Origin of the sequence: Micromonospora sp. CA-246542, from assembly GCF_050942905.1 — a bacterium.
Taxonomy (GTDB): Bacteria; Actinomycetota; Actinomycetes; order Mycobacteriales; family Micromonosporaceae; genus Micromonospora.
The window spans coordinates 6323282-6435470 of sequence record NZ_CP192040.1; the positions used below are offsets into that span (position 1 = coordinate 6323282).

General features: G+C 72.0%; 103 protein-coding genes, 4 tRNA genes and 4 pseudogenes (1 of these 111 only partly in view). 39 read left to right on the forward strand and 72 right to left on the reverse strand.

Annotated elements, in window-relative coordinates; genetic code table 11:
- Positions 1 to 26 precede the first annotated feature (26 nt).
- The 12 genes from rplA to ACQP0N_RS29405 all read right to left on the reverse strand — a co-directional run bounded on the left by rplA (position 27) and on the right by ACQP0N_RS29405 (position 7405).
- Positions 27 to 743: a 50S ribosomal protein L1 gene (rplA, locus tag ACQP0N_RS29350; protein WP_355053306.1), complete on the reverse strand. Its 717-nt coding sequence runs from the start codon at positions 741 to 743 to the stop codon at positions 27 to 29.
- Positions 744 to 821: 78 nt separating this feature from the next.
- The gene (gene rplK, locus ACQP0N_RS29355) at positions 822 to 1253 is read right to left on the reverse strand and encodes a 50S ribosomal protein L11 (RefSeq protein ID WP_355053307.1); all 432 of its coding nucleotides are present in this window, start codon (positions 1251 to 1253) and stop codon (positions 822 to 824) included.
- Positions 1254 to 1442: 189 nt separating this feature from the next.
- The gene (gene nusG, locus ACQP0N_RS29360) at positions 1443 to 2165 is read right to left on the reverse strand and encodes a transcription termination/antitermination protein NusG (RefSeq protein WP_355053308.1); all 723 of its coding nucleotides are present in this window, start codon (positions 2163 to 2165) and stop codon (positions 1443 to 1445) included.
- A gap of 39 nt (positions 2166 to 2204) precedes the next feature.
- A complete protein-coding gene (gene secE / locus ACQP0N_RS29365; protein ID WP_355053309.1) occupies positions 2205 to 2597 on the reverse strand; it encodes a preprotein translocase subunit SecE in 393 nt (130 codons plus the stop codon).
- Between the two features lie 213 nt (positions 2598 to 2810).
- Positions 2811 to 2883, reverse strand: a tRNA-Trp gene (locus ACQP0N_RS29370).
- Positions 2884 to 3124: 241 nt separating this feature from the next.
- Entirely contained in the window at positions 3125 to 3517 is a 393-nt protein-coding gene (locus ACQP0N_RS29375) for a MaoC family dehydratase (protein WP_433115592.1), read from the reverse strand.
- Position 3518: 1 nt separating this feature from the next.
- Positions 3519 to 3965, reverse strand: a complete 447-nt coding sequence (locus ACQP0N_RS29380; protein ID WP_396804623.1) for an FAS1-like dehydratase domain-containing protein — start codon at positions 3963 to 3965, stop codon at positions 3519 to 3521.
- Between the two features lie 124 nt (positions 3966 to 4089).
- On the reverse strand, positions 4090 to 4257 hold the full coding sequence (gene rpmG / locus ACQP0N_RS29385) for a 50S ribosomal protein L33 (RefSeq protein ID WP_341717669.1): 168 nt from the start codon (positions 4255 to 4257) through the stop codon (positions 4090 to 4092).
- A gap of 132 nt (positions 4258 to 4389) precedes the next feature.
- Positions 4390 to 4462, reverse strand: a tRNA-Met gene (locus ACQP0N_RS29390).
- 24 nt (positions 4463 to 4486) lie between these two features.
- Positions 4487 to 4559, reverse strand: a tRNA-Thr gene (locus tag ACQP0N_RS29395).
- A 92-nt stretch (positions 4560 to 4651) separates the two neighbouring features.
- A complete protein-coding gene (locus ACQP0N_RS29400; protein WP_355053312.1) occupies positions 4652 to 7177 on the reverse strand; it encodes a putative bifunctional diguanylate cyclase/phosphodiesterase in 2526 nt (841 codons plus the stop codon).
- Positions 7178 to 7234: 57 nt separating this feature from the next.
- Entirely contained in the window at positions 7235 to 7405 is a 171-nt protein-coding gene (locus ACQP0N_RS29405; RefSeq protein ID WP_355053313.1) for a hypothetical protein, read from the reverse strand.
- Between the two features lie 538 nt (positions 7406 to 7943).
- Between ACQP0N_RS29405 and ACQP0N_RS29410 the strand changes: the two genes are divergently transcribed.
- Complete coding sequence (locus ACQP0N_RS29410; RefSeq protein WP_433115595.1) at positions 7944 to 8447, forward strand: hypothetical protein; 504 nt, start codon at positions 7944 to 7946, stop codon at positions 8445 to 8447.
- A 4-nt stretch (positions 8448 to 8451) separates the two neighbouring features.
- Here the strand turns inward: ACQP0N_RS29410 and ACQP0N_RS29415 are convergent, their stop codons facing one another.
- Both ACQP0N_RS29415 and ACQP0N_RS29420 read right to left on the reverse strand, forming a co-directional pair.
- Positions 8452 to 8991: a GNAT family N-acetyltransferase gene (locus tag ACQP0N_RS29415; protein ID WP_433115597.1), complete on the reverse strand. Its 540-nt coding sequence runs from the start codon at positions 8989 to 8991 to the stop codon at positions 8452 to 8454.
- 466 nt (positions 8992 to 9457) lie between these two features.
- A tRNA-Tyr gene (locus ACQP0N_RS29420) sits at positions 9458 to 9541 on the reverse strand.
- Positions 9542 to 9689: 148 nt separating this feature from the next.
- Here ACQP0N_RS29420 and ACQP0N_RS29425 point away from each other — a divergent pair.
- Entirely contained in the window at positions 9690 to 10184 is a 495-nt protein-coding gene (locus ACQP0N_RS29425; RefSeq protein ID WP_355053333.1) for a YajQ family cyclic di-GMP-binding protein, read from the forward strand.
- A 10-nt stretch (positions 10185 to 10194) separates the two neighbouring features.
- Here ACQP0N_RS29425 and ACQP0N_RS29430 read toward each other — a convergent pair whose 3' ends face one another.
- From ACQP0N_RS29430 to ACQP0N_RS29440, 3 genes are all read right to left on the reverse strand, one after another.
- Positions 10195 to 10623, reverse strand: coding sequence for a hypothetical protein (locus tag ACQP0N_RS29430; protein WP_433115599.1), 429 nt, complete (start codon positions 10621 to 10623; stop codon positions 10195 to 10197).
- Positions 10624 to 10692: 69 nt separating this feature from the next.
- Positions 10693 to 11220 (reverse strand): dihydrofolate reductase family protein, encoded by a 528-nt coding sequence (locus ACQP0N_RS29435; protein WP_433115601.1) that lies wholly within the window; start codon positions 11218 to 11220, stop codon positions 10693 to 10695.
- Between the two features lie 67 nt (positions 11221 to 11287).
- Entirely contained in the window at positions 11288 to 12547 is a 1260-nt protein-coding gene (locus ACQP0N_RS29440) for an MFS transporter (protein ID WP_433115603.1), read from the reverse strand.
- Positions 12548 to 12738: 191 nt separating this feature from the next.
- Between ACQP0N_RS29440 and ACQP0N_RS29445 the strand changes: the two genes are divergently transcribed.
- Together ACQP0N_RS29445 and ACQP0N_RS29450 are read left to right on the forward strand one after the other, a co-directional pair.
- Complete coding sequence (locus ACQP0N_RS29445) at positions 12739 to 13581, forward strand: DUF6065 family protein (RefSeq protein WP_433115605.1); 843 nt, start codon at positions 12739 to 12741, stop codon at positions 13579 to 13581.
- The gene (locus tag ACQP0N_RS29450) at positions 13581 to 14774 is read left to right on the forward strand and encodes an MFS transporter (RefSeq protein WP_433115608.1); all 1194 of its coding nucleotides are present in this window, start codon (positions 13581 to 13583) and stop codon (positions 14772 to 14774) included. The genes ACQP0N_RS29445 and ACQP0N_RS29450 overlap by 1 nt, the downstream gene beginning before the upstream one ends.
- Positions 14775 to 14831: 57 nt before the next feature.
- Here ACQP0N_RS29450 and htpX read toward each other — a convergent pair whose 3' ends face one another.
- The 7 genes and pseudogenes from htpX to ACQP0N_RS29485 form a co-directional block, all read right to left on the reverse strand.
- Positions 14832 to 15707 (reverse strand): zinc metalloprotease HtpX, encoded by an 876-nt coding sequence (gene htpX, locus ACQP0N_RS29455; protein WP_433115610.1) that lies wholly within the window; start codon positions 15705 to 15707, stop codon positions 14832 to 14834.
- A 103-nt stretch (positions 15708 to 15810) separates the two neighbouring features.
- Positions 15811 to 17292: an NADH-quinone oxidoreductase subunit N gene (locus ACQP0N_RS29460; RefSeq protein ID WP_433115612.1), complete on the reverse strand. Its 1482-nt coding sequence runs from the start codon at positions 17290 to 17292 to the stop codon at positions 15811 to 15813.
- Positions 17293 to 17326: 34 nt separating this feature from the next.
- Positions 17327 to 18834 (reverse strand): annotated as a pseudogene (locus ACQP0N_RS29465) (complex I subunit 4 family protein).
- Complete coding sequence (locus ACQP0N_RS29470) at positions 18831 to 20765, reverse strand: NADH-quinone oxidoreductase subunit 5 family protein (RefSeq protein WP_433115614.1); 1935 nt, start codon at positions 20763 to 20765, stop codon at positions 18831 to 18833. The pseudogene ACQP0N_RS29465 and the gene ACQP0N_RS29470 overlap by 4 nt, the downstream one beginning before the upstream one ends.
- Positions 20762 to 21106, reverse strand: coding sequence for an NADH-quinone oxidoreductase subunit NuoK (gene nuoK / locus ACQP0N_RS29475; protein WP_433115616.1), 345 nt, complete (start codon positions 21104 to 21106; stop codon positions 20762 to 20764). Before nuoK ends, ACQP0N_RS29470 begins: the two co-directional genes overlap by 4 nt.
- Positions 21103 to 21660 carry an NADH-quinone oxidoreductase subunit J family protein gene (locus ACQP0N_RS29480; RefSeq protein ID WP_433115618.1) on the reverse strand — a complete coding sequence of 186 codons (558 nt, stop codon included), beginning with the start codon at positions 21658 to 21660 and terminating at the stop codon, positions 21103 to 21105. Before ACQP0N_RS29480 ends, nuoK begins: the two co-directional genes overlap by 4 nt.
- Before the next feature lie 25 nt (positions 21661 to 21685).
- Positions 21686 to 22294 carry a NuoI/complex I 23 kDa subunit family protein gene (locus tag ACQP0N_RS29485; protein ID WP_433115620.1) on the reverse strand — a complete coding sequence of 203 codons (609 nt, stop codon included), beginning with the start codon at positions 22292 to 22294 and terminating at the stop codon, positions 21686 to 21688.
- A gap of 118 nt (positions 22295 to 22412) precedes the next feature.
- Between ACQP0N_RS29485 and ACQP0N_RS29490 the strand changes: the two genes are divergently transcribed.
- Positions 22413 to 22622 (forward strand): hypothetical protein, encoded by a 210-nt coding sequence (locus ACQP0N_RS29490; protein ID WP_433115622.1) that lies wholly within the window; start codon positions 22413 to 22415, stop codon positions 22620 to 22622.
- Here ACQP0N_RS29490 and ACQP0N_RS29495 read toward each other — a convergent pair.
- Complete coding sequence (locus ACQP0N_RS29495; RefSeq protein WP_433115624.1) at positions 22603 to 23034, reverse strand: ester cyclase; 432 nt, start codon at positions 23032 to 23034, stop codon at positions 22603 to 22605. The two genes, ACQP0N_RS29490 and ACQP0N_RS29495, sit on opposite strands and share 20 nt — an antisense overlap.
- Before the next feature lie 129 nt (positions 23035 to 23163).
- Here ACQP0N_RS29495 and ACQP0N_RS29500 point away from each other — a divergent pair, with 129 nt between their 5' ends.
- Positions 23164 to 24180 carry a glutathione S-transferase family protein gene (locus ACQP0N_RS29500; RefSeq protein ID WP_433115626.1) on the forward strand — a complete coding sequence of 339 codons (1017 nt, stop codon included), beginning with the start codon at positions 23164 to 23166 and terminating at the stop codon, positions 24178 to 24180.
- 234 nt (positions 24181 to 24414) lie between these two features.
- On the opposite strand, the gene ACQP0N_RS29505 is transcribed toward ACQP0N_RS29500, so the two are convergent.
- Positions 24415 to 25377 (reverse strand): complex I subunit 1/NuoH family protein, encoded by a 963-nt coding sequence (locus ACQP0N_RS29505; protein ID WP_355053351.1) that lies wholly within the window; start codon positions 25375 to 25377, stop codon positions 24415 to 24417.
- Positions 25378 to 25546: 169 nt separating this feature from the next.
- Positions 25547 to 26170 (reverse strand): annotated as a pseudogene (locus tag ACQP0N_RS29510) (NADH-quinone oxidoreductase subunit C); the annotation flags it as partial.
- A 180-nt stretch (positions 26171 to 26350) separates the two neighbouring features.
- Between ACQP0N_RS29510 and ACQP0N_RS29515 the strand changes: the two are divergent.
- Complete coding sequence (locus tag ACQP0N_RS29515) at positions 26351 to 27397, forward strand: glucose 1-dehydrogenase (RefSeq protein WP_355053353.1); 1047 nt, start codon at positions 26351 to 26353, stop codon at positions 27395 to 27397.
- A 5-nt stretch (positions 27398 to 27402) separates the two neighbouring features.
- Here ACQP0N_RS29515 and ACQP0N_RS29520 read toward each other — a convergent pair whose 3' ends face one another.
- Positions 27403 to 28719: a DUF2252 domain-containing protein gene (locus ACQP0N_RS29520; RefSeq protein ID WP_433115629.1), complete on the reverse strand. Its 1317-nt coding sequence runs from the start codon at positions 28717 to 28719 to the stop codon at positions 27403 to 27405.
- Positions 28720 to 28911: 192 nt separating this feature from the next.
- On the opposite strand from ACQP0N_RS29520, the gene ACQP0N_RS29525 reads away from it, so the two are divergent.
- Complete coding sequence (locus ACQP0N_RS29525) at positions 28912 to 29850, forward strand: hypothetical protein (RefSeq protein ID WP_433115631.1); 939 nt, start codon at positions 28912 to 28914, stop codon at positions 29848 to 29850.
- 53 nt (positions 29851 to 29903) lie between these two features.
- Here ACQP0N_RS29525 and ACQP0N_RS29530 read toward each other — a convergent pair whose 3' ends face one another.
- Positions 29904 to 30485, reverse strand: a complete 582-nt coding sequence (locus ACQP0N_RS29530; RefSeq protein WP_393214076.1) for an NADH-quinone oxidoreductase subunit B — start codon at positions 30483 to 30485, stop codon at positions 29904 to 29906.
- 154 nt (positions 30486 to 30639) lie between these two features.
- Here ACQP0N_RS29530 and ACQP0N_RS29535 point away from each other — a divergent pair, with 154 nt between their 5' ends.
- Together ACQP0N_RS29535 and ACQP0N_RS29540 are read left to right on the forward strand one after the other, a co-directional pair.
- The gene (locus ACQP0N_RS29535; RefSeq protein ID WP_433115633.1) at positions 30640 to 31200 is read left to right on the forward strand and encodes a SigE family RNA polymerase sigma factor; all 561 of its coding nucleotides are present in this window, start codon (positions 30640 to 30642) and stop codon (positions 31198 to 31200) included.
- Positions 31193 to 32410: a hypothetical protein gene (locus tag ACQP0N_RS29540; RefSeq protein ID WP_433115635.1), complete on the forward strand. Its 1218-nt coding sequence runs from the start codon at positions 31193 to 31195 to the stop codon at positions 32408 to 32410. Before ACQP0N_RS29535 ends, ACQP0N_RS29540 begins: the two co-directional genes overlap by 8 nt.
- Positions 32411 to 32477: 67 nt before the next feature.
- On the opposite strand, the gene ACQP0N_RS29545 is transcribed toward ACQP0N_RS29540, so the two are convergent.
- Positions 32478 to 32690, reverse strand: coding sequence for a hypothetical protein (locus tag ACQP0N_RS29545; protein ID WP_355053357.1), 213 nt, complete (start codon positions 32688 to 32690; stop codon positions 32478 to 32480).
- A gap of 253 nt (positions 32691 to 32943) precedes the next feature.
- On the opposite strand from ACQP0N_RS29545, the gene ACQP0N_RS29550 reads away from it, so the two are divergent.
- A complete protein-coding gene (locus ACQP0N_RS29550) occupies positions 32944 to 33507 on the forward strand; it encodes a SigE family RNA polymerase sigma factor (RefSeq protein WP_433115637.1) in 564 nt (187 codons plus the stop codon).
- Positions 33500 to 34705, forward strand: coding sequence for a hypothetical protein (locus tag ACQP0N_RS29555; RefSeq protein ID WP_433115639.1), 1206 nt, complete (start codon positions 33500 to 33502; stop codon positions 34703 to 34705). The genes ACQP0N_RS29550 and ACQP0N_RS29555 overlap by 8 nt, the downstream gene beginning before the upstream one ends.
- A gap of 37 nt (positions 34706 to 34742) precedes the next feature.
- Here ACQP0N_RS29555 and ACQP0N_RS29560 read toward each other — a convergent pair.
- A pseudogene (locus ACQP0N_RS29560) lies at positions 34743 to 35065 on the reverse strand (hypothetical protein); the annotation flags it as partial.
- Between the two features lie 141 nt (positions 35066 to 35206).
- Here ACQP0N_RS29560 and ACQP0N_RS29565 point away from each other — a divergent pair.
- Together ACQP0N_RS29565 and ACQP0N_RS29570 are read left to right on the forward strand one after the other, a co-directional pair.
- On the forward strand, positions 35207 to 35773 hold the full coding sequence (locus ACQP0N_RS29565; protein WP_433115641.1) for a SigE family RNA polymerase sigma factor: 567 nt from the start codon (positions 35207 to 35209) through the stop codon (positions 35771 to 35773).
- On the forward strand, positions 35766 to 36959 hold the full coding sequence (locus tag ACQP0N_RS29570) for a hypothetical protein (protein WP_433115642.1): 1194 nt from the start codon (positions 35766 to 35768) through the stop codon (positions 36957 to 36959). The genes ACQP0N_RS29565 and ACQP0N_RS29570 overlap by 8 nt, the downstream gene beginning before the upstream one ends.
- 300 nt (positions 36960 to 37259) lie before the next feature.
- On the opposite strand, the gene ACQP0N_RS29575 is transcribed toward ACQP0N_RS29570, so the two are convergent.
- From ACQP0N_RS29575 to ACQP0N_RS29585, 3 genes are read right to left on the reverse strand one after another with little or no spacing between them, the layout of a single operon-like run.
- Entirely contained in the window at positions 37260 to 38765 is a 1506-nt protein-coding gene (locus ACQP0N_RS29575; RefSeq protein ID WP_433115644.1) for a pyridoxal phosphate-dependent decarboxylase family protein, read from the reverse strand.
- A gap of 27 nt (positions 38766 to 38792) precedes the next feature.
- Positions 38793 to 40187: an MFS transporter gene (locus ACQP0N_RS29580; RefSeq protein WP_433115646.1), complete on the reverse strand. Its 1395-nt coding sequence runs from the start codon at positions 40185 to 40187 to the stop codon at positions 38793 to 38795.
- A gap of 32 nt (positions 40188 to 40219) precedes the next feature.
- A complete protein-coding gene (locus ACQP0N_RS29585; protein ID WP_355053361.1) occupies positions 40220 to 40534 on the reverse strand; it encodes an MGMT family protein in 315 nt (104 codons plus the stop codon).
- 13 nt (positions 40535 to 40547) lie between these two features.
- On the opposite strand from ACQP0N_RS29585, the gene proB reads away from it, so the two are divergent.
- Together proB and ACQP0N_RS29595 are read left to right on the forward strand one after the other, a co-directional pair.
- Complete coding sequence (gene proB / locus ACQP0N_RS29590) at positions 40548 to 41705, forward strand: glutamate 5-kinase (RefSeq protein ID WP_433115648.1); 1158 nt, start codon at positions 40548 to 40550, stop codon at positions 41703 to 41705.
- Positions 41706 to 41769: 64 nt separating this feature from the next.
- The gene (locus ACQP0N_RS29595; RefSeq protein ID WP_433115650.1) at positions 41770 to 43011 is read left to right on the forward strand and encodes a glutamate-5-semialdehyde dehydrogenase; all 1242 of its coding nucleotides are present in this window, start codon (positions 41770 to 41772) and stop codon (positions 43009 to 43011) included.
- Between the two features lie 16 nt (positions 43012 to 43027).
- Here the strand turns inward: ACQP0N_RS29595 and ACQP0N_RS29600 are convergent, their stop codons facing one another.
- From ACQP0N_RS29600 to ACQP0N_RS29630, 7 genes and pseudogenes are all read right to left on the reverse strand, one after another.
- Positions 43028 to 43915 (reverse strand): prenyltransferase/squalene oxidase repeat-containing protein, encoded by an 888-nt coding sequence (locus ACQP0N_RS29600; protein WP_433121877.1) that lies wholly within the window; start codon positions 43913 to 43915, stop codon positions 43028 to 43030.
- A gap of 106 nt (positions 43916 to 44021) precedes the next feature.
- Positions 44022 to 45203 (reverse strand): adenylyltransferase/sulfurtransferase MoeZ, encoded by a 1182-nt coding sequence (gene moeZ, locus ACQP0N_RS29605; RefSeq protein ID WP_396832410.1) that lies wholly within the window; start codon positions 45201 to 45203, stop codon positions 44022 to 44024.
- Between the two features lie 108 nt (positions 45204 to 45311).
- Positions 45312 to 46139, reverse strand: a complete 828-nt coding sequence (locus tag ACQP0N_RS29610; protein ID WP_433115651.1) for a DUF3152 domain-containing protein — start codon at positions 46137 to 46139, stop codon at positions 45312 to 45314.
- Positions 46140 to 46204: 65 nt separating this feature from the next.
- Positions 46205 to 47044, reverse strand: coding sequence for a DUF3152 domain-containing protein (locus ACQP0N_RS29615; protein WP_433115653.1), 840 nt, complete (start codon positions 47042 to 47044; stop codon positions 46205 to 46207).
- Between the two features lie 5 nt (positions 47045 to 47049).
- Positions 47050 to 48024: an alpha/beta fold hydrolase gene (locus ACQP0N_RS29620; protein ID WP_433115655.1), complete on the reverse strand. Its 975-nt coding sequence runs from the start codon at positions 48022 to 48024 to the stop codon at positions 47050 to 47052.
- 94 nt (positions 48025 to 48118) lie between these two features.
- A pseudogene (locus ACQP0N_RS29625) lies at positions 48119 to 49786 on the reverse strand (hypothetical protein); the annotation flags it as partial.
- Positions 49787 to 50935: 1149 nt separating this feature from the next.
- Complete coding sequence (locus tag ACQP0N_RS29630) at positions 50936 to 51466, reverse strand: hypothetical protein (RefSeq protein ID WP_433115657.1); 531 nt, start codon at positions 51464 to 51466, stop codon at positions 50936 to 50938.
- Positions 51467 to 51613: 147 nt separating this feature from the next.
- Between ACQP0N_RS29630 and ACQP0N_RS29635 the strand changes: the two genes are divergently transcribed.
- Together ACQP0N_RS29635 and ACQP0N_RS29640 are read left to right on the forward strand one after the other, a co-directional pair.
- Positions 51614 to 52252: a TetR/AcrR family transcriptional regulator gene (locus ACQP0N_RS29635; RefSeq protein WP_396799799.1), complete on the forward strand. Its 639-nt coding sequence runs from the start codon at positions 51614 to 51616 to the stop codon at positions 52250 to 52252.
- Between the two features lie 61 nt (positions 52253 to 52313).
- On the forward strand, positions 52314 to 52541 hold the full coding sequence (locus tag ACQP0N_RS29640) for a DUF3107 domain-containing protein (RefSeq protein ID WP_179781071.1): 228 nt from the start codon (positions 52314 to 52316) through the stop codon (positions 52539 to 52541).
- Between the two features lie 81 nt (positions 52542 to 52622).
- Here ACQP0N_RS29640 and ACQP0N_RS29645 read toward each other — a convergent pair whose 3' ends face one another.
- Positions 52623 to 53264, reverse strand: a complete 642-nt coding sequence (locus ACQP0N_RS29645; protein ID WP_433115659.1) for a ferritin-like fold-containing protein — start codon at positions 53262 to 53264, stop codon at positions 52623 to 52625.
- Positions 53265 to 53529: 265 nt separating this feature from the next.
- On the opposite strand from ACQP0N_RS29645, the gene ACQP0N_RS29650 reads away from it, so the two are divergent.
- Entirely contained in the window at positions 53530 to 55215 is a 1686-nt protein-coding gene (locus ACQP0N_RS29650; RefSeq protein WP_433115661.1) for a DEAD/DEAH box helicase, read from the forward strand.
- 91 nt (positions 55216 to 55306) lie between these two features.
- Entirely contained in the window at positions 55307 to 56461 is a 1155-nt protein-coding gene (locus ACQP0N_RS29655) for a class I SAM-dependent methyltransferase (protein ID WP_433115663.1), read from the forward strand.
- Positions 56462 to 56499: 38 nt separating this feature from the next.
- On the opposite strand, the gene ACQP0N_RS29660 is transcribed toward ACQP0N_RS29655, so the two are convergent.
- Positions 56500 to 56940 (reverse strand): hypothetical protein, encoded by a 441-nt coding sequence (locus ACQP0N_RS29660; protein WP_433115664.1) that lies wholly within the window; start codon positions 56938 to 56940, stop codon positions 56500 to 56502.
- A gap of 236 nt (positions 56941 to 57176) precedes the next feature.
- Between ACQP0N_RS29660 and ACQP0N_RS29665 the strand changes: the two genes are divergently transcribed.
- On the forward strand, positions 57177 to 57593 hold the full coding sequence (locus ACQP0N_RS29665) for a helix-turn-helix domain-containing protein (protein WP_355053372.1): 417 nt from the start codon (positions 57177 to 57179) through the stop codon (positions 57591 to 57593).
- 136 nt (positions 57594 to 57729) lie between these two features.
- On the opposite strand, the gene ACQP0N_RS29670 is transcribed toward ACQP0N_RS29665, so the two are convergent.
- The 3 genes from ACQP0N_RS29670 to ACQP0N_RS29680 form a co-directional block, all read right to left on the reverse strand.
- Positions 57730 to 58893: a hypothetical protein gene (locus ACQP0N_RS29670; protein WP_433115666.1), complete on the reverse strand. Its 1164-nt coding sequence runs from the start codon at positions 58891 to 58893 to the stop codon at positions 57730 to 57732.
- A gap of 123 nt (positions 58894 to 59016) precedes the next feature.
- Positions 59017 to 61155 (reverse strand): DEAD/DEAH box helicase, encoded by a 2139-nt coding sequence (locus ACQP0N_RS29675; RefSeq protein ID WP_433115668.1) that lies wholly within the window; start codon positions 61153 to 61155, stop codon positions 59017 to 59019.
- 56 nt (positions 61156 to 61211) lie between these two features.
- Positions 61212 to 63020, reverse strand: coding sequence for a BTAD domain-containing putative transcriptional regulator (locus ACQP0N_RS29680; protein ID WP_433115670.1), 1809 nt, complete (start codon positions 63018 to 63020; stop codon positions 61212 to 61214).
- Positions 63021 to 63162: 142 nt separating this feature from the next.
- Between ACQP0N_RS29680 and ACQP0N_RS29685 the strand changes: the two genes are divergently transcribed.
- Positions 63163 to 63981 (forward strand): hypothetical protein, encoded by an 819-nt coding sequence (locus tag ACQP0N_RS29685; protein WP_433115672.1) that lies wholly within the window; start codon positions 63163 to 63165, stop codon positions 63979 to 63981.
- 132 nt (positions 63982 to 64113) lie between these two features.
- Here ACQP0N_RS29685 and ACQP0N_RS29690 read toward each other — a convergent pair whose 3' ends face one another.
- The 7 genes from ACQP0N_RS29690 to ACQP0N_RS29720 form a co-directional block, all read right to left on the reverse strand.
- Complete coding sequence (locus ACQP0N_RS29690) at positions 64114 to 64860, reverse strand: SDR family NAD(P)-dependent oxidoreductase (RefSeq protein ID WP_433115674.1); 747 nt, start codon at positions 64858 to 64860, stop codon at positions 64114 to 64116.
- Positions 64861 to 64987: 127 nt separating this feature from the next.
- The gene (locus ACQP0N_RS29695) at positions 64988 to 66100 is read right to left on the reverse strand and encodes a branched-chain amino acid ABC transporter permease (RefSeq protein WP_433115676.1); all 1113 of its coding nucleotides are present in this window, start codon (positions 66098 to 66100) and stop codon (positions 64988 to 64990) included.
- Entirely contained in the window at positions 66097 to 66987 is an 891-nt protein-coding gene (locus ACQP0N_RS29700) for a branched-chain amino acid ABC transporter permease (RefSeq protein WP_433115678.1), read from the reverse strand. Before ACQP0N_RS29700 ends, ACQP0N_RS29695 begins: the two co-directional genes overlap by 4 nt.
- On the reverse strand, positions 66987 to 67712 hold the full coding sequence (locus tag ACQP0N_RS29705) for an ABC transporter ATP-binding protein (RefSeq protein WP_433115680.1): 726 nt from the start codon (positions 67710 to 67712) through the stop codon (positions 66987 to 66989). Before ACQP0N_RS29705 ends, ACQP0N_RS29700 begins: the two co-directional genes overlap by 1 nt.
- Entirely contained in the window at positions 67712 to 68455 is a 744-nt protein-coding gene (locus ACQP0N_RS29710; RefSeq protein ID WP_433115682.1) for an ABC transporter ATP-binding protein, read from the reverse strand. The genes ACQP0N_RS29705 and ACQP0N_RS29710 overlap by 1 nt, the downstream gene beginning before the upstream one ends.
- Before the next feature lie 3 nt (positions 68456 to 68458).
- Positions 68459 to 69658, reverse strand: a complete 1200-nt coding sequence (locus ACQP0N_RS29715) for a substrate-binding domain-containing protein (RefSeq protein ID WP_421473300.1) — start codon at positions 69656 to 69658, stop codon at positions 68459 to 68461.
- Between the two features lie 209 nt (positions 69659 to 69867).
- Complete coding sequence (locus ACQP0N_RS29720) at positions 69868 to 70107, reverse strand: hypothetical protein (protein ID WP_433121878.1); 240 nt, start codon at positions 70105 to 70107, stop codon at positions 69868 to 69870.
- A 296-nt stretch (positions 70108 to 70403) separates the two neighbouring features.
- Here ACQP0N_RS29720 and ACQP0N_RS29725 point away from each other — a divergent pair, with 296 nt between their 5' ends.
- Positions 70404 to 70634 (forward strand): GntR family transcriptional regulator, encoded by a 231-nt coding sequence (locus tag ACQP0N_RS29725; RefSeq protein ID WP_139586398.1) that lies wholly within the window; start codon positions 70404 to 70406, stop codon positions 70632 to 70634.
- 613 nt (positions 70635 to 71247) lie between these two features.
- Here ACQP0N_RS29725 and ACQP0N_RS29730 read toward each other — a convergent pair.
- Entirely contained in the window at positions 71248 to 72360 is a 1113-nt protein-coding gene (locus ACQP0N_RS29730) for a glycerophosphodiester phosphodiesterase (protein ID WP_433115685.1), read from the reverse strand.
- 141 nt (positions 72361 to 72501) lie between these two features.
- Between ACQP0N_RS29730 and ACQP0N_RS29735 the strand changes: the two genes are divergently transcribed.
- Complete coding sequence (locus ACQP0N_RS29735) at positions 72502 to 73836, forward strand: TrkH family potassium uptake protein (protein ID WP_433115687.1); 1335 nt, start codon at positions 72502 to 72504, stop codon at positions 73834 to 73836.
- 16 nt (positions 73837 to 73852) lie between these two features.
- Positions 73853 to 74521: a potassium channel family protein gene (locus ACQP0N_RS29740; RefSeq protein ID WP_433115688.1), complete on the forward strand. Its 669-nt coding sequence runs from the start codon at positions 73853 to 73855 to the stop codon at positions 74519 to 74521.
- A 39-nt stretch (positions 74522 to 74560) separates the two neighbouring features.
- Here ACQP0N_RS29740 and ACQP0N_RS29745 read toward each other — a convergent pair whose 3' ends face one another.
- The 7 genes from ACQP0N_RS29745 to ACQP0N_RS29775 form a co-directional block, all read right to left on the reverse strand.
- Positions 74561 to 76204 carry a protein kinase domain-containing protein gene (locus tag ACQP0N_RS29745; protein ID WP_433115690.1) on the reverse strand — a complete coding sequence of 548 codons (1644 nt, stop codon included), beginning with the start codon at positions 76202 to 76204 and terminating at the stop codon, positions 74561 to 74563.
- A 71-nt stretch (positions 76205 to 76275) separates the two neighbouring features.
- Positions 76276 to 77829, reverse strand: coding sequence for a fused MFS/spermidine synthase (locus ACQP0N_RS29750; protein WP_433115692.1), 1554 nt, complete (start codon positions 77827 to 77829; stop codon positions 76276 to 76278).
- A 36-nt stretch (positions 77830 to 77865) separates the two neighbouring features.
- Positions 77866 to 78837, reverse strand: coding sequence for a coiled-coil domain-containing protein (locus tag ACQP0N_RS29755; RefSeq protein WP_396800288.1), 972 nt, complete (start codon positions 78835 to 78837; stop codon positions 77866 to 77868).
- Between the two features lie 246 nt (positions 78838 to 79083).
- Positions 79084 to 79893, reverse strand: coding sequence for an inositol monophosphatase family protein (locus tag ACQP0N_RS29760; RefSeq protein WP_433115694.1), 810 nt, complete (start codon positions 79891 to 79893; stop codon positions 79084 to 79086).
- On the reverse strand, positions 79886 to 80338 hold the full coding sequence (locus ACQP0N_RS29765) for a response regulator (RefSeq protein WP_088950306.1): 453 nt from the start codon (positions 80336 to 80338) through the stop codon (positions 79886 to 79888). Before ACQP0N_RS29765 ends, ACQP0N_RS29760 begins: the two co-directional genes overlap by 8 nt.
- Positions 80335 to 82059, reverse strand: a complete 1725-nt coding sequence (locus ACQP0N_RS29770; RefSeq protein ID WP_433121879.1) for a sensor histidine kinase — start codon at positions 82057 to 82059, stop codon at positions 80335 to 80337. Before ACQP0N_RS29770 ends, ACQP0N_RS29765 begins: the two co-directional genes overlap by 4 nt.
- A 5-nt stretch (positions 82060 to 82064) precedes the next feature.
- Positions 82065 to 83309, reverse strand: coding sequence for a PP2C family protein-serine/threonine phosphatase (locus ACQP0N_RS29775; RefSeq protein WP_357172283.1), 1245 nt, complete (start codon positions 83307 to 83309; stop codon positions 82065 to 82067).
- 252 nt (positions 83310 to 83561) lie between these two features.
- Here ACQP0N_RS29775 and ACQP0N_RS29780 point away from each other — a divergent pair, with 252 nt between their 5' ends.
- A complete protein-coding gene (locus ACQP0N_RS29780; protein ID WP_433115696.1) occupies positions 83562 to 85982 on the forward strand; it encodes a M28 family peptidase in 2421 nt (806 codons plus the stop codon).
- A gap of 69 nt (positions 85983 to 86051) precedes the next feature.
- Here ACQP0N_RS29780 and ACQP0N_RS29785 read toward each other — a convergent pair whose 3' ends face one another.
- Positions 86052 to 86543, reverse strand: a complete 492-nt coding sequence (locus ACQP0N_RS29785) for a hypothetical protein (RefSeq protein WP_355053513.1) — start codon at positions 86541 to 86543, stop codon at positions 86052 to 86054.
- A gap of 284 nt (positions 86544 to 86827) precedes the next feature.
- On the opposite strand from ACQP0N_RS29785, the gene ACQP0N_RS29790 reads away from it, so the two are divergent.
- Entirely contained in the window at positions 86828 to 88975 is a 2148-nt protein-coding gene (locus ACQP0N_RS29790) for a tetratricopeptide repeat protein (protein WP_433115698.1), read from the forward strand.
- A gap of 4 nt (positions 88976 to 88979) precedes the next feature.
- Here ACQP0N_RS29790 and ACQP0N_RS29795 read toward each other — a convergent pair whose 3' ends face one another.
- The gene (locus ACQP0N_RS29795; protein WP_433115700.1) at positions 88980 to 89921 is read right to left on the reverse strand and encodes a threonine/serine dehydratase; all 942 of its coding nucleotides are present in this window, start codon (positions 89919 to 89921) and stop codon (positions 88980 to 88982) included.
- Positions 89922 to 89937: 16 nt separating this feature from the next.
- Positions 89938 to 90705: a 2OG-Fe(II)-dependent halogenase WelO5 family protein gene (locus ACQP0N_RS29800; RefSeq protein ID WP_433115702.1), complete on the reverse strand. Its 768-nt coding sequence runs from the start codon at positions 90703 to 90705 to the stop codon at positions 89938 to 89940.
- Positions 90706 to 91040: 335 nt separating this feature from the next.
- Between ACQP0N_RS29800 and ACQP0N_RS29805 the strand changes: the two genes are divergently transcribed.
- The 3 genes from ACQP0N_RS29805 to ACQP0N_RS29815 all read left to right on the forward strand — a co-directional run bounded on the left by ACQP0N_RS29805 (position 91041) and on the right by ACQP0N_RS29815 (position 93789).
- Entirely contained in the window at positions 91041 to 91217 is a 177-nt protein-coding gene (locus tag ACQP0N_RS29805) for a hypothetical protein (RefSeq protein WP_355053517.1), read from the forward strand.
- Between the two features lie 73 nt (positions 91218 to 91290).
- Positions 91291 to 92106: a hypothetical protein gene (locus ACQP0N_RS29810; protein WP_433115704.1), complete on the forward strand. Its 816-nt coding sequence runs from the start codon at positions 91291 to 91293 to the stop codon at positions 92104 to 92106.
- Positions 92107 to 92619: 513 nt separating this feature from the next.
- A complete protein-coding gene (locus ACQP0N_RS29815) occupies positions 92620 to 93789 on the forward strand; it encodes a helix-turn-helix domain-containing protein (protein WP_433115705.1) in 1170 nt (389 codons plus the stop codon).
- Between the two features lie 52 nt (positions 93790 to 93841).
- On the opposite strand, the gene ACQP0N_RS29820 is transcribed toward ACQP0N_RS29815, so the two are convergent.
- Entirely contained in the window at positions 93842 to 94318 is a 477-nt protein-coding gene (locus tag ACQP0N_RS29820) for a DUF4279 domain-containing protein (RefSeq protein WP_433115707.1), read from the reverse strand.
- A 61-nt stretch (positions 94319 to 94379) separates the two neighbouring features.
- Here ACQP0N_RS29820 and ACQP0N_RS29825 point away from each other — a divergent pair, with 61 nt between their 5' ends.
- A complete protein-coding gene (locus ACQP0N_RS29825; RefSeq protein WP_433115709.1) occupies positions 94380 to 94949 on the forward strand; it encodes an AAA family ATPase in 570 nt (189 codons plus the stop codon).
- Positions 94950 to 95017: 68 nt separating this feature from the next.
- Here ACQP0N_RS29825 and ACQP0N_RS29830 read toward each other — a convergent pair whose 3' ends face one another.
- From ACQP0N_RS29830 to ACQP0N_RS29840, 3 genes are all read right to left on the reverse strand, one after another.
- Positions 95018 to 95272 carry a Smr/MutS family protein gene (locus tag ACQP0N_RS29830; RefSeq protein WP_088987488.1) on the reverse strand — a complete coding sequence of 85 codons (255 nt, stop codon included), beginning with the start codon at positions 95270 to 95272 and terminating at the stop codon, positions 95018 to 95020.
- A 127-nt stretch (positions 95273 to 95399) separates the two neighbouring features.
- Positions 95400 to 95768 (reverse strand): tetratricopeptide repeat protein, encoded by a 369-nt coding sequence (locus tag ACQP0N_RS29835; RefSeq protein WP_234582401.1) that lies wholly within the window; start codon positions 95766 to 95768, stop codon positions 95400 to 95402.
- Between the two features lie 88 nt (positions 95769 to 95856).
- Positions 95857 to 96627, reverse strand: coding sequence for an ROK family protein (locus ACQP0N_RS29840; protein WP_433115711.1), 771 nt, complete (start codon positions 96625 to 96627; stop codon positions 95857 to 95859).
- A 62-nt stretch (positions 96628 to 96689) separates the two neighbouring features.
- Here ACQP0N_RS29840 and ACQP0N_RS29845 point away from each other — a divergent pair, with 62 nt between their 5' ends.
- The 3 genes from ACQP0N_RS29845 to ACQP0N_RS29855 all read left to right on the forward strand — a co-directional run bounded on the left by ACQP0N_RS29845 (position 96690) and on the right by ACQP0N_RS29855 (position 99669).
- Entirely contained in the window at positions 96690 to 98327 is a 1638-nt protein-coding gene (locus ACQP0N_RS29845; protein WP_433115713.1) for an ABC-F family ATP-binding cassette domain-containing protein, read from the forward strand.
- 38 nt (positions 98328 to 98365) lie between these two features.
- Positions 98366 to 98674 (forward strand): hypothetical protein, encoded by a 309-nt coding sequence (locus ACQP0N_RS29850; RefSeq protein ID WP_425889001.1) that lies wholly within the window; start codon positions 98366 to 98368, stop codon positions 98672 to 98674.
- A 269-nt stretch (positions 98675 to 98943) separates the two neighbouring features.
- Entirely contained in the window at positions 98944 to 99669 is a 726-nt protein-coding gene (locus ACQP0N_RS29855; RefSeq protein WP_433115715.1) for a methyltransferase domain-containing protein, read from the forward strand.
- On the opposite strand, the gene ACQP0N_RS29860 is transcribed toward ACQP0N_RS29855, so the two are convergent.
- Both ACQP0N_RS29860 and ACQP0N_RS29865 read right to left on the reverse strand, forming a co-directional pair.
- Positions 99666 to 100670, reverse strand: coding sequence for a LacI family DNA-binding transcriptional regulator (locus ACQP0N_RS29860; protein ID WP_433115717.1), 1005 nt, complete (start codon positions 100668 to 100670; stop codon positions 99666 to 99668). The two genes, ACQP0N_RS29855 and ACQP0N_RS29860, sit on opposite strands and share 4 nt — an antisense overlap.
- Before the next feature lie 119 nt (positions 100671 to 100789).
- On the reverse strand, positions 100790 to 102286 hold the full coding sequence (locus ACQP0N_RS29865) for an amino acid permease (protein ID WP_396799856.1): 1497 nt from the start codon (positions 102284 to 102286) through the stop codon (positions 100790 to 100792).
- 198 nt (positions 102287 to 102484) lie between these two features.
- On the opposite strand from ACQP0N_RS29865, the gene ACQP0N_RS29870 reads away from it, so the two are divergent.
- Positions 102485 to 104134 carry a glycoside hydrolase family 10 protein gene (locus ACQP0N_RS29870; protein WP_433115719.1) on the forward strand — a complete coding sequence of 550 codons (1650 nt, stop codon included), beginning with the start codon at positions 102485 to 102487 and terminating at the stop codon, positions 104132 to 104134.
- 177 nt (positions 104135 to 104311) lie between these two features.
- On the forward strand, positions 104312 to 104851 hold the full coding sequence (locus ACQP0N_RS29875) for a phospholipase (protein ID WP_433115721.1): 540 nt from the start codon (positions 104312 to 104314) through the stop codon (positions 104849 to 104851).
- Between the two features lie 157 nt (positions 104852 to 105008).
- Here ACQP0N_RS29875 and ACQP0N_RS29880 read toward each other — a convergent pair whose 3' ends face one another.
- Both ACQP0N_RS29880 and ACQP0N_RS29885 read right to left on the reverse strand, forming a co-directional pair.
- The gene (locus ACQP0N_RS29880; protein WP_433115723.1) at positions 105009 to 107831 is read right to left on the reverse strand and encodes an ATP-binding protein; all 2823 of its coding nucleotides are present in this window, start codon (positions 107829 to 107831) and stop codon (positions 105009 to 105011) included.
- 153 nt (positions 107832 to 107984) lie between these two features.
- On the reverse strand, positions 107985 to 108194 hold the full coding sequence (locus ACQP0N_RS29885) for a zinc ribbon domain-containing protein (RefSeq protein ID WP_396799860.1): 210 nt from the start codon (positions 108192 to 108194) through the stop codon (positions 107985 to 107987).
- 715 nt (positions 108195 to 108909) lie between these two features.
- Between ACQP0N_RS29885 and ACQP0N_RS29890 the strand changes: the two genes are divergently transcribed.
- The 3 genes from ACQP0N_RS29890 to ACQP0N_RS29900 all read left to right on the forward strand — a co-directional run.
- Positions 108910 to 109920: a lytic murein transglycosylase gene (locus ACQP0N_RS29890; protein WP_433121880.1), complete on the forward strand. Its 1011-nt coding sequence runs from the start codon at positions 108910 to 108912 to the stop codon at positions 109918 to 109920.
- Positions 109921 to 109992: 72 nt separating this feature from the next.
- Positions 109993 to 111009, forward strand: a complete 1017-nt coding sequence (locus ACQP0N_RS29895; protein WP_433121881.1) for a GNAT family N-acetyltransferase — start codon at positions 109993 to 109995, stop codon at positions 111007 to 111009.
- A 91-nt stretch (positions 111010 to 111100) separates the two neighbouring features.
- Positions 111101 to 112189 carry the beginning of a lamin tail domain-containing protein gene (locus tag ACQP0N_RS29900; RefSeq protein WP_433115726.1) on the forward strand. The gene runs 2190 nt beyond the window's last position, so the window shows 1089 of its 3279 coding nt (coding positions 1–1089); its start codon is at positions 111101 to 111103; its stop codon lies off the right edge, out of view.

Below are 112189 nucleotides of genomic sequence, written 5' to 3' on the forward strand. Positions count from 1 at the left end.
GCGCCCCGGCGGAGCGATGAGTCGGCTCAGGCGTCGGCCGAGTCCTCGGTCAGGTTCTTCACCAGGTTCGGGTCGACCGGAACGCCCGGGCCCATCGTGGTGGTGAGGATGACCTTACGGAGGTACTTGCCCTTGGCCGCGGACGGCTTGGCCCGCAGCACCTCGTCGAGCACCGCGGCGTAGTTGTCCACCAGCTGGCTCTCCGAGAAGGAGGCCTTGCCGATGATCAGGTGCAGGTTGGAGTGCTTGTCCACCCGGAAGGTGATCTTGCCGCCCTTGATGTCCTGCACCGCCTTGGTGACGTCCATGGTCACCGTGCCGGTCTTCGGGTTCGGCATGAGACCGCGCGGGCCCAGGATCCGCGCGATCCGGCCGATCTTGGCCATCTGGTCCGGCGTGGCGATCGCCGCGTCGAAGTCGAGCCAACCACCCTGGATGCGGGCGACCAGCTCGTCGGTGCCCACCTCGTCCGCACCCGCCGCGGCGGCCTCCTCGGCCTTCGCGCCGCTGGCGAAGACGATCACGCGGGCGGTCTTACCGGTGCCGTGCGGCAGGTTGACCACACCGCGGACCATCTGGTCCGCCTTGCGGGGGTCGACGCCGAGGCGCATGGCGACCTCGACCGTGGCGTCGAACTTGACGTTGGTGGTCTCCTTGGCCAGCTTCACGGCCTCGGCGGGGGTGTAGAGCTTCGACCGGTCGATGACGTCGGCGGCCTTGCGGTAGCTCTTGCTGCGCTGCATTGCTGATTACTCCTGTGGTCTCTGGCGGGCCGCTCGGCGCGAGCCCTCCCACGATCGGGTCGTCGGCGAAAGCCGACGTCAGTCGTTGACGGTGATGCCCATCGACCGGGCGGTCCCGGCGATGATCTTCTCGGCCTGGTCCAGGTCGTTGGCGTTGAGGTCGGCCATCTTCTTCTCGGCGATCTCACGCAGCTGGGCGCGGCTGACCGAGCCGACCTTGGTCGCCTGCGGGACGCCAGAGCCCTTCTGCACACCGGCGGCCTTGATCAGCAGCCGAGCGGCGGGCGGGGTCTTCAGCACGAAGGTGAAGGACCGGTCCTCGTACACGCTGATCTCGGCGGGGACGATGTCGCCCCGCTGGGACTCGGTCTGCGCGTTGTAGGACTTGCAGAACTCCATGATGTTCACGCCGTGCTGACCGAGCGCGGGGCCGACCGGCGGCGCCGGCGTGGCCTGGCCCGCCGGCAGCTGAAGCGTGAACGTCTTGACGAGCTTCTTCTTCGGAGGCATGTCACTTCCTGGGGCTTGGAGCTTGGGAAAATGCGGCCGTCGCCGCCGCGGCGGGGCGCGCACGGTCAGCGCGATGCGACAGCGGCGACGTTCAAGAGTAGCGCACGCCGCAGCCCGCTCGTCCGCCGAGGTCGAGCGGGAGGGCGTACGCCGACGTCGGCGGCGGGCTGGGCCCGCCGCCGACGACCATCAGATCTTGGCGACCTGGTTGAAGTTGAGCTCCACCGGGGTCTCCCGGCCGAAGATCGACACCAGCACCTTGAGCTTCTGCTGGTCGGCGTTGATCTCACTGATCGTGGCCGGCAGCGAGGCGAACGCGCCGTCGGTGACGGTGACCGAGTCGCCGACCTCGAAGTCGAGGACCTTGATCTCCGGCTTCGCCTTCTTCTGCTCGGTCTCGACGGCCGGCGCCAGCCACTTCAGTACCTCGTCGAGCGACAGCGGCGCGGGCCGGTCGGCCCGGTCGGTCGCGCCGACGAAGCCGGTCACGCCCGGGGTGTTGCGGACACACGAGTACGACTCGGCGGTCAGCTCCATCCGGACCAGGATGTAACCGGGGAAGACCTTGGCCTGGACCTGCGAACGCTTTCCGTTCTTGACCTCGACCTCTTCCCGGGTCGGCACCTCGACCTGGTAGATGAAGTCCTCCATGTCGAGGCTCGTGATCCGGGTCTCGAGGTTGGTCTTCACCTTGTTCTCGTAACCGGCGTACGAGTGCACCACGTACCAGTCGCCCGGCGCGTAACGCAGCTTCTGCCGCAGCTCGGCGACCGGGTCGTAGTCCTCGTCCGGCGCGGGCTCGGTGGTGGGGAACTCCGGCTCACTGGCGGCCTCAACCGACTCGTCACCAGCCGCCGTCGCGACCGTGGACTGCTCGTCCACTTCTCCGGCGGTCTCGTCGTACTCAGGCACGCTCGCTCACTTCCGTCACTATCGGCTGGAGACAGCCGGTCAGTCCGAGTTGCCGAAGACGAACAACACGGCCTTGGCGAAGCCGTAGTCCAGCACGCCCACGATCGTCAGCATCACCGCGACGAACGTGACCACCACGGCGGTGTACGTCAGCAACTCCTTGCGGGTCGGCCAGATGACCTTACGCAGTTCGGCTACGACCTCGCGGAAGAACCGGGCGATGCGGCCGAACACGCCCACCCGACCGGTTTCCGACCTCGTGGTCGGCCGGCTGTCGGCCGATTCCGCCCGGGCGCGGGCCCGCGTCGCGGTGCCGCCCCGGGAGACCGGCTCGTCCGCGTCGTTGGCGTCGTCGTCGGCTACGTCGTCGACGATCTCATCGTCGAGACGATCGTCGCCGGCGTCCTCGCCGCGCCGCTTGTTGTCGGCCACTTCGCCCTCCGTCGCGGAATCTCGGGTCGCACGCCGGGCGGCGTACGCGGCGCTGGTCACGCCGGCCGGACCCAACCGTCCCGCGACGGGCCGCGGCCGGTGGTTCGACCGGGAGCCCCGATTGCCTCGGAGCCACCCCGCCGATGCCACCACCACGGGCCGGACGCCGCCTTGTCGGCGGCGCGACCCACGGGAACGGTCAGGCCTGAGGCGCAGGGGTGACAGGACTTGAACCTGCAGCCTGCGGTTTTGGAGACCGCTGCTCTGCCAATTGAGCTACACCCCTGTGCGGCAACACTCGCCCCACGCGGTCACAGACGACCGAGCAGGGGTCACTTGCCCCACGGCGGACCAGTGTACGGGTAGGCGCCCGACTTTCCCAACCGGTCTCCCCGCCACGCGTGGCGAAGCCGATCCAGCACGCCGCGCGGCCTCGCTTCAGCGCGCCCGGCCGCCTTGGTTTCGCGTGCGTCCGGCCCTGGTTAAGCGTGCCGGGCCGCCTTGGTTTCGCGTGCGTCCGGCCTCGTTCAGCGTGCCGTGCGGATGATCGCGCGCGCCTGCGACAGCACCTTGTCACCCAGGCAGGTCGCGGTCACCTCGAGCCGGGTGAGGCCGTCCTCGGTCACCTCGCGGACCCGCGCGGTCACCTCGATCTCGGTCCCCTGGTCGTCGTCGGGGACCACCACCGGCCGGGTGAACCGGACGCCGTACTCGACCACCGCGTCGGGCGCGCCGGCCCACTCGGTGACCGCCCGGCCGACCAGCGCCATCGTGAACATGCCGTGCGCGATGACCCCGGGCAGTCCCACCTTCGTGGCGACCCGGTCGCTCCAGTGGATCGGGTTGAAGTCGCCCGAGGCGCCGGCGTAGCGGATCAGGTCCGCCCGGGTCACCCGGAACGTCTTGGTTGGCAGTTCCATCTCAGGCCTCTCCACGGATGACGTACCGGGCCCAGACGGCGACCACCTGCTCCCCGGCGACGGTGCTCACGTCCGTGCGGGTGGTGAGGAGGCCGTGCCCGCCCCGGTTGCTGACCTCTTCGATCGTGTTGACGCAGACCAGCTCGTCGCCCGCGACCACCGGCCGGCTGTACGCGAACCGCTGGTCGCCGTGGACCAGCCGGCTGTAGTCGACGCCCAGATCCGGGTCCTCGATGATCTGACGGGTCGCGGCCATGGTGACGATCACCGGGAAGGTCGGCGGGGCGACCACGTCCGGGTGGCCCAGGGCCTGCGCCGCGGCCGGATCGTGGTGAGCCGCGTCCGTGGCGCCGATGGCCGTGGCGAACTCACGGATCTTTTCTCGGCCCACCTGGTAGGGGGCGGTCGGCGGGTACGTGCGGCCGACGAAGGAAGGGTCCAGGGACATGCCGCGAACCTACACGGAAAGCACAACCGCCGATCTGGTCGGCAGGCTGCGGCGACGCCGCGCCCGACCGGTCAGATCGGCGGTTGGAAAGGCTTCGACGACGGCCGGCATGGCCGGCCGGCGGTCAGCGGGTCTCGCGGTGAACCGTGTGCCGGCCGTCGCGCGGGCAGAACTTCTTCATTTCGATGCGGTCGGGGTCGTTCCGGCGGTTCTTGCGCGTGATGTAGTTGCGCTCCTTGCACTCCACACACGCCAAAGTGATCTTCGGCCGGACATCGGTAGCCTTCGCCACGGCGGAGTGCCTTCCTCGCTAACGGAAACAACTACGACGCGTCAGCCTAGACGCTGACTGCGCGGACATGCAAAGTGGGCGCCAGTGGCGCCCATCTCAACGACCACCGGGAACCAGCCCGGAAGACGAGAGTAGCGGTGGCCGGACTTGAACCGGCGACACAGCGATTATGAGCCGCTTGCTCTGCCATCTGAGCTACACCGCCGCGGTGGGTCCAGCTGAACCCTCGAGCCCCCTTACGGAATCGAACCGTAGACCTTCTCCTTACCATGGAGACGCTCTGCCGACTGAGCTAAGGGGGCCTGCGCGATCTCCCCGTGGGGCGCGCAGAAGTAGAATACACGGCACGGGTCGGCAGGTGAAATCGGATCCCCGGCGGCCGGATCTGCCCAGCTCAGGGCACCACACGCAGGCGCGGAAGCTCTCCTCCGGAGATCGTCTCCGGGTCCACCTGAGCGCCGAACCAGGCGGCCAGTCGCTCGTACGGCAGCGGCCGACTGAACAGGAAGCCCTGACCGATCTCGCACCCGATGTCCTGAAGAAGCTCCAGGGTCAGTTCGCTCTCCACACCCTCGGCGACCACGGCCAGGCCGAACTGCTGGGAGAGCGTCACCACCGCGTTGACGATCGCCAGGTCCCCCGGGTCGGTGGCCATGCCCTGCACGAAGGAGCGGTCCACCTTCACCTCGTGCACCGGCAACCGGCGCAGGTGGGCCAGCGAGGAATCACCGGTGCCGAAGTCGTCCACCGACAGCCGGACGCCGAGGTCGCGGAGCCGACGCAGCGTCGGGATGGGCCGGTCCGTGCCGTCCAGCACCCCCGACTCGGTGATCTCCAGGGTGAGGCGTTGCGCCGGTACCCCGTACTCGGTCAGCAGCTCCTGCACCCGGTCCGGGAAGTGCTGGTCGGTGAGCGTGCGGGCGGCGAGGTTCACGGCGATGGGCAGAGGCTGGTCGGCCTCGGCCCAGTCCCGGCTGCGCCGCAGCCCCTCGCGGAGCACCACCTCGGTGAGCCGACTCAACTGGCCGGTGTGCGCGGCCACCGCCACGAAGTCCTCAGGAGCGACAGTGCCGTGCGTCGGATGCTCCCAGCGGGCCAGACACTCGACTCCGACCAGACGCCGGTCCCGCAAGGTCACCTTCGGCTGGAAGTAGACCTCCAGCTCACCCTGGTCCAACGCCTGGCGCAGGTCCCCGGCGAGACCCAACCGGCGCAACGACCGGGACTCCAGGCCCGGGTTGAACAACTGCACGCTGCCCGGCACCGACTTGGCGGCGTTCGCCGCCAGGTCGACCCGGAGCAGCAGGGTCGCGGCGTCGCTGCCATGATCCGGGTGTACGGCCACACCCACGGCGGTGTTCACGTCAAGGGTGAGCGCGTCGAAGACCATCTCGTCACGGATCTGGTCGCGCAGCTGTTCGGCCAGTTCGAGTGCCGCCTCGGCGCTCTCCAACCGGAGGGTCACCAGGAACTCGTCGCCGCCCGCACGACCGACCAGAGCCGACGACGGAGCGCTCGCCCGCAGCCGGTTGGCGACCTCGACGAGCACCTTGTCGCCGGCAGCGTGGCCGAGGGACTCGTTGACCTGCTGCAACCCGTCGACATCGAACAGCAGCAACGCCACCACCTCGTCGGGCGCGCCGATCTTGACCGACTCGTCCAGGGCGGCGGTGATGCGCCGTCGGTTGGGCAGCCGCGTCAGGGTGTCGTGGTACGCGTCGTGCCGCAGGCGGTCGACAAGTCGCGAATTCTCCAGCGCCACCGCCGCGTGCGCCGCCACCGTCTCGAAGATGGGGATGTCACCGGGGGCGAAGTGCCCGATATCGCTGAGCCGATTCGCCACCTCCAGGGTGCCGATCACGGCCTGGCCGGAGCGCAGCGGCACCACGATCACGTCTTTGATCTCGCTGGCGCTGATCTCGTGCCGGAGCGCCCCCTCGTCACCCAGCAGGCGCCCCATCGACAGGGTCTTCGCCAGGTCCCGCGCACGTTCGCGGAGGATCGACGGGGTCGGGGCGACGTCGAGCAGACCCGGCGTGTCGACCCGGGCCGTCAACAGCACCTCCGGATGCCGCCCCTGGGCGGGGAGCCAGAGCGTCGCGGACTCCGCCTGCATGAGAGCACGGACCCGGTCGAGCAGGACGTCGGCGAGCGCCCCGTCGGCGCCGCTCGTGGTGATCAACCGGGCCAGGTCGTACATCCCGGTCAGGGTGCGGTGCTGCCGGAAGAACTGGGCGTACGACCGGTAGACCAGGGCGAGCGCGGCGAACAGGGCCGCCAACAGCAGCGCCGACCACCAGGTCTTGCGCAACGCGATCAGCACGAGCAGACCGACGGAGGCGTTGATCGAGGTGGTGAGGAACACCGACGGGGTCGTCCGCAGCGCCTCCCGGCCAGCCTGCCAGCCCTGGAGGAGGACGTGTACGCCGACCACCGAGACGAGACTGAACAGGGTGATGGCGTTGACCGCGAGGAAGAGACTGATCCACGTCCCGGGACCCACGTCGTGCAGCGGGGGCAGCCGCAGCAGGAGCAGGCCGGCCAGCGACGTGGCCGCCGCGGCCCGCGCGACGTTGAACCAGAACTTGGCGGGAGGGAAGCGCTGTCTGGCGCTGTAGACCAACGAGGCGAGCGTGTAGATCAGGACGACCGTCAACGGCGGCAGGAAGAACAGCGCCACCACGAGTGGGATCTCCGTGAGCGTCACGCCCACGGACTGCCGCCGGACGACGAAATTCAGCACCGGGATGCTGATCCCGGCCATCGCCAGGAAGATCAGGAATGCGAGCGCCCAGTTCCCGTAGGGACGGTCCGAGACGATGCTGATCGCGGTGCACGCGAGGATGGCGAACAGCACCATGGGGCCGGTGATGAGCCAAGCGCGGTCCGTGGACTTACGCCGTTGGTCACGCTCGGCCATACCGCTCCCTCTGAAAGACGCCGCCCACTGGGGCTGCCCTCATGGGCTACGCCCGAGTCACCGTGCGGCCACACCCCACAGGACATCGCCCAGGCCGGCGCCCCAGATGACGTCGGACATCTGGACGTAGCTCCCACTCACGAGGGCGTCGGCGCCGATCAGTCCACCGAGGACAGCGGCGAGCACGAGGAGTGAGCCGAGTGACCGGCCCAGCCTTCGACCAGACATGTTGGCTCCTGTCGGGGAAGTGTCACAGGGATGGTGGAGGTTCCACGATCGTGCCACACGCAAGGTACGCAGGAAAGCGGTGATGTCCGTACCCGTCCGAGCGTTGGCGAGGTCGCGACCTTCGGCCTAGTACGCCTCCACAAGCCGGGCCAGATCAGGGCCCCTTCCTGCGACATCAGCGCTTCATCCAGCGCTTGATGCGACCTACAGCACAATTCACCCAAGGGGTCGAAGGGGGGTCGCTGTCCAATCCCGTCCGGTCGCTCTCCGTGACGAATCCGATGGCCTGGAGGCGCACCGACGCGGCCCAGACATCGACCACCATACCTTCTTCACGCAAAGACACAAGGAGGCTGGCACGACCGATTCGCCCTCCTTCCGGCCAGCGGCGGTCGTGTCGCTGGTCGCCGGGCGGGGAAGGTGGGGAACAGACCCATTCATCCAGAGCGGGGCCGCCGCGTGCCGCAGGTCGTAGGGCCTGCGTGCGAGCCGCGGATAAGCCAGCGACAACGGGGGCGCGCTGCCGGATCATGTAGCGATGCCCGGTCAGGATGCCCTCGCTCGCCTCCAGGACGCCGCTGTTTTCTGGAGCGTCGGTTCCGGCACGGCAGCCCAGGTGATCGAGACCGCCTGCGACTGCATCATCGCGGGCATAGATAGCCCGACTCTCCAGATCCTCGCCGGTATCTCGCCGGTGAAGGGCGCGGAGAACGACGAGCTGCGGCGTTGGCTCGAAGGCGCGCTGTCGGAACTCTCGCTCACGTACTACGCCGAGGGGAGCCGAGAGAGCGAGGAGGAAGCCCTCCGGATCATGGCGCGGCGGCTGCTCGCACAGACCATTCCGCCCCGTGACCTCACCTCTTGGGCCTACCGATACATCTCCTACGACGGAACTCCCCTGGCAGCCGAGCTGGTTGCCCTGGACAACGCCTACGACGTCGTAGACGCCATCCACGACTGGCAACCACACAGCAGCACCACGACCAGCGATATTGACGCCGACGTCGTCGTTGAAGTTCGGCGCCTTCTCGGCCACGGCTGAGCTGCTAATTCTCGTCGCCGTCTGACGCTTTCACATTCCGGTGACCACCATCTGCCCACGTCCCCGACGCTGCCCACGGGCGGTCGATCGCGTACATCACCTGGCAAGCGCCGAACTCCTCGAAGGCATCGACCAGGACCATGCCGAGGGCTTCCAGGAGGCGGACCGACCGACGGTTCGCCCGCTGCGTGACGGCGACCAGGCGGGGCGCGTCCGGGAAGCGGACGAAAGCAAGACCGACGGCCGCCGCACACGCCTCCCGGGCGTAGCCACGCCCCCACCACTCCGGCAGGAAGACGTACGACAATTCCGTATCGCCCGTTCGGTACCGGCCGAGATGGCACCAGCCGACGGTCTCGCCGGAGCTCCTCGTCACCATCAGCCCGCCCGTGTGGTCACCCATCCGACGGTCGTTCGCCACCTCATCGGACAACGGACCGCCGAGGTAGCGCCGCATCACCGGGTCCTGCCACATCCGCCCAAGTACCGGCAGGTCGGATGAGCGGACTTCCCGCAGGACGAGACGTTCCGTTCTGGCCAGCACCTCGTCATGCTCGCTGCTCAACGGCTCATCCCCCACAGGTTCGTGATCAACCGAGTACGTCTCCGATCAGTCATCCTTCGGCATCGGCCACACATCCCGGGAGTCGTTCAAGGCCCCTCCCGGAGGTGGCTCGACCGTCAGGGACTTCAAGGCACGCGGCAACGCGGTAACCCCACGCCTCAGCGACCGCCACAGCGACGCAGCCACGTACACCAGGGCGAAGAGCGCAGCGGAGCCCAGCGCAAGCAGGAGGACGAGGCCGACCATTCCTGTCATCACTCGAACATTCTGACCAGCCGAGCGCCACGAAAGGCACTGCGGATCATCCGAAGGCATCGCTGATCTTGTCGGTCATGGTGTCGCCTCTCTCAAGTTGTCGACATGGCTGGACTCAGCCGGACTCCTTCAGACAAACGACAACGGCCCCTGATCAGCATCTCTGCTGGTCAGGGGCCGTGTCTGCACCTGGTGGCGGGTAGAGGATTCGAACCTCTGTAGCTTTCGCGACGGATTTACAGTCCGCTCCCATTGGCCGCTCGGGCAACCCGCCAGGGCACCCCACCGCGTCGCAACGCGGCGGCGGAAGCAAGGATAGCGGCTCGCCCCGGGACCGACGCAACCGGGTACCGTCAGGGGGTCGTGCCGCTGGTGGGCGGCCGACTGCACGTCCCAGACCGCCGGACAGCAGGAGCAGAAGCATGCCAGCGAACCCGTCTTTCGACATCGTGAGCAAGGTCGACCGCCAGGAGGTCGACAACGCCCTCCGGCAGGCGGAGAAGGAGCTCGCGACGCGGTTCGACTTCCGCGGCACGGGCGCGGAGATCTCCTGGTCCGGCGAGGAGGCGATCGGCCTTCAGGCGGAGACCGAGGAGCGGGTCCGCGCCGCGCTGGACGTCTTCAAGGAGAAGTTGGTCAAGCGGAACATCTCGCTCAAGTCCCTCGACGCGGGTGAGGCGCGCCCGTCCGGCAAGGTCTTCAAGATCGACTGCAAGGTGATCCAGGGCATCGAGACGGACAAGGCCAAGGCGATCAGCAAGAAGATCCGCGACGAGGGCCCGAAGGGCGTCCAGGCGCAGATCCAGGGCGACCAGCTGCGCGTCACCGGCAAGAAGCGGGACGACCTCCAGGCGGTCATCTCGCTGCTCAAGGGTGAGGACTTCGGCGTCGCCCTCCAGTTCACGAACTACCGGTAAGAGGAACCGACTACCGGTTGGTGGATCGGCCAGCCCGGTGGTCGGGCTGGCCACGTTCCGTCGGCCCGCCCACCACCCCGGCTGAAACGACGAGAGCATGGACGCTACGGAGCACAGCCGCTTCCTGCTCGTGCCCCACGCTGGCGGCGACAGCGGCCCAGTGCGCGGCGCACTCGGCGGCCAGCGCCCAGTCTGCCCGGGAGAGTTGGGCGACAACCTCCTCGTCGTCCGGCGGCCAGTCGCCGGAGCCGGCGACGCCGGGTACCCAGTGGGCGATCTGGTCCCACCCGGCCCTGCGGATCCCGCTTGCCGCCCGGACGACCTGTTGAGGATCACCATTCTCGGCGGCGATGCTGATCGCGCTGTCGAGTGCTCCGTCCAGGTGGCGCCACTGACGCGTCGTCATTCGTAGGCCGACCACCTTTTCCGGCTGGTCCATTCGGCCATCATCGTCGAACTCCGGTCCGCGTGGGACCCCCGCAGACCGCTGCGGCGCGGCCACCACACGTCAGCGGACGACGGTGTACCAGTGGGCGGTCTCCCCGGGAATCGGCGTCAACCGGACCCGCGCGCCGCCCGGGTCGTCGAACATGGGCACCCCGTCACCGAGCAGCACCGGCGCGAAGAAGATCAGTATCTCGTCGAGGAGGCCGGCCCGCAGGCACTGCTTGGCGACGTCGGCGCCGAGCACGTTGACGTACCTGTCGCCGGCGGCCTCCTTGGCCTGCGCGACGGCGCGGTGCAGGTCGTCGGCGAAGGTGACGCCTTCGGGCGGGTCGGCGGGCGGACGGTGGGTCAGGACGATCACCGGCCCGTGGTACCGGCCGCCGAAGGCGCCTTCGCTGTCGGTGCCACGGTTCGGGTCGTCGCCGCCGAAGGTGCGGTTGCCGGCGAGGATCGCGCCGATGTTGGCCAGCAGACGGTCGGCGGTCGGGTTGTCGCCGCTGAGGTGTTCGGTGAGCCAGGACATGTCACCGCCGGGGCCGGCGATGTAGCCGTCGAGTGAAGCGGTCGCCGAGTAGAGCAGCTTGGCCATGGTTCCCCTCTCGTAGGCGACCAGTCTGGCGCACCCCACCGACATCGCCGGAAACCGTGGGAAGAGGTCAGATCGGGACGGGCTCGTCGGCGCGTACCGCCTGGTTTTCCGCTCGGGCGATGGGCCCGGCGGGCAGCGCGGCGACCGCGGCCCCGACGGCCACGGCCGCGCCCGCGACGACGAAGGCCCACGGCACGCCGCCGGCGTGGTCCACGATCAGGCCGGCCACCGCGCCGCCGGCGGCGCTCGCCGCCACGGCCACCGTGACCACCCAGGTGTACGCCTCGTTCAGCATGCCCGTCGGGGCGATCCGGCCGACCAGGGTGTTCTCCAGGGTCAGCGCCGGAGCGATGGTGGCCCCACCGACGACCAGGGCGACGCCCAGCGCCAGCGGCGTGGGCATGAGCGCGAACACCACGAACGTGCCGGCCAGCGCGGCGAGCAGCCGGGCGAACTGGCGGGTCATGTTCGGCGAGGGCCGACGTACGCCGAACCAGAAGCCGCCGATGGCGCTGCCGACCCCCCAGACCGCCAGCAGCAGCCCGGCGAGGCTCTCCGGGTCGTCGGTGGTGGCGTTGCCGGCGTACGCGGGGACGGTCACACCGGCGGCGCCGAACGCGATGCCCAGTCCGGCGACGCAGAGCAGCAGTGCCGGGAAGCCGGCGACCCGCAGTGGACCGAGTCCCCGGGCGTGGTGTTCGCGCGGGTGCGGCCGCCAGCCGCGCATCACCCGGCCGAGGGCGACGGCGGTGGTGCCGACCAGGGTGACGACCGCCGCCCCGATCAGCGCGGCCGCCGCGTCGGCGACCAGTACGAACCCGGCCACGAGCAGCGGGCCGAGCACGAACACGATCTCGAACAGCGAGGTCTCCGCCGCGAGGGCGGTGTTGCGCAGGGCGTACCGGCCGGAGGCGGGGCTGGTCAGTTCGTTCCAGGCGCCGCGGATGGCGGCGGTCAGCGGCGGGTACGTCGCGCCGGCGACGCCGGCCGTCAGGTAGATGGCGGCGAGGGCGTCGTCGCCGGAGCGGCTGGCCAGCAGCAGCCCGGTGAGCGCCAACGGGTGGGCCACGGCGGTGACCAGCAGCACCGGGCTCGGACCGACCCGGTCGGCGATGCGGCCGGCCACCGGGCTGAGCGCGGCGCCGGCGACGGCGTAGATGCCGCCCGCGATGGCGGCCAGGGAGTAGCGCCCCGTCACCTGCTCGACCACCAGCAGCAGCGCCAGCGGCGTCATGCCGATGCCGAGCCGGCCGATGATGCCGGTGACCAGCAGGATCGGCGCACCGGGGATCCGCCAGACACCCAGGTACTGGCGCAGTGCGGCCACGAGGTGTACCTCCGCTGGAGCAGGTAACGGGTAGAAGCCCTGTCGACCCTAACGCCCGAGGTCAGGCCGTGGATGGTCGTTCCGCTCACAGCAGCGCGGAGGCCGGGACTGACCGAGCGGTCACAAAGGGGGTAGGTTGCTGATCGAATTGGGTCCATACGCCGGCACCGCACGATGAGGCAGGAGGTCCGATGTCCGGGACTACCACCGCACCTCTGCGAGTCGAGATCTATTCGCTGTACGGCGACGCCAAGCCCAGTGAGGCCGCCTCGCCCAGCCTGCGCGGCTCCCTGCCCGCCCGAGCCGTCCAACAGTGCCCGCCGGTCGCCATCGCCTCGGGGTTCGGCTGGTACGTCTACCCGCCGACCGACTTCGCGCTGCGCTGGGACGGGCAGGACACCGAGTGGACGCTGCTGGCGGAGAACGAGCCGGCCCAGTGGCGTTCGCTCGCCGGTGGTTACGACGGCAAGCTGCCGGACGCGGCCGGCCAGTTGCAGGCGGCGCCCGAGCAGTTCCACGGTGACCTGGACATCTTCGACAGGTACGGCGCGAGCATCCCGTTCCTCGACGCCGACCCGCGTGCCGCCAACACGATCGAGCTGGTCACCGGCGTGGTGGCGCGTACGTCCCCGGGCTGGTGCCTGATGGCCCGGGGCGTGCCGAACTGGCCCGCCCAGCGCGGCGTGCAGCTCTACGAGGGCGTGGTCGAGACCGACTGGTACACCTCGCTGCTGCCCACCATCCTGCGGCTCACCGAGGTGGGGCAGGTGGTGCGCTTCTACCGGAACATCCCTCTCATGTGCCTGCAACCGGTGCACCGGTCGACACTGGAGGCCTTCCGGCAGGCCGAACTGGTCACCGGGGAAGGGCTGCCGGCGTGGCCGGAGGACGTCTGGTCGGACTTCGTGGCGCTGCGCCGCCGCCGCCAGGATCCGGAAATCCGCAGCAGCTACCGCCGGGAACAGGCCCGCCGGGTCCGGGAAAACGCCGCCTACCAGCCGATCGGGGTAGCGGAAGCGGATCAGCCAATCTGATGCCCGACACCGACGCACAGCTCACGCCGTCGCCCGGTTACCGAGCGCTGTTCCGGCATCCGGTCGCTTCCCGGCTGGTCATCGCCCGGGGCATCTCGGAGCTGGGTGACTTCGTGGGCCTGGCCGCTCTGCTGCTGCTCGCGTACGACCAGACGAACTCGGTCCTCGGCCCGGCCGCGGTCTACGCCGCGCGTACGCTGCCGGCCCTGCTGGTCGCCACCGTCTTCAGCGGCTGGCTGGACGTGCCGGCCCGCCGTACCCTGCTGGTCTGGCTGTCGGTGGCCGGCGCCGCGCTGATCGCCGTGCCCGCGGCGATCCCCGAGCCGCTGCCGGCGATCGTGGCGGCGGGCCTGCTGGGCGCGGTACGGGCCGCCTACGCGAGCGTCAACGTGGCCGTCGCCGCCGAGGCGGTGGACGCTCCGCTGCGGCTGCCGCTGTTCGGCCTCAGCGCCTTCGCCAACCAGGCGGGCCAGGTGGTCGGCCTGCTCGCGGGGGCCAGTCTGACGGTGGCCCTCGGCTCCCGGGTGGCGCTCCTGATCGACCTCGGGTCGTTCCTGATCGCCGCGGTCGTCCTGGCCGGACTGCCGAAGCGCCCCCACCGAGTACGCGGGCCGCGTCCACCGGCGACCGCGGGCGTGCGCATCATCGCCCGCCATCCGGTGCTGCGGGGCGTCGCCCTGCTCACCCTGGCCACGGTGCTGTCCGGCGCGCTCCCGGAGACCCTCGCGCCGGATCTGGCCGGCGGGGCCTGGCGTCCCGCCGTGCTGGCGGCCTCGGCGTTGGGCGGTGCGGTCTTCGTGCTGGTGGTGGGCCGGTCCCGCTGGTTGGGCCGGTTGACCGGTCAGGTGGCGGTCGCCGCGGCGCTGGCCGGCGCGCTGTTGCTGACCGGTGTCCTGGTCGCCGTCGACGCGCCGTTGGGGGCGCTGACGGTCGGCAACGCGTTGATCGGCGCGGGCGGCGGTTGGTTGATCGGGGCGCAGGCCACGTTCGCCCGGCTGGCCCCACCCGAACGGATGGGGCAGGTCGAGGCGACGATCGTCGCGGCGAACATCGTCACCTCGGGGATCGGCATCTTCCTGCTGGGTGGTGTGGCCGCCGTGCTCTCGCCCGCCGCGTCGTACCTGACGGCGGGCGTCGTCCTGCTCGCCGTCGTGCTGCTGACCCGTCTGGGTCGGCCGCCCGCACCGGAGTGACCTGGAGACGACTCCGCCCGCGTCCGTAAGCGGACGCGGGCGGAGAAATTCGGCGGGTCAGCGCTGGAACTGCACCGGCCCCGCGTTGGCGGCCATCCGCTCCAGGCGGGCGACCCGGTCCTCCATCTTGGGGTGGGTGGAGAAGAGGGCGGCCACCGCGCCACCGGCGAACGGGTTGGCGATCATGAGGTGGGCGCTGCTGGTGAGCGTGCCCTGAGCCGGCAGCGGGCGTCGCCGGGCCACGGCATCGATCTTGCGCAGGGCGCTGGCCAGGGCCAGCGGATCCCGGCTCAGCTCGGCGCCGGACTGGTCCGCCTGGAACTCGCGGCTGCGGCTGATCGCCAACTGGATCACGGTGGCCGCGATCGGGCCGAGGATCAGGGTCAGCAGCAGGACGGCCGGGTTCGGCGAGTCCTCGTCGTCCCCGCCACCCAGCGGGATGAACCAGGCGATGTTCGCCAGGAACGTGATGATGCCGGCCAGGCCGGCCGCGACGCTGGAGATCAGGATGTCCCGGTTGTAGACGTGGGACAGTTCGTGCCCGATCACACCGCGCAGCTCCCGGTAGTCCAGGATCTCGGTGATGCCCTGGGTCACGCAGACCGCCGCGTGCTGCGGGTTACGCCCCGTCGCGAACGCGTTGGGCTGGGCGGTCGGGCTCACGTACAGGCGGGGCATCGGCTGCCGCGCCTCGGTCGCCAGTTCGCGCACCATCCGGTACAACTCGGGGAACTGTGCCTCGCTGACCGGTTGCGCCCGCATCGAGCGCAGCGCGATCTTGTCGGAGTAGAAGTACGAAATGCCGTTGATGCCCAGTGAGATGAGGACGGCGATGACCAGGCCGCCACTGCCACCGAACCCGTAGCCCACCGCGAGGATCAGCGCGGTGAGCAGGCCGAGCAGCGCGGCGGTCTTCAGACGGTTGTGGTGCACGATCTCTCCTTCGGTGCGCGGGTCGCCTCGATCCGCTGACCGGTACAACAACCCGATACCCGTCAACCATCCGTCGGAACGCTGAGAGTTGACTGAGACCCGCTCAGCGGGCGGCGAGATCCAGCACGAGCTGCGGGGCGACGCCGAGCACCACGGCGGCCACGGTGGCCACCGCCAGCACCACCGCCACCACCCCCACCAGGGGTACGGCCACCACGCCGTCTCCGCCCGGCGAGGACCGCGGTGTCCACAGGCCGGCCGTCACCCGCAGGTAGTAGGCGAGCCCGAGCACCGCGTTCAGCGCCACCACCAGCGCCAGCCAGGCCGCGCCGCCGTCCAGCAGCGAACGGACCACCGTCACCTTCGCGAACAACCCGGCCAGGCCCGGCGGCAGTCCCGCGAGACCCACCAGCGCGAGGCCGAGGGCAGCGCCGCGCCACGGGTGCCGGCGCGCGGCCCCGCGCAGGTCGTCGAGGGTGCCGCCGTCCGCCCCCGGCGGGCGCAGCGCGGTCACCCCGGCGAACGCCGCCAACTCCAGCACCACGAAGAACACGGCGTACGCCACCGCGGCGGCGTACGCGGCCGACCGCGCCTCGCCCGTGCGGCCGGCGGCCAACGCCAGCGCGCCCAGCGGGGCGAGGATGTATCCGGCCTGCGCGACCGACGACCAGGCGAGCAGCCGGACGGTACGCCGCTGACGCAGCGCCACCAGATTGCCGACCGTCATCGTGAGCACCGCCAGCAGGGCGAGCACCGGTCCGGTCCGGTCCGCCGGCAGCGCCCGCTGCACTACGGCCAGCACCGCCACGAGGCCGCCCAGCTTCGACGCCGTCGACAGGTACGCGGCCACCGGCAGCGGGGTGCCGTCGTAGGTGGCCGGCGCCCAGGCGTGGAACGGCACCGCCGCCACCTTGAAGGCCAACCCGAGCAGCAGCAGCGTCACGGCTGCGGTGGTCAGCGGCAGGTCGCGCAACTCCGGCCGCTCGGCCAGCAGCGCCCCCACCCGGTCGAGGTGCAGCCCGCCGGTCACCGCGTACAGCAGCGCCGCGCCGAGCAGCGTCAGCGTGGTGGCGACCACGCTGACCACGAAGAACGTCACCGCCGCCTCGGCGCTGGCCAGGCTGCCACGACGCAGGCCGACCAGCACGTACAGCGGCAGGGTCAGCGTCTCCAACGCCACGATCAGGGTGATCAGGTCGCCGGCCGCGCCGAGCACCACGCCGCCGGTCATCGAACAGGCGAGCAGGAAGGCGTACTCCCCCACCGGCGACCGACCGGCCCGCAGCGCCGGCACCGACAGCCCGAGCACGCCCAGGGTGAGCAGCGCCACCACCGCGCCGACCAGGGCCGCCCGGCCACCGAAGACCCACGAGCAGTCCCCGCCGACACAGAACGTCCGCCGCTCGCCGCCCGCGCCCACCAGCGCCGAGGCGACGGCCGTGCCGAGCGCCCCGAGCGCGGCCACCGCGATCGTGACGCGCGGCCGCGCCAGCACGAGGTCGACCACCAACACGAGTACGGCGGTGCCGGCGGCCAGGTACGCCGGCAGCAACGCCACGCTGTCCACGCTCTGCACGACGCTCATCGGTCCACCCCCGGTCGCGGCGCGCTTCTCGTGCTCACCTGTGGATCACCTCGATGAGGGCGTCGACGGGCGCCTCGGCGACGCCGAGGACAAGCGCCGGAACCAGACCGATCGCCAGCGCGAGCAGCACCAGCGGCGCCCACGCGGTCAGCTCCGCACCGGCCAGGCCCGCGCCGACGCCGCCCACCGCGGGGCTCGGCCGGCCGTGGGTGACCTGGCGCAGCAGCCGCAGGAAGTACGCGGCCGTGAGCGCGCCACCGACCGCCGCGAGCACTCCGAGGGTCAGCCACAGCGGGCCGCCCACCTGAATCGCCGCGACCACCGCGAACGCCTCCCCCAGAAGCCGGCCAGCCCGGGCAGGCCCAGCGACGCGACGGCCGCGAACGCCAGCAGGCCGGCGAGGCGGGGCGCGGTCTCCCGCAGCCCGGACAGCTCGGCGAGAGCGCCCGTGCCGGTGCGGTCCTTCACGGCCCCAGCCAGGAAGAACAGCAGGCCGGTGATCACCCCGTGGGCCACGTTGCCGATCAGGGCCGCCTGGATGCCGGTGGCGGTCAGCGTGGCGACGCCCAGCAGGACGAAGCCCATGTGCCCCACGCTGGAGTACGCGATGAGCCGCTTCACCTCGACCTGGGCCAGACAGACCAGCGAGCCGACCAGGATCGCGGCGACCGCCAGCACGCCGAGCACCGGGGCGGCCCAGTGGGCGCCCTCCGGGGCCACCCCCACGGCGACCCGGATCAGCCCGTACGTGCCCATCTTGAGCAGCACCCCCGCCAGCACCACGCTGCCCACCGTCGGGGCCTGCGTGTGCGCGTCGGGCAACCACGAGTGCAGCGGCCAGAGCGGACTCTTCACCGCGAACGCGAGCGCGAACAGCGTGAACGCGGCCAACTGGGTGCTCCGGGACAGCCCCGCCCCGCCGGTCAGGGCCACGATGTCGGCGGTGCCCGCGGCGGCGACCACGACGTACACGCCGACCAGCAGCAGCACCGAGCCGACGAGGGTGTACAGCACGAACTTGCGGGCCGCCCGACGCCGTTCGGCACCGCCCCAGCCGGCGATGATCGCGTACATCGGCAGCAGGACTACCTCGAAGAACAGGAAGAACAGCACCAGATCCAGGGCGAGGAACGTGCCGAGGATGCCCACCTCGACGACCAGCAGCAGCGCCACCAACGCCCGGCCGCTGCCGCCGTCGGGCACCCGCCACAGCGAGTACGCGCAGCAGAGCAGCGTGAGCAGCGCGGTCAGCACCACCAGCGGCCAGGAGATGCCGTCGACGCCGAGGTGGAAGCGCAGATCCAGGCCGGACGCCCAGGGCAGGTCCACCTGGTGCCAGGGGCGCACCGCCGGCGTACCGGCCGACCAGGCGAACCAGTCCCGTCCACCGGACACCAACGCCACGGCGGCCAGCAGGGTCAGCGCCGCCGCGACCGTACCGACGATCCGCGCCGCCCGGTCCCGGGGCGTCGCCGCCACCCCGACCGCGCCGAGCGCCGGCACCACCAGCACGGCGACGAGCAGCACCTGTCCGAACGTCATCGGGTCACTCCCAGCACGGCCGCCGCCAGGCCGATCAGCAGCGCGCCGGCCAGCACGCCGGCGACGGCCCGGGGCAGCGCCGCCCGGTGCAACGCGGCCAGCCCGGCCCCCAGACCCGTGGCGGCCCGGCCGCTGCCCTCCACGGCCCCGTCCACCACCACCTCGTCGCCGGTACGCGCGAGGCGGGCCAGCGCCCGGACGGGGCGTACGACAAGGGTGTGCTGGACGTCGTCGAGCCGGAACGCGCGGGCGAAGACCGGCCGCAGCGGACCCAGCGCGGTCGCCGGATCGGCGGCCGCGTCCCGACGCCAGCGCGCCCACACCAGCCCCGCGCCCACCAGCAGCAGCGCCAGCGGCAGCAGTAGCCCCGGCCCGACGTGGACCAGGCCGTCCTCCGCGCCCGCGACCGGCACGGTGGCGAACCGCAGCCGGTCGGCGAACGCGCCGACGAACCCGGCCAGGCCCAGCAGCGCGGCCGGCACGGCCAGCAGCAGCACCGGCCAACGCAGCACCGCCGGCGGGTCGTGCGGGTGCACCAGCGGCAGCCGGGGCTCGCCGAAGAAGGTCCGCAGCAGCAGTCGCCCGGCGTACCAGGCGGTGATCGCCACGCCGAGCAACCCGGCCAGCCAGACCAGCCAGCCCACCCACGACGGTGCGGGGCCGGTGCCCTCCAGCGCGGCCGACTCGGCGACCGTCAGCACGCCGTCCTTGCTCCAGAAGCCGCCCAGCGGAGGCACCCCGGCCAGCGCGCCGAGACCGATCACCGTGCACCAGAACGTCACCGGCATGGTCCGACGCAGCCCGCCCATCTCCGACATCAGCGTGGTGCCCACCGCATGGATCACCGCACCTGCCGCGAGGAACAACAGCGCCTTGAACGCGGCATGGGTGAGCAGGTGGAACAGCGCCGCCGACGGCGAACCGACGGCCAGCGCGCCGGTCATGTAACCCAGTTGGGAGACGGTCGACCAGGCCAGGACCCGCTTGATGTCGTCCTGCGCGGTGGCGGCGAGCGCCCCGAGCAGCAGGGTGATCGCGGCGACCACCCCGAGCACCGTCAACGTCACCGGAGCGGCCGTGAACAGCGGGTAGAGCCGGGCCACCGCGTACACCCCGGCGGCGACCATCGTCGCGGCGTGGATCAGCGCGGAGATCGGCGTCGGGCCGGCCATGGCGTCCGGCAGCCAGGTGTGCAACGGGAACTGTGCGCTCTTACCGGCCACACCGGCGAGCAGCAGCAGGCCGGCGGCGGTCAGGGTCGCCCCGGAATGGTCGTGCGCGAGCACGTCGGCGATCCGGAAGCTGCCCGTCGACACCCCGAGCAACGCGATGCCGAGCAGGAAGCCGACGTCACCGACCCGCGTCACCAGGAACGCCTTCATGGCGGCGGCCGGCGCGCCCGCCAACCGGCGGTCGTGGGCGATGAGCAGATACGAGCAGAGGCCCATCACCTCCCAACCCACCAGCAGCATGATCAGGTCGCCGGCGACCACCACCAGCAGCATCGCCCCCGTGAAGAGACTGATCTGGGCGGCGTACGGCGGATAGCGGTGGTCGACGTCGACGTCGTCGTGCGGACCGCGCCGCAGGTAGCCGATCGAGTAGACCTGCACGGCCAGGGCCACCGCGGCGACCGCCACGGCGACCAGCGCGGCGGCGCCGTCCAGGCGTACCCCGAGGGTCACCGCCAGCCCGCCGAAGTCGACCCAGGTCGTCGACGTCTCCGTCGGGCCATCGACAGTCAGCAGCAGGGCCACGGCCAGCGCCAGCGCGCCGGCGGCACCGCCCACGCCGATCGTCACGGCCGCCGTCCGGGCCCGGTCACCGCCGACCGCGCCGCCGGGATGCCGTGGGGCCGGCGGCAGCAGCAGACCGGCCAGACCGGCGAGCAGCGGTACGGCGGGCAGCGCCGCCCCGAGCAGCCCGGTCACCGGGTCGCCTCCGCGTCCCGCTCGACGGCCCCGGCCGGTTCGGTCAACGCCACATCGTCCACCGCCACCGTGGACCGCAGGCGGTAGAGCTGGAGCACGATCGCCAACCCCACCCCGATCTCGGCGGCGGCGAGCACGATGACGAACAGCGCGAACACCTGCCCGGAGTGCGGCAGGACCGCGCGGACCGTGGTGTCTGCGGTGACCAGGATCAGGTTCACCGCGTTGAGCATCAACTCGACCGACATGAGCACCAGCACGGCGTTGCGTCGACGCAGCACGCCGTACACGCCGAGGCCGAACAGCAGCGCGGCGGTGACGTACGGGACGACCGGCCTCACCGACGCCCCCCGGAGGCCAGTTCCTCTACCGACGCGGGAGCGGGCGCGTCCCCGGTACGGCGGCCGATGTCCGGCCGGGACAGCACCACCGCGCCGACCAGGGCGGACAGCAACAGGACGGAGAGCACCTCGAACGGCAGCACCCAGGAGGAGAAGATCTGCTCCCCCAGCCGCTCGGCCGTGCCCGCGTCGGGCAGCGCGACGGCGCTCCACCGGTACGCGTCGACCAGCAGCACACTCAGCCCCAGCCCGGCCCCGCCCCCGATCAGCGCGGCGGGCCAGCCGGGCCGGTCCAGGTCGTCGGACGCCCCGATCGGGGCCCGCGTCAGCATCACCGCGAACAGCAGCAGCACCACCACCGCGCCCACGTAGATCAGCACCTGGACCCAGGCGACCAGCTCCGCGCCGAGCACCAGATAGTCGCCGGCCAGCGCGCCCAGGCACACCACCAGGTAGAGCCCCGCCCGGACCAGGTGCTTGGTGGTCACCACCAGCACACCGGCGCCGACCGCCACCGCGCCCAGCGCGAGCAGCAGCAGATCCGCGCCGGTCACCGGGCCGCCCCCGCGGCTCGGGCGGTCACGACGCCGGGCCCTCGTCGCCGGGGCGTACCGCCGGTGGGATCGACCGCGCGGCCTTGCGCGCGGCGGCGGTCTCCTCCTTGGCCGGCTCGCCGTTCGGGTCGTGCGCGGGCGGCGGCGGAACCGTCGCCATCCACTGGCCCAGGTGGTCCTTGTCGTGCAGCAGGTCCTTGATGTCGTACTCGGCGTACTCGAACTCCGGCGACCAGTAGAGCGCGTCGAAGGGGCAGACCTCGATGCAGATGCCGCAGTACATGCAGAGCGAGAAGTCGATGTCGAACCGGTCGAGCACGTTGCGCTGGCGGGGACGGGCGGCGCCGGGCACCGCCACCTCCTCCTTGTGCGAGTCGATGTAGATGCACCAGTCCGGGCACTCGCGGGCGCAGAGCATGCAGACCGTGCAGTTCTCCTCGGACAGCGCGATCACGCCACGCGAGCGCGGCGGCAGCTCGGGGGCGACGTCCGGGTACTGCTGCGTGGTCGAGCGGCTGGTCATCGTCTTGAGGGTGACCGCCAGCCCCTTCACCAGACCGGCGCCGGGCAGGCCGCGCTCGCTGGCGCCGCCGGCCGGATCGCCGCGCTCGCTGGAATCGGTCATGTGGACCATCCTGCCCTGTGGCCCCGGCGCGCGCGACCACCACCCACAGGTCCGCGGCGGTACCGTGGCCGCGGGGAGGACGACCGCACCCGGAAGGACCCGCCATGACCGCCGCTCAATCGACCGCGTGTTGAAACCGGCGCTGTACGCCCAGGCCGGCATCCCCTACTACTGGCGGATCGAGACCCTGGACGGCGACCTGGAGGTCGTGACCTACCGGATCGACGCGGTGAACGAGGTCTACGCCGAGACCGGCCGATGGACGAAGTTCGTCGACACCGGCGAGCCGTTCCCGATCAACCTGCCGATCAGCCGGATCACGCCGCGGAGCCGCTGAGGCCGCCGGCCGGCGGCACCATCTCGACGCCGAGCTGCTGAAGGAGCTGGAGCAGCTCGTTGCAGCTCCACACGTCGATGATCCGGCCGGCCGTGTCGAAGCGCAGGAACGTCGCCCCCGAATAGCTGACCACCTGCCCGGTCGGCGGCACCGGCCCGAACTGCCCGGCGTGGGTGCCCGCCGCCCGCCAGTGCACGGCCACCCGCCCACCCGCGGCGACCACGTCGACGATCTTGTAGCGGAGGTCCGGGAAGGCCTCCCGGCGCTCGCGGTGCCAGGCCAACGTCGCATTCGGCCCCGTCCCGCCCAGCCCCGGACACTCCTCGGCGATCAGCTCGTACGCCGACTCCTCCCGACGCGCGTTCCACACGTCGGCGATGAGGCGCCGGGCCGCCGTCTCCACATCCGTCATGACGGCAGGGTAGCCAGAAAAGATGCGGCCCAGCGCCGGGAGCAGCCGAGGTTGGCCCGTACCGCGCCGAGGGCCCGGATTTCGGCGAGGATGGGCGGTGAGGGCAACCGGAGCCGGAGGGCGGACGACGTGGCGCAGACAGGCGGGAAGTACGTCGAGCCGGGTGGCGAGTTCACCCGGGACCAGCGGTACATCGCCACGCGGATCACCGCGGACGGGCGGGACGGCTACCCGGTGGAGCCCGGCCGGTACCGGCTGGCGGTCAGCCGAGCCTGCCCGTGGGCCAACCGCCTCGTCATCGTGCGACGGCTGCTCGGCCTGGAGGATGCCATCTCGATGGCGATCGCCGGCCCGACGCACGACGCCCGGAGCTGGACCTTCGACCTCGACCCGGGTGGGCGCGACCCGGTGCTCGGCATCGAGCGCCTCCAGGAGGCGTTCTTCGCGCGCTTCCCCGACTACGAGCGGGGCATCACCGTGCCGGCGATGGTGGACATACCCACCGGCCAGGTGGTGACCAACGACTACGCGCAGATGAGCCTGGACCTGTCCACCGAGTGGACGCCGTACCACCGCGAGGGCGCCCCGCAGCTCTACCCGTCGCACCTGCGCGAGCAGATCGACGAGGTCAACGACGTGGTGTTCCGGGACGTCAACAACGGCGTGTACCGGTGCGGGTTCGCCGGCAGCCAGGAGGCGTACGACAAGGCGTACCACCGGCTGTTCGACCGGCTGAACTGGTTGACCGAGCGGCTGACCAATCAGCGGTACCTGGTCGGCGACACCATCACCGAAGCCGACGTGCGGCTGTTCACCACGCTGGCCCGTTTCGACCCCGTCTACCACGGACACTTCAAGTGCAACCGGCAGAAGCTGAGCGAGATGCCGGTGCTGTGGGCGTACGCCCGGGATCTGTTCCAGACGCCCGGGTTCGGCGACACCATCGACTTCGACCACATCAAGCGGCACTACTACGAGGTGCACCGCGACATCAACCCGACGGGGATCGTTCCGCTCGGCCCCGACCTGTCGAACTGGCTCACCCCGCACGGCCGGGACGCCCTGGGCGGCCGCCCCTTCGGCGACGGCACCCCACCCCCACCCCCGGCCGAACCGGTAGACCCCACCCACACCCCGCTCCGCTAACCCCCCCGGCGCCGAGCCCCGAGCCCGCCCGTGTCCCGCCGATCTTGCACTTTCTGTCGTCGAGATGAGCGGGATGCCCCTTATGTCGCCGCAGTAAGTGCAAGATCGCGGGTCACCACCGCCCTGGCCCCGTCGATCATGGACTTGTGGTGCCCGGTTTGGGGATTTGATTGATGGGCGCTTTGTCACCCACTACAACTCCATGATCGACGGGCGGGGCGGGGCGAGGGTGGATTAGAGGGCTACTCGGACTGCTGCGGTCAGGACCAGTTGGGCCAGGGAGGCGGGGACCAGGACCAGCCAGCAGAGGCGTTGGAGTTGGTCCTCGCGCAGGCGGGGGTAGGAGACCCGAAGCCAGATGATCACGAAGGCCACGGCGGCGATCTTGAGCAGGGTCCAGAGCCAGCCGAGCTGGTCGTCGGCGAACGGCCCCTGCCAGCCGCCCAGGAACAGCACCGTGGTCAGCGCGGCGATCACCACGATGCCGACGTACTCGGCCAGCAGGAAGAACGCGAACCGCAGGCCCGTGTATTCGGTCATGTAACCGAACACCAGCTCCGAGTCGGCCACCGGCATGTCGAACGGTGGCCGGCGGATCTCGGCCAGCCCGGCGACGAAGAAGATGATCATCGCGGGCGCCTGCCAGAGCAGCCACCAGGGCTGCCACGCCTCGACGATGCCGGACAGGCTGAGCGTGCCCGCCGCCATCGCCACCGACGCGGCGGCCAACACCAGCGGCAGCTCGTAGCCGAGGAGCTGGGCGGCCCCGCGCAGCCCGCCGAGCAGGCTGTACTTGTTTGCCGACGCCCACGCCGACATGAGCACCGCCACCACACCGATGCCGACGACGGCCAGCACGAAGAACAGGCCGATGTCCAACGGTTGCCCGACCAGGTCGTTCGGGCCGAGCGGAATGACCAGCAGCACCAGCAGGTAGGGCACCAGCGCCACGGCGGGGGCCAGCCGGAACACCGCCCGGTCCGCCTCGCGCGGGGTGATGTCCTCCTTCTGCACGAACTTCACACCGTCCGCCACGAGCTGCGCCCAGCCGTGAAAGCCGCCCGCGTACATCGGGCCGAGCCGGCCCTGCATGTGCGCCATCACCTTGTGCTCGGCCTGACCGACCAGCAGCGGCAGGGTGAGGAACGCGACCACCACGCCGCCGATCCGGAGCACCAGCTCCACCCAGAGCGGCATCAGCGCGTACCCCCGTCGTCGTCGCCGTCGTCGCGCGCCGCCGGGTCCGCGACCGGCTCGGGCCGCGCGGACCCCGCCGGGCCGTCGGCGGCGTCGGCAACCCGGGGAGTACGCGCCGGACGGGCCCCGGAGCGGGCCGCGCCGGACGGTCACCGGCCGGTCGGGCCGGGGTGCCGCCGCGCGGCCCCTCCCCCACGCCACCCGCGCCGGCCGGGGTGGGCGTCGTCCCCCACTCGCCCGGAGCGGGCACGCCCGGCGGGCGGATCGGCCGACGGCCACCGCCGGCCTCCGACTCGCCCGGTTCCTTCGCGCCGGGCCAGGGCTTCGCCACCCTGGAGGCGAGCACGAACTCCTTGCGCAGCGGGTTGCCCTCGAACTCCGGGGGCAACAGCAGCGGTCGCAGCTCACCGTGCCCGGCGAAGTCGATGCCGAACATCTCGTGGGTCTCCCGCTCGTGCCAGGCGGCGCCGGGGAAGATGTCCACCACCGAGGCCACCGAGGGCGCGTCGCGGGGCACCCGGGTGCGCAGCAGCACGCCGTGCCGCAGCCGCGTCGACCAGAGGTGCGCGACCACGTCAAAGCCCTCGGCCAGCTCGTCGACGGCCGACAGCCAGTCGAAGAAGTCGCAGGCCAGCTCGGTGTCGTCGCGGGCGGCGCGGACGGCGGCCGACCAGCTCGCCGGCGGTACGTCGACGGTGGCCCGGGCGAACCGCTGCCCGCCGGAGACCGACGCGGTCGCCTCGACCGGCGCGAGCAACGCGACCAGCCGACCGCCGACCTCTTCTGACGTCATGCCGCTGATCCTAGGGTCTGTTTCAGGAGGGCGGTCGAGCCGAGGCGAGGTCCCGCCGCAGGCCGACCAGTTCTTGTGAGACGGACCCGGGGTGCCGAGCCGACCCACGGTCCGCGACCGGCCTCCGGTGACCTTCCGGCTTTACCGGCGGTGGTCCCGCCCACGGGGAAAGATGAGGGCGTGCGCGCTGTGACGGTGAAACCCGGGCAAGCCAACTCGCTGAGCCTCGTCGAGGATCAGCCGGAGCCGGCGTCCGAGGAGGGTGCTGTCCTGGTCGAGGCCCTGGCCGTGGGCATCTGCGGCACCGACCACGAGATCATCGCGGGCGACTACGGCGAGGCGCCGCCGGGTGCCGATCGGCTCGTCATCGGGCACGAGTCGCTGGGCCGGGTGCTCGACGACCCGACCGGCACCCTGCAACCCGGTGACCTGGTGGCCGGCATCGTCCGGCATCCCGACCCGGTGCCCTGCCCCAACTGCGCGGTCGGCGAGTGGGACATGTGTCGCAACGGTCAGTACACCGAGCACGGCATCAAGGCGCTGCCCGGTTTCGCCCGGGACCGTTGGCGGATCGAGCCGGAGTTCGCGGTCAAGCTCGACCCGGCGCTGGCCCAGGTCGGCGTGCTGTTGGAGCCGACCAGTGTGGTGGCGAAGGCGTGGGACCACATCGAACGGATCGGGCACCGGGCCGAGTGGCAGCCGCAGACCGTCCTGGTGACCGGGGCCGGGCCGATCGGGCTGCTGGCGGCGCTGCTCGGCGCCCAGCGCGGGCTCACCGTCCACGTGCTGGACCGGGCCACCGACGGGCCGAAGCCGGAGCTGGTCGCCGGGCTGGGCGCCACCTACCACGCGGTGCCGGTCAACGACCTGCCCTTCGAGCCGGACGTGGTGATCGAGTGCACCGGCGCGCCCACGGTGGTCCTGGACGTCATGTGCAAGGCCGCGCCGAATGGGATCGTCTGCCTGGCCGGGGTGTCCAGCGGCGGCCGGAGCATCGACTTCGACGCCGGGGCGCTCAACCGGGCGCTGGTGCTGGAGAACAACGTGGTGTTCGGCTCGGTGAACGCCAACCGGCGGCACTGGAACATGGCGGCCCAGGCCCTCACGCGCGCCGACCAGGTCTGGCTGTCGTCCCTGATCACCCGGCGGGTGCCGGTGAACAGGTACGCCGACGCCTACACGGCCGGACCGGACGACATCAAGGTCGTGCTCGAGTTCGCCTCGTGAACGCCCTAGATGCCCGGTAGCCGGCCGTTGCGGAACAGGTCCACGAAGAGCTGATGGTCCTGCCGGGCGCGCACCCCGTACGCGTGCGCGAAGTCCACCAGATGGGCGACGAACCCCGACTCGTCGGCGTCCACGGCAGCGACGATCGCCTCCTCGGTGGAGTAGTCCACGAGGTCGTGGCTGGACTCGTCGTCGGCGACCGAGTGCATCCGGGCCACCGCCCGGCCGAGGTCGGCCAGCACCCCGGTCAGCTCGTCCGGCTCGTTCACGTCGGCCCAGTCCAGATCGCCGGCGTACGGGGAGACCTCGGCGACCAGTTGACCCGCCCCGTCCAGCTCGGTGTAGCCCAACCACGGGTCGGCGTGCGCCTGCAACGCGCGCTGGGACTCGGCGGTCCGGTGACCCTGGTGCCGGAAGTAGCCGGCCACCGACTCGTCGGTGCTGTAACGGGCCACCGCCGGGACCTGCGCCTGCTTCATGTAGATCAGCACGTCGTTCTCCAGCGCCTGCGTGTGCCCCTCCAGCAGCAGGTTGTACGACGGCAGCCCCGCCGAGCCGATGCCCACACCCTTGCGCAGCACCACGTCCTTGATCCGCGCGGCCCCCGGACGCAGCCGGGCGGTGGCGGCGGGCAGGGTCTCCAGGTACTCCTCGAAGGCGGCGAGCACCCGGTCCCGGGTCGTGGCGTCGACCTCGAAGACGCCGTCGGTGACGGAGAACCGCCGCTCGTAGTTGTCGACGGTGGTCTGCGCGGCGAGCAGGTCGACCCTCGTGTTGAGGCGGGCCTGCTGGAGCACCCGGCGCAGCACCCCGTCGGCGTTGTCCAGGGTGATCGAGCCGATGGCGTCGTCCCCGCCGGCGGCGATCGCCCGCAACTCGGTCAGGTAGGCGCGGGCGAAGCCGGTGACCAGTTCTTCGATCACCGTGTCGGAGAGGGCCTTGCTGTAGCCGAGCAGCGCCACGCTGGCCACGAACCGCCGCAGGTCCCAGGTGAACGGGCCGACGTACGCCTCGTCGAAGTCGTTGACGTTGAACACCAGTTGCCCAGACGCGTTCATGTACGTGCCGAAGTTCTCCGCGTGCAGGTCCCCGTGGATCCACACCCGGCCGGTCCGCTCGTCGAGAAAGCGGTCGTCGGCGAAGTCACCCCGCTGGTCGGCGTAGAACAGCGCGGCGCTGCCCCGGTAGAAGGCGAACGGCGACGCGGCCATCTTGCGGAACTTGCGGCGGAAGGCCGCCGGGTCGACCGCCATCGACGCGCCGAACTCCGCGCTGAGCACATCGATGATGTGGTCCGAGCGCTGGTCCCCTGAGCTGCTCATAGTCCGCAGGCTAGCTGGCCGGGTCCACCACGGGCTGGCAGAACGGGGTGGCAGATCGGGGATCCATCGATCATGCTGTCTGCGTCACGCGCGGGGGCCCGGACACCACGGTCACATCGGCCGATCGAGCCGCCTGCTTTGAGTTGGCGGCAGGTCCCTCGCCGGGCGTCGACCCTGGAGGACCAGATACACATGCTCAGAAAAACGGGGACCCTGCTCACCGCCGTACTGATCGGCCTGACCGCGACGGCCGCGACCGCCGGCCCGGCGGTCGCAGCACCGGACGCCGCCGGCAGCACGCTGTCGGTGGGCAAGCTGATCCTGAACCCGACCGATCGGGGCTACCGGGGCAGCATCCCGGTGACCGTCACCAACAACGGCAGCGAGACCGACTACTTCCAATTCAAGCTGCGCGAGCCGGTGCCGGGCGCCTTTCAGCCCGGCGACCTGCCGTGCGACATGTTCGACATGAGGGTCGAGCAGAACCGCCGGGTGTTCAACTGCTCCCTGACGACGAACTGGGCCGACCTCGCCCCCGGCGAGAGCCGCACTGTCACGCTGGGCTTCCACGTGTTGACCAACCCGCGGACGTACCCGATGACCATGTCCGGGGGTTGGGTGGAGGCCTACTCGAACAACGGCGGCCTGGTGGCGACCAAGTCGTTCAGCGCGCTGTTCCGTTCCACCACCGGGTCGTTGATCCGCCCACGGACGTACGAGCAGGACACCCAGCCGGACGCCTCAATCAGGCTGAACGGCCCGGTGACCGAGTTCCCCGGAGGTGACGGCAACCTCCGGGTGCCGGTGACGATCCGCTACGGCGGCGACGCACCGCACAACAGCTTCTGGGTGCAGGCCAACTCCCTGCCGGCCGGCTCGGTGTTCTGGCACACCGACCCGGGCAGCGGCCCGGTGGGTAGCGATGGCGCCCTGGTGCCGCTGCCTGAGCTCCAGTTGATGCCGGGCGAGGAGTACAGCTTCGCGGTGGTCATCAGCCCGCCGACCGATCCGGCCGACGCCACCAAGCTGGTCGACATCGAGTTGACGACCAGCTGGTACCCGGAGACTCCCGACATCGACCCTAGCGACAATGTCGTGCGGACCACGCTGGCTGTCGACACCAACGGCTGACCGGTTGCTCCCGGCCGCCGCTCGGACTCGTCCGGGCGGCGGCCGGGCCGCCGTCAGGTGGCGGCGGGCGGGCGTACCGGTGGGGCGGTGAGCGAGTCGACCGAGCGCGGGGCGGCGGCCTCGATGGGCGCGGCGTCCAGCGGCGCGGCGAGCAGGTCCCGCTGCGGCACTCCGCCGATGCCGGACTGCTCGGCGGCGATCTTCTCCTGAAGGCGCAGGATGCCGTGCAGCAGCGCCTCCGGGCGGGGCGGGCAGCCGGGCACATAGACGTCGACCGGGATGAGCTGGTCGACACCCTTGGTCACCGAGTACGAGTCCCAGTAGGGGCCGCCGCAGTTGGAGCACGCGCCGAACGAGATGACGTACTTCGGCTCGGGCATCTGGTCGTAGAGCCGCTTGATGGCCGGGGCCATCTTGTCGGTCACCGTGCCGGAGACCACCATGAGGTCGGCCTGTCGGGGGCCGTGGGCGAACGGGATCACGCCGAGCCGGATGAAGTCGTGCCGGCCCATGCTGGTGGCGATGAACTCGATCGCGCAGCAGGCCAGGCCGAAGTTGAACACCCAGAGCGAGTAGCGGCGCCCCCAGTTCAGCACGAACCGGATCGGCTCACCGAGCACTGCCGGTAGCTGCACGGACGTCCCCTCTCCTCACCCCACAGTGAATCACAGCCGGCTGTCACGGACCGGACAGGCAACCCCACCGGGTCCGACCGCAACCGGCGGGCACAGCCGAGTGTGTGACCGGTACTGGCGAACACGCCGCCGGCGGTCACCACGGGGAGGACGAGTGCTTGTGACAGGAGAAGTACGGGTGGGCGGGCCGCCACCCGACCCGCCGGGAAGCCCTCTCGCCGCGACCGCCGAACTGGTCTTCGACGACTTCTACCACGCCCACTTCCGATCGCTGGTGGTGCAGCTCACCGCGTACACGGGTGATCGTGGGCAGGCGCAGGACCTGGTTCAGGAGGCGTTCTGCCGGGCGTACGCGAACTGGGGTCGGCTCGCCCGGTACGACGACCCGCTGGCCTGGGTACGCCGGGTCGCCTGGAACCTCGGCCACAACCGCTGGCGGCGGCTGCGGACCGCGCAGGCCTGGATGCTGCGGCAACGGGAGACACACGTCGCCGAGCCGAGCCCGGACCGGGTCGCCCTCGACACCGCGTTGGCCAAGTTGCCGCCGAAGCAACGCCGGGCCGTCGTACTGCACTACCTCGCCGACCTGACGGTCGCCGAGATCGCCGCTCAGGAACGGGTCGCCGAGGGAACCGTCAAGTCCTGGCTGCACCGGGGACGGACGGCCCTCGCGACGCACCTGCGCGACACCACCGAGGAGGTGCGAGATGTCTGATCAGGAGATCCTCGACCTCGCCGAAGAGTTCGCCCACTACCGCCGTACCGTGCTGGAGGAGGTCGAGGTGCCCGGGCCGGCCGCCGTGCGGCGGACGGCGCGAGGCCGCGGCCGTCGCCGGTTCGCCACCACCACCGCGACGGTGCTGGCGCTGTTCGGCGGGGCCGCCCTCGGGTACGCGACGATGAACGGCCCGGACCGCGAGCCGGGGCCGGTGGATCCCACGCCCACGCTGTCCGCCAGCCCGTCGGCGACCGCGACCACCAGTGCGACGGCCAGCCCGTCGACCACGGCCTCGAGCGGCGCCGCCAGCCCGACCCGCGCGGCCCCGGACGGCCGGATCAGCCGAGGCCAACTGCTCGCCGCGACCGTGTCGCTGCCCGCCTGGACCACCCCGGCGGACTGCCCGACCGGCCGGGTGCGGCTGGGCGCCGAACCCGCCCGGGACGACGTCAACGAGCTGGTGACACTCGACCACGGCGACCTGGACGGTGATGGCGCGACCGAGACGGTCGCCCTGGTCCGCTGCGTGTTCGGCACCCGTGGGCCGTTCCAGGTGGTCGCGTTCGACCGGGACGTGGCGGGGCGGGTCGTCACCCTCGGCCGCGTGACCGGCACCGCTTCCCCCACTCCCGGTTGGGTGACGGACCTGGACGTACGCGACGACGGCGAGGTCCGGGTCGAGGTGCTCGACGTCGCGCCCGGCGGCGGCTGGCCGGAGAAGAACTCCCAACGGCAGTGGCGCGGGTACCGCTGGACCGGTGACGCGTTCAAGCAGGTGTCCGGCCCGACCTCATTCGGTCCCAACCCGCGCTCGACGGACCTGTCCGTCACCGCCACCGACCTCGTGGTGACCGCCGCGGCGGACGGGTCCCGGTCGGGTGCGGTCACCGTACGGATCCGCAACGAAGCGGATCGGACGGCACCCGAGGCGATCCTGACCATGGAGCTGCCGAAGGCCCTCCGACCCGTCGGGGACGGCTGGACGGGCTGCGACATCGAGACGGGGAGCACGGTGCGGGTGTCCTGCCGCCTGAGCGCCGTACGGGGGCACAGCGAGGTACGGCGGACCCTGGAACTGGGGGTGGCCAGCGGGGCCAGCCTGTCCTCGGGACAGGCGGAGTTGCGGATCTGGCCCGCGGACCCGGACTGGGACCCCTGGCTGGACAACGACGACAGCGACAACGAGTCGACGTTCGACTATCGCTGAAGGCGCGCGGGGGCGGCCGGTCACCGACCGGCCGCCCCCGACGCAGACCGTCTCACCCATCGAAGGGTCAGGCCAGGACGACGCCCGGGCCGGGACCGATCTCACCCGGCGCACCCGGGCCAGGGCCGATCGCCAGAACGACGCCCGGGCCCGGGCCGATCTCACCCGGCGCACCCGGGCCAGGGCCGATCGCCAGGGCTGCCGTCGCCACTCCGCTCACGCCGAGGGCCAGTCCGGCCGCCGCAGTCAGCCCGGTCATCAGGATCTTCCGCATCGTCATTGCCGTCTCCCGTGTCGTTGGTTGATGAATTGACCGTACGGAAACGGCGAATACCACAAAACCCCCGTTTAGTGATACTTGTCTATACATAAGACTGTTGATTCGTTACGGATCGTGTGCGGCGTTCTCGGACGCTTCAGCGTTGTCCCGGAACAGTCAGTTTCGCGGCAGAAGAGGGCGCAACCACGTCCGCCGCCGGGGAGTGTTACCGGCGCCCAGGGGCACCGGCCCGGCGGGCAAACGGGGAGGGGCAGTGACAGCAACGATGGGAGCCCGCGCCAACGAACCGCCGGCGGTGCTGACGTCCGGAGGGTCGAACGCGGCGGCGATCGCCTTCGACGACTTCTACCACGCGCACTTCCGGAGCGTCACGGCCCAACTGTGCGCGTACACCGGGGATCTGGGCCACGCACAGGACCTCGCCCAGGAGGCGTTCTGCCGGGCGCTGGCGCGCTGGGACCGCCTGGTCCGGTACGACGATCCGGTGGCCTGGGTCCGCCGGGTCGCCTGGAACCTGGCCCGCAGCCGCTGGCGTCGGCTCCGCACGGCACGCAACCACCTCCAGCGGCAGCGACGCGTCGAGGCCGAGGTGGACGGCCCGACACCGGACCGGGTGGCCATCGACGCGGCGCTCACGCAACTGCCGCCCAACCATCGACGGGCCGTCATCCTGCACTACCTGGCCGACCTGTCGGTCAGTCAGATCGCCCTGCAGGAAGGAGTGGCCGAGGGCACCGTGAAGTCCTGGCTGCACCGAGGCCGGACCGCCCTGGCCGGACTGCTGGACGAGAACACCGAGGGGGTGTCCGATGTCTGATCCCGACCCGCGGCTGCGCGAACGGTTGACCGCGTACCGTACGGACGTCACCGCCCGGGCCGTCGGCCCCGGTCCCGACCAGGCCCGCCGAACTCTGCGCCGTCGGCGGCGCACGAGGGTCGTGGCGGTCGCGGCGGCCGCGGTCGTGCTGGTGTTGGCGCCGGTCGTCGCCAACGCCGCGCTGAAGGGCGACCGGACGCCACCGGTACCGGCCGAGTCCGTCGACCCGACACCCCCGCCCACCAGCGCACCGCCGCCCACGCCGTCCGCCACGCCGTCGCCGGACTCCACGCCTTCGGCCGAGTCCGACGCCCCGGACGGCCGGATCAGCCGGACCCAGCTGCTCGCCGCCCGTGTCGACCTGCCGACGTGGCCGCAGACCGCGCCGTCCACCTGCATCACGACGAACGTGCGGCTGGCGACCACCTCGAACAAGAGCTTCGTCCCGTTGCTCAGCGACCTGTCCGTGGACCACGCCGACCTGGACGGTGACGGCGCTCAGGAGACGGTTGCCGTCGTCGCCTGCCGGTACGGGGAGGCGTTGGCGAAGCAGGTCGTCGCCTTCGACCGGGATGACGACGGGCGCATCGTGACGCTCGGCCGGGTCGTCCGGACCACCGACGGCGTCGAGGACATCCTCGGGGTGACCCTCAGCGCGGCCGGCTCGGTCGACGTGCGGGTGGCCGACCTGCAGCCGTGCTGCGACACCCCGGCGTACTGGAAGCAGGAACAGACGCGTACCTACCGATTCAAGGGTGGCCGGTTCGTGCAGACAGGCGGCCCCACGAAGTTCGGGAAGGATCCCCGGCTCACCGACCTGCGCCTGTCCATGACGCACACACTGGTAAACGTCACCGGTGGTCGCGAGCTGACCATCGTCCTCACCGTCACCAACGCGGGATCGGTCGACGCGGCCCAGGTCCAGTTCAGGGGCCTCGACGTGGGTGCGCCGACGACAGGTGACTGGTCCAGGTGCGACCCGGCGGCCGCGGCGGCCGATGACCACCGGACGTGTCTGGTGCCGGGGGTGCCGGCCGGCGAGTCGCGGCGCTACACGTTCGTCCAGAGGGTGCCGAGCCACTCAGGCCCCGATGCGACCACCCGGTTCTTCTTCGTGACCCACTACGACGCGCAGGACCGGCAGTGGCGCGACCGCAACGAGAAGGACAACAAGGTGCAGCTCCCCGGCGTGTTCTGACGAGGAGTATGTCCGGTGTCCCACCCCGTCGGGGTGGGACTTGGGGCTGGGTGTGCCAGCCACGAGCGGTCAACTCGTCGACCAGGACGAACACGGTGGCGATCACCTACCGTTGAGCCGGCCGGACGCCGGCCGGTGAGTCAAGTACGACTGCCCGGCGTGCCCGGAGCCGAACGTCCGGTGCCCCACCCCGACGGGTGGGGCACCGGCGTTCAGTCGTCCGAACCCCAGGTGGAGCGTTGCAGCAGACCACTGTCGACTCCGGCTCGGCCAGCAGCCGCAGACCGTCGACCGCGCGAACCGCGTCGGCCGGGCCGGCGAGGGATTGATCATCGTGTAGCCGGGCCGGTCGGCGTACGCGGCCCGGCGGCGGGAGCAGTCGGGCAGGTCATCAGATGTTCACCCAACTTATCGGAAGGCGCTGAAACCCGAGCCCGTTCCCCCGCGTGTGAGCCAGGTCGCCCCGGAACCCGAGGGTGACAGGAGACGGGGAGGACCCAGGTGACGGTGAGCGCCGAATCGAGGCCCGGCAAGCCTCCACCAGAGGACATGACCCGGCAGGCCGGGCGGACATCGGTCGACGCCGTCGACTTCGACCAGCTCTACCATGCTCACTTCCGCTCGCTGACCATTCAGCTCGCTGCCTACTTCGGCGACCACAGCCAGGCGCAGGACCTGGTCCAGGAGGCGTTCTGCCGGGCCTTCGCGCGGTGGGGGAAGGTTTCCCGCTACGACGACCCGGTCGCCTGGGTGCGGCGGGTCGCCTGGAACCTGGCCACCAGCCGCTGGCGTCGACTGCGAACCGCCCAGTCGTACCTGCGGCGTCAGCGTGAGGAACACGTGCCCGGTCCCGACCCTGACCGGGTGGCGTTGACGCGGGCGCTCGCGGCGCTGCCGCCGAACCACCGCCGCGTCGTGGTGCTGCACCACCTCGCTGACCTCTCCGTCACCGAGATCGCCCAGCAGGAGGACGTGCCCGAAGGCACGGTCAAGTCCTGGCTGCGCCGGGGTCGAGCTGCGCTGGCGGCACAACTGGCTCCCCAGACCGAGGTGACCGACCATGCCTGAGTTCGACAGCGCTCGACTCGATGCGGAGTTCTCCACATACCGGGCGGTAATGCTTCCGGTGATTACGCCCGACGGCCCGACTGCGGTGCGGCGTACCGTCCGTCGCCGTCGGCGACGCGCGGCGATGGCGGTGGCGACGGCGCTGGTGATGGCGGTGGCGCTGCCGGTGGCGGGGCAGGCGGGGATCCGCCGGGACCCGGAGCCGCCGGCAAAGGTGCCCGCGACACCGTCCGACCCGCCGACGCCGACGCCGACGGTCTCTTCCGCACCACCGGTGCCCGACGGCAGAATCGAGCGGACCCAACTGCTCGCCGCCACCGTCGACCTGCCCGGGTGGGACGACCTGCCCGCCGGCCCGGACGGCAAGGCGTGCGCGTCTCGTGGAATCCGGCTCAGCGGCGACCCCGTACGCAATGACGCCAATCTGCTGGTCGAGTTGGGCTACGGGGACGTCGACCGGGACGGCGCGACCGAGACCGTTGCCCTGGTGCGCTGCCTGTTCGGCACCCGAGGACCGGCGCAGGTGGTCGCCTTCGACCGGGATACGGCCGGACGGATCGTCACTCTGGGGCGCGTGGCCGCCACCGCCGTTCCGACTCCGGAGTGGCTGATCGGGCTTGAGGTACGGGCCGACGGCGTGACCCGGGTGGCACTGGCCGACCGGGCGCCGGGACCCGGCTGGCCTCTCGAGCAGTCGCAGCGCCAGTGGCGCGGGTACCGGTGGGACGGGGAGCGGTTCCGGCAGACCGAGGGGCCTACCACCTTCGGCCCCAACCCGTACGCCGCGGACCTGTCGGTCAGCTCGTCGAATCTGGCCCTCGCCCGAGAGCCCGGTGACAGCTTCTCGGGCACGATCGAGGTCCGGGTACGCAATGCCAGCGCGGGCGAGGTGGCCGAGGCAGTGCTGTCGTTCAACCTGCCATGGCAGTTGCGGCCGGTCGGTGACGGCTGGAGTCGGTGTCGCGAGAACATGCTCGACGCGCGGGTGCCGTACCAGTGCACCCTGGGCCGGCTGGCACCGAACGCGGACATCCGGCTCACCCTCAGATTGCAACGGGCGCAGGGCACCCCGTTGTCCTCCGGTAAGGCAACCATCGAACTCTTCGGCAGCGGTAGGGACGGAAACGGGTTGTTGGAACGCGATCGGGACGACAATGTCGCCACCTTCACCCACTACTACCGCTGATCGGGAGGGACGCCCCCGCCGACGACCGAATCCGGCACCCCGGACGGCCGGATCAGCCGGACCCAGCTACTCGCCGCCCGCCTGGACCTGCCTGCACCACGTCCGACGTATGGCTGGCGACCAGCGCCAACAAGGACGCCGTCCCGCAGCCATGGCGACGAAGCGTGGCTTCTACGTCGCGCACATCGGCGCCCAGGACCGGCGGTGGCGCGATCTCAACGACCAGGACAACCGCGTGGAACGGCTGGCGTGCTCTGAGCCGGCCGGTGCCCCACCCCGAGCGGGGTGGGGCACCGCCGTTCACTCGCCCGAACCCCAGTCGGGGCGTTGCAGGAGGCCGACGAACTCGACCAGCAACCTCTCGCGCAGCGCCGGTGGAGCGGCGTCGAGCAGTGTGTTCACGACCGCCATCCGATCCGGCAGCGGACCGGCGCTGTCGCCGCCGCCCAGGCCCAGCCCGGCCGCCAGACCGGCCACCACCTCCGGGGTCAGCGCTTCGGGGGTGAGGACGCCGACCAGGGACGCCACCTCGGCGGGCAGTCGCACCGGACCGCTCGCGTGGGTCGCCGCCACCGCCGCGGCCAGGTCCGGGCCGAACTCGGCCACCCGGGGCGCGACCGAGGCGGTCACCGTGAGGTGCACACTGGCCGGCAGGTCGGCGTACGACAGTTGGGGCTGGGTGTGCCAGCCCCGGGCGGTCAACTCGTCGACCAGGACGAACAGGTCCGGGCCGCCCTCGGTGGCGGTGAAGCAGACCACCGTGGACTCCGGCTCGGCCATCAGCCGTAGCCCGTCGACGGCGCGGACCGCGTCGGCCAGGCCAGCGACCGCGTCCCGGGTGGCGGCGGCCAACCGGAGGTAGCCGGCGTCGCCGAGGTGTCGCAGGGTGGCGTACGCGGCGGCGATCGGCCCGCCCGACCGGGTCGAGGCGATCACCGGGTTGATCATCGTGTAGCCGGGCCAGTCGGCGTACGCGAAGTACTGCGGCGCGCGTCCGGCGGCGTCCCGGTGCAGCAGCACCGAGACGCCCTTCGGCGCGTACGCGTACTTGTGCAGGTCGACCGAGATGGACGTGACGCCGGCAACGGTGAAGTCGAACGCCGGCACCGGCTCGCCGAGGCGACGCAGGTACGGCAGGGCCCAGCCGCCGAAGCAGGCGTCGACGTGGCAGCGCACTCCGGCCTCGGCGGCGACGGCGGCGATCTCGGCGACCGGATCCACCACCCCGTGCGCGTACGAGGGCGCGGAGCAGGCGACAAGTACCGTGTCCGGCCCGATCGCTTCGGCCATCGCGGCGGGTTCGGGACGTAGCGTGTCCGTCGACACGGGCACCACGTCCAGCGCCACCCGGAGGTAGTGCGCCGCCTTGGCGAACGCTGCATGCGCGGTCGACGGCACGACGATCCGGGGCGCGGTGATCTCCGGGTGGGCGTCCCGGGCCGCCTTGACGGCAAGGATCAGCGACTCGGTGCCGCCGCTGGTGACGCTGCCGACCACGTCCGGCGCGGTCGTCCCCGGGCCGCCGCCGAGCACCCGGCCGGCCGCGCCGACGAGCGCGTTCTCCATGGCCAGCAGGGACGGGAACGCGGTCGGATCGAGCCCGTTGACGTGGGCGCTTTCCCGGTGCGCGGCGGCGGTGAGGTCGTCGAGCCCCGGCACCGCCGGGTCGTAGACGTAGGCGAACAGCCGCCCGCCGTGAGTGGGCCGATCAGCCGAGCGCAGCCGCCGCACCTCATCCAGCACCTGTTCCGCGCCGACCCCGTCGCGGGAAAGCGCGCCCGCCTCAACCGTGTTCTCGTCGATCATGGAGTCATGGTGCCCTTCTCGTAACGGTCAACGGCTTTCGTCTCCCACCACAACTCCATGATCGACCCCGAGGGTGGGGGTGGGGGCGGGGAGGGTGTAGTGGCGGAGCAGGAGGATGGGGGGAGCTATCAGGAGGGCTGGGATCAGGGTGAAGCCGAGCAGGACGCCGAGCCTCGCCGTGTCGGACTGGGCGGCGGCCGTTCCGGTGTCGGAGGAGACGTAGCCGGAGACCTCCAGCACGAGGCCGTAGATGCCGGGACCGAGCGCCAGGCCGAAGGTCTCCCCGGCGGTCCACAGGCCGGTGAAGACACCCGCCTGCCGACGGCCGGTACGCGCCGTGTCGTACGCGATGCAGTCGGGGAGCATGGCCAGCGCGAACACCTGCTGCCCGGCGTACCCGACGCCGAGCACCGCGACCACCAGGTAGACGGCGACCGGCGGCAGCACCGGGGCGGCGACCAGGGCGAACGCCCCGGCGGCGAGGATCAGCCCGGCGACGACCAGTGCGGTCCGCTTGCCCAGCCGGGCGCCGGCCCGGGCCCAGAGCGGCATCACCAGCAGCGCCGGACCGACGAAACAGGCGAAGAGCAGCGTCGGCCCGTTCCGGTCGTCACGCAGGATCTGCCCCGCGAAGTAGTTGACCCCGGCGAGGATGGTCGCCACCCCCACGGACTGCACCACGAAGCAGATCAGCAGCGCCCGGAACGGCCGGTTGGCCCCGGCCACGGCGAGCTGCGCACGCAGCGTCGGTTCGCTGATGTCGACCACGCCGGAGGGTGCGGACCGGGTGCCGAGGAACGCGCCGAGCGCGCCGACGCCGATGAGCGCCGCCACGAACAGGCCCATCCAGCGGTGTCCGGGCACGCCGTCGCCGCCGGCCGTCACCACGAACGGGGCGACCGCGCCGGAGATCAGGATGGCCAGCGCCAGCACAGCGATCCGCCAGGTCATCAGCCGGGTGCGTTCGGTGTGGTCGTCGGTCATCTCGGCGGGCATCGCCATGTAGGGCACCTGGAAGAAGGCGAACGCGGTGGCCGTGGCCAGGAAGGCGAGCGCCACGTACGTCGCGGCGGCCGGCCCCTTGTCGAACGGCGCCGCGAAGATGGCCGCGAAGAGCGCGGCGAGCGCGAGACCGGCGACGAGCAGGTACGGGCGGCGTGCGCCCCAGCGCGACCGGGTGCGATCGGAGATTCGGCCGGCGACCGGGTTCACCAGCACGTCCCACGCCTTCGGCAGCAGCACCAGCAGGGCGGCCACCCCGGCGGCGACGCCGAGCGTGTCGGTCAGGTAGGGCAGCAACAGCAGGCCGGGCACGGTGCCGAACGCGCCGGTGGCCAGGGAGCCGAGCGCGTATCCGACGTGCACCGGGCGGGGCAGCCGACCGGTGGCGGGCAGGCCGGCAGCACCCGGCGGCTGGTTCATGGTGCCGAATGTTACTCACGTTATGGCGGGGGTCACATCCCCTCCTCGGGCGACCAACCCGCCGCCCCGATATCCACCCCCTCGCCCCGCAACGGCGTCCCCTCGGCCCGCAGTCGGGCCCGCGCCTCGCGCTCGTGCCCCGGCGGCAACCGGCCGCCCGCGGTCACCACCCGATGCCAGGGCACCGAGCCACCGTGCCGGGCCATGATGGCGCCCACCAGGCGCGCGGAGGAGCGACCCGAGCGTTCGGCCAGCGCGTCGGCGACCGCGCCGTACGACATCACCCGGCCCTCCGGAATCCGCTCCACGAGGTCCAGCACGGCCTCGACGTACTCGTCAGGAGTCACAATCCGCCACCATATGGGAACGCCACCGGGCCACGAGGGCGTGACCGCGCAGAATGGGCGGGTGCGCGACGCAGTCACGGCCGCTCGGCGGATCGTCGTCAAGATCGGGTCCTCCTCGTTGACCACCGCCACCGGCGGCCTGGCCGACGAGCGGGTCGACACGCTCGTCGACACCCTGGGCCGGCTCGGCGCCGAGGGACGCGAGGTCGTGCTGGTCTCCTCCGGCGCGATCGCCGCCGGCCTCGCCCCGCTCGGCCTGACCCGACGTCCGCGCGACCTGGCCACCCAGCAGGCCGCCGCCAGCGTCGGCCAGGGCCTGCTGATCGGCAGGTACGCGGCCAGCTTCGCCCGGCACGATCGCACCGTTGGGCAGGTGCTGCTCACCGTCGACGACGTGACCCGGCGGGCGCACTACCGCAACGCGTACCGCACCCTGCGCAAACTGCTCGACCTGCGGGCCGTGCCGATCGTCAACGAGAACGACACGGTCGCCACCGAGGAGATCCGGTTCGGCGACAACGACCGGCTGGCCGCCCTGGTGGCCGCCCTGGTGCACGCCGACCTGCTGGTGCTCCTCTCCGACGTGGACGCGCTCTGGACCGGCGACCCCACCCGTCCACAGTCGGTGCGGATCGCCGAGGTTCGCGGCGAGGAGGACCTCGCCGGGATCACCATCGGCGGCGCCGGCCGGTCCGGTGTCGGCACCGGCGGCATGGTGACAAAGGTCGAGGCGGCCCGCATCGCCACCGGCTTCGGCATCCCCGTGGTGCTCACCTCCGCCGACCTGGCCGCGCCGGCTCTGGCCGGCGAGCCGGTCGGCACGCTGTTCCACCCGCAGCGGCAACGGCCGACGGCCCGGCTGTTCTGGCTGGCCCACGCCACCTCGCCCCGGGGACGCCTGCACCTGGACCCGGGCGCGGTGGCCGCCGTCGTGGGGCGGCGCAAGTCGCTGCTCCCGGCCGGCATCACCGCCGTGGACGGCACCTTCACCGCTGGCGACCCCGTGGACCTGGTCGACAACGCCGGTGCGCCGGTAGCCCGCGGCCTGGTCAACTACGACGCGGTGGAGCTGCCCGGCCTACTCGGCCGTTCCACCTCCGAACTCGCCGCGGCGCTCGGCCCGGCGTACGAACGGGAGGTCGTCCACCGCGACGACCTCGTACTGCTGTAAGCAAGGGCACCTTCTTAACGCCTGGCGTTGTACAAGGGGCCCTTCCTAACGCGAGGAGTGACCGATGAGCGTCGTCGAGCAGGCGCGGCGGGCGCGGGACGCCGCTGCCGAGCTGGCCGTTGCCACCCGTACCGTCAAGGACGCCGCGCTGGTCGCGATGGCCGACGCGCTGGTGGCGCGTACCCCGGAGATCCTCGCCGCCAACGAGGCGGACCTGGCGGCCGGGCGCGAAGCCGGGCTGAGCGCGGCCGTGCTGGACCGGCTCGCCCTCGACGAGGGCCGGGTGGCCGGCATCGCCGGAGCGCTGCGTGAGATGGCCGCGCTGCCCGACCCGGTCGGCGAGGTGGTCCGCGGATCGACCCTGCCCAACGGGCTGGAACTGCGGCAGATCCGGGTGCCGTTCGGGGTGGTCGGCATCATCTACGAGGCGCGGCCCAACGTGACGGTCGACGCGGCCGGGATCTGCCTCAAGTCCGGCAACGCGGCGCTGCTGCGCGGGTCGTCGTCGGCCGCGCACTCGAACGCCGCGCTGGTCGCGGTGCTGCGCGACGCGGTCGCCGGGGCCGGTCTGCCGGCGGACGCGGTGCAGTTGCTCGACGCCAGCTCGCGCGACTCGGTCAAGGAGCTGATGCGGGCCCGCGGGCTGGTCGACGTGCTCATCCCGCGCGGTGGCGCGTCGCTGATCCGCACCGTGGTCGAGGAGTCGACGGTGCCGGTGATCGAGACCGGGGTGGGCAACTGCCACGTCTACGTCGACGCCGCCGCCGACCTGGCCAAGGCCCTCGCGGTGACGCTCAACGCCAAGACGCAGCGCCTGTCCACCTGCAACACCGCCGAGTCGCTGCTGGTGCACGTGGACGTCGCCGACGCGTTCCTGCCGCCGATGCTGGCCGCGTTCGCCGAGGCCGGCGTGACCGTGCACGGCTCCCCCGAGGTGGTCGCCCACTCGGCCGCCGTCGTCCCGGCCACCGAGGAGGACCACGCCACGGAGTACCTGTCGGCCGACATCTCGGTGGCGGTGGTCGACTCGCTGGACGAGGCGATCGCGCACATCCGCCGCTTCGGCACCGGGCACACCGAGGCGATCATCACCGACTCGACGACGGCGGCCCGCGAGTTCGTCGCCCGGGTGGACGCGGCGGCCGTGATGGTGAACGCGTCGACCCGGTTCACCGACGGGGGCGAGTTCGGCTTCGGCGCGGAAATCGGCATCTCCACGCAGAAGCTGCACGCCCGGGGGCCGATGGGCCTACCCGAGCTGACCAGCACCAAGTACGTCGTCACCGGCGACGGTCACCTGCGCTAGGGCGGGCCGGTCCCGCTCAGGTGACCGGCGACGGGCGGCAGGCCCGGATCGCGGACAGCGTGGAGTGCACGTCGAACTGGTGGCCGTCGTCGCTCTCCCACCCACCGTCGCTGCGCTGGGTCTCGGCGAGCCGCCGCAGGGCGCGCACCATGACCCAGTCGTGGGAGTCGATGCCGACCCGGCGCAGCGTGGCCGCCAGCCAGGCCACGTCGCCCGCCGACATGGTGGCCATCCGTTCGGCGAGCACCACCTGGATCCGCGCCGACTCCTGGAACATGTCCTGGCGGTGCAGGACGGCCGCGCTCAGCCAGCCGGCGGCGAGGAACGACGGCCAGGTCCCGTCCGGGCGCAGCCGCGCGACGATCGACTGGGCCGCGGCCTGCACCACACCGGCGTACGCCCCACCGACCCGGTGATCGAGCGGACCCGAGGCGCGGGCGTCCAGGCCGGCGACGGTGAGCCAGAAACCGGCGTTGGCGGTGAGGAAGAGTTTGGCCTCGGGGTCACCGGGTCGGGCCCACTCGGGCGCCGAGCCGGCCAGGGAGAGATCCTCGTCCCAACCACCGTCGGGCTGCTGCCGGGACGCCAACCAGTCGAGCGCCCGCCGGGCGGCGGGACGACCCAGCGCGCCGAGGTCGTCCAGCTCGACGAGCCGGAAACAGGTGGCGTCGACCGAGGCGACCTCACCGCCCCAGGTCGCCGGCCAGCCACCGTCGGGCGACTGGCCGACCTCGGCCGCGTCCAACAGCTCGGGCGGTGCCGGGGTGCCGTTGCGCAGCCAGGAGAGACGGGCGCGTTCCACCGCGTCCCCGTGTGCCACGACGAACCCGATCGCCGCTTCCAAGTCGACCACGGCGGAGACGCTACCTGCGCAGACGCGATCCCGCCTCGGGGAATCGGCCAGCCGGAAATGGCTGCGTCGCTCTGCGGGCCGGCCTGGTCGGAGCTATCTGCGTCGATTGACGTGAGGGGTCGGAGCCGGGACGACAGGGCCGCCCCGGCTCCACCGGTCAGTACGCGGGCAGCGACGGGTCGATCTGCTTGATCCAGGAGAGCACGCCGCCCTGCACGTGGACGGCGTCCTTGAATCCGGCCGCCTTGAGCGCGGCAAGCGCCTCGGCCGAGCGGACACCGGACTTGCAGTGCAGCACGATCTGCTTGTCCTGCGGCAGCTTCGCGAGAGCCTCGCCGGAGATGATGTCGCCCTTGGGGATCAGGGTGGCGCCGGGGATCCGCACGATCTCGTACTCGGCCGGCTCCCGCACGTCGACGAGGAAGATGTCCTTGCCGGCGTCCTGCCACTCCTTGAGCTCCAGGGCGGTGATTGTCGAGTCGAGCGTCGCCTCCTGGGCCTCGACCGAGACCGCGCCGCAGAAGTCCTCGTAGTCTTCCAGCAGGTCGGTGACGGTCGGGTTCTCGCCGCAGAGCACGCAGTTCGGGTCCTTCCGAACCTTGATCTTGCGGTACTCCATCTCCAGGGCGTCGTAGACCATGAGCCGGCCCACCAGCGGCTCGCCGATGCCGGTGAGCAGCTTGATCGCCTCGTTCACCTGGATCGACCCGATCGACGCGCAGAGCACGCCGAGCACGCCGCCCTCGGCGCAGGAGGGGACCATGCCGGGCGGCGGCGGCTCCGGGTAGAGGCAGCGGTAGCAGGGGCCGTGCTCGGCCCAGAACACCGACGCCTGCCCGTCGAACCGGTAGATCGAACCCCAGACGTACGGCTTGCCGAGCAGCACCGCGGCGTCGTTGACCATGTAGCGGGTGGCGAAGTTGTCGGTGCCGTCGACGATCAGGTCGTACTGGGCGAAGATCTCGCGGACGTTCTCCCGATCCAACGCGGTGTTGTGGATCTCCACGTTGACCAGCGGGTTGATCTCGCGGATCGACGCTGCGGCGGACTCGGCCTTGGACCGGCCGACGTCGGACACGCCGTGGATGACCTGGCGCTGGAGGTTCGACTCGTCGACGGTGTCGAAGTCGATGATGCCGAGCGTGCCGACCCCGGCCGCGGCGAGGTACAACAGGGCCGGCGAGCCGAGGCCACCGGCGCCGACACAGAGCACCCGGGCGTTCTTCAGCCGCTTCTGCCCGGCCACCCCGACGTCCGGGATGATCAGGTGGCGCGAGTAGCGGCGGATCTCGTCAACGGTCAGCTCGCCGGCGGGCTCGACGAGCGGGGGCAACGACACGGTGGACTCCCCGGGATCGGCGGTGTGAACCGCGCCATTGTTGCTCGCCGGGGCCCCGCTCGGCCATGAGGGAGGACACGTGGTCCGCGATGCGGGAGCGGGAATAACTCAGGGGACGGCGTTGCCGGCGTAGCGACGGCCGTCGAGGTACGGCCAGGCGTTGGCCACACAGCCCTCCAGCCCGTACGTCTGCTGCTGCATCACCGGTGCGGGCTCGCCCGGACCGGGGCACGCCTCGTGCTCGGCGCCGAGCTCGTGGCCGACCTCGTGGTTGATCACGTAGGTGCGGTACGTCTCCAGCGGCGCGCCGTAGTCGGGCACCGCCTCCTGCCAGCGGGCGAGGTTGATGATGACCCGGCCGGGCAGCCGGCAGGACGTGTAGCGCTCGGTGGTCAGGCCTCCCTCGGCGCACATCCGCTCCGATGTGACCGGGGTGGCGAGGTAGATGGTGAAGTCGGCGGCCCGGGCGTCGGCCACCCGCTGCACGCGCAGCTCGCCGGAGGCGATCCAGCTGCGCGGATCGGCCAGCACCTCGTCGACCCGTGCCGCGAACGTGCCGGCGTCCTGGCCGCTGTCGCGCTCGACCACGACGCGGTACCGGCGCAGCGGTCCGTCCTCGCCGTGCACCCCGGTCTCGCCGTGGGCGGCGGTGAAACGTCCCGCGCCGACCGACGGGTAGTCGCTGGGCGCCGGATGGGCTTCCCCGCCGCCCACCCCCATGCCGCCCGGTGTCGGGATGGGCGGCGCGTCGGCCGGCGGTTCACCGCCGCGCGCCACGGTCACGCCGATGGCGGTGGCGAGGACGAGCGCACCGAGGAGCAGAGTGCGCCGTCGGCGACGGCGCATCCGCACGAAGCTGGGACGCGCGCCCTCGTACGCCGACCCTGCCGACGGGTCGGGCGGCTCGGGCGGGCCGTAAGGGGACGACGGCGTCATGACGCCAAGCCTGCCAGATTATTCGGGCAATTCTCCGCTTTTGCCGACTATTACCGCAATACGCCTCAGAGCGCCGGCCCGGTGTAGCGCCGACCGTCGACGTACGGCCACGGATTGGCCCGGCACCCGTTGAGGAAGAGGGTCTGCTGCATCATCACCGGCGCCGGACGCCCCGAGCCCGGGCAGCGCTCATGGTGGTGCCCGAGCTGGTGACCGACCTCGTGGTTGACCACGTACGTCCGGTACACCGACAGCGGCACGCGCGCCGAGACGTAGTGCGGCACCGACAACCGCCACCGGTCCAGGTTGACGATCACCTGACCGGGCGCGCGGCAGGAGGTGTACGGCCGACCGTCGATCCGGATGTCGACGCCACCCGCGGCGCACATGCGGCCCGCCGTACGGGCGGTCGCCAGGTAGACGGTGAAGTCCCGGGGAGCGTCCCCCGGCACCTGCTGCAACCGCAGCCGACCGCTGTCGACCCAGCTACCTGGCCCGGTGAGCGCCACCTGCACAGCCTGCGCGAACGCGGCCACGTCCTCGTCGCTGCCCGACTCGACCGCCACCCGGTAGCGACGCAGCTCGCCCGCGCGGCCCAGGACCGGGCCGGAGCGGTCGTCGTGGTCGAACCGGCCGCTCCCCGCGCTCGGGACCGCTCCGGGCATCCGCAGCACCGGAGGCGCGCTCGGCGACGCCGCCACCGTGGCGCTCGGCGACGGACTCGCCGACGCCGGCAACGGCCCCGCCGGCAGCGGCGGCGCAGCGGCCTCCTCGGCGGTCAACCGGTCGGAGGGCTCGGCCCGCTCCTCGGCGACCACGGTCACCGCCGCGCCGATCGCCAGCACCACCGCCACCAACTGGGCGATCAGTGCGAAGCGTCGGTGACGGTGAGCGGACCTGAACATTCCGGTCAGCCTGCCAGATCGGACGGCCGGACGGCGTCCCCCTTTTCGGTGAGCAGACCCACCACCGCACGGGCGACCAGCCGGGGCACCTCCAGCTGCGCCACGTGACCGACCCCGTCGAGCATCAACAGGCGGCTGTCCGGGATGACCCGGGCGGTCTGCGGCGCGACCCGCACGTCGACCAGCCGGTCCTGCCGACCTCCCACCACGAGTGTCGGCGCGCGGACCGCCCCGGCGAGCCGCCACAGCGAGCCCGACCCCGGCAGGTACGCCCGCAGGAAGCTGGAGACCAGACCCCGGAACGTCCGGACGTACGCGGCCGCGTAGTGCGCCGCCTCGTACCGCACCCGGATCTCCTCCAACGCCTCCTCCCGGCGCTGCACACAGATCCGGCTCAGATCGGCGACGCACGCCTCGAGCACCTGCTCGGCCATCACCTCCGGGGCGAGCTGGGTCAACCGCCGGGCGACCAGCCGCTCACCCCCCGGAATGGCCAGCACCGGCAGCATCCGGCCCTGCAACGACCGCCGGAAGTCCAGGAACGGCAGCGCCGGAGAGATCAGGGTGAGGGTGCGGACCAGGTCCGGCCGCAGCCCCGCCACCTGGACCGAGACCGCGCCGCCCAGCGAGTTGCCGAACAGGTGGACCGGTCCCCGACCGGAGTGCTCGATCCACCTGATGACCAGTTCGGCGAAGGCCGGGATCGTGTAGCGCCGGCCCGGCTCGCTGCGGCCGAACCCGGGCAGGTCGATGGCCTGGCCGTCCAACCGGTCGGTGAGCAGCCCGGCCAGGTCGGTCCAGTTCTGCGACGAGCCACCGAGCCCGTGCACGAACAGCGCCGGCTCCGCGTCCGCCCTCGTCGCGGGGGTGTCCCGCACGTACATCGCCTGGCCGTCGACGCGAACCTCCCGGCCCGGCCACGGTGGCGGCACACCGGCGTCGGGAAGGAGGTGGTCCGGCCAGAGGGTGGCACGCTTCATCCCTCCAGTCTGCCTCGCACCAACCAGGGCCTGTTTCATAAGGACGGTCGAGCCGGGCCCACCGCAGGCCGGCCCGTTCTTATGAAACAGGCCCTTAGGACAGCAGTGCCTCCAGCCGACGGTTGACCGCCGCGAGCGTGGCTCGGACCACCGCCTGCCGCGGATCGCCGGCCACCAGAGCCGAGCCGGCGAGCTGCTCGACCCAGCCGTCGCAGACCAGCAGCACCACCACGGTCGCCACCTCGCAGTTGCCGAACGGCACCACCGCCGCGTGCTCGACGAAGCAGCGGCCACGCTCGGCGTTCTCGGTGCCGCGCAGCAGCTCGTCGACGGCCGCGGCGGCGGCCACCGCGCAGAGCCGCAGCACGTAACCGTCCACCGCCGGCCCGGTCGCGTACCCGGCGGCGGTCCCGTCGCCGGCGAGCAGCCGTACCTCCACATTGGCGTCCAGACCGAAGGTGCTGACCTGCACGTGGTCGATGACCACGCGCGGCCCCGGCGCGCCGCCGGTGTCCAGCGGGCGGGAGGGCGCCGACTCCGTCGTGGTCACCTGACCACCGGAGTACGACGTACCGAGCGTCGCCGGGCTGCCGGTGGCTCCACCGGCGGGCACACCCGAGACCGAGCCGGGCTCCTCGACCGTGGCGCGGCCCCGGTGCGGGGCGCCCGTGCGCCGCCGGGGTGCGGCGTCCGGGGCGGTCCGCTGCTCGGGGCTCGTCGGCGCGGCCGCCGTCGAGCTGCCGCCATCGGCGATACGCGTCTCCGCGACGTTGTTGCGTGGCTCGGCGGGACGGGCCTCGGCGGGTCGCGCGTTGGCGGGTTTCGCGCCACCCGACCGGGGCTCGGCAGGTCGCGACTCGGCGGCCCGGCGGCGCACCGGTGGGGACGGCGTTGTGGGCAGGCCGGGCACGTTCTGCGGTGCGGCGGCGAGGCCCATCCGTTCCTGGAGCAGCCGGGCGACCTGTCGGCTCACCTCGGCCGGATCCGCGCCGTCGGCCAGGTCCAGCCGGAGACTGTGCGCACCCGCCGGGGTACGACGCAGCGCCGCGTCCCGGACACCGGCCACCTCCCGGACGGCGTCCAGGATGGCGTTGACGTCGAATCCCTCGGGACGCTCCCGCAACGGAGCGGGCTCGTCGTCACGGCGCAGGTGGGTGGCGATGCGCGCGAGTTCAGGGGTTTCGGCGGGTGGTTCCACGGCTGGCGGCTCCGGCACAACGGGCACGTCCGGTTGCGCGGGGACGCGCTGCGGCAGTACCGCCGGGGTGTCGGGGCGTCGACCGCCGGCGGTGGCGTCGGCCGGCGACGCCGGTTCCGGGGCGGATCGGCGGGCCGCGTAGGAAGGGGCGGACGCGGAGGGCCGGTCGTGTCGTCCCGACCCGGCGGTGGCCGAGGCCGGACCGGTTGCCATCGGGGCGGTGGGGGCCGGCCCGACGGTCGATGGGTCGGGTGGCTCGGGGCTGGCCGGCCGGAGCCGGAACGGCCCGGTTGGTCGGACCGGCTTGACCGACTCGCCCGCGTCGCTCCCACGGGCAGGGCTCGCGGGCCGGCTGGCCGGCCAGGACGGACGATCGCCCGGCGCGGCCGCCGGGATCCGCCCCTCGGACCAGTCCGGTCGTTCGGCGGCCGCGTTCGCCACGGGTGTCGGCGAGTTCCCCGCCCACGACGGACGCTCGGCCGCCGGACGGACGGGCGTCGCCGGTGACGGCGTGCTCTGCGACGGCGCATCCACCACCGTCGCCGGTGGGCCGGCGGGCGCCGGTGGCGGGTCGACCGGCGTCGACGGGTCCACCGGCGCGGGGCCGGCCCAGGTTGGGCGCGCGGGCGTGCTGTCGGAGGCCTGGGCACCGGCCCAGGACGGGCGGGACGCCCCGAAGCTGGTCGGAGCCGGGTCCGACTCGCCGGACCAGGAGGGGCGCGGCGGCGGGAGGGCCGATGCCGGACCGGCCCAGGACGGACGGTCGGCAGCCGGCGGACCGCTGGTCGGCTCCTCGTGAGCGGCGCTGGTCGGCACGGGACCCCCGGCCCACGACGGACGCTCGGCAGCCGGCGGACCGCTGGTCGGCACGGCACCGCCACCCCACGACGGACGCTCGGCAGCCGGCGACGCGGCGGGCGCGGGCGCACCGGGCCCGCTGGTCGGGGTGGGGTCCGGGGCATTCGCGCGGGGTGACGGTTCGGTCGGCACGCTGCTCGATATCGGCGTGGCCCAGGACGGACGGTGCGCGGCGGGCGTACCGGCCGGCTCGGACGTCGGCCCGCCGGCCCAGGAGGGACGCTCGGTCGGCTCGGAGCGGGGCCTCCGGCGGCACGCTGGCCGGAGTCGTGGCCGGACGTTCGCCGGCCCAGGACGGGCGCGAGGGCCGGCTCCGGTCGGGTGCCGCCTCCGCCTCGGTGGCGATGTCGTACGCACGGGGCGGCTCGGCGGCCAGTGGCTCGTACGGACGCGTCGGCTCGGCCCGCACCGGCTCGTACGGCACGCTCGGCTCGGCGACCCAACCCGGCGCGGACTCGTCCCGCGTCGGCTGGTCGGACGGTTCGCCGTCCTGCCGGGACCAGGGTGGCGCCCACCCGCTGCCCCAGCTCGGGCGGTTCCAGCTGGGCCCGGACCAGTCCGGCTCGACGGAGGAGGGCTCGCCCGCGCGCCGGGTGTCGGCGGCGGGGCGTTCCGGCTCGGACTCGTCGCCACGTCCCGAGTCGGCCGACGCCTCCGGCGCGAGCGCTTCGCGCCGGGCGCGCGACCCGGCCTCCCGGTCGTCGACGGTCGAGCGGTCTCCGGTCGGCGCGTGGAGTCCGGGTGGCACTTCGAAGCCCGAGGCCGCCGTGCCGACGGGCGGCACCTGGATGGGCGCGGTGCCGGGCACACCGGGTTCGGCCCAGCGGGCGGCACGCGGCGCGGTGGGGTCGGCGGTCAGGTGCCGGGCACTACCGCTGTCGGCCTCTCCCGACCCCTGGTCGGCGGGGGCGCGGGGCGCGGGGCGGGCACCGCCAGGCGGCCGGCGCCCAGGTCGGGCCGGTCTTCGGCGGTCCGTCCGGGTGGCGCGCTGACCGGTGTCTGCCGACCGGACGGCGCACCCACGCCGTTGATCTCGGCGTCCCCGTGGTGGGTGCCGTCGACCACGCCGTCACCCTCGGCCTCGGCCTGGTGGACGCCGTTCATGTGGTGGCCGTTGACCCGGGCCGGCCGCTCGACGGCACCGGGCAGCCCGGGCAGAGGCGCGGGCAGGTCACCGTGTCTCGTCGAGGTGGTGCGCCAGCCGGACGCGGGGTCGGGCTGCCATCGTGGCGCCTGCTCCCCGGCCGCTTCGCTCTCGCCGGACGGTGACCACCCGCCCGTCGAGGGCGCCCACCCGTTGCCGGAACGACCCGGGTCGTCGTGCTGACCCGCTCCGTCACCGTGCTCTCCCGGGGTGGCGGCTCCGGGTTGCCCTGTTTCACTCACCGCGCGCTCCTTGGTCGCCCTCGCTGAGGCTACCGTGTGGGGAGAGTGGCGATAAGTTACAGCGGCGGGCCAATTCCACGACGCGGTCGGGGGCCGCCCCGGTCTGGGGGGAAAATGGCGGCTCGTACGAAGAACTCGGAGGATCCCATGACGGCTGTGGGGAACGGCGCACAGACCGCTGGCAGGCCCACGCGCCTGCCCCGCTCCGCGCGTCGTAAGCAGCTGCTCGCGGCCGCCCAGGAGGTGTTCGTCGCGCAGGGCTACCACGCTGCGGCGATGGACGACATCGCCGAGCGGGCCGGGGTCTCCAAGCCGGTGCTCTACCAACACTTCCCCGGAAAGATGGACCTCTACCTGGCGCTGCTGGACACCCACTGTGACGCCATCGTCGCTCAGGTGCACGAGGCGATGCGGGGCACCAGCGACAACAAGGAACGGGTCAGCGCGTCGGTCCGCGCGTACTTCGACTTCGTCGATCACGAGAGCGAGGCGTTCCGGCTCGTATACGAGTCGGACCTGCGCAACGACCCGGCGGTGCGGCAGCGGGTCGAGCGGGTCGAGCAGGGCTGCATCGCGGCGATCACCGACACCATCATCTCCGACACGGGCGTGAGCCGGTCGCACGCCGAGCTGCTGGCCTCCGGGCTGGTCGGCGCGGCGGAGTCGGCTGCCCAGTTCTGGCTGGCCGGCGGCCGGCAGGTGCCGAAGGCGGAGGCCGAGGCACTGGTCGCGGCGCTGTCCTGGCGGGGCATCGCGAGCTTCCCGCTGCAAGGTGAGTCAGCCTGACCGCCACCCCCGTGATCGGATAGCCTTCGCAGGGCGGTTATCGCCCAGTTGAGGAGGCACAGTGGAGGTCAAGATCGGCGTGCAGTACGCGCCGCGCGAGCTGGTAGTGGACAGCGCGCAGTCGCCGGCCGAGATCGAGCAGATCGTGACCGACGCCTTCGCCGGTAACGGCGGCACGCTCTCCCTCACCGACGAGAAGGGCCGGCGGGTCATCGTTCCGGTCGAGAAGGTCGCCTACGTCGAGATCGCCGAGGCGTCCCCCCGCGCGGTCGGTTTCACCGTCCGCTGACCGGTCCGGCCGTCGCGGCAGGTCGGCGTCGCGCCACCTGCCGCGGGCCGGTACCGCGCCAACGCGCCCGACGAGGGGCGCTCAGTTGTTCAGTCCGACGGCGGCCATCCGCGCGGTGTGCGCGGCGGTGAGCCGCGCGAAGAGTTCCGGCACGTCGATCCGCTCGGCCTGCGTGATCAGTGCGGTGAGCGGGGCGCGTTCGGCGGCGACGCGGCCGGCCTGGGACAGGGCCTCGCCGACCAGCCGCCGGGCCCACATGGAGAGCCGGCCGGCCACCCGTGGGTCGTCGGCGACGGCCAGCCGGATCTCGGCGGCGGCGAATTCCGCGTACCGGGAATCGTGCAGCACGTCGAGCACCAGCGCCCGGTCGGGTCCGTCCAGCGCGTGGCCGATCTCCCGGATGAAGTCGTCGGTGATGGCGTCGCCCACGTACGCCTTGGTGACGACCTCGGCCCAGTCCCGCGGCTCGGTGGAGTCGTGGTACGCCTGCAACGGCCGCACGTAGGGCGCCATCGCCTCCTCCGGCGGCACACCGAGCGCGGCGAGCCGGTCGGCGAGCCGGCGATAGTTGTCGATCTCGGCCGCGGCCATCTGGTCCAGCTCGACGCGCCGACGCAGGTCCGGCGCGAGTCGCGCGTCGGCGGCCATGCGTTCGAAGGCGAGCAGTTCACCGAAGGCGACCAGGCCCAGCAGGTCGGGGACGGCGGAACCGGCGGTGGACACGAGCGCAGGCTACCGCGTGTGACGCAGCTCACATTCGGTCCCCCCGCGTGGCGGCTGGCCGACCGGGAATCGGGACGTGAGCTTGCCTGTTCGGGTAGCATAGAGCAGTTGCCGCGGGCGCCGATCTGATCGAAGTCCAGCCTGCGGTGCGCGTGCGGCCCGGTCCGGCTCGGCAGTCTGCCCCCGACCGTGTGGCCCGCGTCATACCGACCGCGCCCTGAGGACATGACGGGGCGCACCCACGAGAGGGCACCCCCACATCCACATGAGCGAGCTGACTCAAGATCTGATGGACGGCCAGGAACTGGCCCCCACCGCCCCGGTCCGACCGGAGGCACCCACCTTCGCCGCCCTCGGCGCCCGCGACGAGACCGTCGAGGCGCTGGCCGCGGCCGGCATCACCCGCGCGTTCGCCATCCAGGAGTACGCGATTCCGATCGCGCTGCGCGGCGTCGACCTCATCGGCCAGGCGCCCACCGGCACCGGCAAGACCCTCGGCTTCGGCGTGCCGCTGCTGGAGCGGGTCTTCGCCCCGAGCGAGGGTGGCGACGGCGTCCCCCAGGCGCTTGTCGTCGTCCCGACCCGCGAGCTGGGCATCCAGGTCGCCAAGGACCTGGCCGCCGCCGGCCGGACGCGCGGCGTCCGGGTGCTGCCGATCTACGGCGGCGTGGCGTACGAGCCGCAGATCGACGCGCTGCGCAAGGGCGTCGAGATCCTCGTCGGCACGCCCGGTCGACTGATGGACCTGCAGAAGCAGAAGCACCTCCGCCTCGACCGGGTACGCGCGCTCGTCCTGGACGAGGCCGACCGCATGCTCGACCTGGGCTTCCTCGACGACGTCGAGAAGATCCTGGCGATGCTTCCGGAAGACCGGCAGACGATGCTCTTCTCGGCGACCATGCCGGACCCGATCGTCACCCTGTCCCGGCGCTTCCTGCGCCAGCCGATGACGATCCACGCCGGGCACACCGCCGAGACCGGGCCGTCGCCGCAGACCCAGCAACTGGTCTACCGCACCCACTCGATGAACAAGGTCGAGGTGGTGGCGCGCATCCTCCAGGCCGAGGGTCGTGGGCTGACCATGATCTTCACCCGTACCAAGCGGGCCGCCGACCGGGTCGCCGAGGACCTCGACTTCCGTGGGTTCGCGGTCGCCGCGGTGCACGGTGACCTCGGCCAGGGCGCCCGGGAGCGGGCCCTGCGCGCCTTCCGCGCCGGCAAGATCGACATCCTGGTCGCCACCGACGTCGCGGCCCGGGGCCTGGACGTCACCGGCGTCACCCACGTCATCAACTACGACTGCCCGGAAGACCAGGACACCTACACCCACCGCATCGGTCGTACCGGTCGGGCCGGGGCGACCGGCGTCGCGGTGACCTTCGTCGACTGGGACGACATGCCGCGCTGGCGGATCATCGACAAGACCCTCGGTCTGGAGATGCCCGAGCCGCCGGAGACGTACCACACCTCCCCGCACCTCTACACCGACCTGCACATCTCGACCGAGGTCAGCGGCACGCTGCCCACGGCCGAGCGGACCCGCGCCGGGCTGTCCGCCGAGATCGAGGAAGACCTCGGTGGCACCACCCGCTCGCGCCGGGGCGACAGCGGTGGCCGGGGTGGACGGCGCGGTGAGAGTCGTGGCGAGGGCCGGGGCGAGCGCCGTGGTCGGGGAGACGGTCGCCGCGACCGCACCGACGCCGGCACGCCGGCCGCCGAAGCACCCGCGGACGCCGCTGGCGACGAGGCCGCCCGTACCCCGCGCCGCCGGCGTCGCCGTCGGGCCGGCGAGACGGTGACCGGTGAGCCGACCGCGGTGATCGCAGCCGACGCGGCGCCGGCCGGGTCCGTCGACGCCGCCGAGGGCGAGGCCGCCAAGCCGCGCCGCCGCCGACGCCGCCGTGGTGGCGGTTCCGGCGAGGGTACGCCGGCCGAGGCGACCGCGGACTGACCCAGCGAGATCCATCCGACATCCCCCGCACCGCCTCGCGCGGTGCGGGGGATGTTCCCTTCTTCCCACCCCACCTGCCGAAGATGGAACGATGCCGCAACCACTGGATGCCGCCCTGACCGAGGTTCGGGCGCTGCTGCTCGACCCCGCGCTGACCCGGGCGGTCGCCGCCGGACGCCGTCGCGGCCGTCGCCCCACCGTCGAGCGGGCCGAACTGCGGCCGGTGACGCTCAAGGCCGGTCCCCGACTTCAGGTCACCACCTCCGACGGCGTACGCCCGTACACCCGCAATGTCGCTCCCGGTCCCGAGGCCGACGCGGCCGTCGACGAGCTCCTGGCCGAGCCCTTCGGCAACTGGCACGTGGAGACCGCCGACGCGACCCTCCAGCTCCGGGTGACCAAGTCCGGCGAGGCGCAGGTACACCGCGCGGCGACGGCCCGACCGGCGACGACACCGGGTGGGAACGACCGGGCGAAGGAGTACCTGCTCGATCCCGGCGACCCGATCTTCGCCGAGATCGGCGGCTCGGCGGCGAAACGCCGTCAGGTCGACGCGTTCCTGCGGGCCCTGGCCGCGACCCTGCCCGACGACCTGACCGGTCCGCTGCGGGTGGTCGACCTCGGCTGCGGCAACGCCTACCTGACCTTCGCCGCCTACCGCTACCTGACGGGCCGGGGGCTCGATGTCGAGCTGGTCGGCGTGGACGTCCGGGAGGACCAGCGCCGGCGCAACACCGAGCTGGCGCAGCGACTGGGCTGGGCCGACAAGGTCAGTTTCGTCGCCGGCACGATCGCCGAGGCCGTCGTCGAACCCGCCCCGGACCTGGTGCTGGCGCTGCACGCCTGCGACACCGCCACCGACGAGGCGCTGGCCCGCGCGGTGCGCTGGCAGGCCCGCTGGGTACTCGCCGCGCCCTGCTGTCACCACGACCTCGCCAAGCAGCTTCGCGCGCAGCCCACCCCGGCGCCGTACGAGTTGCTGACCCGGCAGGGCATCCTGCGCGAGCGCTTCGCCGACGTGCTCACCGACGCGCTGCGCGCCGGGTTGCTGCGGACGCACGGTTACCGGGCCGAGGTGGTGGAGTTCGTCGACTCCCAGCACACCCCCCGCAACCTGCTGATCCGTGCCCGCCACACCGGTGTCGCCGACCCCCGGCACACGGAGTACCGCGAGCTTGTCGACCAGTGGCAGGTCACGCCCCGGCTGGAGGTCCTCCTAACCGGCGATACGGGGTCCACCAGCTAGGGCCGACCTGCCGCGGGCCCGGGACTTCGCGAGAGGTCTCAGCGTCGGCGGTCGGCGCTGCTGCCCCGGTCCCGGCCGCCGGAACGGTCGAAGACCGACACCCGGTCTCCGCCGTTGCGCGTCGAGCGATCGTCGTCCACCGGGCTGCTCGGGAAGGGCACCACCTTCCCCGAGCTCTCGGCGTTGCCGGCGGCCGTGAACGCGTTCCAGGAGATGTCGACGAGCAGCTTCTTCGTCTCGGCGTGTCGGACGGCCGCGTTCTGCTGTAGCGCCATCCGGGCGCCCAGCACGACGGCGACCAGCGTGGTGGTGATCGCGCCGGTGGCGGCCAGCACGTGGGCACCGGTCGCCGCGTCGGTGCGGAGCACCAGGACCAGCAACCAGACCCAGAACCCGGCGGCGAAGACGCCGGCCTTGACGACGAAGAAGAGGCTCACCGCACCAGGCTGGTACGGCTGCGGACGGCGCGATTCGGCCATGGTGCTCCTCGGCGGTGGTCCGGGCGAACGCGGCAGGCGGGTGCGCCGTGCCGGGACGGGCACCGAGCTTAGTAGAAGAACGATGATGATCGCTCGGTACCGGTCCGAATACTGCCCGAGGTGGAGTCTCATCCGTGGGACAGTTTGTGCGGTCAGTCAGTGGTTTCCGATCCTCGGCGTACTACGCTCGGAGGCGCATCTTCCCAGTGCTCGGCCGGGAGGGAAAGACATACCGGATGGGTTCCGCAGACGTAACACCGCAGATGGCGTTCGCCCGCTTCGTCCGGCGGGCCATCGACGACGCCCGTGAGGAGCGCGGGTGGACCGTGACCGATCTCGCCGCGCACACGGGCGTGGGCCGCTCCACCGTGTTCCGTTGGCTCGCCGGTGACTGGCAGGACTATCCGGAACTAGCGAAGGTACGCGGCTTCTGTGCCGCCCTGGACCTGCCGGTGGCGGCCGCGTTCCGGGCTCTCGGACTGCCCGACGCGGGCCCCACGCCCCGACGCCGCAGCGACGACGGCCCGGTCGACGCCGATGTCCGCGCCATCCTGGACCGGCTGGCCGACCCCACCGTCCCGGCCGAGGAGAAGCACCACATCCGCGACCTCCTCCGCTACCTGGCCCGCCGCCCCACCCGCCGAGCCGGCTAACCCCCTCACCCCACCCGGGCCCCACCCCCGACCCCCGCGTTGATCATGAAGTTATTGCCACGCCACGCCGATGCGAGTGGCAATAACTTCATGATCAACGCACTGAGGGCGCGGGTGGGCCGGGGGCGGGAGGGGGTTAGGGGATGGTTAGGGTCAGTTCGGCGGTGTGGACCTTGGTGGCTACCTGGAAGTCCAGGTAGAGGCGGTAACGGCCGGGGTTGGGGATGGTCAGCCAGAACTTGACCTGACCGTCGGCCAACTCCGGTTCGGGATGCACGTGCAGATAGCCGAGGTCGCCTTCGCGCAGCGCCACCAGGTGCCCGTACGCGCCGAGGTAGCGCTCCAGCGCCGCGCCACCGCTCGGGCCGTCGATCCGGAAGGTCAGCGGCACCGTCACCCCGGCCTGCGGGCTGCCCTGGTAGCCGACCGTGAACCCGTCAACCGTCGTCGCGGTCGCCGGCGCGGGCAGCGGACGCGGCTGGTACGCGCCCGGCACCACCAGGTCCACGCCGAGGGTCACGGCGCTCTGGCCGCCGTTGTCGGCGACCGCGGTGAAGTCCGCGTACGCCCGCCAGACGCCGGGCTGCCCGAGGGTCATCGGCACCGACCAGATGCCGTCCGGCGTCATGGTCGGGTGCAGGTGCTGGTAGCCGGTCAGGTCCCGGCGTACCACAATGACGTGCATCGGCTTGTCGTGTACGACAGCGAAGCGGGTGACCGGTCGACGTTGCGCATCGCGTACCTCGAAGCGCAGTTGCCCGGTGCGGCCGGCCGGGAACTCGGTGGCCAGTGGCACCAGTGTGTATCCGCCCGAGCTGACCGACAGCCCGCCCGGCTCGGCGGCAACGCCCTGGTCAGCGCCGGTGACGGAGCCGTGGTCGTGAGCACCGGTGCCGGCCGGGTGGGTGTGGTCGGGGGTCAGCGTCGTACCGCCGGTGGTGCCGCCGCCGAGGCCGGTGCCGCCGTAGTCGTTGGTGCCGCCGTTCAGGCGACCGAGGCCGAAGCCGAGCAGGACGGCGAGCACCAGACCACCCACCACCAGCGCCAACCGGACCGTGCTCCGGTCGGGCGCACCGGCAACACCCGGAGCCGAGAAGGCCGTGGCGGCCGACCCGTCCGACAACGCCTCGCCCGCCCGGTCGGCGGCGACAGCGCTCGCGTCCGGCGGGGACGCCCCAGCCCGGTCGGCGGCGACGGTGCTCCCGTCCGACGGGGCCTCGCCAGCCCGGTCGGCGGCGACGGTGCTCCCGTCCGAGGCGGGTGCGCCCGCCTGGTCAGGCACCGCCGGCGTCCAGCTCATCCCGCCACCGTACCGTCGTGCCCAGTCGGTTCCGGTCGACGCCGGGGCAGCGTGGCGGCCGTCGCAATCCGCCCGGCCCGGGAACTTTCCGCGCGCCGCCGTTGACCGGCGCTCACGGACGACTCAGCCGGCCACGGCGAGCGCGAGCGGGAGCACGTCGGGAGCGCCGGCCCGGCGGAGTTCCCGGGCGAGGATCGCCATCGTCCAGCCCGAGTCGACCAGGTCGTCGACCAGCAGCACCGGCCCGTCCAGCGCGGCCAGCGCGTCGGCCAGTTCGGGCGGTACGGAGAAGGCGTCGTGCAGCGCGCGTACCCGCTGGGCGCTGTTGCCGCGCGGCCCGCTGGGGCCGTCCGGGCCGGTCGCGGTGACCGCGCCGAGCAGCGGCAGCCGGCCCACGGCGGCGATCCGCTCGGCCAGGGAGCCGACCAACCGGGGCCGCCGGCGGGACGAGACGGCGACCACCGCCACCGGCCGGCGGGGCCACGGGTCGTCGCCGTGCGCCCAGGCCTTCAGCACCTCGACCACCGCGCCGGCCACGTCGTCGGGTACCGGCACGTCGGGCGACTCCGGGCCGACCAGGGCCCGCAGCCGACCGCCCCACCCCAGGTCGGAGAGGCGGCCGACCGCGCGGCCGGCCAACGCCTGGTCCGCCGGGGCGATCCGACCCTTGAGGGGTACGCCCACCGCGTCCAACCCGGTCGGCCAGAGCTTCTTGGGCGCGATCTGGACGCCGGGCCGGCCCAGGAAGGTCTGCGCGGCGGCGAGCGCGGCCGTCGACATGTCCGCGTCGAACAGCGGGCCGGCGCACCTGTCGCACCGGCCGCAGTCGGTCGCCCCGGTGTCGTCGAGGCGCTCCCGTAGGTATCGCATCCGGCAGTCGCCCGTCGACGCGTACTCCCGCATGGCCTGTTGCTCGACGGTGCGCGCCTCGGCGACGCGGCGCAACCGGGCCTCGTCGTAGACCCAGGGCTCACCGGTGGCGAGCCAACCACCGCGCACCCGGCGGACCGCGCCGTCCACGTCGAGCACCTTGAGCATCAGCTCCAGGCGGGCCCGGCGCAGGTCGACGAGGGGTTCGAGGGCCTGGGTGGAGAGCGGCCGGTCGGTGTGCAGGGCGGCCAGCACCGCACGGACCTGCTGCTCCGGCGGGAACGCCAGCGAGGCGAAGTAGCGCCAGATGGCGGCGTCCTCGACGCCGGGCAGCAGCAGCACCTCGGCGTGTTCGACGGCGCGGCCGGCACGGCCGACCTGCTGGTAGTACGCGATCGGCGACGGCGGCGCGCCGAGGTGGACGACGAAGCCCAGGTCGGGTTTGTCGAAGCCCATGCCGAGCGCGCTGGTGGCGACCAACGCCTTGATCTTGTTGTCGAGCAGGTCCTGTTCGGCGGCGCGCCGGTCGGCGTCGTCGGCCTGGCCGGTGTACGACGCCACCGGGTAGCCCCGCGAGCGCAGGAACTCGGTGGTCTCCCCCGCCGCCGCGACGGTCAGCGTGTAGACGATGCCGGAGCCGGGCAGCTCGTCCAGGTGGTCGGCGAGCCACGCCAGCCGGTGCGCGGGGCTGGGCAGGTCGAGCACGCCGAGGCGCAGCGACTCACGGTCCAGCGTCCCGCGTAGGACGAGCGCGTCGCCCAGTTGCTCGGCGACGTCCTGGGTGACCCGAGTATTGGCGGTGGCCGTGGTGGCCAGCACGGGCGTGCGCTCGGGCAACTCGGCGAGGAACGTCCGCAGCCGCCGGTAGTCCGGCCGGAAGTCGTGCCCCCAGTCCGAGACGCAGTGTGCCTCGTCGACCACCAGCAGACCGGTCGTCGCGGCCAGCTTCGGCAGCACGCCGTCGCGGAAATCCGGGTTGTTGAGGCGCTCCGGGCTGATCAACAGGACGTCCACCGCGCCGGCCTGGATCTCGGCGGTGATCTCGTCCCACTCGTCGAGGTTCGCCGAGTTGATCGTGCGCGCGCGGATGCCGGCGCGGGCCGCCGCCTCCACCTGGTTGCGCATGAGAGCCAGCAGCGGCGACACGATGACGGTCGGGCCGTGCTCGCCGCTCCCGCCGTTCTGCTCGCGGGCGCGGAGCAGCGCGGTGGCCACGAAGTAGACCGCCGACTTGCCCCAACCGGTGCGCTGCACGCACAGCACCCGGCGTCGGTCGACGACCAGCGCCTCGATGGCCCGCCACTGGTCCTCACGCAGGCGGGCATGCTCACCGGCCAGCCGACGCAGCACCGCCTCGGCCCGCTCCCGTACCGCCACCCGCTCGTCGCCCATCCGGCATTTCTACCAGCGCCGTCCGTCAGAACCCCGGCCCACGCGGGAGGTGCCGGTCACGATCCGCTTGTTCGCGCCTCGTCGGGCCGGGACGCCGGGGGCAGGAAGAGCAACAGGTCGCGCAGCGGCTCGGTCGCGCTGGGAGGCAGCAGGCAGCGCGACGCGAATTCCTCCATCGAGGCGTACGGGCCGCGCAGCCAGCGGTCCACCACGATCTGCCGGCCCTGCTCGGACGTCAGGCCGGGCAGGGTCGTGAGCACCTGCTCCGGGACCGCGTTGACGTCGACCAGACCGCCGTCGTCGAAGGTGCCGGGCAGGTCGGGTCGACCGAGTCCCAACTCGGCACGGGCCGCCGGGTAGTGGTAGAGCAGGTAGCGGGAGTGCTCCCGGCGGATGCGCCGCTCCTCGTCGGCGCGACCCCGGGCGCTGTCCGGTCGTCCGGTGATCGCCGCCCAGAGACCACGGCTGAGCAGCACCACGTGCACCGCCCCGGCGAGCCAGGTGATGAGGGCCAGGCCGAGAAAGGTCACGGCCTGCGGTCCGGGCACCTCGGCGTCCGGACTCTCGACGTCGAGCATGACCACCTCGACGACGAGCAGCGCCAGGTAGCCGAGACCGGCGACCGCGAGACGCCAGCTCCGGCGCCACCCCGCGTACGCCAGGATCACCAGCCAGGTCAGGCACCCGAACGAGAGCAGGACGAGCACCGTCCCGAGGATCGTGACCGTCCTGCTCGCCCAGCGCGGCGTCTCCCGCCGAGTGGGCTTCGTGGGGGCCGCCGGAGGTGGCAGGGGCACGAGCGCGGGGGGAGGCGGCACAGACAGGGCGGACGGCGATGCCGGGCCGGGCAGGGAGGGGAAGAGACCGACGGGGGCGACCACCGACGTTGCCGGTCCGGGCAGCGTGGTCGCCGGCCGCGAAGACTCCGGTCCGGGCACCGGGGCTGCCGGCTGCGGTGTCTCCGGTGCGGGCGCCGTGTTCGCCGGCTTCGGTGTCCCCGGTGCGGCGGTGCGCTGCGCCTGTGGTTGGACGGTGCGCTGCGCCTGGGGTTCGGCGGGGCGTTGCGCCTGGGGTTCGGCGGTGTGTGGGGTCGCCGCCAGGGTCGGGTCGGAGCGCAGGATCCGCCGGTGCAGTTCCTGCAACGCCTCGCCCGGCTCGATGCCGTACTCCTCGCGGAGCAGGTCGCCGAACTCCCGGTAGGCGGCGAGCGCCTCCGCCTGCCGCCCGCTGCGATACAGCGCGAGCACGAGTTGGTGTCGCAGCCGTTCCCGGACGGGGAACTCGGCCACCAACTCCACCAGCTCACCGATCGTCTCGCGGTGCCGTCCGAGGTCCAGCGTCAACTCGGACCGGGTCTCCAACGCCACGGCCCGTAACTCCACCAGCCGCTGCCGGGCCGCCTCGAAGATCGGCCCGGCGAAGCCCGTGAACGGCTCGCCCTGCCACAGGTCCAGGGCGGCGGCCAGTTCGGCGAGCGCATCGTCCGTACGCCCGGTCGTGTGTCGCTGGCGGGCGGCCTGCACGCCCCGTTCGAAGCGGACAGCGTCGACCGCCTCGGGGTCCACCCGCAGCGAATAGCCGGCGTCGGTCAGGCTGAGCACCTGTCCCGGCGTACGGGGAGACCGGTCCGGTTCCAGCACCCGGCGCAGTCCGGCCACGTACTTCTGCACGACGTTGGGGCCGTTCGCGGGCGGGTCTTCCGGCCAGACCGCGTCGACGATCTGCCCGGTGGACACCGGGCGGCCGCCGGCGAGCAGCAGTACGGCGAGCACCGCCCGCTGCTTGGCCGGACCGAGGTCGATCTCCCGCTCGGCGTACCAGGCCCGCTGAGGCCCGAGAATCTCGAAACGCAGTTGGCCTGACATGCGCGTTCTCGCTCCTGACACCCCCGGGACCGCCGGACGGCAGTGCCCGGCAGCCGGACGGCAGCATATCGGCAGCCGAACCGCCGTGCCGGCCGGCAGCATCCTCGTCGGCAGAAGCCACGCAGCGAGAAAGAGACAAGCGATGACACAGGCAACGGGCACCGCCGGCACCATCCGACGGACGGTCGGTACGGTCGCCGCCGTGCTGGCCGCGACCACCCTGCTCGCGGGTTGCGCAACGGAGAGCGAACCCACCGCGACGCCACCGAACAGCCCGTCCGCCAGCCCGAGCGTCAGTCCGAAGGACGCGCTCCTCGCCGCCGTCCCGGACGGCACCGAGGGGGCGTTCCGGTTCAGCGGCAAGGACGCGTCGAGCACGATCGACGGTCGGATCGACCCGGCGTCCGAGGGATTCGAAATCAACATGGTCATGCCGCCGGACGACGGCGTCGTGGTGAAGATGTCGTTCCTGGTGATCAAGGACCAGAACTGGGTGAAGGCGAAGTTCAGCGGCCGTCCCGGCCTGCCGAAGTTCCCCGACAAGTGGATGAAGCTGGACCGCACGAAGCTGACCGACGCCGCGAGCATCCCGACGTTCGACGGTGTGGACCAGGGCAACGCGGGTCCGCTGATCCAGGCGGCCACCGAGGTGCAGGAGAAGAGCCCCGGCCAGTACGTCGGTTTCATCGACGTGAGCGCCGGGGAGGCGGCGAAGGCACTGGAGGACGGCGAGGCGGCGGCCCTCGGCGAGGCGGGCAAGAAGGTGCCGTTCACGGCCGTGGTCGGTGCCGACAAGCACCTGGCGTCGCTGACGCTGAAGATGCCGGCCGCCGGTAAGACCAAGGCGTACGACTACGTCGTCAAGTACGCCGACTACGGCAGCGCGCCGAAGATCACCGCGCCGACCGGCGCCGCCGCCGTGAAGGCACCGGCAATGGCGTACGACCTGCTGAACGGCTGATCCACAACGGGCGGCGGCCACACGGGGGGCCGCCACCCTCTCCCTCCCTGTTGATCAAGAGGTTCGCGTCAGATTCCGGCCGGATTCTGACGCGAACCTCTTGATCAACGCGGTTGGGGGGTGGGGGTGGGGTTAGCGGCCTAGGACTGAGCCGCCGTTGACGCCGAGGACCTGGCCGGTCACGTAGCCGGCGGCCGGGCTGGCGAGGTAGCGGACCGCCTCGGCGATGTCGTCCGGCAGTCCGGGACGCTTGACGAGCGTCTCCGCGACCCGCTTCGCGTACCCCTCGGGGGTCATCCGGTCGCCGAAGAACTCGGTCTCGGCGACGTAGCCCGGGCTCACCACGTTGACCGTGATCTGCTCCGGACCGAGCTGTGCCGCCAGGGTGTACGCCCAGCCGTGCAGGGCCGCCTTCGCCGCGGCGTACGCGTCAGCACCACCCCGCTGCGCGGCGATCGAGCTGACCAGGATCACCCGCCCACCGGGTCGACGCAGTGCCGGCCGCAGCGCCTCGGTCAACAGCACCGCGGTGAGCACGTTGGCGTCCAGGTTGGCCCGCCAGTGTGCGGCGATCCCGGCCAGCGTGTCGGTCTCCCCACCCAGGTAGCCGCCCGCGTTGTTGACCACCGCGTCGACCGCCCGACCGTCGACCGCAGCCAGGACCCGGTCGAGCTGCTCCGGGTCGGTCAGGTCCGCGGTCACCGGGGTGACCGCGTCCGGCCGTCCACAGTCGACGCCGATGCGCTCGGCGGCCGCCGCCAACACGTCCGCCCGCCGCCCGACGACAAGAACGTCGTACCCGTCCCGAGCGAGCGACCCCGCGATGGCCGCCCCGATCCCGGTCCCACCCCCGCTAACCACCGCAAGCCGCGATCCCATGCCCTACCTCCCCATCCCAAACCCATCCCCGAACCGGTCGATCATGAAGTTATCGCCATCCGGCACGGCGTGTCGTGACGATAACTCCATGATCGACCGGGTTCAGCGGCCGGGATACGGCCGGCGGTCAGGGGCTGGAGGTGGGGCGGCGGAGGGATTTGGTCAGGGCGGTCAGGCGGGGGGCCAGGCTGGTCAGGCCGCCGGGGAAGAAGTACACCGCCAGGATGAAGACCGTGCCGAGGACGAACAGGGGCTGGCTCAGCGGGTGGCTGAGGACGGCCGGCAGGTTGTCGACCGCGTCGCTCGTGCCGAAGGCGGTGAGCCGATGGTCCAGGTACATGTAGAGGACACCGCCGAGCACCGGTCCCCACCGGGTGCCCGGTCCGCCGAGCACCACCATGACCAGCAGCGAGAGGGTCAGCTCGGAGGACGTGATGTGCGGCGACGCGCCGCCGACGATCAGGACGTAGACCACCCCGCCCGCCGACGCCAACCCGCCGGCCAGGGTGAACGCCACCAGCTTGTAGCGGTACGGGTCCAGCCCGAGCACGCCGATCCGTCGCTCGTCGTCGCGCAGCCCGGCGAGGACCCGCCCGGTCGGCGACCCGCTGACCCGGTGCACCACGAAGACCACCAGCGTCAGGTACGCGAGCGCCAGCCAGTACAGGTTGACCGTGTTCGTCACCCCGACCAGCCCGGCGGGCAGCCCGGACACGTCCAGCGGTAGGCCCTCCTCGCCGCCGGTGAGCCCGCCGAAGTCCCGGGCCACCAGGATCGCCCCGACCTGCGCGAACGCCAACGTGACCATGGCGAACGCGATGCCCACGGTCCGCAGGGCCACCGCGCCGAGCAGCGCGGCGAGGATCGTGCCGCCGGTGACGGTCAGCAGCGCCGCCTGCCATAGCGGCAGTCCGGCCCGGGTGACGAGGATGTCGGTGCCGTACACGCCGGCCGCGAAGTAGAGCGCGTGCCCGAACGAGAGCATCCCGGTCCGGCCGAAGAGCAGGTCGTACCCCGCCGCCAGCCCGCCGAAGATCAGGCAGATGGCGAGGATCTGCAGGGTGCCGGGCGAGTTGACCGGCCCCTCGAAGATCCCCGGCAGGGAGATCGTCGAGTACGGCAGGATCGCCAGCACCGCCAACGCGACGAGCGGCAGGAACGGACGGACCCGGTGCCACCGCCCCCGCTGCGGGGTCAGCTCGTCGGGCACCTGCGCGGGAGGCGCGTCGATCACCGTCATGCCGTTGCCACCTTTCCGGCGATGCCCTGCGGGCGCAGCAGCAGCACCACGGCCAGCAGCCCGACCACGCAGATGTCGCCCAGCCCGGACGTGCCGTAGTAGTTGACGAACTGCTGCACCAGCCCGACCACGACCGCCGCGTACGCGGAGCCGACCACCGAGCCCATTCCGCCGATCACCACCACGATGAACGCGAAGATCAGCAGCGAGCCGCCCTGGCCGGGCGAGACCGTGCCGAAGTAGACCCCACCGAGAGCCCCGGCGAGCGCGGCAGCCGCCCCGCCGATCGCGAAGACCAACGTGAACGCCTTACGGACGTCGATGCCGAGCGCGGTCACCATCTCCCGGTTCTCCACCCCGGCCCGGATCACCAGGCCGTACCGGGTCCAGCGCAGGAACGCCAGGATCGCGCCGAGCACCAGCACTGCCGCGATGATCAGCAGCAGGCCGCCGTTCGGCACCTGCGCGCCGAGGATCCCGGTCACCTGCCGGGTCCAGTCGGGGCGCGGGAACGGCCGGGCGTCGGCGCCCCAGGTGGCCTGGAGCAGCGCCACCCCGGCCAGCGACAGACCGACGGTGACCAGCACCTGCTCGATGGTGCGGGAGTAGAGCGGCCGGATCAGCACCAGCTCGACCAGGACCGCGACGAGCGTGCCGGCGGCCACCCCGAAGGCGACCGCGAGCACGAAGCCAAATCCGTCGCCGCCGGCGCCCGGCAGGTTGCCCGCCGCCCACCAGGTGCCGTACGCGCCGACGCCGAGGAACAGCCCGTGCGCGAAGTTGAGCACGTCGGCCAGACCGAACACCAGGGACAGGCCGGACGCGACCAGGAAGTACAGCGCCGCCAGGCCCAGCCCGGTCAACGCCAGCAGGATCACCGTGCTCATCAGTGGTTCACCTCCGCCGAACCGACGCCCAGCAGCGACTTCGTCAACGCGGTCTCCAACAGCAGCTCACGGGCGTCGCCGGTCCAGGCCACCTTGCCGGCGGCGAGCACGACCGCGTCGCGGGCCAGCCGGCGTACGACGGCCAGGTTCTGCTCGACCAGCAGCACCGGCACCGACTCCGCGACCCGCTCCACCACCTCGGCCACCTCGGTCACCACCTTCGGCGCCAACCCCTTGGTCGGCTCGTCGACCAGCAGCAGCCGGTTGTCGTTGAGCAGCACCCGCCCGATCGCGAGCATCTGCTGCTGCCCGCCGGAGAGCGAGCCCGCCCGTTGGCGTCCGCGCCGGTCCAGCTCCGGGAAGAGAGCAAAGACCTTGTCGTACGCCGGGGTGGTGCCGCGCCGTTCGGCGAGCCGCAGGTTCTCGGCGACGGTGAGGCCGGCGAACACACACCGGTCCTCCGGTACGTAGCCGAGCCCACCGCGGACCAGCCGGTGGGTGGGCCGGGCCAGCAGGCTCTGCGCGCCCATCCGGATGGTGCCGCGCACCTCCCCGGCGGGCGGGGTGAGGCCGACGATCGCGCGCAGCGTGGTGGTCTTGCCGACGCCGTTGCGACCGAGCAGGACGGTCACGCCGGTCGGGGCGACCGTGAAGGACACGCCCTGGAGGATGTGCAGCCCGGAGATCCGGACCGACAGGTCCTCCACGGTGAGGATCGGTTCCATTAGAGGGCCTCCCCCAGGTACGCCTCTTGCACGGTGGGGTTGGCCATCACCGTCTCCGGGGTGTCGCAGGCCAGCAGCGCGCCGTGGTGCATGACGGCGATCCGGTCGGCCAGCTCCAGGATGACGTCCATGTGGTGCTCGACCATCAGCACCGACCGACCGCTGTCGCCGGTCAACGACTTGATGACCGTCACCAGCTCGGGTACGTCCTCGGCGCTGACCCCGGCCATCGGCTCGTCGAGCAGCATCACCCGTGGTTCACCGGCGAGCAGCAGGGCGATCTCCAACTTGCGCTTCTCGCCGTGGGCCAGGGTGCCGGCGAGCGCCGTACCCCGGTGGGCGAGGCCGACCCGGTCGAGCGCCGCGTCGGCGGCGGCGGCGACCTCCCGGTCGGCCGCCGCCCGCCGCCACAACGCCATCGAGCCCCCGCGGTACGCCTGCACGGCGAGCCGGACGTTCTCCCGCACGCTGAGCGAGCCGAAGACCGAGGACGCCTGGAAGGTACGGCCCAGACCGAGGCGGGCCCGCCGGTGCGGCGGGAGCCCTCCGATGTCCTGCCCGTCCAGGGTGATCCGGCCCTCCGTGGCCCGGCGCAGGCCGGTGATCAGGTTGAACAGTGAGGTCTTGCCGGCGCCGTTCGGCCCGATCACGCCCAGGAACTCTCCCGGCGCCAGGTCGAGGTAGACGCTGTCGACGATGGCGACCTCACCGATCCGCCAGGTCAGACCGCGGGTGGCGAGCATTTCTCAGCCCTTCATGGCCACGGCCGGTGGCGCGGTCTCGTCGCCGGTGAGGCTCTTCTGCGCGGTCGCCGTGAAGTCGGTGCCGCTGCCGGTCAGCTTGGCCTGGAACATCGGCTGGAGCAGCGCGTGGTCGGCGGCGCGGATGGTCATCTTGCCCTTGACCCCGTCGAAGCTCCAGTCCTCGAGAGCCTTGACCATCTTGTCGACGTCGTCGCCACCCTCCTGCACGGCCCGCACCACCATCTGGGCGGCGGCGAAGCCGTCCGGGTGGAACAGGTCGATCGTGTTCACCTTGGCCTTGAGCGCCTTGCTGGCCTCGGTGTCGGACGCGCCGTCGAAGTAGTGCGACAGGAAGGAGATCTTCGCGCCGGCCGCCCCGAAGGTGGGCCACGAGGCGCGGATGTCCAGGCCGGTGACGACCGTGGTGGACGACAGCACGCCCTGCTGGTCGAGGGTCTGCCACATGGCCGGGGCGGTCGTGCCGGCCCAGGCGACGAAGAGCAGGTCCGGCTTGGCGGCCTTGATCTGGCTGGCGAACGGCGTGAACTCGGTGGCACTGGCCGGGGCCCGGACGCTGCTCACGGTGGCGCCCGCGCCGCCGATGACGGTCTTGACGGCCGCCTCGTTGGCGTCGCCGAACGCGCCGTCCTGGGCGAAGACCACGACCTTCTTGCCGGTCGGGTCGCCGATGAAGGACTTGGCCGTCACCACGTCCTGGTAGGACTGCCGGCCGGACCGGAACGTGTACTTGTTCGCCCCCGTCACCGCGTCGGTCGCGGCCGGGCCGGAGATGAAGAGAACCTTGTTCTGTGCCGCGATCGGCGCGACCTGCAACGCCACCCCGGACGCGGTCGAGCCGGCAATGATCTTCGTGCCCTTGCCGATCAGGTCCTTCGCGGCGGAGACCGCCTTGGCAGGGTCACCGGCGTCGTCGACCTCGGTCAACTCGATCTTCCGGTCACCGACCTTGCCGGTGCCCTTGGTGGCGAAGTCGAGCCCCGCCTTGAAACCCTCGATGTACTGCTTGCCGTAGCTGGCCAGGGCTCCCGACTGGGAGTACACCAGGCCGACCTTGACCGGGGCGGCACTGTCGCCGCCGCCGGTGGCGGTGTCCTGCGGGCTACCGCAGGCCGTGGCGGCCAGCGCCGCGGCCATCATCGTGGCGGCGGAGAGGAACGCCCGCCGCGTGTGCCGGACCGTCATCGCGACTCCAGGTGAGGACAGGATGCTTGGTTGTCGGCTCACGCTAGAAGTGACGTCACCCACGGGCTATGTGGCGGAAACACACAAGTAACGCCAGGGGGGTGGCCCGGGGTTACAACCGGCCGCACTACCACCCCCGACCCGGGTCTCCCGATGGTCCGCAGCGCCACGGACGGATCGACAGGTGTGTCGCCCCGAGCCATCCGCCGTCAGCCGCACGGCCCGGCGTGGTCCGCCGGGCGCGGGCACCGCCGCCGGCCGCCGAGCAGGTGGTCACAGAACACCCGATGTCGTACGCACTGAGCGTCCTCCTCCGACACCGTCGTCTCCGCCCGGTCCACGTCGGCGAGGAAACCCAGCGCCCGCGTGATCGCCCGCGCGAACCGCAACGCCCCCGGCAGGTCGGCGGCCACCACCGGCAGGTGCACCACGAAGCGCTCCCTCGTCATGCTCACCCTCGATCCGTCGATCCGTCGACCTGGAGGGCGGTCCGGTGCGCGGGTAGGGGACGCTCACCGGACCGCCCGGCCCCACGCCCGCAGCTCTCGACAGCGGCGGTACGAACGCGGAGCCCACCAATGGCCCGAACTCCGAGGGTTTGCCGAACCAACCGGAGCCGGACATCCAGCAACCTACACCAATTGCTTGTGTAGGTCGACGCTGCGACACGACGGCATCGCAACTTGTTGCAGTTATTGGTGTAGGCCGGCATGATCGAGGAGCCGAACCGACCGGAGTCCTCACCATGCCCACAGCAGAAGCGCCCTACCGGCGTATCGCCAACGAGATCGCCGCGAAAATCAAGAGCGGCGAGTTGAAGCCGGGTGACAAGCTGCCCTCCACTCGGGAACTCGCCGAGAGCTACGCCGTGCACATGAACACGGCGTCGCGGGCGCTCTCCCTGCTGCACGACCGCGAGCTGATCACCGGCCAGCCCGGGCGCGGCACCTACGTCGCCGAGCACCCCGGCCGCTGACGCTCCACCCTCCGCCCCGCCCACCCTCCGCACTCCTCCGCATCGCCCCTCCCGCCCCTCCGCACTTCTCCGCGTCGCCCCTCCCGCCCTCCGCACTCCTCCGCGTCGCCCCTCCCGCCCCGACCGCCATCGCCGAGGCCGGAGCCGCGGCTGGCGAGGTCGAGCGGGCGAAGATCCGCGCAACTTCCCTGTCGTTGCTGCTTTAGGGCCGGCGGGAGCAGCATCAACAGGGAAGTTGCTGCCCCCATGCCGCCTCCGCCCCATCAAGATCGTGCTCGATCGTGGAAGTAGTGGCCTCCGGGGCGCGGCGATGCCACTACTTCCTGGATCGAGCACGATCTTGCGGTCGATCCCCGTGCGGGGCGAGCGTCGGAATGGGTTGGCCCTCGGCCGCCGGCGATCCAGCGACTCTGCCCACGCCCCGCACCGATGTCGGAAACGCCGCTGGCCCGGCGTCCGAGGTGACGGACGACGGGCCAGCGTGTGGGCCGGGCGTGATCGGCCCGGTGGTCGACTCGGAGCGGGTCAGCTCCGGGCCGAGGACCAGCGGCGGGTCAGCGGGCGGACCGAGGACCAGCGGGCGGGTCAGCGGCCCGGGGCGGTGTCGGCGGGGTCAGAGGCCGGCGCGGGCGGCGACCGCCGTGTCCGGGTGGTCGCTGAAGACGCCGTCCAACCCGAGGCCGAAGAACAGTTCGTACTCGGCCGTGATGTCGCCGCGCGCGTTCGGGTCGGTGCCGATGCGGAAGTCGACGGGGAGGAACTGGTTCTCCGCGCGGAACGTCCAGGAGTGCACGAGCAGCCGCTCGCGGTGCGCGTCCCGGACCACGTTCGTCGGGGCGAGCAGGTTGCCGGCGGCGTCGCGGGGCACGATCAGGTTCTTGTTCGCGCCGATGCCGTCGGCGTACCCGGCGACCCACTTCAGGCCGGCGGCCGTGGCGAGGTCCTGGTAGGTGCGGGTGTCACCGGCGGCGGTGAAGTCGTACGGGCGGCCGGTCGCGTCGAGGAGCTGGATCAGCTTCACCTCGGTGAGTCGGCTCAGCCGGCGCAGGTTGGCCGTCTCGAACGACTGGATGAAGACCGGCGAGTTCTTCCGGTCCAGCTTGTTCTGCCGCAGCACCGCCAGCAGCGGCTCCTCCAGCGGCTTGCCGATGGACGTGAAGTAGCTCGGGTGCTTCGTCTCCGGGTAGATGCCGATGGTGCGGCCCCGTGCCCGCCCCTCGGTCCGGGCGAGGTCGATGACCTCCTGGAGGGTGGGCACCTCGAAGCGGCCGTCGAAGGCGGTGTTCGCGACGCGTACCTGCGGCAGCCGCTCCTTGGCCCGCAGCGTCTTCAGCTCGGCGAGGGTGAAGTCCTCGGTGAACCAGCCGGTCACGGCGACGCCGTCGATGGTCTTCGTCGCCTTGCGGGCCGCGAACTCCGGGTGGGCCGAGACGTCGGTGGTGCCGGAGATCTCGTTCTCGTGCCGGGCGACCAGCACGCCGTCGGAGGTGGACACCAGGTCCGGCTCGATGTAGTCGGCGCCCATCCGGATCGCCAGCCGGTACGCCTCAAGGGTGTGCTCCGGCCGGTAACCGCTGGCCCCGCGGTGACCGACGACGATCGGCCGGTCGGTGGGCCGGGCGCGGTCCGCATCGGACGAGGGGTCGGCGGCGGCCATGGTGGGCACGGCCACGGCGGCGGCGAGCAGCGCGCCGGCCACACCGAGGGTCGAGAGGGTACGTCGCAACGCCGTCTCCTGTCATCGGGGGTGTCGCAGACAGCAGACCCGGTGCGATTGGCCGGGAGTTGGTCGATGTCTGACCGGCAGGTGAATCTCCGGAATGGGCGTTCCGACTCCGGCGGTCGTACGGAAAAGGAAGATTGTCTGGTGCGTCGGTTACTCCGCAACCCCGTGCGGCTCGTGCCGCTGGGGTTCCTGGTGCCGATCCTGTTCGGCACCGGGCTGCTGATGACGCGCTGGTCGACCGTTCAGCACCAGCGACCGCCCCTGGTCACCGCGCTGTTCACCTCCACCTCGGCGGTGTCCGTCACCGGCATGGCGGTCACCGACACCCCGAACTACTGGTCCGGCGGCGGACTTTTGGTGATCACCCTGCTCACGCAGCTCGGCGGTCTCGGCATCCTCACCGTCGCGGCGCTTGTCATCCTCGTGGTCTCCCGCCAGCTCGGCCTGCGCAACCGGCTGCTGGTGCAGGCCGAGACGGCGGAGTTCGGCGTCGGAGACGTGACCCGGCTGCTGAGCCGGATCGCGGTGACCGTCTTCGCCTGCGAGGCGGTGATGACGGCGCTGGTCGCCGGCCGCCTCTGGGGGGCGTACGACTACCCGCCCGGCCGGGCCCTCTGGTCGGGGGTGTTCCACTCCGTCCAGGCGTTCAACAACGGTGGGTTCGCGCTCTACTCGGACGGCCTGCTGGCCTTCGACCGCGACCCGTGGGTGTCGCTGCCGTTGGCGTTCGGCGCCATCGTCGGCGGTCTCGGGTTCCCCGCGCTGTTCGAGGCGGTGCGCGAGTGGCGCAGGCCGGCGGGCTGGGCGGTCGCCACCAAGCTGACGATCTGGGGCAGCGTGGCGCTGCTGCTGCTCGGCTTCGTCGGCCTGCTCGCCGCCGAGTGGACCAACGCCAGCACGATCGGCCCGTACGACGCCGCCGGAAAAACGCTCGCGTCGTTCACGCAGATCGCGTTGAGCCGGACGGGCGGATTCAGTGTCCTGAACATCGGCGATCTCCAGGAGGAGAGCTATCCGCTGCTCATCGTCCTGATGTTCATCGGTGGCGGGAGCGCCAGCACGGCCGGCGGCATCAAGGTGTCCACGTTCTTCCTGCTGGCGTTCACCATCTGGGCGGAGCTGCGCGGGGAGCCCGACGTGACGGTCGGGCACCGCCGGGTGGCCACCGCCAGCCAGCGGCAGGCCGTCACCGTCGCTCTGCTGAGCGTCGCGCTGGTCACCGCCGGGACGATGCTCCTGTTGCTGCTCACCGAGGGAGTGCGGTTCGTCGCGGTGCTGTTCGAGGTCACGTCCGCGTTCAGCACCACCGGGCTGACCATCGGCCTGGCCGGCGAACTGCCGAGCAGTGGTCAGGTGGTGCTGACGGTGTTGATGTTCATCGGTCGGGTCGGGCCGCTCACCCTCGGGTCGGCGATCGCCCTGAACACCCGACGCAGGCTCTACCGCTATCCCCAGGAACAGCCGATTGTCGGCTAGCGACGAGGAGGTCGAGGTGTCGACGAGACGAGCGGACGGCGGTGGCGTCGTCGTGATCGGGCTGGGTCGGTTCGGCTGCCACCTGGCCGGGTCCCTGGCCCGGATGGAACGCGAGGTGCTGGCCGTCGACCGAAATCCGGACCAGGTGCAGCGCTTCTCGGCCCAGTTCGACCGGGTGGTGCAGGCGGACGCGGCCGAGGAGGGGGCGTTGCGGCAGCTCGGCGTGGCGAGCTTCGGCCGGGCCGTGGTGGCCATCGGGGCGTCGGTGGAGGCGAGCGTGCTCACCGTGCTGGCGCTTGTCGAGCTGGGCGTGCCGCAGATCTGGGCCCGCGCCACGTCGCAGAAGCACGCCAAGATCCTCTCGTCCGTGGGCGCGCACCACGTGATCTTCCCGGAGGCGGAGACCGGTGACCGGGTGGCGCACCTGATCGTCAGTCGGTTGCTCGACTTCATCGAGTTCGACGACGACTTCGCGATCGCCACCGTCCGGGTTCCGCCGTCCCTGGTCGGTCGGACACTGCACGACCTGCGTCCGCACGAGCGCGACGGGGTCCGGGTGATCGGCGCGAAGGTGCCGGGCGAGCGCTTCCGGTACGCCTCGGACGACACCGCGCTCGTGGACGGCGGAGTGCTGGTCGTGGAGGGCGGGATAGACCAGGTGCAGCGGTTCGCGGGGCGGCGCTGACAGCTCACTTCGGGTGGCGCGCGGGCCCCTCAGGCGCTGTCACCCTTTTCCCGGACCACCCGCCCCCTTGGCCTCGGACGGCTTCTTCGGCGCCTTCGGCTTCTCGGGCGCCTTCGGCTGGGCCGGTGCCTTGGGGGCGACCTTGGTGGTGGTCTTCGTCGTCTTCTTCGGTGCGGCCTTGGTCGGGGCGACCTTGACGGCCGGGGCGGTGGACGGGACCGACCCGGCCACCCCGGAAACGCGTACCCCGCAGGTCGCGTCGCCGAGCCGGAACTCCACCGGCAGCGGGTTCGCCCCGGTGTACGTACCGGCCAACGTCAGCTTCTCGGCCGCGCCGGGTGCCAGCGTCGTCCGCTGCGCCGCGGGGCGGATCTGCACCGCGCCGCCCTGCTGCTGCGCCGGGGCGGGCTCGGCCTTGGTCACCTTCTGCTGGCCGGGGAACGTGAAGCTCATCGTCCAGTCGCTCAGCGCCCGGTCGCCGGTGTTGGTCAGGGTCAACTCCGCCGTGAAGTCCTTGCCGGAGTCGGTGCGCAGCGCGTACGCCACCTCGCAGGGCGCCTTCTCCGGCAGACCCATCCGCGCCTCGGTGGTGGGCCGGTCCTGGCCGCTGGCCGGGCTGCGGGAGGTGAGCCCCCACATCGCCCCGGTGACCGCGATCAACCCGACGGCTGCCACCCCGGCCTCCACCCGCCGACGCCGGTTCGCCTGCCGGATGCGGCCACGCCGGGTCCGCGACAGCGGAAGAGCGTCCGTCTCCGCCGACCAGGGCAGGATCGTGGTGCCCGCGTTGGCCAGCTCGGCGGGGTCCAGCGGACCGCCGGCCGGTGAGACCGGTACCGCCGCCAGCATTCCGGCCGCCTCGGCGAGGGTCCGGGCCAACTCGGCGGTGGCCGGCCGGTCGGCGGGTCGCTTGGCGAGGCAGCGCCGGACCAGGTCGGTCACCTCGTCGGGCAGCCCCGGCACCGCGGGCATCGGCTCCGGGTCGCTGTACATGTGCGCCCGCAGCATCTGGGTGGTCGTGGTCGCCTCCCACGGCAACCGACCGGTGAGCATCCGGTAGAGCAGCAGCCCCACGGCGTACACGTCGGTGGCCGGGGAGACCTGGCCGTTGTCCAGCCGCTCCGGCGCAAGGTACGCGGGCGTGCCCAGCAACGCGCCGTCCGGCCCCTTCTCGCTCTCCCCCACCAACGCGGAGATGCCGAAGTCGACCACCTTCACCCCGGTCGAGGTGAGCATGACGTTGCCCGGGGTGACGTCGCGGTGCACGACCCCACGGCCGTGCGCGGTGGCCAGCGCCGAGCTGACCTCCGCGCCGATCGTCACCGCCTCACGCCAAGGCAGCCGCAGTTCGCGGCCGAGCCGGGTCGCCAGCGAACCGCCGTCGACCAGTTCCATCACGACGTACGGCACGGTCAGGCCGACCTGGTGGGACTCGCCGTAGTCGTACACGTTGGTGATGTTGGGATGGCAGAGCCGCGCGGCGGCCTGCGCCTCGACGCGGATGCGGTGCCGGAAGGCCCGGTCGGTGGCCAGCCGTGACGCCAGCACCTTCACCGCGACCTGGCGGCCCAGCACCTCGTCGTAACCGCGCCAGACCACCGACATGCCACCCGCGCCGAGCTGCTCGACGAGCCGATACCGCTCGTCGAGGAGTTGCGCGCCGTTACGGTCCCCACCGCCCATGGTGGCCGTTGTTGCCCAGCACCGACCGGTCTACACCTGAAGGATCGGAATCGGTCAGGAATTTCACCCGATCAGGCGGTCGCCAGCAGTTGGTCCACCGGCGCGTAGTCGTCGGTCAGCACCATCGCCGTGCCGACGAAGTCCGTGAGGTCCGCGCCCGAGAGCAGGCTGACGCTCGCGTCGACCACGTCGAGGCGGGCGCGGACGGCGGCCAGCGGCAGCGGCGCGTCCGAGGCGACGATGAGGAAGTTGCTGCCCCGCTGTTCGGCGAGCGCCTCCGGCGGGGCGATCAGCGCAACGTTCGTGAACTCGGCGGCGACCGTCGCCAGTTCGGCGCGGATGAAGCGCAGCGGCGGGTAGTCGATGACGTTCTGCACATACACCCCGCCGGGACGGGTCACCCGCCGGATCTCGGCGGCCATCTCCCGGGTCGCCAGGTGCCAGGGCACCACCAGGTGGCCGAACGCGTCGCCGACGACCAGGTCGCGGCTGTCCGCCGGCTCATCGGCGACCAGCATCCGGGCGTCGCCCACCACCGCCCGCAGCCCTTGGCCCGGTCGTACGCCGAGTTCCCGTTCGCCCAGCTCGACCAGCCCACCGTCGATCTCGAACACCACGTTGTCGGTGCCCGGCCGGGTGGCGGTCAGGTACGTCGGCACGGTGAAGCCGCCGCCGCCCAGGTGCAGGGCGTCCAACCGCTGCCCGGCCGGCGCGGCCACGTCGGCGACCGCGCCGATCCACTTCGTGTACGCGTACTCCAGGTGCCTCGGGTCGGCCAGGTCGACGTACGAGTGCTGGGCCGAGTTGAGCAGCAGCGTCCGGCCGCTGGGCCGGTTCGGGTCGGTGGTGACACGGGCGCAGTGGTACGCCGTCTCGATGTCGCACGGGTTCGGCGCGATGGTGCTCAGTCCCGCCCCGAGCAGGCCGAGGACGGCCAGCGCGGCCCGGGTACGGGCCGGACCGGGCAGGTCGGTACGCGTCTGACGGCGCAGGTACCAGCCGAGACCGATACCGACCAGGCCGAGGGAGATCGCCAGCGCCAGCAGGATGACCGTGCTGGGCAGCGCCGCGACCAGCACGAAGCCGGTGAGCAGGGTGGCGGTGATGCCGCCCAGGGTGCCGATGCCGGACAGCCGGCCGACCACCTGGCCGGTCCGGCGCAGGTCGGCGAGCTGGAGCTTCACCACCAGTGGGGTGACCGCCGCCAGCAGCGCCGCCGGCACGAACACGGCGAGTGCCACGAGCAGCAGGATGGCGCTGGCCGCCCCACCACGGAGTACCTCGCCGGCGTAGCGCACCACGGGCAGAGTGATCGCGGTGGCGATCCCGGCCAGCACCAGGGCGGGCGCCAGCAGCCCGCGCGGGTCGCGCCGGTCGGCCAGCCAGCCGCCGGACCACGCGCCGTACGCGATCGCGGCGAGCGCGATGCCGATGACCGAACTGGTCACCTGGAGGGTCACCCCGACGTACGGGCCGACCAGGCGCAGCGCGACCGTCTCCAGCACCAGCACGGCGCCGCTGGCGAAGAAGACCAGGAAGGCGGCCAGGCCGTTGGGCAGCGCCCCGCCGGTGACCGGCACGGGCGGAGCTTCGGGAGCCGCTACGTCGGACGATGGGGAACTCATCGTCGCGATGGTACGCAGCGAAGCTGCCGCTCCGGGTCAGTACATCGAGAGATGAACATGGTTCGTGTGCGACGCGGCGGGACTGCCGCTGCCACTGTAGGCACGCCACCCGGTGCCGGGATGCCAGATCTGCCGGTACCAGATCACGTAGAGCACGCCCAGACGCTCGGCGTTACGGACGTGCCAGGCGGCCAGGCTGTCCCCGTACGCCTTGTCACCGCCGGTCGCGTTCTTGTCCTCGAAGCCGTTCGTGGCGGCCGAGAAGTCGCAGGCCCGACCCTTCGGATGCTCGCCGCCGCCACCGCTGCGCTTGCAGGAGACGTGCCGCTTGTAGCCGGCCGCCTGGGTCTCCTTGAGGGCGTGCAGGGTGCGCGGGGTGATGCACCCCGAGGTCGTCGGGTCCTTCACCGAGCAGGACTCCGATGGCCACGAGCCGTCGGAGTTCCGTGGCGCCGGCTTCGCCGAGGACGAGCTGCCGCCGCTGAAGCCACTGCTGCCGCCCGAGCTGACCTCGGCCAGCGCCGCCTCGGCCTCCTTCTTCTTCTTGGCCATGACGGCGAGCTGCTTCTGCTGCTCACGGACCTCGGTGTCGATGGCGATCTTGGCCTGCTGGGCCTGCTGCCGGGCCTCGGTGAGGTCCCGCAACCGCTTGCTGTCCCGCTGGGCCATCAGGTCCAGGTCGGCCGCCCGTTGCAGGAACGCCTGCGGAGTCGCCGTGTTGAGCAGCATCGCCGTCGGGGTGAGCCGACCCGCCCGGTACGACTGCGCGGCCACCTCGCCGACCTGGGCGGTCAACCCGACCAGGCGAACCTCGACGGCCTTCAGCTCGCCGTTCAACGCCGTCTGCCGCCGCTTGGAGTTGTCCAGCTTGGCCTTGGCCTCGATGTGGCCCTTGGCGGTCAGTTCCAGCGCGTCCCGCAACTTCTTGGTGCCGCCCTCGTCCGGCTCCGCCGACGCGGGCACGCCTGGAGCGAGCACCAGCGCCAGGGCGGCGAGCAGAGGAAGCAGTACGCGGCGAACGCGCGGCTGACTGAGCCTGGTCGTGGGCACGAAAGCGTCCTTCCGTCGACCGCCGGCCCCCGGTGAAACTCTGCGCGGCGGCGTCTTCGCCGGCGCCGGGCGGCGGCCTGCTGGCGGAGACCGCCGGTCACGATACCGGAACGCGCGCCGGTGACCAGTCCCGCGACGGCCCACCGGCCCCGGTGTCGACGCAGCGTGCCGGCGTCGTCGCGCGCCGCACCGGAGGGCTCCGGTTCAGGCGCTGAGCAGCGCCTCGTGGACCTGGGCCCAGACCTGTTCGTTGGCCGCGACGAGCAGCCCGCGACCGTCGTCGGCCGGGTGGTAGTCCTCGCCGTCGAACCGGCGGGACACGCCACCCGCCGCGCGGACCAACAGGCTGCCCGGGGCATGGTCCCAGGGCAGGGTGCGCCAGAAGAGGGCGAACTGCTGCTCGCCGGTGAGGATGTCCAGGTACTCCCGGCCGGCGCAGTGCTGGCCGGGCAGCAGCTCGCCGAGCCGGCGGCCACCGGCCCGGACCCGGTCGCGGGCCTCCGGCGGCAGGAAGTGGGTCATCGCCACGCCACGAATGTCGCCAAGGGACGACACGGCGTCGGCGGTGCCGACCGGCTGACCGTTGAGCAGGGTGCCCTCGTCGGCAAGGCCGGCGGCAAGCGTCCCCGCCAGCGGGTCGAGGATCCAGCCCGCCTTCGGCCGCCCGTCGGTCAACAGGGCGACCATCAGGGCGAACGGTCGGCGGCCGGCGGCGAAGTTGGCGGTGCCGTCGACCGGGTCGACCAGCCACACGTCCCCGGCGTCGCGCAGGTGGCCCAGCAGCGCCGGGTCGTCGGCGACGCCCTCCTCGCCCACCACCACCGAGCCCGGCCGCAGCCGACGCAGCCCGGCGGAGATCAGCTCCTCGGCACGACGGTCGGCGACGGTGACCACCTCGCCGGGCGCCTTCTCCGACACGTCGTCGTCGTCGAGCTTGCGGAACAGCGGCAGCACGACCTGGTCGGCGGCCTCCGAAAGGAGGTCGCCGACGTCGTCGAGCAGGGTGTCAGCCACGCGGCGGCAACTTGACCACGCTGACGAAGAACTCGTCGATCTGCCGGACCACCGAGATGAAGCGCTCGAAGTCGACCGGCTTGGTCACGTAGGCGTTGGCGTGCAGCTGGTAGCTGCGCAGGATGTCCTCGTCGGCCTGGGAGGTGGTGAGGACGACCACCGGGATCCGCCGTAGCTCCTCGTCCTTCTTGATCTCTTCCAGCACCTCCCGCCCGTCCCGGCGCGGCAGATTGAGGTCGAGCAGGATCAGGTCGGGCGCCACGGCGTCCGCGTACTGACCCTCCCGCCGGAGGTAGGCCAACGCCTCGGCGCCGTCGGAGACGACGGTCAGCCGGTTGCGCAGCTTGTGCTCCTCGAACGCCTCCTGGGTCATCAACACGTCACCCGGGTCGTCCTCGACGAGCAGGACCTCGATCGGGCTCTTGCCGTCCGCCGGCGCGGTCATCCCACCGTCTCCCTCATGTCACCCGTTCTACCGCCTTCCGGCGGCCCGTCGGCCCGGTCCGGCTGGTCCGCCCCGGCGGAGTGCTCCGACAGCGCGGGAGAAGCGTCCTCCGCGGGCGGCGCGTCGCCCGCCGAGCCCTCCTGCGGCTCCTCGACCGGTTCGCCGGCGGCTGCCGCCTCCACGTCCTCGGGACGCGCCGGGAGCGTGAACCGGATGGCGGTGCCCTCCGGCACGTCGGTGTCCACCCACACCCGGCCGCCGTGATATTCCACGATCTTCTTGACGATCGCCAACCCGATGCCGGTACCCGGGTACGCGTCCTTCGAGTGCAGCCGCTGGAAGATCACGAAGATCTTGTCGGCGAACTCCGGCTCGATACCGATGCCGTTGTCCTGGCAGCTGATCTCCCACTCGGCGTCGACCAGCCGAGCCGAGATGTGCACCTTCGGTGGCAGGTCCGGACGACGGAACTTGATCGAGTTGCTGACCAGGTTGGCCAGCAGGTTCGTGAGCAGCGGCTCCTCGCCACGGATCACCGGCAGGTCGGTCCAGGTCAGCTCCGCGTCCGCGTACTGCCGGGCGGCCTCGGTCTGGCCGGCCACGTCGCCCATCACCTTGTTCAGGTCGACGTCCACGAAGCCGGTGGTGAGCCGGCCGATCCGGGAGAACGCGAGCAGGTCGTTGATCAGACGCTGCATCCGCTGCGCGCCGTCCACCGCGAAGGCGATGTACTGGTCGGCCCGCTCGTCGAGCTGCCCGGCGTAGCGACGCTGGAGCAACTGGCAGAAGCTGGCCACCTTGCGCAGCGGCTCCTGCAGGTCGTGGGACGCCACGTACGCGAACTGCTCCAGGTCACGGTTGGACCGGGTCAGCTCCTCGGCCTGCTTCTGGAGCTGACTGTTGACCCACTCGATGCGTTCGCGGGCCTCCCGCACCTCGGCCAGGTCGGAGGCGATCTTCTGGCGCATCGCGTCCACGTCGTCGCCGAGCTGGATGAACTCCGGTGGGCCGACGGTGGCGACGCGGTGCTGGTAGTCGCCCGCGGCGACCTCGCGGACCTGGTCGGCGAGGCCGGTCAGGGGCCGGACCACCATGCGGTCCAGCGAGAGCAGCAGCACCGCGCCGGCCACGACGACCACCAGGGCCGCAATGATCAGCAGGACGACGAGCACGTTGCTGCTGTTGCGGACGTCCGCGGCGGACTGCTCCCGGGCGTCCAGGATCTCCTTCTGCAGGTCGTCGACGGCCGATCTGACCTGGTCGAACCGCTGCCGGGCCTGCTCGGTGACGAGCGCCTGGCCGGCCCGGGTGCCCTCGCGCTCCGTCGTCGTGATCACCGGCTCGGCGACGGTCTCCCGCCACTGCGCCGAGCGCTCCTCGACGGTGCGCAGTTCCTGACCGATCTGCGGATAGTCGTGCAGCAGGGCCCGCATCCCGGCGACGGTGGCCTTCTCCTGTTCGAGGCCCGCGTCGTACGGACCCAGGTCGGCCGGGTCACCGCTGACCGCGTACCCGCGCACCGCCGTCTCCTGGTCGAGCACCGCGTTGAGTAGTTCCTGCGACTGCACCCGCAGCGGCCCGGTCTGGTTCAGGATCGCGTCGATCTGGGTGCGGTTGCGGGCGGCCATGGCCGCCTCCGCGACGGCCAGGCCGATCAACAGCACACCCACGACGGTGAGCAGCGTGATGACCCGGCGGCGCAGACTCCAGCCGCCGACCATCGGCGTCACCGGCCACCACCGCGGCTGACCAGCAGCATCGCCACGTCGTCGGCGAGCGGACCACCGTTGATCTGCTCGGCCCGGCCGACCAGCCAGGCGGGCAGCTCGGGCAGCGACACCTCCCGGTTGGCGGGCTCGTCGAGCAGCCCGCTCAGGCCCGGCACGTCGAGTCGTTCGTTGCCCGTGCCCACCCGTCCCTCGATCAGGCCGTCGGTGTACATCAGCAGGGACCAGTCATCGGTGTCGAACTCCAGGTCGAAGGCGATCGGCCGGCGGGGACGTACGCCCAGCAGCAGGCCGCCGGGGGCGGGCACCGGGACGACCCGGCCGCCGGAGAGCAGCAGCGGCGGCGGATGCCCGGCGAGTCGGACGGTGGCCCGGTTGGCGTCCAGGTCGAGTCGGGTGGTGGCCACCGTCGCGAAGATCTCCTGAAGGCGGCGCTCACTCATCAGCACCTGTTCCAGGGCGGGCAGCACCTCGTCGTCCGGCACCCCGGCGAGCACGAGGGCCCGCCAGGCCACCCGCAGTTCCACACCGAGCGCGGCCTCGTCCACCCCGTGCCCGCAGACGTCCCCGACGATCAGGTCGAGCCGGTCCGGACGGGTCTGCACCACGTCGAAGAAGTCTCCGCCGATCAGCGCGGCGTGCCGGCCCGGCCGGTAGAAGGTGTGTACCGCCACCTGGTCGGTCGTCATCAGCGGCTGCGGCAGCAGGCCGCGTTCGAGGCGGGCCGACTCGGCCTGGCGCAGCTCGACCTCGCGCAGCCGGCGGGCGTTCTCGTCGGCGCGCTTACGCTCGACCGCGTAGCGCAGCGCCCGGGTCAGCAGCACCCCGTCCACCTGGCCCTTGACCAGGTAGTCCTGTGCGCCCTCGGCGACCGCCACGACGCCCAGGTGCTCGTCCGAGCGGCCGGTCAGGACGCAGACCGCCGCGCCGCTGGACATCTCCAGCACCTGGCGCAGCCCGTCCAGCCCCTGGGCGTCCGGCAGGCCCAGGTCGAGCAGGACGCAGTCCACGTCGCCGATCCGCTGCCGTGCCTCCCGCAGGCTGGTGGCGACCAGCAGGTCGATCATCGAGTTCGTCTCGGCGAGCAGCTCACCGACCAGGAAGGCGTCGCCCTCGTCGTCCTCCACCAGCAGCACCCGCAGCCGCTCGCCGGGCGGCAGGTTGCCGTGCCGCGCCAGCCCGCCGTGCGGGTACGGCACGACAGGGGAGCCGGCCAGGCCGCCTCCCCGGTGGGGCCGGGTCACCGCCGCGAGACGCGGGAGTTCGCTGGTGATGTCGGGCTCCTTCCGAGTGCCCTGCTGATCCTGTATTAGACAACGGTCGCACACAACACGATGGCCGCGGCACGGGGCGGGGATGGGCAGGATCACTGCCGTCGGGGGAATCGCGGGGACAGAGCGGACGCGACGATCGGTGTACGCCCGGCCGTCCCCCTCCGACCCGCCGACCGGCAGGATGGGGCCACCCCCAGGCCCCACCACCTTCGAGGAGTTCGGATGGGCGCACCTCCCACCCCCGTCGCGCCGGACGTACCCCTGGCGCCACCTCCGCGCGTACCCCCGGCCGACCGCGCGCTGACCCGACCGCGACGGCGCCTCCTGGCCGCCGCGGCGGCGCTGGTCGCGCTGGCGGCCGTCGGCGCCGGCAGCCTGCTTGACCTGCGGACCCCGGCGCCACGGCCGGCGGACGCGCCGCCGGGCGAGTTCAGCGCCGCCCGGGCGTACGCGGACGTCCAGTTGATCGCGGCCCGGTCACACGTCGCCGGCAGCCCCGCCAACGAGCAGGTTCGCGCGCACATCGAGCAGAAGCTGCGCGGCCTGGGCCTGGAGACCCAGGTGCAGGACACCGTCGCGCCGGAGGCCGGCCAGCTCAGTGGGGCGGCCGGCGGCGCGACCTTCGCCCGGGTCCGCAACGTGGTGGCCCGGCTACCCGGGACGGATCCGACGGGCCGGGTGTTCCTGGTCGCCCACTACGACTCGGTGCAGACCGGACCGGGCGGCAACGACGACGCGGCCGGCACCTCGGCCATCCTCGAGGTGGCCCGCGCGTTGTCCACCGGACCACGGCCCCGCAACGACGTCGTCTTCGTGCTGACGGACGCCGAGGAGGCGTGCCTCTGCGGCGCGGCGGCGTTCGCCGCCAGCCACCCGCTCGCCGCCGACGGCGGTGTGCTGCTCAACCTGGAGGCGCGCGGTTCCACCGGTCCAGTGATCATGTTCGAGACCTCGCAGAACAACGCGAAGCTGGTGGACGTCTTCGGTCGGGCCGCACCCCACCCGGTGGGCACCTCGTTCGCGGTGGAGATCTATCGGGCGCTGCCCAACGACACCGACTTCACCGCCTTCCTCGACCAGAGGTTCGTCGGGTTGAACTCGGCCTACATCGACGGCGGCGCGATCTACCACACGCCGCTGGACACGCCGGCCGCCATGGACCGGGGCAGCCTCCAGCAGCACGGGGACAACGCGCTGGGCCTCGCCCGGGAGTTCGGCGCGGTCGACCTGACCGACCTGCGCTCCGGGCACGACGCCACCTACTTCCCACTGCCGGGCGGGTTGGCCCGCTACCCGGGCTGGCTCGTCCTGCCGCTGGCCCTGCTCGCGGTGCTCGCGGTAGCGGCGCTGGGTTGGCTGACCCGCCGCAGCGGACGCGCCAGCACCGGCCGGCTGGTCGCCGGTTTCGGCCTCACCCTCGTGCCGATCGTGGCCGCGCCGGTCGCCGCCCAACTGCTCTGGCTGGCGATCACCACGATCCGACCGGGTTACGCGGAGCTGCTCGACCCGTACCGTCCGATCTGGTACCGGCTGGCCGTGTTGGCGCTCGCCGCCGCCATCCTGTTCACCTGGTACGCGCTGACCCGCCGCCGGATCGGCCCGGCCGCGCTGGCCGTGGGCGGTCTGGCCTGGTTGGCCCTGCTCGGGGTGCTGCTCGCCGTGGCGGTACCCGGCGGGGCGTACCTGACCACCCTGCCGGCCCTGGCCGGCGCCCTCGGCGGCCTGGTCGCGCTGCGTACCCGGCAGACCGGGCCGTGGCCGGTGGTGGCGGTGACCGCCGCCGCTGCGGTCGGCGTCGTGATCCTCCTGCCCACGGTGGTACTGCTCTTCCCCGCGCTGGGGATGGCGATGGGCGGGGTGGCCGCGCTGGTCGCGGTGCTGCTCGGCCTGACCGCGCTGCCGGTGGTCGACCTGCTGCACCCGCAGGCCGGCGGGCAGCGCGGCCTGCTGGCGCTGCGGGCCCGGCGACGCGCCGCGCTGCCGGCTGTCGCCGCCGCCGTGGCGGCGGTGGTGCTCGCCGGGGTCGGGCTGGTCGTGGACCGCTTCGACGCCGCCCATCCCGCGCCCACCCACCTGATGTACGCCATGGACGCCGGCACCGGGCAGGCCCGCTGGTTGAGCCACGAGACCGACCCACAGCCGTGGACGGACGGCTACGTCGACGGGGTGGCGAGCGTGGCGGACGACTTCCCCGGCCTCGGCGACGGTGAGCTGCGGGTCGGCCCGGCCCAGGCGGCCAGCCTGCCGGCGCCGAAGCTCGACGTGCTGGCCGACACCACTGCCGGTGGGGAACGCACGCTGCGGCTGCGCCTCACTCCGCAGCGGGCGGTCCGCCTCGCCACCCTGCACGTCGACACGACGACCGCCACCGTGCTGCGCGCCGAGGTCGCCGGGCGCGCGGCGCCGGTGGAGCCGCGCGCGGGCAGGTGGGGTTTCGGGCTGGTCTTTCACGCCCCGCCGCCGGAGGGCGTCGAGGTCACGCTGACGCTGCGACCGATCGCCGCGCAGGTGGCGCTGCGGGCGATGGACGCCAGCGACGGGCTGGACGCGCTGCCCGGCTTCCGGCCCCGGCCGCCGGCCGTCGGGGTCGTGGGGTCGCACAGCTCCGAGATGCTGGCCGTCGCCCGCACATATCCAATCTGAGAACGACAAACCGGTGGTTCGGCGGCCGATGCATGTCGCCGAACCACCGGTTTGTGAATCGGGTTTCCGTCAGTTCACCGGTTCGGGTTGACCGGAGCCGATACGCCGCCACCGGTTCCCGTCGTGATCGGTGAAGGTCAACTCCACCAGAACGTTGTCGGTCGCCGCGTGCAGCCGACGCTCGGCGGCGACCGTGACGAACAGTTCCGCGCTTTTCCGGCCGTGAATGCGTCCCACTTGTTTAGCTTCCGCGAGGTCGACGGGCGGGCCGTCCGGATCCTCGGACGGCACCAGTCGCGGCAGTACCGTCACATCGAGCACCGGCGCGTCACTCTCGTTGGTCACGGTCACCCGCAGCACCGCGTTGCCCCGGATCTCGGTGACCGCGGAGACCAGCCGGGCCTGGGTGGCCCGGACCCGCATCTCGTCGACGCGACGGGCGCGGATCTCCCGGCGCAGACCGAGGTACACGAAGAGCACACTCGCGATCGAGCCGAGCGCGCCGAACCAGTCCGGCACGGAACCCCAGTCGGCCACATCGTCGTACGGCAACCAGTTCATGCGTCCATCGTGGATGCACCACGCGAACGTCGAGGACGGCGGATCGGTCCGAATGGCCGACGAATTGTAAATGGCGGTGTCGATTCCGGTCGCTCGGGTGACCTAAACGGAGAGTGTGCAACCCAGTGCGGCGGTGGATACCCTTGCGGTTGACGTAGGGCGGGTGACGACCCCTCCGAATGTCCATCCAGTGGACATGATCTCCTCTGCCACCCGCCGCGCCGCAATTTCGCCACCGAAGGGGGACCGCATTGACTGCGGACGTTCCACCCGAGGATGCGGGCGTGCGCCGGCCGGCCTACGACCGACCGAGCCGCGTCTCCGTCGATCCGCCACTCGGGCGCCTGGACAGCCCACTGCACGGCCGCGACGACCTGATCGACGAGATCATGCATCCGGCGGACACCGACGGGGAAGAGCCGTCGGTGCACATCCTGTGTGGCATGGGCGGCTCCGGCAAGAGTCACGTGGCCCTGGAGATAGCGCGTCGGGCCCGCGCGGACGGTCGTACCGTGTGGTGGGTGCAGGCCGGCCGGCTGAACTCCGGGATGCGCGAGGTGGTCAGCCAGCTCGGCGCGTCGGAGAGCCAGGTCGACCAGGCCTGGTCCGGCATGATCAGCGCCACCGACCTGGTCTGGCGCTACCTCAACCACGCCCGACAGCCGTGGCTGCTGATCTTCGACAGCGCGGACGAGCCCGCCACGCTCGGCCCCACCGACGGCGTGCTCGCCGACGGCACCGGTTGGCTGCGCAGGCCGGAAGCCGAGGACGGCATGGTCCTGGTGACCACCCGGGACGGCAACCGGGCCACCTGGGGCACCTGGTCGACCCTGCACCAGGTGCGTCCACTCGACGCCGATGCCGGGGCGCAGGTGCTCATCGACCGCGCCGGCGCGCAGGCCGGCGGCCTCGACGACGCCCGTGAACTGGCCCGTGAGCTGGGCGGGTTGCCACTGGCCCTGCGTGCGGCCGGCAACTACCTGCGCTCGGTCAACGCCAGCCCGGTCTGGCGCGGCTCCTCCACCATCACCACCTTCGCCGACTACCGCCGGGCGGTGGAACGCCGGTTCCGCGCGCCGCTCGACGCCCCCGACGTCGACCTCGACGAATCCCTCGGCCTGGAGATCGTCCGCGAGGTCGACGACATCTCCCTGGACCTGCTGGCCCGCCGCGGGCTCGAGCAGAGCCGGCCGCTGCTCAACGTGCTGGCCTGCCTGAGCATCTCCCCGGTTCCCTACGAGGTGGTCCTCAAGCCGGCCATCCTGGCCGGTTCACCCCTGTTCGAAGGGCTGACCGCCCGGCAGCGGGTGAAGGTGCTGGAGGGCATCGGCGACCTCGCCCTGGTCGACTTCGACGTCCAGGAGGACGTCACCGATCCGGCCTTCGCGCACGTGCTGTCGCTGCACCCGCTGGTGCACGCGATGTTCCGCGACCGCGACGAGGTCCGCGAGCATATCGCCGAGTACCACGGCGTGGTCATGAAGCTGCTGCTCGCCGCCACCGAGGGCCAGAATCCGGACGATCCGACCGTCTGGTCCAACTGGGACGTACTCGTGCCGCACCTGGTCGAGGCCGTGCGTGAATATCTGGCGCCGAAACACAAGCACGACCCCGAGACGGTACGCCGGGCGCTGGAACTGACCCGGCTCACCGCCCGCTACCTCATCGCCGTCGGCCTGCCCGGTTCGGCCTTCGACATCCTCGACCCGATCGTGCGCGGCTGCGCCGCGTACGACCATGACCTGGACCGGCCCGAGGTGCTGGCGCTGCGCCACGAGCTGGGCCGTACCTGGCTGGAGCGTAACCAGCCGGAGATGGCCGACCGGGTGCTGCGCGACGTGATCGCCGACCGCACCCGGGTGCTGGGCAGCGGCGACCCCGACACCCTCGCCAGCCGGCACAAGCTCGCCAAGGCGATCATGGCGCAGCGTCAGTGGCCGGAGGCCGAGTCGGAACTACGACAGATCGTCGCCGCAGAGCAACAGGTACGCGGCCCCGAGCACTGGGAGACCATGGTCGTGCGGCACAGCCTCGCGCTGGCCGTCCTCGCCCAGCACCGCGCCCCCGAGGCGGAGGAGATGCTGCACGCGGTCCTGGAGGTTCGGTACCGGCTGTGGCCGTCGAACCAGCCGGAGACGTGGCAGGCCCGGCACACGCTGGCCCGGTGCATGCAGGAGCAGGGCCGCCTCGCCGAGGCGGAGGCGGAGCTGCGGGCCACCCTGGCCACCGTGGATCCCCGGCACGCCGACCGCAGCGAGGTGCTCGCCATCCGGGCCACCCTCGCCGTGGTGCTCCTGCTCGACGGGAGGGTCGACGAGGCGATCGACGTGTACGAGCACCTGCTGGCCGACCGGCGGCGGCTGCTCGGGGACATCCACCTGGACACCCTCCAGGTGGAACATGCGCTGCGCCGCCTGCGCAACGGTGGGTGAGGAGTCAGTGGGGCGCTGACGGGCCCAGGTCACTCGGGTCGGTGTTGCCACCGCAGACGATCACCGCGACCCGCTCCCCCGCCCGGGGCACGTACGCCCCGCCGACCAGCGCGGCCAACGCGGCGGCGCCGCCCAACTCGGCGGCGACCCGCAGCTCCGACCAGAGCAGGCGACGCGCGCGGGTCAGGTCGTCGTCGCGGACCAGCACCGAGACCACGCCGGTACGACGGGCCGTGTCGAAGGCGATCTCGCCGATCCGGCGGGCGCCCAGCGAGTCCGTGGCGATACCGCCCACCTCGATGTCGACGGGCCGGCCCGCCTTCAGTGCGGTGTTCAGGGTGGGGATCTGCTCCGGCTCGACGGCGACGACACGCACCGACCCGTCGAACCAGGTGGCGATGCCCGACACCAGCCCACCGCCACCGACCGCGACCAGCACGGTGTCGACCCCGCCGAGCTGGCGTTCCAACTCCCGGCCCACGGTGCCCTGCCCGGCCACCACCTCCGGCTGGTCGTACGCGTGCACCACGAGCGCTCCGGTCTCGGCGGCCCGCTCGGAGCTGGCCGCCAACGCCTCGGCATAGTGCTGGCCCACCTGCCGTACCTGCGCGCCCAGACCGGCCAGCCGCTGAACCTTGACCGGCGAGGCGGTGACCGGCACGAAGACCTCCGCCGGCACGCCCAGCGAACGGGCCGCGTACGCGACGGCGAGGCCGTGGTTGCCCCCCGAGGCGGCGATCACCCCGGCCGACGGCAGCGGCCCCTGGAGCATCCGGTTGAACGCTCCCCGCGGCTTGAACGAACCGGTGTGCTGGTGCAGCTCCAGCTTGAGGCTGAGCAATCCGGGGACGCCCAGGTCGGCGCCGTCGACCGTGATGACCGGCGTCTCCCGGACCCGCCCCTCGACCCGCGCCGCAGCCGCCTCGACGTCGCTTCTGTCCACCATGGGGAAACGCCCTTCACTAGGACCAGAGAGCCAGTCGACCGTCGTCGGTGAGCCCGACGAAACATCCTATGGAGATTCGCCGGCCATCCGTCGCCGGACGCACCGTGTGATAGTGGCGCGGGTCGAAGAGGAATCCTTCTCCCAGCGTCGGCCGCAACGTCAACGACTGCGCGCCGTCGGCCACCGACTCCCGGTAGCCGTACCCGCCGGGAATCCGCAGGTCCTCGTCGTCCGGCTGCCACCGGCGACGCCACAGCACCGTCTCCCCGCCCCCGGGCGGCACCTGGACGTAGATGTTGAACGCCAACTGGGCCACCACCTCGCTGTCGAGCAGCCGGCCGGCATACTCCCGGACCGCGTCGTCGAAGTGCACCTGAAGGCCGGCGTTGATCTCACGGACGATGCCGACGTGCATCTGCCGGTCCTGCCGCCGCCCGGGCGACACGTCCGGCCAGGCCGCCCGGAACGCGGCCAGGCACAGCTCGCGGGGCGAGTCCGGCAGGCCCAACGTCGACCAGCCCTTGTCCGCGGCGTCGGCCGCCTCCCAGTAGTCCTCACGCAGCTCCCCACCATCGCGGTGGTCGTTGATGGCCGGGCCGAACTTGGCGACGACGGGAAACACGCGACTCTCGTCGTAGCGGTCCATCTCCGCGTCGGCGAGCGCCGTGGTGATCGCGTGGCAGCGGGCCGCCGGCAGCAGCCCCGGCACCCGGACGGCGGCGATCCGCCCGGCGACCAGACCGGCGACGTCCGCGCGGGTGATCGCTTCGGACTCGACGGCCACGAACAACGGATCGGTTCTGCTCGGTTGTCGCACGGCGGTCCTCTCGTATCGAAGATCCCTCACCGGACACGTCGCGCCCCCCGGATCCGCGCACCGTGCATCGTGCAATGTAGCGAGCACCGGCAAATCCGCCCGTCCCCATTGATCACGACGTATCAAGTGGACACTTTTGGCAGTTCCCGGGCGAGGTGGTGGACGCGCCGTTACCATCGGCCCAGCCGGGGGTACGACACCCAGAGCCGTACGGCGGATCGATTCCACCGATCGGAGAATGGTGGCGGCTCGCCGGCACGGTGGATGATGCGACTAGTTCGAATGGGACGAGGAGTTCGATTATGGCTGGCGCCGGCCCGACCGATCTTGACGCGTACGTCGACCGCCTCGAGATGGCGCGTCGAATAGCCCGGGAAATGATCGAGTCCGACCACCTCGCACTGGAGCTGGCCGTTCGCCAGCGCCCGCAGTGCTGGTCCCGACGGCCGGTCGCGCACACCTCCCGCACCGACGCCTGACCCACGGGGCCGACCCCGCGTCGGTCACTCGACCGGGACCACGAAACCCGGCGCGGACGGGCAGGATGCATCCATGCGCCGGCTCGCAACCGTTCTCTGCCTGCTGACTGTCGTCGTGCCGGGAGTAGTTGCCTGCGCGGCGCCGCAGACACGGCCCGAAGACGCCGTACCGAGCGCGTCCGCCACGTGGGGCACCTACCAGGCCGAGGTGAGCGGCGTGACGCCCGGTCCGGGTGTCCGGACGGTGACCGTGCAGGTCAAGGCGCTCGCTGGTGGCGATGGTTGCTCCCGCGACGTGCGGATCAACAACCAGACCGAGGAGAACGGCGTCATCTTTGCCGACATCGTGCAGGAATCGGCCGGGTCCGCCATCGTTGGCGCCTGCCCGACGTTCGCGCCGGCCGAGGTGACCCTCACGTCGGCGGAGCCGATCGGCGACCGCCCGCTGTCGCTCAACCAGAAGACGTGGGCGCTGAAGAACGGCGCGTACAGCCGGTGTGACGAGACCCTTGGCTGCAAGCCACCGGAGGACCGCTGCGACCCGACCTGGACGCGTGCGGCCGTACGGGGAATGGACGTGTCCCGCCACTCGCCGGGCCACGTCGAGGCCTGTGACGGCAACTGGCTGATCATGACCGTGCCGGACGACCCGACGTCGTGCGGCGTCGAGCCGCGCCCCGGGTGCGAGGTGGACACCGCCGTGCGGCGCTACTTCCTGCGTAACGAGCCGGCCGGATGGTCGACCGTCACCCGGACCACATCGGGCGGGTGCGGTGCGATCGTCAAGGCGGCACCGGCCTTCCCCCGCAAGCTCTGCGCCAAGCTGAAACCGACGGTCCGCTTCGTCACCGCGGGTCCCCCGCTCCCGACCGGTAAGCCCGGCGGCTGATGCGAGTAGTCCAGATGGGACAGGCACTGGTGGGCACCCAGAGCGCGGTGCTACCGCTGGCGGTGTGCGGCCTCCTCACGGCCAGCCTGTGACCGTGCGCGTAGTCGGCGTGAGACACGCACCCGTCGCCTGGGTGGATGCAGCTCATCAGCGCGTCCAGGCCACGAACCGCTCGTACAACTCGGCCGGCGTCACCTCGGGCAACTCCACGACGACGACGAAGAGCAGTCCACTGACGTAGATGGAAAGGCCGATGCGGTCCCGCCCGTACCGTGATCCCGTACGCGCCGAACCGCTGTGGGTAACAGGTCGCTGCTCCGGTCACGTCCAGTTGGACCTGACTCCGCCTACTCCACCAGCGCTTGAACCGCCTCCAAACTGCCACCACGCCTCCCACCGTCACTGCGCGTACGCGTCCGATACACCGTGCGGCGGTACCCTCACATCGGTCGACGGGTTGCGCGTTGCCAATGCGCACCGGCAACCTGGCAACTCCGGTGGGAGGCGCGAGACATGCCAACATTCGGCGCCCGAATGCGGACAGCGCGGGAAGCGCGCGGGCTCAGCCTGGCCGCTCTCGCAGAGCTGCTGCCTGCCGACAAGGGTCACCTCTCACGGCTTGAGAACGGCCGGCGTCGACCGGGTGAGGATCTGGCCCGCCGGATCGACGACGTCCTGGCCGCTCGTGGGGAGCTGATCGCCTGCGCCGCCCTGGACATCGCCGCCGCCTCGGACACCCGGCCGTCGGAGACCGTCGAGCTGCTACATCGAATGCACGCCAGCGACACCGCCCCCGCCACCATCGAGACGTTGCAGGCGACCGTGACCGAGCTGTGCTGCCAGTACGGGTGGCACGACGCCGGGGAACTCCGCGCCGAAGGTCAGGGTTGGCTGCGCGAGGTCGCCCGACTGCTACAGCGACCCACCGGGCTGCGGCAGCACCGCGAACTGCTGGTGTGCGCGGGCTGGCTCGCACTGCTGATCGGCTGTGTCGAATACGACCTCGGCAAACGCGCCAGCGCCGAGGCCACCCGCACTGCCGCTCGTCAGCTCGGCGAGGAAGCCGGTCACGCCGGCATCACCGGCTGGGCGTGGGAGATGACGGCGTGGTTCGCACTCACCCAGTCCCGGCACGAGGCGGTGTTGACTGCCGCCCGAGCTGGGCAGGAAGCCGCCGGCCGACAGCGGGTGGGGGTGCAACTGATCGCACAGGAAGCCAAAGCGCTGGCACGGCTCGGCGATCTCGAGGGCGCGCGGACGGCGCTCGATCGAGGTCGGCGGCTGCTCGACGACCTCGGTACGCCGGACCGGCCCGACAACCACTTCGAGGTCGATCCTGGCAAATGGCTGTTCTACGCGATGGACGCCTACCGCCTCGCCGAACATGACACTCTCGCCGAGCACTACGCCAACGAGGTTCTGCGACTCGGCACCGGGTCCGATGGCATCGAGCGGTCACCCATGCGGATTGCCGAAGCCAGACTTACTCTCGCCGCCACAGCCTTGCGCGCTGGCGAGTTGGACCGGGCCGTCGAGCAGGGGGTGGCGGCGTTCGCCGCCACTCGGCGGTCCCTGCCCTCGCTGCTGCTCGTCGCCGGCGAAGTTGACGTAGAGCTTCACCGTCGCTACCCCCACGAGCAGGCCACCGCCGAGTTCCGCGACGCGCTGAACGCGGTTCGATAGCCACATCCGCGAGCGCTGACGTCATCTCCGTCCTATCGCCAGTCCGGGCTCTTCATCCGTACAGGTACTCGTCCACGTCCAGTTCCGCCCGCGTGAGCCGGAGGAATTCCAGCACCCGGGCATTCAGGTGCCAGCCCAGCAACTGGTGTTGCCCCGTGAGTTTCTGCATGCCGTCGACGGGACCGGCCAGGTCTTCCTCCTCGCCGTCCGGGTGCTCGAACACCCGGACGACTTGCAGGACACTCGAACCGGGCACGTCATCGACGCGGTCCAGCTCGGCGGCAACTTCCCCGATCCGCTCGGCGTGGTCGAACAGGCGATCCACGATGTCCGCAATCTGTTCGTCCACGGTAAGTCCGGGCTTGCGACACACGATCTTCCACCGATGAGCGGTGGGCCGAACCGGATCGGCCTGGCGACTGCCACGAACGAGCACCTCGTCGGGCTCGATGCCCAACCGGCCGGTGATCTCGGCCGCTGACATCCGAACCGAGGACAGCGCCAAGTACGCGTACTGGGCGACGAGCATGGCGGGCAGTCTAGAGTCGCGGTAGGTACTACGCCGAAGCGGTCGAACTACCCTCATCGCCATGCCGCACCTGGACGCCGCCGATCCCCTGCCGTGCCGTCCCCGCCGCGTGCTGGTGGCCGGCACCTCGGGCGCCGGAAAGACGACCCTCGCCTCCCGCATCGCCACGTCGTTGCAAGCGCCGCACATTGAGATCGACGGCCTGTTCCACGGACCGTCCTGGACCAGACGTCCGTCCTTCGAAGACGACGTACGCCGCTTCAGCGCCGGCCCCTCCTGGGTGACCGAGTGGCAGTACAGGGCGGTACGCACCCATCTCGCCGACCTCGCCGACCTGGTGGTGTGGCTGGATCTGCCGAAGATCACCGTGATGCGCCAGGTCGTCCGGCGGACCGTCGTACGCCGCCTTCGACGCCAACAGCTCTGGAACGGCAACGTGGAGCCGCCGCTCTGGACCCTGTTCACCGACCCCGAGCACATCGTTCGCTGGGCGTGGAACACGCATCCTCAGACGGCCACACGTATCGAGGCCCTGGCGGCCCGGCGTCCGGACCTTCCCGTGGTCCACCTCCGCAGTCACGCCGCCGCCCATCGCTGGTTGCTCGGCCCGCTGAGGGAGGCTCAACCCTGAGAGTCGTGACCGTGGTCGCCGAGAACCTCGGCGCCGACGCCGAACGGGGCGGCCTCCGGCGGCTTGAGCTACTTCCAGCGGAAGTGGACGAAGAGGCGGCCGAAGTTCTTCGAGTCCTTCTCGACCCGGTGGTAGAGCTGCTTGACGTCCTTCTGGTCGAGGAACCGCAGCACCCGCTTCTTGAGCTGCCCCGACCCCTTACCCGGGATGATCTCGACGAGGGTGGCTTTCTTCGCGACCGCCTCGTCCATGATCCCGCGCAGCGCGCGGTCGATGTCCTGGCCCTTGTTGAAGATGTCGTGCAGGTCCAGCTTGAGCTTCATGCCGCAGCCCTCGGCCGGTCAGGTCCCATGTCCACCATCCTAGGCACGCCCGTCGGCCCACCCCACGGCCCGACGACGAAGGGGCGGTCCCGTGGGACCGCCCCTTCGTACACCGCCTGCTCCGAGCTCAGCGCGTGCCGCCCACGCGGGTCTCCACCCGCTGGAGCGCGATCCGGTAGTCGTCGTTTGCCGCGTACATCGCCGCGGCGATCCGCAGGTGCCGCAGCGCGTCGGTGTGCCGGTTCAGCCGCTCCAGCGTCCGACCCAGCACGTGGTGCGCGTAGTGGTCGCTCGGGTCCCGGTCGACCAGTTCCCGCAACTGCTCCTCGGCCCGGTTGAGCTGGGCCGACTGGAAGTACGCCCGGGCCAGCAACTGCCGGACGGCCGCGTTGCCGGGCTCGGCGTCCACGATCGGCTCCAGCAGTCGGGCCGCGCCGCTCGGGTCACCGGTCTCGAAGAACATGGTCGCCCGTCGGTAGTCCGCCAGGAGATCCATCTGCCCACCTCCTCGGGTCGCGCCGTCACCTGTTCCGACGCTGGCACAACACTCGGCGTTTGGCGACTGTTCCCCGGGTCGAAATAGGTCAGGTTCGGGCGTCCCGGCGGCCGACGGACAGCTCCCAGGCCCGGACCCCACCGACGATGCCCGCCGTGTTCGGCACCACCACCACGTCGTCGCCCATCCGGGCGAGTTGCTCGGGTCGGATCAGCCGCGAGTTGCCCCCGCCCAGGTAGAGCCGGTCCCATCGGAACACCGGACGCAGCCCGTCCACGACCTGCCGGATGCGGCGGGACCAGAAGGCGTCGCCGAGCCGTCGCCGCTCCGGCTCGCCCACGTACGTGTCGTAGGTGGTGCCCCAGCGCACCGGCGCGTGCGACAACTCCAGGTGTGGCGCGAGGACGCCACCGTCGAAGAGGGCGCTACCCAACCCCGTTCCCAACGTCAACACCAGTTCACAGCCGGTACCGGCCACCACACCGGCCCCATGCACCTCGGCGTCGTTGAGCACCAACGCCGGCACCCCGAACGCGTCGGCCAGCGCGCCCCGCGCGTCCCAGCCGGACCACTCGGCCAGCAGCTCCGGGTCTACCCGGGACCGGGGTCCGCTGCGGGTGACGTAGTGCGGGGTGGCCACCACGACGCCGTGCCGGATCATCCCGGGGACGCCGACGGTCAGCCGGTCGGCCGTGGGCAGTCGCCCACCGAGGTCCAGCAGGGTCCGCACGAACAGGGCGGGCGGCAGCGGGTACGGGGTCGGCACCCGCAGCGGTCGGGCGCGCATCGTGCCGGCCTCGTCGAGCACCGACGCCTTGATGCCGCCGCCACCGCAGTCGATCGCCAGTGTGGTCACCACGTCATGGAGTCTGCCCGCTCGCGGGCGTTCTCATGCGGGCGGCCCGATAGGCTGCCGTCCTGATGAGCGCCACGATGATCGTCAAGGACCTGGCCGCCGGGCACGGCGACCGCCCTCTCTTCGCCGGGTTGGACCTGGTGGTCGCCCCGGGCGACGTGGTCGGCCTGGTCGGGCCGAACGGGGCCGGGAAGTCGACGCTGCTGCGTACCCTCGCCGGGTTGTTGCCGGTCGAGGCCGGCAGCGTGCGACTCAGCCCGCCCACCGCGAGCGTCGGGCACCTGCCGCAGGAGCCGGAGCGGCGGCCGGGCGAGACGGTACGGGAGTTCCTGGCCCGCCGGACCGGGGTGACCGGCGCGCAGGCGGCGCTGGACGCCGCGACCGAGGCGTTGACGGCCGGGTCGGCGGGCGCCGACGACGCGTACGGCGACGCGCTGGAGCGCTGGCTCGCCCTCGGCGGCGCGGACCTCGACGAACGCGCCGAGCAGGTGAGCGCCGATCTGGGGCTCACGGTCGACCTGGACCACCTGATGACCGGGCTCTCCGGCGGTCAGGCGGCCCGGGCGGGGCTGGCGTCGCTGCTGCTCAGCCGGTACGACGTGTTCCTGCTTGACGAGCCGACCAACGACCTGGACCTGGCCGGGTTGGAGCGGCTGGAGGAGTTCGTCACCGGGCTGCGGGCCGGCACGGTGCTGGTCAGCCACGACCGGGAGTTCCTGACCCGAACGGTGACCCGGGTGCTGGAGCTGGACCTGCCGCAGCAGCAGGTCAACCACTACGGCGGCGGCTACGCGGCCTATCTGGAGGAGCGCGAGGTGGCGCGCCGGCACGCCCGCGCCGACTTCGAGGAGTACGCCGACACGAAGGCCGGTCTGGAGGCGCGGGCGCGCACCCAGCGGGGCTGGATGGAGAAGGGCGTGAAGAACGCCCGTCGCAAGGCCACCGACAACGACAAGATCGGCCGCAAGTTCCGGAGCGAAGCCACCGAGAAGCAGGCCGGCAAGGTCAAGCAGACCGAGCGGCTGATCGAACGGCTCGACGTGGTGGAGGAGCCCCGCAAGGAGTGGGAGCTGCGGATGGAGATCGCCGCCGCGCCCCGCGCCGGCGCGGTCGTGGCCACGCTGCGCAACGCGGTGGTACGCCGGGGAGCTTTCACCCTCGGGCCGGTCAACCTCCAGATCGACTGGGCGGACCGGGTCGCGGTTACCGGGGCGAACGGCTCCGGCAAGTCCACCCTGCTGGCCGCGCTGCTGGGGCGGCTGCCGGTGGACGAGGGCACCGCCTCGCTCGGGCCGGGAGTGGTGGTCGGTGAGGTGGACCAGGCCCGGGGGTTGTTCCTCGGCGACGCGCCGCTGATCGACGCGTTCCAGGCGGCCGTACCCCAGATGTCGCCAGCGGACGCGCGGACCCTGCTGGCCAAGTTCGGCCTGCGCGCGGGGCACGTCCCCCGACCGGCGGCGACCCTCTCGCCTGGCGAGCGCACCCGGGCGGCGCTGGCCCTGCTCCAGGGGCGTGGGGTCAACCTGCTGGTGTTGGACGAGCCCACCAACCACCTGGACCTGCCCGCCATCGAACAGCTCGAATCGGCGCTGGCCAGCTACCCCGGAACGCTGCTGCTGGTCACGCACGACCGGCGGATGCTGGCCGCCGTCGAGACCAACCGGCGGCTGCGGGTCGACGCCGGGCGGATCGCCGAGGATTGATCCGTGCCGGCGGGCCGGCGCGGGGTGAGAATAACGCCATGCTCAAGTGGGAGTACGCCCTGCTGGTCCGCCGCCGCCAGGCCGCGACCAACGACCTCGGCTGGGAGGTCGTCTTCGTCTGGTACGGCCCGGACGGCTCGATGGTCGACGTGACGCCGTACGGCGACACCGCGCTGGCCCACCTCAACCGGGCCGGCGACCAGGGCTGGGAGCTGGTTGCGATGAGCGAGGACCCGTCGCTGCCCGGCAACCACGAACTGCACCGCTACCACCTCAAGCGGCCGAAGCCGGCGGCTCCTCCGCCCCGCCAACGGATGCGCGGTGGTCGCCGGACGCTGTCGGGCTGACCGTCGACGGCCCTGGACCGGAGCACCGGCCGCGGACCCGAAGCGCGGGCCTTGGACCGGAGCGCGGACCCGGACCGGAGCGCGGACCTTGGACCGGAGGGCGGCACTCCGATGAGCGTGATGACTGTGGGGCATCAAGATGCCGCATAGTCATCACGCTCGACAGGTAGGTGCTCGGGACGCCCCGACACGCCCACCGGCAGTCGCGCGACGGCGAAACGGGAATACCGGGCGCGTAGGCGGGTAACGCGCGGCGGGAGGTGGCCCGAATGGTCGCTTTGGCACAGACTCCGCCCTCGGCCGACCGGCTGCGGTTGATCGACGAATCCCTCGCGCAGGCGTGGGCGGACCAGGTCCGGCACGACGACCGGCTCCGGGGCCTGGCCGTCGAGGTGCGGTTCGACCGAGGGGTCGCCCACCTCAGCGGAGAGGTGGCCGAGCCGGCCGACCTACGGCTGGTACGGGACCTGGTGGGACGGTTGGCCGGCGTCTACGGCGTCTGGTGCAAGGTCGGCGTCGGCGGACGCGCGCCGGTGGTGGTGGATCTCGGCTGCGGCCCGACCAAGCAGTGGTCGGGCAACCTCGGGCTGGACATCTATCCCGCGCCGGGGGTGGACGCGGTGGCGGACCTCTCCGGCTCGCTGCCGCTGGCCGACGACTCGGTGGACGTCCTGTTCGCGGTGCACATCCTGGAGCACCTGATCGACTTCCTGCCCCTGGTGGACGAGTGTCACCGGGTGCTGCGCCCGGGTGGCGTCCTGCACGTCATGAGCCCGTGGTGGGGGCACGTCAACGCGGTGGCCGACCCCACCCACGTCCGGCTGATGGACGTGCAGACCTTCAAGGGGATCTGCCAGCTCCGGCCGCCGGGCACCCCGCGCTGGTATCCGCTGCACGCCGGGTGCGACGGCGCGTCGATCTTCGCGGACCTGACGCCCCTCCCCGCCGACGCCGAGCCCGCTCCGAACTTCCACCTGGCCCGCTTCTTCGACTAGAGCCCGGTGGATTCGCGCAGTTCCAGCTGGTACGGGGCCTTGAGCGCGCGGGCGGGGGCGGCGCGGTCGCCGTCGAGGCGATTGGCGAGGAGTTCGACGGCCAGCCGGGCGATCTGCTCCTTGTCGGGAGCGACGGTGCTCAGCGTGGGGACCGAGAAACGCCCGTCCTCGATGTCGTCGAAGCCGACCACCGCCACGTCCTCGGGCACGCGCAGGCCCGCCTCGTGCAGGGCGCGCAGGGCGCCCAGGGCGAGCGTGTCGTTGAAGCAGAACACGGCGTCGGGGCGTACTCCCGTGGTGAGCAGGCCGCGCATCGCGGCCGCGCCGTCGGCGCGGTGCCAGGCCGGCGCGGACGCCACGAGGGCCTCGTCGTAGGCCAGACCGGCAGCGCGCAGCGCCTCGGTGTAGCCGGCCAGGCGGAGGCGGGCGCTGGCGCCCTCGTCGGTGCGCTGCGCGCCGATCGCCGCGATCCGGCGGCGGCCGAGCCGGATCAGGTGGTCGGTGATCTCCCGGGCGGCGGTGACGTTGTCGATCACCACGCGATCGGCGGGGCCGTGGTCGACGCGCTCGCCGAGCAGCACCATCGGGGTGCCGTCGAGGCTGGCCAGATCCTCCGCCGTGAGCGCCAGCGGGCTGAGAATGAGCCCGTCGACCAGGTGGTCGGTGATGCCGGAGGCGACGACCCGCTCCTGCTCACGCCGGCCGCCGGTCTGGTCGATGAGCACGGTCCAGCCGTACTCGGCGGCGGCGGTGACGATGTGCCGGGCGAGTTCGGCGAAGTACGGGATGTCCAGTTCCGGCACCGCCAGCGCGATCACCCCGGTCCGCCCCTTGCGCAGGTGACGGGCGGAGAGGTTGGGCCGGTAGTTCAGCTCGGCGATGGCCTCCTCGACACGGGCGCGGGTGTCCGGACGCACGTGCAGGTAGCCGTTCACCACGTTGGAGACGGTCTTCACCGAGACGCCGGCCCGCTCGGCCACGTCCTTGAGCCGGTGTCGCACCCCGCACCCTCCCCGATGTGACCCAGCGCACCATACCCCGCTCTACAACGTTGCAGAAGGGGTCCGGCACGCACGAAGGACCCCCGCGTGGCGGGGGCCCTTGTGGTGTGCCGGAGGGGTCAGGCGCTCGGCTCGCGCTGCTCCGGCGCGACGGCCGGCTCGTGGCGGGCGAGGCGGTTGCGGCGGTAGCCGTAGCCGAAGTAGATCACCGCGCCGAGCAGCATCCAGGCCAGGAACCGCAGCCAGGTCTCCACGGACAGGTTGAGCATCAGGTAGAGGCAGGCGACCGCCGAGACGATCGGCAGCACCGGCGAGAACGGCACCCGGAACGGCCGGTCCAGGTCCGGACGCTTGCGGCGCAGGATCGGTACGGCGAGCGAGACCAGTACGAACGCGCAGAGCGCGCCGATGCTGACCAGGTCGGCCAGGGCGGAGAGCGGCAGGAAGCCGGCCAGCAGCGCGACCGCCACCGTCATGATCGCCGAGATCCGGTACGGGGTGCCCCAGCGCGGGTGCACGGCCGCGATCGAGGGCGGGATGAGCCCGTCCCGGGCGATGGCGAAGCCGATCCGACCCATCGCCACCAGGTCGACCAGGATGACGCTGGTCAGACCGGCGACCGCCGCGATGGAGACGAGCGTCGCCGCCCAGCCGGCGCCCACCGACTCGAACGCCGACGCGATCGGGGCGCCCCGGTCGATCTCGGTGTACGGCACCATGCCGACGACCACCAGCGAGACGCCGATGTAGAGCACGGTGGAGATCAGCAGCGTACCGAGCAGACCCAGGGTGAGGTCCCGCTTGGGCTTGCGGGTCTCCTCGCCCAGGTTCGCGACGGCCTCGAAGCCGGTGTACGCGAAGAAGACCACCGCGGCGGCGCTGAGCACCCCGACGAAGCCGAAGACCGACGGCTCCAAACCGAACAGCGCCTGCGTCACCGGCTGCTTGATGCCGTCGTCGCCGCTGCCGGCGGGCTCGGCCGGCGGGATGAACGGGGTGAGGTTGGCGGCCTTGACGAAGAACAGACCGGCGACCACCACGAAGACGCAGATCGCCACCTTGACCAGCACCAGCAGGTTGGTGATCCGGGCGGACTCCCGGATGCCGACGATCGCGACGATGCCGAGGATCAGCACGATGGCGATCGCGCCCACGTTGACGACGCTGCCCTCCTCACCGAACCACCGGGTCGGCAGGTCGAGCAGTTCGGCCAGGTAGCCGGACCAGCCGCGGGCCACCACCGCCGCGCCGAGCGCGAACTCCAGGAGCAGGTCCCAGCCGATGATCCAGGCGACGATCTCGCCCATCGTGGCGTACGCGTAGGTGTAGGCGCTGCCGGCGGTCGGCACGCTGGACGCCAGCTCGGCGTAGCAGAGGGCGGCGAGCAGGGCCACCACGCCGGCGATCCCGAAGGAGATCACCACGCCGGGGCCGGCGCTGTCGCGGGCCTCGATGCCGGTGAGCGTGAAGATGCCGGTGCCGATCACGATGCCGATGCCGAAGCCGGTGAGGTCGAGGGCGCCGAGTCGCCTCTTGAGCCCGAGCTTGCCGTCGCTGCCGTCCGCCTCGCCCTGGGCTATGACGTCCTTGATCGGTTTGGTTCGCAGCACGGACATGCGCTCACCCCTTCACACCGCGCGACCACCACCGTGGCGGCCGGTGACCGGCGTTGCTACCCAGCGGGGCGAATGGTCAACCACGAACACTTGCGGCGGCGACGCGATTGTGAAAATTTCCTTCTGTACGCAGATAGGCAGCGGCGAATCTTGCCGCATGCAGATCGCACCGGGAGCCCCAATGAAGGGACATACCGCATGAAAGCACTTCGCCTCACCGCCGCCGGCCTGACCGCGATCCTGCTCGGCTCACTCGCCGCCGCGACGCCTGCGAACGCCAGCACCACCCCCACCGCCGCCGCCTGTGTCACCAACCCGGCCACCCCCAAGCGTCAGTTCCGGGCCATGTGGATCTCGTCGGTGGTCAACATCGACTGGCCCAGCAAGGCCTCCCAGACCAGCCCGGACCGGATCGCCGCCCAGCAGGCCGAGTACCGCGGCCTGCTGGACCTCGCCGAACGACTGAACCACAACGCCGTGGTCGTACAGGTCCGACCCACCGCCGACGCGCTCTGGCCCTCGCCGTACGAGCCGTGGTCCGAGTACCTGACCGGGGTGCGCGGCCAGGACCCCGGCTGGGACCCGCTGGCCTTCCTCGTCGAGGAGTCGCACAAGCGCAACCTCGAATTCCACGCCTGGTTCAACCCGTACCGGGTCTCCATGCCGGCGCCCGGCGGCGCCGGCGCCGACCTCGGCCAGCTCGCGCCCGGGCACCCGGCCCGGGCGCACCCCGACTGGACCTTCGCCTATCCGCCGGCCGGCGTCGCCAGCAGCCGGCTCTACTACAACCCCGGGATTCCCGAGGTCCGCGAGTTCGTCCAGACCGCGATGATGGACGCGGTCCAGCGGTACGACATCGACGGCATCCACTTCGACGACTACTTCTACCCCTACCCCAGCGGTACCTGGCAGGTGCCCGACGATGCCACGTTCACGGCGTACAACCGGGGATTCACCGATCGTGCCGACTGGCGGCGGGACAACATCAACCTGCTGATCCAGGAGATGAACGGCAAGATCAAGGCGGCGAAGCCGTGGGTGAAGTTCGGGGTCAGCCCGTTCGGCATCTGGCGCAACGCCAGCGCCGACCCGCTCGGCTCGGACACCACCGGCAGCCAGTCGTACGACATCATCTCGGCCGACACCCGAAAGTGGATCAAGCAGGAGTGGATCGACTACGTCGTGCCGCAGCTCTACTGGTACATCGGCCAGTACCCGGCGGCCGACTACGCGCGACTCGTGCCGTGGTGGGCCGAGACCGTGCGCGGAACCCGGGTGCAGCTCTACATCGGCCAGGCCGACTACAAGAGCGGCGACCCCGCGTACGGGCCGTACTGGCAGAACCCGCGTGAGCTGTCCGACCACCTGACGCTGAACCGGTCGTACCCGGAGGTGCAGGGCAACGTGCACTTCTCCGCCGTCCAGGTACGGGCCAACCGGCTCGACGCCACCGACATCTACGCGGCCGAGCACTACTCGCGCCCGGCCCTCGTACCGGCCATGCCGCACCTGCCGGCGAAGCCGCTGCTCCCGCCGGTGGTCACCCGGGTCGCGCGGGACACCGACGGGGTACGGCTGACCTGGCGTCAGCCGGCCGACGGCAAGGGCCCCCTGGGCACGGCCACCTCGTACGCGATCTACCGGTTCGACGGAACCACGCTGCCCGGGCAGTGCGCCACCGCCGACGCCACCGGACTGGTCGACACCGTCCGGGCCACCCCGGGCGGCGTGCAGTCCTGGGTGGACCCGTCGGCCGAGCCCGGCCGGCGCTACACCTACCTGGTGACCGCGCTCGACCGGACGGCCAACGAGAGCCACGTCAGCCCGCCGGCGTTCCTGCTGCGCTGACCAGGTCCGATGACTGCCCCGGGTGCACCCGCGCCCGGGGCATTCGTCTGTTTCAACGCATGTCACCGATAGTTGGCGCGGCGCATACCGGCAGGCTGATCAATTGATCGAAACTTGTCGACATCCGGTGACCAGCCGGTAACTTCCGTCCCACCGCCCACCCTGCGGAGGTAAACCGTGCCCCGACGTCTCGCCACCCTGTTCACCTCGGGCGCGCTCGCGCTGCTCGCCACCCTCGCCATCGCCTCCCCCGCCGCCGCCGTCACCCCCGCCGAGAAGTTGTCCGTGCTGTCGAGCTGGACCCAGACCAGCGCGTCCAGCTACAACTCCTGGAACAGCGCCCGCCTCAACCGGGCCCCCTGGGCCGAGTACAACTTCGTCTGGTCCACCGACTACTGCTCGTCCAGCCCGGACAACCCGCTCGGCTTCACCTTCAACCTGGGCTGCTACCGGCACGACTTCGGCTACCGCAACTACAAGGCGGTCGGCCAGTTCTCCGCCAACAAGGCCCGCCTCGACAGCGCCTTCTACGCGGATCTCAAGCGGGTCTGCGCCACGTACAACACGGTCGTCCGCCCGGCCTGCTACAGCCTGGCCTGGACCTACTACCAGGCGGTCCACATCTTCGGCTCGGTAGCCGCAGTCCAACAGTCCGACATCGACCGAGCCGCCCAGATGAAGGCCCAAGCCGAATCCAACGCCCGCACCCGCACCTAACCCCCACCCACCCCCACCCCCACCCCCACCCCCACCCCCACCCCCACCCCGGTGATCAAGAAGTTTGCGTCAGCGAAGGCACGATTTTTGACGCAAACCTCTTGATCAACAAGGTTCAAGGGGGGTCGGGGTGGGGTGGGGGTGGGGGTGGGGTGGGTTAGGCGTGTTCGGTTTTTGTGGCGGGGTGTTGGGGTGGGGCGGGGTGGGAGAGGTCGGTGCTGAAGCGGGTCGAGTCCGCCGCCAGGTCCGGGTGTTCCACGTCGAGGGCGAGCGCTACCGCCTCGTCCAGGCTCAACTCGGCGCCCTCCGAGTACGCGTCGTCGAACGCGACGTCACCCATCATCGCCCGCAACTCCGCCTGCTGGTCGGCCCAGTAGCCGCCGTAGATGCCCGGTGTCGCCCGCATGCTCGCCCGGGTGGCCTGCGCCGCGCCGAACAGCCGCGCGGCGGTCGTCGGGTCCCCGCCGAGCGCGCACCGAACCGCGATCGCGTGCAGGGTGTCGCAGGCCCGGCCGTGGTAGCCGTGCCCCATCCGCGAGCGCAGCGCCACCAACAGGTGCTCGTGCGCGGCGATCACGTCGCCCCGGGCCAGCGCGACCATCCCGAGCAGCATGTCCACCGAACGACGGCCCCGCTCGACCGGGCGGGCGGCCTCGACCGGACGCGCCGCGCCCAGCAGGTCCGCCGCCTCCGCCAGCGCGCCCCGCCGCCAGAGCAGCTCGGCCAGGCTGAACACCGCGAACAGCGCCTCGCCCACCACGTCCTGCCCGTGCGCCCAGTCGATGACCTCCCGGCAGACCCGCTCGGCCTCGAAGAACTGACCCATGTCCACGAGCGGCGCGGCTCGGCCGGCGAGCACCCGGGCGAGCAGACCGGCATCACCGGCCTGCCGGGCGGCGGCCTCCGCCCGCTGCGAGTAGCGCAACTCCTCGGCGAACTCCCCGTCGGCGCCGGCGTGCAGCGAGTGCATGTGGTACGCCGCCGCCAGCTCCGCGTCCGGGATCCGCTCGCCCGTCTCGGCGATTCGTCCGTACAGCCGGAACAGCCAGAGTCGACCCTCCCGCGCCAGCCCGCGCTCGCGCCACCACTGGTCCAGCCCGCCCGTGAGACGTAGACCGGCGCGGGCGCTGCCACCGGTGGCACACCAGCGCAACGCGGCCCGCAGCTCGTCGGCCAGCGGATCGAGCGTGTAGAGGGACAGCGTCACGGGTCGCCCGTCCGGGCCGAGGTGGGCCCGATCCAGAGCGTGCGCCGACCAGGCCACGTGCCGGTCGCGGGCAGCCTGCTCCTCACCCGCCTCGGCCAGCCGCCGCGCCGCGTACGCCCGGATCGGGTCGAGCATCCGGTACGAACTGCCGGCGGCCCGCGGCTCGGCCAACACCATCGACTTGTCCACCAGCACCGACAGCGGATCCAGCGGGTCGTCGCCGAGCAGCCACTCCACCGTCGGCAGGTCCACCGGGCCGGCGAAGACGGCCATCCAGCGCAACAGCCGCGCGGCCCGCGGCCCCAACGTCCGGTACGACCAGGTCACGGTGGCCTGCATGGTCAGGTGCCGTTCGGTGGCTGACCGCTGCACGGCCCGGCTCGCCGGGGTGGGCGGCGGCGTACCGATCGCCGCGGCCACCAGGTCCACGGTGTCCTGTTGGTTGCCGGACCAGCCCCGCTCCACCGGCGGTGGCTCCGGGTCCTCCCGGCCGGCGTCCAGGGTGCCGAGGACGTCGTCCAGCCGCTCGGCGAGCTGACCGACGGAGAGCACCCGCAGCCGGGCTGCCGCCAGCTCGATGGCGAGCGGCAGCCCGTCCAACCGCTGCACCACCCGGCGAAGATCGGCCGACTCGGCCGGCTCCGGCTGCCGGCCGCCACGGGCCGCAGCGGTACGGTCCAGCAGCAGCGCGACCGCATCGCTCTCCGCGCCGTCGGCACGTGGGTCGACCGAGAGCGGCGGGATCCGCCACACCACCTCGCCGGGCAGGCTGAACGACTCGCGGCTGGTCGCCAGCACCCGCACGCCGCCTCCACCGGAGAGCAGCCGCGAGATGACCTCGCCGCAGGCGGCCGGCTGCGTGTCGCAGGTGTCGAGCACGACAAGCATCCGGCGGCCCGCCGCGTACTCGACGAGCGTGTCCAGCATCGGGCGGCCCGGCTCGGGCCGCAGCCCGAGCACCGCGGCGATCGCGAACGCCACCAACCCCGGGTCGGTCACCGCGGCGATGTCGACGAACCAGACCCCGTCGGGGTACGCCTCGACCACGCCACCGGCCAGCTCCACGGCGAGTCGGGTCTTCCCCGCGCCGCCCGCGCCCAGCACCGTGACCAACCGGTGCCGATCCACCAGCGCACTCAGCTCGGCGCGCTCGACCTGCCGCCCGACGAACGAGGTCACCTGGGTCGGCAGGTTGTGCGCCACGGCCTCGGCGGTACGCGGGCGGGGGAACTGCCGTTCCAGCCCGGGCGCGATCAGTTGGAACAGCCGCTCCCGGTCGTCGAAGCCGCGCAACCGGTGCAGGCCCAGGTCCAGCAGGGTGGCGCCCGGTGGCAGCGGGTCGGCCCGGCGGGCCGTGGACGCCGAGCAGAGCACCTGGCCGCCATGCGCCGCCGCGGCCACCCGGGCGGCCCGGTGCACCTCGGGGCTGGCGTACTCCCCGTCGCGGGGCTCGGCGTAGCCGGTGTGCAGGCCCATCCGTACCCGGGGCGCGGCCTCCTCGGTCGGCCAGTCGTGGTTCGCCAGGGCCCGCTGAGCGGTCAGGCAGGCCGTCAACGCCGCCGCCGCGTCGTCGAAGGCCAGGAAGAAGGAGTCGCCCTCGGTCAACAGTTCGGCACCACCGGTGGCGGCCAGAGTGCGCCGCAGCAACCGTCGATGCTCGGCGAGCACCGGGCGGTAGTCCGCGCCGAGCAACTGGGCCAGCCGGGTCGAGCCCTCGATGTCGGTGAACACGAAGGTCACCCAACCGCTCGGGAGCTGGATCCGTGGCGACATGCGTGGAACCTCCGCCCGTGACGTCGGGTTCATGCTGCCTGAGTCCGAGCGGTCACGCATCGTGAGAACGGCCGGGCACGTGCCGCCTCAAGGTGCCACTCGAACCCGGTCCCGGCAAGGGCAGTTCACGAGTCTGCCGCCGAAACCGCCGGGTCAGCAGCCGCAGGCGCCACCGCAGCAGCCGCCACCACCGCCCGCCGGCGCGGCGCCGGTGCCGCGACCGGTGACCGACACCGCCGAGAGCAACTTGACCGTGTCGGCATGGCCCTGCGGGCAGGTGGCCGGCGCTCCGGCCTCCGCCATCGGACGGTTGACCTCGAAGGTGTCGCCGCAGGCGCGGCATCGGAACTCGTACCGGGGCATGCCACCAAGGGTACGTGGACCTGACGCCCGCCGGGACATGAGTGATACTCGACGGGTGGTGGACGGCGAGGACAAGACGCGTGTGCAACCGCTTCGACCGGCCGCGCCGCTGGACGGGCCTCTGGCGGAGTCGGGCGCCGCGCCGGATCCGGCCCCGCCGGCCGTGCCTCGCCCGCGCCGCCCCTGGCTGAGCAGCGGCACGACCGACGCGAAGAGCACACCTCCGGCCTCGGCCGACGCTGCGGCTCCTGCCTCGACAGTCGACGCCCCCACCGCCGACCGGGGCGAGGACGCCGCCGCCGACGACGACATTGCCGCGAAGGCGGCCCCCACCGCCGATGCCGCCGACGCGGACACCGCCGGTACGGACACCGCCGCCGCGGACCGGGCCGAGGGAGGCACCGACAACCCGGCGCGCGACAACACCGACGGCGACGACACGACGAAGGCCGACACCACGCCCGCCGACCCGGCAAAGGCCGACCCGGCGAAGACTGGCACCACCGACGCCGACCCGGCGCAGGCCGACACCACGACCGCCGACCCGGCGAAGACCAGCACCACGACCGCCGACACGGTGAAGAGCGGTGCCACGGCCGCCGATCCGGTGAAGAGCGGTGCCACGGCCGCCGATCCGGCGCAGGCGAAGGCGGGCGACGCCAAGGCCGGTATCGCGACGACCGGCGACGGGACAGTCGCGGCGGGCGCCACCGACCTGACGGCGACCAAGGTGGACGGCGTCGCCGTGGTACCGGCGGTCACGCCCGGTCGGCGGCGGCGCGTGCCGTTCGCGCACGCCGTCCGTCTGCCACCGCCGCGCCAGGCCGCGGTGACCGCCGCCCGGGCGACCCGGGAGTGGTCGCGCCGGCCCAGCGGTCGACTCACCGTTCCCGGCGTGTTCCTGCTGGCCCTGGTCGCGGCGACCGCCGCAGCGGGAGCGCTGCTCGTCCCGGCGACCATCGGCGGGTCCAAGCCGGTGGCCGTCGACGCCTCGGCCGCACCGACCGTGGCCGTGCCGCCGGCGCTGCCACTCGACCCACGGCCGACCGGCCCGCTGCCCACCGGGGCGGTGCCGACGGGCGCGGTGCCGACCGGGGCGTTCCCCACCGGCGTCGTGCCGACCGGGCCGGCCGTCGCCCCGACGATCGGCGGTCGCCCGTCGGACGCCCTGGCCGCTTGGGCGCAGCAGGTCGGACCCAAGGTCGGCATCCCACCGACCGCCATGCGGGCGTACGGGTACGCGGAGCAGATGCTCGCCCAGTCCAACCGTAGCTGCGCGTTGAGCTGGACGACGTTGGCCGCGATCGGTCAGGTCGAGTCCGGGCACGGCTCGGCCAACCGCGCGCAGTTGGGCGCCGACGGCAAGGCGCTACCAAAGATCATCGGACTGCCGCTGGACGGCACGGGCGGCCGGATGCGGATCATCGACACCGACCGCGGCGCGCTCGACGATGACAAGATCTACGACCGGGCGATCGGGCCGATGCAGTTCATCCCGACGACCTGGCAGGAGATCGGGGCCGACGCCGACGGGGACGGGATCAAGGACCCGCACGACCTGGACGACGCGGCGCTGGCGGCCGGCAACTACCTCTGCAAGGGTGGCCGCAACCTCAGCATCCCGGGAGACTGGTGGAACGCGATCCTGTCGTACAACGACGTACGGCGGTACGCGCAGGCCGTCTACGACACCGCTGACCGGTACGGACGGGCCAGCCGCCTCTGATGTGATCGTCCACGCACATTGGAGGACCGGACACTTCCCCCGGGCAGCCGTTAGCGGCAAGCTAGACGGGTGATGGTGCGCGAGTGGGACCCCAGGACCGCTTCGTCCGCCGAGATCGCGTCGCTGTTGACCACGTTGAACGCGGTACTCGCGGCCGATCTGCCGCAGGACCCGCCGTGGCGGGAGACCTCCCTACGGGAGTATCTCGGCGAGGTGATGCCGGGTGAGCGGCGGATCTCCTGGCTCGCCCAGGCCGAACCGAGCGCTCCCGGCGAGGTCGGTGCCGTCCTCGGCCAGGTCCACGTGCTGCTGCTCGGTGACATCGGTGTGCTCGAGGTGCTGGTCCACCCCTCCGTACGACGCGGCGGCCTCGGTCGTGACCTGGTTCTGCGCGCGGCCCGGCGGGTCTACCAGGAGGGCTTCCAGTCGATCGGCGTCGAGGTGGTCGGCGACACGCCGGCGGTGGCCTTCTACGAGTCGCTCGGCTTCACCCGTGAGTACGTGGAGACGCGCAGCGTGCTCGACCTGACCTCGGTCAACTGGGCCGAGTTGACCGAGATGGCCACCGGGATCGGCGCTGGTTACCACCTGGAGTTCTACCCGGGCGGTCCACCGGACGATCTGATCGAGTCGTACGCGCGGGCCAAGGCCGAGGTGCGCGACGTCGAGGACGGCGAGCTACGTCCCAGCTCCTACGACCCGGAGCGCCTGCGGGACAGCCTGGACACGCTGCACCGGCGCGGCATGAAGCCGTACATCGTGCTGGCCCGGCACGAGCAGAGCGGTGAGGTGGCCGGTCTGACCGAGGTCGTGGTGCCCGCGCAGCACCCGACCCGCGCCGACCAGTACGACACGATCGTGGGGCAGGACCACCGGGGTTACGGCATCGACCGGGCGATCAAGGCGCGGATGCTGCTGGAGCTGCGCTCCGCCGAGCCGGAGCTGGCCGAGGTGCAGACCTGGAACGCGCAGGCCAACGAGGCGATGCTCAAGGTCAACGCAGAGCTGGGTTACCGGCCCGACCGGGACTGGTGCGAGTACAGCGTCGACGTCGCCGAGCTGGTGCACCGACTCGATCAGCCACGCTGAGGAATTCACGAAAGTGTCCACTAGGGGATGGACGGTGGACAGTAGGGCACCTTAACGTGCGTTGACCCCGTCCACCCATCGTGGAGGCCCTATGCGCCCGCGCCGCACAACAGCCGCGCTCGCGATCGCCACCGCCGCAGTGACCGTCACGGCCCTCGGCGTCACCCCCGGCGCGGCCAGCGCCGCGCCCACCGACCTGTTCATCTCCGAGTACGTCGAAGGCTCGTCGAACAACAAGGCGATCGAGCTGTTCAACGGCACCGGCGCTCCCGTCGACCTCACCGCTGGCGGCTACCAGCTCCAGCTCTACTTCAACGGCTCCACGACGGCGACCACGATCGCGCTGACCGGGACGGTCGCCGCCGGAGACGCCTTCGTGTTCGCCAGCGCCTCGGCCGGGGCGGCCATCCTCGCCCAGGCGGACCAGACCACCGGGACGAGCCTGTTCAACGGCGACGACGCGATCGTGCTGCGCCGGGGCACGACCGTGCTCGACTCGATCGGTCAGGTCGGCGTCGACCCGGGCACCGAGTGGGGCACCGGCACGACCAGCACGGCGGACAACACGCTGCGCCGCCTGCCCTCGGTGACCGCGGGCGACACCGACCCGTCGGACGCGTTCGACCCCGCCGCCCAGTGGGCCGGCTTCCCGGTCGACACCTTCGACGGGCTCGGCTCGCACAGCGTGGACGGCGGCGGGCCGGTCGACGTCCCGGCGACGGTGACCTGCGGCGGCCCACTGGTTACCGCGTCGGGAACGGCGGCGAGCCGGGAGGTCATCGCCACCGACCCGGACGACGAGATCGTCGACCTGGCGGTGACCGGGGTCAGCCCGACGCCGGCCAGCGGCTCGATCACCCGTACCGCGTTCACCCCCGCCGACGCGGTGGGCGGCACGGCCCGCGCCACGGTCGGCGCGAGCGCCGACCTCACCGCCGGGGCGTACACCGTCACCGTGACCGCGACCGATGCGGGCGGTGGCACCGCCACCTGCGCGCTGGCCGTGCAGGTCACCCGGGAGCTGACCGTCGGCGAGGTGCAGGGTCCGACCACCGACGCCGAGTCCGGCCCCGCCGACCGGTCACCGCTCGCACCGGCGAGCGGCAACGGCACCAGCAGCACGATGTACGACGTCCGTGGCGTTATCACCCAGCGGACGCTGGCCCGTACGTCGGCCGGG

Excerpts from the sequence above, each read along its gene's own strand:
- ACQP0N_RS29820 (WP_433115707.1), bottom strand. The coding sequence starts at position 94,318 with ATGCTCGTCGCCCAGTACGCGTACTTGGCGCTGTCCTCGGTTCGGATG.
- rplA (WP_355053306.1), bottom strand. The coding sequence starts at position 743 with ATGCAGCGCAGCAAGAGCTACCGCAAGGCCGCCGACGTCATCGACCGG.
- ACQP0N_RS29700 (WP_433115678.1), bottom strand. The coding sequence starts at position 66,987 with ATGAGCACGGTGATCCTGCTGGCGTTGACCGGGCTGGGCCTGGCGGCG.
- ACQP0N_RS29575 (WP_433115644.1), bottom strand. The coding sequence starts at position 38,765 with ATGATCGACGAGAACACGGTTGAGGCGGGCGCGCTTTCCCGCGACGGG.
- ACQP0N_RS29555 (WP_433115639.1), top strand. The coding sequence starts at position 33,500 with ATGTCTGATCCCGACCCGCGGCTGCGCGAACGGTTGACCGCGTACCGT.
- ACQP0N_RS29400 (WP_355053312.1), bottom strand. The coding sequence starts at position 7,177 with ATGGCCGAGCGTGACCAACGGCGTAAGTCCACGGACCGCGCTTGGCTC.
- ACQP0N_RS29745 (WP_433115690.1), bottom strand. The coding sequence starts at position 76,204 with ATGGGCGGTGGGGACCGTAACGGCGCGCAACTCCTCGACGAGCGGTAT.
- ACQP0N_RS29435 (WP_433115601.1), bottom strand. The coding sequence starts at position 11,220 with ATGGCCAAGCTGCTCTACTCGGCGACCGCTTCACTCGACGGCTACATC.
- ACQP0N_RS29680 (WP_433115670.1), bottom strand. The coding sequence starts at position 63,020 with ATGTCAGGCCAACTGCGTTTCGAGATTCTCGGGCCTCAGCGGGCCTGG.
- ACQP0N_RS29750 (WP_433115692.1), bottom strand. The coding sequence starts at position 77,829 with ATGAGTTCCCCATCGTCCGACGTAGCGGCTCCCGAAGCTCCGCCCGTG.
- ACQP0N_RS29870 (WP_433115719.1), top strand. The coding sequence starts at position 102,485 with ATGAAAGCACTTCGCCTCACCGCCGCCGGCCTGACCGCGATCCTGCTC.
- ACQP0N_RS29430 (WP_433115599.1), bottom strand. The coding sequence starts at position 10,623 with ATGGACCAGCCGGAAAAGGTGGTCGGCCTACGAATGACGACGCGTCAG.
- ACQP0N_RS29865 (WP_396799856.1), bottom strand. The coding sequence starts at position 102,286 with ATGTCCGTGCTGCGAACCAAACCGATCAAGGACGTCATAGCCCAGGGC.
- ACQP0N_RS29685 (WP_433115672.1), top strand. The coding sequence starts at position 63,163 with ATGACACAGGCAACGGGCACCGCCGGCACCATCCGACGGACGGTCGGT.
- ACQP0N_RS29665 (WP_355053372.1), top strand. The coding sequence starts at position 57,177 with ATGGGTTCCGCAGACGTAACACCGCAGATGGCGTTCGCCCGCTTCGTC.
- ACQP0N_RS29410 (WP_433115595.1), top strand. The coding sequence starts at position 7,944 with ATGCCCGGTCAGGATGCCCTCGCTCGCCTCCAGGACGCCGCTGTTTTC.
- ACQP0N_RS29450 (WP_433115608.1), top strand. The coding sequence starts at position 13,581 with ATGCCCGACACCGACGCACAGCTCACGCCGTCGCCCGGTTACCGAGCG.
- ACQP0N_RS29675 (WP_433115668.1), bottom strand. The coding sequence starts at position 61,155 with ATGGGCGACGAGCGGGTGGCGGTACGGGAGCGGGCCGAGGCGGTGCTG.
- ACQP0N_RS29425 (WP_355053333.1), top strand. The coding sequence starts at position 9,690 with ATGCCAGCGAACCCGTCTTTCGACATCGTGAGCAAGGTCGACCGCCAG.
- ACQP0N_RS29785 (WP_355053513.1), bottom strand. The coding sequence starts at position 86,543 with ATGAACTGGTTGCCGTACGACGATGTGGCCGACTGGGGTTCCGTGCCG.
- ACQP0N_RS29770 (WP_433121879.1), bottom strand. The coding sequence starts at position 82,059 with ATGGTCGGCGGCTGGAGTCTGCGCCGCCGGGTCATCACGCTGCTCACC.
- ACQP0N_RS29830 (WP_088987488.1), bottom strand. The coding sequence starts at position 95,272 with ATGAAGCTCAAGCTGGACCTGCACGACATCTTCAACAAGGGCCAGGAC.
- ACQP0N_RS29845 (WP_433115713.1), top strand. The coding sequence starts at position 96,690 with ATGAGCGCCACGATGATCGTCAAGGACCTGGCCGCCGGGCACGGCGAC.
- ACQP0N_RS29580 (WP_433115646.1), bottom strand. The coding sequence starts at position 40,187 with ATGAACCAGCCGCCGGGTGCTGCCGGCCTGCCCGCCACCGGTCGGCTG.
- ACQP0N_RS29595 (WP_433115650.1), top strand. The coding sequence starts at position 41,770 with ATGAGCGTCGTCGAGCAGGCGCGGCGGGCGCGGGACGCCGCTGCCGAG.
- ACQP0N_RS29635 (WP_396799799.1), top strand. The coding sequence starts at position 51,614 with ATGACGGCTGTGGGGAACGGCGCACAGACCGCTGGCAGGCCCACGCGC.
- ACQP0N_RS29650 (WP_433115661.1), top strand. The coding sequence starts at position 53,530 with ATGAGCGAGCTGACTCAAGATCTGATGGACGGCCAGGAACTGGCCCCC.
- ACQP0N_RS29375 (WP_433115592.1), bottom strand. The coding sequence starts at position 3,517 with ATGGAACTGCCAACCAAGACGTTCCGGGTGACCCGGGCGGACCTGATC.
- rplK (WP_355053307.1), bottom strand. The coding sequence starts at position 1,253 with ATGCCTCCGAAGAAGAAGCTCGTCAAGACGTTCACGCTTCAGCTGCCG.
- ACQP0N_RS29445 (WP_433115605.1), top strand. The coding sequence starts at position 12,739 with ATGTCCGGGACTACCACCGCACCTCTGCGAGTCGAGATCTATTCGCTG.
- ACQP0N_RS29505 (WP_355053351.1), bottom strand. The coding sequence starts at position 25,377 with ATGCCGCTCTGGGTGGAGCTGGTGCTCCGGATCGGCGGCGTGGTGGTC.
- ACQP0N_RS29720 (WP_433121878.1), bottom strand. The coding sequence starts at position 70,107 with ATGACGAGGGAGCGCTTCGTGGTGCACCTGCCGGTGGTGGCCGCCGAC.
- ACQP0N_RS29795 (WP_433115700.1), bottom strand. The coding sequence starts at position 89,921 with ATGGTGGACAGAAGCGACGTCGAGGCGGCTGCGGCGCGGGTCGAGGGG.
- ACQP0N_RS29380 (WP_396804623.1), bottom strand. The coding sequence starts at position 3,965 with ATGTCCCTGGACCCTTCCTTCGTCGGCCGCACGTACCCGCCGACCGCC.
- ACQP0N_RS29780 (WP_433115696.1), top strand. The coding sequence starts at position 83,562 with ATGGGCGCACCTCCCACCCCCGTCGCGCCGGACGTACCCCTGGCGCCA.
- ACQP0N_RS29660 (WP_433115664.1), bottom strand. The coding sequence starts at position 56,940 with ATGGCCGAATCGCGCCGTCCGCAGCCGTACCAGCCTGGTGCGGTGAGC.
- ACQP0N_RS29710 (WP_433115682.1), bottom strand. The coding sequence starts at position 68,455 with ATGCTCGCCACCCGCGGTCTGACCTGGCGGATCGGTGAGGTCGCCATC.
- ACQP0N_RS29895 (WP_433121881.1), top strand. The coding sequence starts at position 109,993 with ATGGTGCGCGAGTGGGACCCCAGGACCGCTTCGTCCGCCGAGATCGCG.
- ACQP0N_RS29695 (WP_433115676.1), bottom strand. The coding sequence starts at position 66,100 with ATGACGGTGATCGACGCGCCTCCCGCGCAGGTGCCCGACGAGCTGACC.
- ACQP0N_RS29850 (WP_425889001.1), top strand. The coding sequence starts at position 98,366 with ATGCTCAAGTGGGAGTACGCCCTGCTGGTCCGCCGCCGCCAGGCCGCG.
- ACQP0N_RS29495 (WP_433115624.1), bottom strand. The coding sequence starts at position 23,034 with ATGACGGATGTGGAGACGGCGGCCCGGCGCCTCATCGCCGACGTGTGG.
- ACQP0N_RS29815 (WP_433115705.1), top strand. The coding sequence starts at position 92,620 with ATGCCAACATTCGGCGCCCGAATGCGGACAGCGCGGGAAGCGCGCGGG.
- ACQP0N_RS29855 (WP_433115715.1), top strand. The coding sequence starts at position 98,944 with ATGGTCGCTTTGGCACAGACTCCGCCCTCGGCCGACCGGCTGCGGTTG.
- ACQP0N_RS29610 (WP_433115651.1), bottom strand. The coding sequence starts at position 46,139 with ATGACGCCGTCGTCCCCTTACGGCCCGCCCGAGCCGCCCGACCCGTCG.
- ACQP0N_RS29825 (WP_433115709.1), top strand. The coding sequence starts at position 94,380 with ATGCCGCACCTGGACGCCGCCGATCCCCTGCCGTGCCGTCCCCGCCGC.
- ACQP0N_RS29715 (WP_421473300.1), bottom strand. The coding sequence starts at position 69,658 with ATGACGGTCCGGCACACGCGGCGGGCGTTCCTCTCCGCCGCCACGATG.
- ACQP0N_RS29885 (WP_396799860.1), bottom strand. The coding sequence starts at position 108,194 with ATGCCCCGGTACGAGTTCCGATGCCGCGCCTGCGGCGACACCTTCGAG.
- ACQP0N_RS29620 (WP_433115655.1), bottom strand. The coding sequence starts at position 48,024 with ATGAAGCGTGCCACCCTCTGGCCGGACCACCTCCTTCCCGACGCCGGT.
- ACQP0N_RS29655 (WP_433115663.1), top strand. The coding sequence starts at position 55,307 with ATGCCGCAACCACTGGATGCCGCCCTGACCGAGGTTCGGGCGCTGCTG.
- ACQP0N_RS29690 (WP_433115674.1), bottom strand. The coding sequence starts at position 64,860 with ATGGGATCGCGGCTTGCGGTGGTTAGCGGGGGTGGGACCGGGATCGGG.
- ACQP0N_RS29725 (WP_139586398.1), top strand. The coding sequence starts at position 70,404 with ATGCCCACAGCAGAAGCGCCCTACCGGCGTATCGCCAACGAGATCGCC.
- ACQP0N_RS29615 (WP_433115653.1), bottom strand. The coding sequence starts at position 47,044 with ATGTTCAGGTCCGCTCACCGTCACCGACGCTTCGCACTGATCGCCCAG.
- ACQP0N_RS29405 (WP_355053313.1), bottom strand. The coding sequence starts at position 7,405 with ATGTCTGGTCGAAGGCTGGGCCGGTCACTCGGCTCACTCCTCGTGCTC.
- ACQP0N_RS29810 (WP_433115704.1), top strand. The coding sequence starts at position 91,291 with ATGCGCCGGCTCGCAACCGTTCTCTGCCTGCTGACTGTCGTCGTGCCG.
- ACQP0N_RS29570 (WP_433115642.1), top strand. The coding sequence starts at position 35,766 with ATGCCTGAGTTCGACAGCGCTCGACTCGATGCGGAGTTCTCCACATAC.
- ACQP0N_RS29520 (WP_433115629.1), bottom strand. The coding sequence starts at position 28,719 with ATGAGCAGCTCAGGGGACCAGCGCTCGGACCACATCATCGATGTGCTC.
- ACQP0N_RS29835 (WP_234582401.1), bottom strand. The coding sequence starts at position 95,768 with ATGGATCTCCTGGCGGACTACCGACGGGCGACCATGTTCTTCGAGACC.
- ACQP0N_RS29765 (WP_088950306.1), bottom strand. The coding sequence starts at position 80,338 with ATGACCGCGCCGGCGGACGGCAAGAGCCCGATCGAGGTCCTGCTCGTC.
- ACQP0N_RS29805 (WP_355053517.1), top strand. The coding sequence starts at position 91,041 with ATGGCTGGCGCCGGCCCGACCGATCTTGACGCGTACGTCGACCGCCTC.
- ACQP0N_RS29880 (WP_433115723.1), bottom strand. The coding sequence starts at position 107,831 with ATGTCGCCACGGATCCAGCTCCCGAGCGGTTGGGTGACCTTCGTGTTC.
- ACQP0N_RS29545 (WP_355053357.1), bottom strand. The coding sequence starts at position 32,690 with ATGACGATGCGGAAGATCCTGATGACCGGGCTGACTGCGGCGGCCGGA.
- ACQP0N_RS29460 (WP_433115612.1), bottom strand. The coding sequence starts at position 17,292 with ATGAGCGTCGTGCAGAGCGTGGACAGCGTGGCGTTGCTGCCGGCGTAC.
- ACQP0N_RS29670 (WP_433115666.1), bottom strand. The coding sequence starts at position 58,893 with ATGAGCTGGACGCCGGCGGTGCCTGACCAGGCGGGCGCACCCGCCTCG.
- proB (WP_433115648.1), top strand. The coding sequence starts at position 40,548 with ATGGGAACGCCACCGGGCCACGAGGGCGTGACCGCGCAGAATGGGCGG.
- ACQP0N_RS29485 (WP_433115620.1), bottom strand. The coding sequence starts at position 22,294 with ATGGTCCACATGACCGATTCCAGCGAGCGCGGCGATCCGGCCGGCGGC.
- ACQP0N_RS29540 (WP_433115635.1), top strand. The coding sequence starts at position 31,193 with ATGTCTGATCAGGAGATCCTCGACCTCGCCGAAGAGTTCGCCCACTAC.
- ACQP0N_RS29705 (WP_433115680.1), bottom strand. The coding sequence starts at position 67,712 with ATGGAACCGATCCTCACCGTGGAGGACCTGTCGGTCCGGATCTCCGGG.
- ACQP0N_RS29525 (WP_433115631.1), top strand. The coding sequence starts at position 28,912 with ATGCTCAGAAAAACGGGGACCCTGCTCACCGCCGTACTGATCGGCCTG.